Genomic DNA, 88,048 nt, shown 5'->3' on the forward strand with positions numbered 1-88,048 from the left:
CTGTAGCAGTGGCCGCAAGTATTTTTCTAGTTTTATGTTTTGAATTATTCCCCATATTATCTCCCTCATTTTTCCTTATTTCTCTTAAGTTTTTTTGTTTTCTTCTCCATGTTTTTACAATCTAAACTATTCATACTATTTAAGTTGTGTCTATTACTCTATATTTTTTCATAAATATCTCCTTTTCTTTATGTATTATTGTATATAAATGTTATTTGATGACACATTAAATAACAACTTTACGATAAACTCATCGATAACAGCCTATTATGTTTTGATTCTGTATTCTAAACTTCCATCCAATTAGAGAAATATATCCAATTGGAGAAATAAGTAAATAAATTACAACATTTAAAGCTTGTGATCTCACTAAAAATTCATAAAACTTTTTTACTTTAAAGGTTTAAACAATTGTGACCACATTTGTTTGAACCCCCACAATTTTTTTCTAAGCTATTCTCTAAAAATCTTATTTTTCGTTGTAAATAAACCTGATTGGTACTCTTTATGCAAAAGAAAAGATGGGATCTTTAATAATCTGTACCCTTTGTAAAGGACATTTTGAAAAAAGTTAGGCAACATCAAGAAGATGATTTCTGTATCCAACAGGAGTCATCTTTTTTAAATTCCATTGATATCTATAATGATTATAATACGTCATATATTTCTTAATCTTTTGTTTCAATTCATTAAAGGACTCGCAAGGTTTTATATGAGCTTCATCTTTCAGATGACCAAAAAACGATTCTTGTGGGGCGTTATCCCAACAGTTGCCTCTTCTTGACATGGATTGTCCAAGGTTTAGCTTTTGATAGGTAGGGCTTGTGTAGTGGGATCCTTGATCTGAATGAATATAAGCACCTTCAGTCAATCGAATCCGCGGATTCCTTTTTAGTTTATGGAGAGTTGTCGTTACGAACTCTAATGTCATCTGTTCTGTAACATGGTAAGCTAAAATTTCATTAGTTGAGCCTTCTAAAATTATAGATAAATAGGCCCTTTGATTCTTACCGTAAACTAAATAGGTGATATCTGTAAGAAGTGTTTTCCCTGGGGTATTTTGTTTAAATTCCCGATTTAATTGATTCAGTACTATTCGATGTTCTTTTGTAGCTTTAAGCATTCTTTTATAAGGATTCGCTTTGCGAACCGGACAAACAATCTCGTATTTCTTCATAATTCTACGGATACGCTTTAAATTGTAGAACACCTTGAAACTGACCCGCCAATATCATCTTTATCTGACGAGCCCCCTTCTTTCTATTTCTAAATCGAAGTGCTTTTAATATGGTTTCCTTCAAGATTTCATCTCGATCACTCTTTTGTTTCCGTTGTTCTTAAGATGAAACTGAAAAGTAATTATAGTATCCCGAACGGGATACACCAGCTACTTTACACAAATGACTGACCATATTCCTTAAGTTGTATTTCATGATGACAGAACGAATCAAGATGAATTTCTGACTAGGTGGTAGTGTTATTTCCTTCTCATCCTCCCTTCCATAAGTTTGATTTTTTTAGCAATTCGTTTTCCGCCTTTAGTAAGTTTCGTTCGGCTTCTAAACGGGCATACTTTTCTTCTAACGTAAGCTCTCTCCCAAGAGTTCTTCCAGCGTTTTCGATACGTGTACCCCTTAAACCCAATACACCATTTTTTCTATAAGCAGCACGCCATCTACTTCCCGATGACATAACTCGTTTCATTCCAATCATATCTATATCAAAACCACATTCTTCAAAAATATTTCGAGGTAGCTTTCCTTTTTCATTTTCCTCAATAAAAATATGCTTAAATTCCTTTGTATAAGTGATACCTTTCTGACTTACAGATTTTACGTATAGGTTATTTGATAGAATTTGAATTTCTCTTTCTGTAAATAGTTTTTTGTCATTTCCAACATTCTCCAACCCCAATTTTCCTTCTATTATACAAGAAATACCCTATAGAATAGACTTTTTTCAAGTGTCTATTCTATAGGGTACATTTTACTCCGATCTTATCTTTTTTTATTTGTTAATTTGCAATAGGGCTACCGCCATATGCCCATTTTCATGATTAGTTCGTTTTACTTTTAATACTCTCAGTTGCTTTTTTAAATAGTTTCATTGCCTGTTCTGCTTTGTTTTCTGCCTGTTCCAACTTATTATCATTTTGTTCTTCTAATGCCTCTGAGAGTAATTGCAGAGCATTCCAGTAATTATCCATTGCTTGCTTTATCTTTTTTTGTTCAACTTCTAACCCTTTAGGTGCCTCAAGGTATTTGATATCTCTTACGTGTATTTTTGCCATATCCAAACTCAATTGGATTTCACTTTTCTTTGACTCATAATCCTTTATATCTGAATGCCCTATATCTTGTATCAGTCTCATAACTTCATCCATCTTATTTGTATTTTCTACGATGGCTGCTTTGTATTTATCAACTTCTGAACCACTAACTTTGTCGTTTAAATCTTCCTCACGATGACCCTCTTTCGCATGTTTCTGGTTCTCTTCCTTTACCTTTTGCTCTACATCAGGGTATTTCTCGTTTATCCCATTAAATACTGTCTCCCATTTAGAAACACCATCATCTATCCCAAACATACCGTTTTGTATGCTTTCTTTTGCTTTATCCTTATCATATTCACCATCATACTTACGGGCATCATACTGTCTAACTGCATCTTCTACTTTTATTAGGTGCTTTCTAATCTCTTCTACCCCTTCTTGTATTAAAAATTGATAGTCTTCATACTTTTTAGGTGGTTTGATTTTTTCAAAACGGTTTATGTCCAAACTAATGTGACTAATTAAGGAATCTATCTCACCTATGTAGACACCCTCTTCTGTAAATAATTCATCAGTTTTCTTTTCTAATTTTTTTAAATGATACTGGAATTCTAAGTGTAGTTCAGTCAAACGATAAGGGTAATCTTCTTCAGATACCTTTACCTTGTTTTCACCTTCTGTGTCTGATACATTTGATTTACTTTCTTTACTACTTGATTCGTCTTCCTTACTTCCCTTTTCATACTCAATTCTAGACAATGCGTTTCTTAGTTGATTTTCAATCTGTTCATCACTATAGTGCAATTTCTTTAGGTCAGATACCATTTTATCTGCATCATAATACTTATCTACTTTTCTATACTCTGACTGTGTAAGTCCATATGTATTTAATGTACAACCTACTAGCATGAAACTAACACTTAACCCTGCTATTGCGATACCCTTAAATGATTTATTAATATTCATTTTAAACTTATCCCCTTTTTCTTTTAGTAATTCTTTTCTTCAGCAATAGACAGATTTCCCTGAGTTTCTTCATTATTTGCATTGTCTGTTGCTTCAGCTTCGTTTTCCTTACACTTACTTACTGTTTTTGAATTTCTTCTTTATAATTATAAAAAGGACATATCTAAGCATATAACTGCCAATAAGATATATCCTCTTATTATTTTATAATGATGGTAATTAATGAGTCAAAGTGGTTTTGCGAAAATTATATACAAAAGGCATAATTTATTGATTACTTGGCAATTTATGTTGAGTACTACAATGAGATACTAGTGAATATGCAAAATTACATATTCAGATTGCTATCGTTTTTGTTTTTTGCGGTTATTTAGGACTAATGATATAAAAAAAGCAAACCTATTGAATAAATAATACGAATCGATTGTTTAGGTACCTTAGAACTGTTCGTAAAACAAACCGGCTGGTTAAAAAATCTGAATTTTCCATCAGTGTTCTTCAACAGTTTTTTCATACTTTGAAGCACTTTTTGTCTTTATTAAACTCTGTTTTCATCTCAATATTGTATTTTTTCATATATGCGTTGCTGCTCTTTGTAAAATGCTTCCTCCTAATTGTAGTCAGTTAATTCCTTTTCTCCGCCTCTACGTTGTATTTCTTGTTCTTCTCTCTTTTGTGTAGCAGGTGTATTATACGTGCCTTATTATCAATAATTTAATCCTAGTCGTGCAATAGCTCCTTTGTTTTTTTATGTCCATGCCCCCAATAATCATTTGGAATTACATTACTTGATTTCGTAACAGATTCAGGATTAGGGTCTTCTTGTTCTTTATTAGCCTTCTCATCTTTAACCTCAGTATTTTTAACACCATCTTGCTCTTTCTTCGTTACATTTCTATAAAAATCAAACGTTATAATCGTCGAACCCTCTCCACCATGAACTAATATCCTAAAACAGAAAATAGTTTAGTTGTCTCACTGAATCTAGGATTTTCCGCTACCTCTATGACTTTGTCGAAAGAAATTCCGACTTTAATTTGATCATACTGTTAATACATTTTCATTCACATCTTTATAATGCGAATATTTGTCATTAATTTCCTCACCCTTTTTCTTAAATTCCTCCACTCGTTGTACCTTGTTTTCTTCTTAGTTTTTTTGATAGCCTCTTCGTCCTTAGACGGATTCGACTTTTCCTTTTCCTCTCCTTCCTTTGCAACTTCAATAAATTCTTATTTCTTGTATGACTTGTAATCCCTATCTTCCTTCACAGGGTAGGTACTAAAAATTGATATAGACCTTGTACATAATAAGAGTAGTTTCTTAAATAATATCGTATTAGATTTCATAATATAATTCCTCTATTACATTTATTGAATTGAATGTTTATAAATCCTCCTTTGGAAACACTGTCTATTCCCTCCGCACATACATTCTCATATAATTTTTTGTAAGACTCTTCGTTATTCATTACAAATCACTTTGTTTCTGCAGCACTTGTACATTCCATAACGTTTCAATTACATTAGTTTCATCCAAAAGTTAGTACCTTTCTCATTATTCACACTTTATCTCTATCAAATGTCTTGATTGTGTATCTTATTCGACAAAAATAATTGTATATAAAATGTACTTCCTTATTTATCTTACTTGATGAAAAATTCGCTAGGCGTTCAATTAATGGCATGTAAAGCTTTTTCCTCTAATTCATTTTAATTATCTTATATTAAATTATAATTATATAAAATTCCCCTTTCTATAAATATTGTTATTATATTCAGCGTGTATCCTTTGGTATATCGTTTTACTGTAACTCTATTTTCTATACTTTTACCCTCAGCCTTTTAGCAACTGTGTCTACCTCTGTAAGTGGCGGGCTATATAGTTTCTAAACATCAAAATTGGTAAAAAATTTGCAACTATATATTAAAGATTTTGGAACGATGGCTAAATATAAACTTGATTTTTTTGCTCAGCGGTTTTCTAATAATTTTATTTTTCTGACACTAATCCAACTAAATACGTATTATGTATAAAGGCTTAGAAAATAACTCTAATTCCCTCTTTCTAATATTTTGACAATACAAGGTTGCATATTCATGATGAAAAGGTTTTATTAAGTAAGTAAGTTACCCCGCAAGTTTGTACTTTCACATCTCCCGTGAATTCGAACTTGTTTCATCCTATCTACTTTACCTAATTATTTAAATTCCTCCCTAAACGAAAAAGACAGCCATCTTAGGCTGTCTTTTTCGTTTACTAAATAAAATAATAAACATATTGTTGAAATGCTAAACAATCTTATTGAAGCATTGATGCTACAATTCATGTAGTTAAGAATAAAAGGGAAAAATCCTTATTCTAGTAATAATTTAAAACTTAATTTAAGGACAGTATAATATATAATTAAATTTTTCTTACTTTAGAGTATTCTAGCTGGTATAATTTATGAGATATTTTAAATTACGGAGGTACATAAATAATGATAGAAATAATAGCATCATTATTCTTAGTAATTACCTATTTTATTAGTTATCTCTTTTCAAGTGGAGAAAATAAACAAAAAGCAAAAGAAGAACTAAAAGAAATTATTAATGGTAATAATGGAAAAATGTTAGTAGGCTTTTTTGGAGCGGCGTTAATTACAGGGATAGTGATTGTAGTATTTTACTTATAAAATAAATAATTATCTAATAATATATAATCAAGAACACGGTAATTATATCCCTCCTTTTATCTCTGGGGAATGTAAGTATTATGATGGTGTCTGGAAAAATCACAAATTTGTTTTGTTGATGAAAATGATGAACCGTTTAATAAATTAAAAGAGAAGGGAGCACACCATTTTGGTTATGCTCCCTTCTCTTTTTAAAGCACTTCTAATTCTTCATGTCGGTAAGGTAATTCAATCTCACGTAAGATTGGTACCTGATCCCCTGCTGTTTTTAAAAGTGTTTTTACATATACAGTTTGAATTGGTTGGAAAATATCTGTTGAAAAATCAAACTTCTCCGTTAGTCCTTCATCAAAGTACAATTCATGTTTTACAGTGTAATCATTAAATGATGGACATCCAACGGGTACTGTTACCTTTGGAGTGTTTACATTTGTAAAACGACGATCTGTCCCTTCTAAAGAGAACTTTGTTGTGAATTCCGCAGTATCTTGGGAATATTCACGGTATTCAACAACGATATCTTGGAATCCATACATAAAAATTCGTTTGTTATCATGCTTAAACCAGTAAGGTTGTTTTACTTTAATTTGTAATTCTGTTACTTGTCTTCTTGGGAATGAGAATACTAACTTACCAGATTCAACAATCTCTTCTGGAATTTCTGTATTGTTTACCTTTTTAATTGGGTAGGTTTCAATACGCCTCCACTCTCCATTTTGATTCTTATATTGAATATCAAGAATACTCATAGAGTACTCCGGAGATGGATGAATAGTAATTGTGTTTGTATAAATGTTATTAGAAATATTTTGTGGAATTTTCACATGAATTAATCCATACACTTCTGTTACGCATTTGTTTTCGTTTGATTCAGATTGACGAACCCAGAATGAGTTCTTATCTCCATCAAATGCTTTAGTAATACCACTAGAATCTACCGCATAGAACTTGCGTTGTTTTGTTTCTTCATCAATTGGCTCTACATCTGAGGACTCAAATACACTTACTTCTAGGTTGCTAGGCAATATGTATTCTCCTAAGTCATTCTTATAAGCAATCTTATCATGAGATCTAACAACAACTGGGGTAGCAATCCCGTGAAGTGTATCTATATTAATGGGATTATTTGCATTTGAGGAAATAATATTGCTTGCATGATAGAAGGACCGAGTTAGGATACTCTCTCCGTCTTCACTATTATTTTGGTAATCCTTTTCTAGCTCATACACCCGTCCTTCTAACTTCTTTAGACGGTTTTGTAAGAAGTAATTTTCACGTAAAATATGATCCATATTTTCAGAGATTATGCCATCATGACTATTAACAATATCAAACAAATTTGTAATATCAGTTTGGATGTCATTACGTAGTTTATTAAACTCTTCAGAAGAGCTAGGCCCTTTGTTTAGATTTGGATTTCTTAATGTAATCGGGCGCATGTACTCACCTTCCCTATCGTATCGAATTAATTTTTTCTTCTAGTTCATCAACATTTGGTTTAATAACCATGTCGATAGATGAAGCTTGAATTGGTGTTTCATTAAAGTAATATATCTCAAGATCTTTTATTTCAACATTTTCCGCCTTTAACTCTTTCGGTTTTTCATGAACATTTATATTAATTGATACCGATTCAGCATATTGGAAACGTAACACATAATCGATAGTGATAAATTCATTACTTTTCGCTAAAGGAACCTTCCTTGTGTCACCATTCTTATCTGGTCCCATACGCACATTGTTCGAACCAAAGGAAAAGTCTGAAGCACCACCTGTACTTCTTACCTTCATTCGAATATAAAGCTTGTCTCCTGGTTCTACATAAAGAGTACTAAACATTCCTACTGGATCTAGCAATCCATTTGAAGAGAGCTTAATTGCGTCACTCACTGCTGTTTTTGTACAGCCATTTAAAGGGCTCCAACAATCTAATTCAGGAATAGGAACTGTTCGTGAGTAATCAATTTTTTGAAGTGTGGAAGCCGTAAATAAACTCGACTTCCCTACTTCCTGATCACCTGTCATGATAGAAATGAAATTATTGTACATTTCTTTTTTGTGTCCATCTTTATGTATTGCTTCATTTCCTTCTGTAATGTTTCCTAATAATAAAAGGTCATGGGCAGATTCAAGAACAAAATTCGTATATTGGGAAAGCTCAGTAACACCACGGTAACGAGCATTGGCTTTATGGAAAGAAGGTTTATATTTCTTTTCTATTTTCATCTCTTTGCCATCCCTTTCATTTATTTAAGCTTTAGATAGGTATTTTTCTTTAATACAGTTGTGTAAATTACCAACATATACGTTTTGTCATTTCTAATTGGGACAGTACTTACCTATTTTTATTCTGAGACTTGTAACAGTATGTCTTAGCATTTCTTTACCCATTGATAACTCTTCACTAACTAAATTGTAATGTATATCGGCGTAATACAGGTGTTGTATACTGCCCTACTGAGAATTGTTTCATAACGATTTTTAATTGAATATTTCGGTGCTCTACTTCATCCACATAGTCATAGTAAAAATCATATGTTACACCCGGTAGTGAATGATTAACCACAATATAAACCTTTCCATCTTTCTCATAAAGGGCATACTTAGACCAATCGTTGTTCTTTGTGTTATATCGTAAGTCGAATACAGATACCTTTTCCAGGAACTGACTTGAAGAATAACAATGAGTACTTACACGAATCGGATCAAATCCTAAATCAATAGTACAGTCCTTATTCAAATTCTGTACATACACCAACACAGTTAGATCATTCCATCCCTGTTTAAATTTGTAGTTTACATTAGTTTGAGAAGAAGGGATTCCTTCAAATAACTTTTCTCCATTTAAGAAGATGGCAATCGGTTCTGTAGATGATGGGATTGTAGAAAGCACTTGTTCTTTTCCTTCATAGAAAATACCCATTCCATAATACAGTTGCGTATGTTGTGTGAATTGTTCATCTTGTAAAATCAGTCCTCGATTCCCTTCCTGGATTGGTATTACATTTCGAACGATATCATTTGATGGCTTCTTCCAATCATCGAGAGAAGGGATATGGGTTTCACCAAAATTCTCGACTGTCTTCTGAACACTCCAAGCATCCTTACCCATATATAAACGCTCTGTTCGCGGAACGATTTTACGCTTCTCAATAGAACCTAATGAGTAGAATGCGACTCCATTTGCTTGCAGTTCAATAATCTCAGATTCTTGGCCACCGATATTCTTTCGAATGCCCAAGTTTGTTGGACTAGCATGAACAACATATTTAAAATCAATTAGGTTAGGTGCTTGTGCAGTATCCCTGTTAACAGGAGAAATCTGTTTCCAGCTCTCTTCCCTATCATCTACTCGTACAAAGTACTCGATATCCGTACCGTCCGGAATCTCTTCTTCTGTAACCAATGATACTTTCCCAATAGAGAATGTCTCATCTGTTTTTGGCGTAAGAAATTTTGTAACAACCTCTCCTCTTTCTGGATAACTTAATTGGAAAAATTGAATTTTTTTAACTCCAAACAAGTACTGATATGAATAACCTTCAGGATGGACAATTTCTTTATCACTTTCCTGTTTGCGAATCCAAATTCGCATATTCTTCATTTCTGTTGTCGGGAAATAAAAAGATACATTATTCCCCGTCTGCTTACCATCTGGATAATATGGTAAGTGGAAATAATTCAGTTCATCTAGCGTGAATTCAATATACACAGTAGCACTTTTAATTGTATGTAGGCTTAAATCAATTCGATTCAATACCTGTTTATCATTAAATTTGATATATATATATCCATCAGCTGGCCCTTCCATTTTAGACAACCATACTTCTTGGAACGTTTCATTTGTATTTACATTTAATGCTTGTTCAATCTTCCCTGAAATGGGAATCTTCTTAAATGTACTTACAGAACTCTTTGGCATAACGAACTTAATTTCACTAGCTGGATTAATTAAAAATGAGGTATTCTCCTGTTTTTTAAGTGTGATTTGATGATTTTTTATATCGATAGATACATTGTCTTCTGAATCAATTTTAGATAAGTCATCAAATGTATCAAAGATACTAGCTAAGTAACCTGTCTTTCCATATAGCAAAATTTTCTCTTTTAATTCCGATTCTAATCTTCTAGCTTCATACTCTAATCGATTCTTTTCTACTTCAAACCAATGAAACTTTCCCTTTAGCTGGTTATGAACAGCAATTGTATTTTCGTAAAGAATCATCAAATCTTTTTGAATTCTTTCAACAACTTCATTAAAAAAATCAGACTCAGCTAATTCACCATTACGAATACGCTTAAATGTATACTCAGGAGCACCTAATTCTTGATCTCTTAATAGTTTATTTAAACGAGAAGCGAATTCCTTGGATGTAGGAAGATTTCCCTTTCTCAGTTCTTCTTGAAGGATTTGGTTTACCGCTACAGTAAAACGTTTTTGACGAATATTGATAGACATCCCCTACACCCCTTTCTGTTCGGTAAGAATTTTTAAAGCGAAGTCTTCAACGAGTGGTGTTGTATGAAGAAGAGGTATTTCATCTTCTGTTGTTTTCTCCGGTCTCTTCATAATGATTTTTAACCTTACTTGCTTTGGAAGTTCTTTTAATTGAAGGTTTTGTTTGTAAAGAGCAAACGCATTTTCAATATCAGATTCGTTATCATTAACTGAAAGCACCTTTGCAGGGATCTTATCGTTTACTGGTTGCTGATGTTGTGGGGAAATTCTATGCCAGTCTATATCATCGAAAGAAACAAAGTATTGAATCCAATCATTGGATTCACTTACCTTCTCTTTGTATCTAGCAGGAACTTTTTCATTTGCATATAGAAGTACTTTCTTAATACCATCTTCAAGTAGAAATGGTTTGCTAATATATTCACTCGTTTGAGCGAATTCGAAACTCATAATGTCGATGTCTCGAACTCCTATAGCGTAACGCCAACCTTCAACAGCTTCTAATACCTTTTTAATCTCATAGTCGCTATTAATAGTATGGATGCCGTATTTTTCATCAACAATATTACTTGGCACCTCCTGTTTGCGAATACGTGTAAATGAAGTAGAATCTTTTTTTCTTCTATAGAATGCTTCTTGTCCTAATAATTCTTTATAAGAATTTGGTTGTTCTAGTACGAATTCAATATATTTTGCTTCTCTTGATGGGAAGCTCCAAACACCTTGGCCAGAAAATTTTGTTTTAGCAAAGTTTTCACTACCATCAAATAAATCCTCGGCTCGATAGCTTTGAGGTGTTTTATTGATTTCTTGGTTTAATACAAATTGGTCTTTTTCGAAAAGACCTTGGTATTCAATACCGTCATTAGATGTTCGAATAGAATATACATTCACTGTACCTGGGCTACCTGCAGCATGATAAGGATTTAAATTAATCCAGTTGATTGTCTCGTTCTTAGGTAATTGAACAACAATCTTTACACGTAGTAAGTCACCATGTTCCTTTCCCTTTGCCCATTCAACGTCGTAATAGAATGATTGTTTCTTATAACTTTCTGGGATGTTTACCATTTCATATTCAAATACAGTATCCGGGTTTCCGTCGATTAATGCTTTCGAATCATCATTCTTAATTTGAGAAGAAACATACTGGTAATTTTCGAAATCTGAATCTGATTGAACTTTACGAGATAGAAAATAAGTTCCTGCAATTCCATTACCTTGAATAGCTCGAACTGTACTTCCTATGCTTCTATTTAAAGCATTTGTACGACGCAGCGTTAATACGCCTTCTTGTGTATGAATCATGCTTCTGTTCTCTACTGGAGTTAAAGCAGGATCCATATTATCGTAATTCGTAAACGATTCTTTTAAATAAACCGTGTTAGGGGTTGTTTCTTCAGTTAACATTTGAAGGTCTGATACGACCCCATTAATACTGCGCACGATAGATAAGATTCTATCTTTCTCACTCTGAGAATAATTAAAATAATCTACCAGGTATGTAGCAATGGTATTTAGTTCTGAAAATAAAATACCTAAGTCTTTCTCCATTTCCTTGTTGTTATCATAGTAATCCTCAAGAAAAGGTAGTTCTCCATACACAACTTTACGTGCCTGGAATAAAGGCTTACCTATACAAGATTGATACCGGTAAAAGATTTCATCTGCTAATTGAGATACTTCTTCTTTTGTAGCAGAACTATTTAATCGTATTTTCGCTTGCTCCAAAAGATATTCTCTTTGTTTCTCTAATATTTTAGATTCAATAACAGGGGCATTCATTCTTGCACCTCCCTACTTCATGACTTTAAATTTTAATTGGTAACTATCGACCATTGGCGTTACTACTAGTTCATCACCAACGTTTTTACGCAAAATAACTTTTAATCGAAAATTTGTCACTAAGTAATCGTAGTGTACAACCACTGTAGCATTACCATGATTTGTTGCTTCATTATAATAAAGATCCGATCGATTAAAGCTTTCTGTGAAAATGAGTTTATTCTTCTCTTGCTTATACTCAAATGTATTGTAAACAGAATCCGGAACAATGCTATACTTATTTAAAAACACATCTTTGTTAGCTTTATAATCTGTACGGTTTTTTGTTGTAAATTCATTTTTGCTTGAATAAGAGATTGGGAAGAACTCTTTTTGTGTCTTTCCCCCTTCTACTACAATTGAACCATTCGTTAGAAATACATCAATTGGTCTGTAATCACTTGTATTCGGATCATAACTCTCTTCACTGTTCACTTGTTTATAATCAACATATGGATACTTAGACAGCTTAATTGTATTGTTATAATCAGTTCCATTTGGGAAAGACTCCACTTTACGAACCCTTTTAGAAAATCGATCTCCTACCTTAACTGTCCAAGGGTCAAATAAGTTTGCGTTTGGTACATAATCAATAGTGTAAATTGAACTATTATCATGAGGCACAGCCAACTGAATAGCAGCTCCTCTTTCTGTAAAGTACCAGTCACTCCTATTCATTAAAATATTATTGCGGTATACTCTTGTATTATCTTCATCACTAATGTCTGCATGGAATCGAAGTCCCGCACTTGAGCCACGGAAGAATAGCTTTTCACACTTCACATTCATTGTACCTTCAGGAAGGATTGAAACCCAATCATTAAGTGAAGGATTTTCTTCTAATGAGATGTAGTATTCAATAGAAGTGACTCGATTTGTTGCCATCCCATTTAGCTCATTAAACAGCGGATGGTCTTCAAAGGTAGATAATGAAACCTCTACAATATTCCCCTCTACTTCAATTGGTTTTGTAACAAAAATTCCAGCTTGTTCATACAAAGAATGATTTAATTGAAGGTTCTTTATTCCATACTGGTAAACATATTCTGTTGAACTATTTGTACGATTACTTGAACCAATTCCTTCTACGATTGGAGGAAGCGGTCCAGGTGTTGTGCTACTTGTAGTACTTTGACTTTGTAGTAAAGTTGTTTTTGGTTTACTTGCACTTTCAAAACTGTTAACCATCTAAATCCTCCTTTTTATCGTTGTTGGCTATCTAAAGATCTTTTCGCTTGTTCAAAATCACTACGGTATAAATTCATAGGGCCCGATGAAATAGATGAGTGACTTACATTAATGTATTGGTAACTATCTAAGATTTCTTGATGCAGCTGAATACCAGATTTAGAAGAAAATAATTGGCCTACATATTCTCCAACTGCAGACTCATAAATAGATTGGCTTCTTGTTGAAGCTTGATCCCATAACTCTGCTTTCATTACTTCTTCTTCCTTCTTTGATTGGTCTAGTAATGTATAAGACTCTTGTTTAATGATTAAATAGAATGTCTTTGCAAATACAGGAGAGAAATGAAGATAGATCGATCCATTTGTTTGAACTGCTCTTGAAAGAGGAATTTCGTAAGTAGTCGATTCTTCATTTTGGTCAACTTGATACATCAATGAAAGTAACTCGATTGGATACTCTGTAAAGAAATCAATGAACAAATGATTTACGGTTTTAGGCTTGTCTAACGTGATTTTTAGCTTGGCCATAACACCTTTTCCGCTGACTTTTTCTGTTTCATCTACTACATCTGTTTCTAACGCAGAGAAGAAATTATAAAACTCATTTACTTCTTTAAGGGCGATTTCCGTTAAATCAATATAGGTCAAACTAGTACCTGTAAAGTCTGTTTCAAAATCATACCCATATGAAACAATTTTCTTTCCAGCGAAGTCCCAAGAATAAGGATAGTATTCGATTTTATAAAGTAATCGTTTTAATACTTCCGTTAATCTTGGTCCAGCTTCTACAATCGGGCGATCATCAAGCTCAGCATGTTCATAATCACTATTAGGATCAACTAGATAGATACTAAAATGCTCTTGTCGATTGTATGGGTGCATAAATGTCATTTCCCATAGTCCTTCAAATTCAGATACGGATAATGAATAATGTTGTTCAATATAAATGGGAGTAGGCATTCTCTTTCCTCCTTTCTATAGTTTTTTTATTTCCGTATAAGCAGGTGCATTCGTTTTAACTGCTTGCGCCCAATACGTTTCAAGTGAATCATCTATTGCATGTTCCAATGGATGGTTTTTATCTGAAATGCTATTTGGTGCTTGATACATAACTTCAATCTTTGCAGTTGTCGCCCCATTTGAATTTTGCATTGTGTTCTCCACTTCTCTGATAGGTAGTGATAAATAGTGTTGATGAAAACTACGATTCAATGATGCGCTTTGTAAAGATTTACCGTCGCGATCTAAGAATAAATGTGCATATTGATCATGATCTGTTTCCATGTACAAACTCTTTTCTTTTTCTTCAAAACCGTATGTCTTTACGACTAAACCATCTTCTCCTTTTGCTTTGAGGTTTAATTCCTCAACACGAGTAGAAAGTGAGTCCACTTCTCTTTTTACATCATCTAATGTTCCTCGAAGAATTCTGTCGTAATTCGCAATTACTTTCTCAATAATAAGATGTGAGTTATAAAGTCTCTTTAAATCCAGAGCTACATTCGAGTGAATTTGGTTAAAATGTTCGGCATCGACTTTTTCACCCGTTGTCGTAAGAGTCGTAACCTTTTCTTTTCTATTTGCAAGTTGTTGAATAAGTGCTTCGAACTCTTCTTTTGTTATGACTTTTACATCAAACAAATCCATATTTTCTTGTAATAGCTGCTCTACTTCTTTACGATCATAATTAGGTAGAACAGATAAATAATTATTCAAATATTCCATATCTACACCTCCTTATGTTGGATATAAACCCAAGGACCTGCCTGTTCACTATATCGATTTCGTATCCGAATAACAGGACAAGCACTATCGATGGTTGTTTGTTGAATATAAATCCATTCTCCTTTTTCGTTTCTTATTCTCATAGGAGATTTACTTATCTCTAAAGCAGAAGCTAAAATTGATTCAATACTTCCATATTGCATTTCGCTGTAATGAAAATGTCCATATTGATTTGTCTTAGTCGTTCGTTTCATAACAGGTTCCGCTTTCACTTGGAATGCATTTGCTTTTGGAGTTTCCTTTCTGGTCTCTTCTTGAATATAAACCCAGGGGGATTTTTCGTCTGTTGTAATAGAACGAATTCGGATTCGTAGCTGTGTCATTCAGAAACACCTCCAAAATATAATAAGAGGGAGCTAATGCTCCCTCATGAACGTAACCATTCGTATATGACCAGTCAATATATAAGTTATTGTTATGCTACGACTTCAGCTTCTACTATTTCTTTTGTCGGAACCGCAGGTGGCGCAGGGGGGGCTGCATGTCGCATCATTTCTTCCTGAAGCTGCTGTTCTTCGATAGCTTTTTGTTTTAGAAGTGTTTTGTATTTAACATTTTCACTGATTAACGTAGTAATTGTTGATTCATATTCTTTTATTAGTAGATTTACATCTAAATTTGTTGTATTACCTTGTTGATTCATTTTGTCTTTCCTCCTATTGAATATTTGGAACATATTATTTTCTGAACAAATCATAAGGACTACTTATTAAAATATCAAGCTAGTTGTGTTGGTTTTTCGTCCCACTGAATAGCATTTACTTCTTCAATAGTTGTACATGCCTCTATTCGTGGCTGAAGTACATTTCTTAGTTTAGATATTTTCGCATCCTTTTCTTGGTACGCTACAAATGCAACACTCATAAACTGCTCTCTATTTAAAGTAACTCTATGGGGTGTATCACCTTTCCATGCAGTCCACTCAACTTCTGTCATAAGACCTTCATTAAATAATGCTAAGCTACCAATGAAATTAGACTGTGCTTCTGTATCAAAAGAGAATGTATATGTCTCTGAACCAATAGAAGCATTAAAGTAGCCTAAGATATCTTTATTGCATGCATCATTTAGTTGATTGAATTTAACTGCCTTAACATCTTTTAAAACAACTTCCATATCTGCACCCTCAACCCACTCATTTAAAGTTTCATCAAATCGGGGTTTGTAATAACTTTCTTTCCAGCAAAACTTAATAATTCTTCGTCCTTCAGATAAAGCTTTTTCTATTTTGTCCTCTGACATTAAGTAGTGCTCAATCACATAACCTTCCTCATCTACTTCCCAACATGGTAATCCTACATTTATAGGAGTAAACGGAAAATTATTAACAGGTTCTTCTATAATAGGTTCTTTTGTAATTCCTACCTCACCTACGACTTCAATATTTTCTAAACTTTCCATAACAAACCTCCTTTATTGTCTAGCTAGGAACCTAACTCCATTTAAAGAACAGAAATCAGGAGCGCCACCTTGCATCACAACGGTTCCATCTGCATTTATGTCAAGACGAGAACTACCATTAACACCATTAATAGCATTAAAAATAAGTGTTGTGTTTGGTCTAAATCCAGCAGGTAATTGGAATGCAGACCCGCTCGTACCGCTATTACCTCTTAACAATCCTTGCAGTACAACAAATCCTGCTGCATCTTTTGTATAGGCAACTCCTCCGAATCCACCATACTGAGCCCATCCATTTGTGAATGCTGTAACCTGCGTGAATGGTCTACTTATGATTTCTGCATAACCACCTGCACTACCCGTGTTAACCCTGATTACTTGGGTACCATTCACATCTGAAACCCACCAGTTTGCAGTCGATCCATGACTTGCAGGATCCCTAGGTTTTATGTTCCCGTATCCGTCCATTGCCATACCTGAGCTATTCATAAATTGAATCTGCTTACCGTTGTATATTCTTAGGTCTCCATAGTTTGATACGTTACCAGCGCCGTCTACTTTCCATCTAACAACATCACCTGTTCCATGTATTTCAAGCCCATTATCTGCACCAGCACCTGTTCCGCCAGTACGAAGTCTTGCGATATTGTTAAGGAAGTTTAATGAAATTGTTGCTGCAGTATTACCAGGGTTGCTTGTAGCAAAACCACCTACTGATGCAACCTCACCATTGGCTCTTACCGTTGCTCTTCTTGCACCATTTCGCGCGAACTGCAAGTCACCTGTTGAATTTGCAAGGTTGTCTGGAGCAACTACAATCTTCCAGTTGTTTGTAGGATCTTTCCATTCTAATCCTTCTCCACCACCTGGATCAGTGATTGTAATGTGGTTTACGTTTTCGATATTCGTATTACCCATGTCGATTATTCCACCGACAATTAAGTTACCAGTAAGTTTCACATTACCACCAACATAAAGTTTTTCGGTAGTTCCTGCAAAACCATTAATCCCTACTCCTCGTTCGCGAATAGATAATGCAGGTGTAAATGTAGGAATAGTAACTTTTAGGGTAACGTCATTCGAACCACTTAATATATAACCGATTGAATCACGAACTACAACAGAAATTGTCGCAGTATACGAATCCGCAAGAGTCGTACTACTCGTTACTGTATAAGATTCTGTTCCGGAAGCTATAGTTGAAGTTCCTTTTGTATATCCTGATGGCATTGTTGAAGTGTTTGTAGCTCCTGCTAATGAGGTGTTAGGAGTAATACTAACTTTGAAGGTTGCTTTACCGACTATACGAGATAAGTCACTTGAAGTAACACTTGGTTTTTTGTAGTAGTGAAGATCTACTTTTTGGGTTTTTGCAGAAAGTTTCGATGCGTTACCTATTGTTTTAGCTTCTATAAAGAAGGAAACATTTTTCTTACTAGTTAATAAACCGACTTCAGTGTGGTTGAGAGTTGCTGTAGTTGCGGCAGTAACAATACCTGTATTTTTAAGAACCCATAATGCTTCTCCTTCTTCCATTATTATGTCATAGCTACAATTTCGGCCAAGCATGTCCTTAATTGAGCCGGCAATCGAAAGTGAAAGTGGTTTATATTCAGGGAAGATATAGTTTACTGAATTTATTGAGTAGTAAGAAGTGGCTGCTATAGATACACTAGGAGTTCCATTTACAGGAGCGTCTATTCCTAAATCAAGTGGAATAGCTACTGTTTCAGTTCTGGATGAACCTTTACCATTTGTAGCAGTTACCTGTAAATCAATGGTTCCTTTGTAGGGGTTAGTATCTGAATGGGCAGCCCCATTTAGTGCTGCGGCCTTTAGATTGTCTAGCGTCATATAAGTACCGCCCGTACCATTGTTTGCATTGATTGTAATGTTCCCTGGAGAAACACTAGTAGTTCCATTAATAGTTGTGTATTTACTTGATATCCCACTAATGGTGTAACTTATTGAAGAACCCAAATTGTCAGAAGCAGCTCCAAGTGTTACAACAAAGGTTCTTGTATTGTAAGTAACATTAGCACTAGAAGTTAATGACGGTGATTTTAATTCATTTTTATTTACTGTTGGAGAGTAAATAAACCCAGACATCATTTCGTCTGTTCCTACACGGTTCTTTGCCAGCACAGCATATCGAACCGAGTTTGCACCTGCTCCTGGAGCATCATTAATAGACGTACCACTTATGGCACTATTTACGATGGTCCAGTTTTGACCATTAATACTTCTTTTTAGTTCATAAACAAGAGTTCCATTTGCCCCTGATGCGCTTGGCCAGCTAATATTAAAGGAGCCTGTCCCAAGATTTTCTCTATAATAAGAAGAAACCACTGTTGAACCATCCCTAATGGTAACTGAGCCACCTAATGAGGGAGTCGTAGCATAAACGGAAACAGGTACGGTTCCTGATTTACCTCCGACATAACCTGTTGTACTACTTGATGTTCCACCAAGTTGTGACGTTGCTGAGAATGTGTATGACAAGCTAGATGTTGCCGCTGATATTCCAGATACAGTTACGCTGATTGTGCTAAATTTAGCTCCTGCCCCTTTTGGGAATTTACCTAAAGCAGAAAAAGAAGCAGTAGTACCACCTATATTAATCTTAGGATAAACAAGTGCGTTAAAATAATCGTAAGTTTGGTTATCTAACCTAGCCCAACATGTAAAGCTATATGTAACTGAATTTGCAGAACGACTTGTCTGTTCTGCATAAACTGTATAAAGCATGGTCGGGTATGAACCCGACGCCAACGCTGAAAATAACTCCATATGTTTTACTCCTCTCTTAATTTATTTATCTACTAAATGAATACATAGTCTATACCCTTATTGCCGGAATCTGTAGACTTTTTCATACGTAAGACGTTCGTAATCTCAATATCGTCCCTAGCAATAAAACTACCATCTACTCTAACCGATGTATCACCAGTTACGTTTTTAAATATAAAATCATCACCAGATGAACCATCTGATACAAATTCTAAAGCTGTCGTTCCCTTTAATGAGAAGCTTTTCATTCTGATTGTATTGTTTTTGTAATCAATTCCGAAATCGTTCGCTCCGAAATCGAGTTTTTGATTAGTGATATCTATCGTTAAGAAGTTACCGAAAGTCGTTTTTGTATTTAATTCTACTGCTGATTCTCCAAGAACAACTTTCTGAATCTTTGAATCATCAGTAAGGATGATTTTTGCATCACCTTTTATTAAATTACTATCTTGAATTGAGATATTTCCTACCACTACTTCACCAGAGAATGTTCCTGTGAAGTATCCTTTAGTCGCTTCTAAAGTACCATCTGAGAATACTTTGAATGGAGCAGTAGATTTATTGGGGCCTGCCCAGAACCTTAAATCTTTACCAGTTCCGCCAATACTACTTAATAATCCACCAGTAACAATAAAAGAATCTGTTGGTGCATTGTAGTACCCTAATTCAATATCTCCACGGAAAGTAGCAGCATTGAATTCAGCAGAACCATCGGCATCGATCTTCCAACCTTTTTTCTGTCTTTCATATCCAATAGATTGAGAGGTACCAGATGTAGATAGGTTACCATTTGTATCAATATGGAAGGTCTGTTGACCTGAATCATTGTATACTTGGACATCTCTAAAGTTGGCGTATTTTGCTTGAATTGTTCCTGTTTTAATGTAGTTACCGTCAATAACCGTAACTCCATTTGTGTCGTCTTTAGTAAATAGGTTCGACATGAAATTCTTTTCATCTGATAAAGGTCTGTAGTTCCCATCCATATCTAGATAAAGCGGCTTTGCAGGGTCATAACCTGGTTGATCAGAGTTGCTAATCTTATTTCCTTTTGAATCAAGTGCCCATCCAGAAGCAAAATCAGAGAAGGTTACTTTACCTTTTAAGTTGATATTTTTACTTACTACATCAATAGCTCCTGGTGTGACAGACATAGAAGACGCAATATCAAGTGCTTTAATGTCTCCATTTGGAGTTACTACTTTTCCGATTAAGCCCTCAGCATCTTCATTAGCAGGATTCCAAGCTGTTAGCTTTGATCCTTCTTCTAATTTAACACCAGTAAACCAGTAGGTTCCGTTTGTTCCTCCACCACTTCTACCAATGTATACAACTGCATTGTTTGATTTCGCAGTAAATGTAAAGTACATCTTCACCCATTTATTTTTACCTGCATCACCTGCATCCATAGTTGCACCTGGGTAACCTACACCATCATTTACTTGAATAACTCCTTGCCCAGATGAAGATTTTACATAGCAAGAAACGGTATATTTTTTACCATTTTCAACAGAAACCGTTTGGAACAATCCTTGGTTTGCTCCTGTTGTTGTAAATTTAACTGCTTTATCAAAACCAGGCAAGTCTGTAATATCTTCTACCTGTCTTGCAGAAGGAGATCCCCAGTTTGTCCAACTTGTTGCATCTGCAGTAGAGAAGCGAGAGTTTAAAACAACATTGCGTCCCCCTTCTGTTTTTGATGGGTCATAACCATCAGCAAACATTGAGTTACTATTAATAGAAACCTTACCATTAACAGTTACCTCTCCTGCGTCTGTAATTTCTAATGTAACAGTACCACTGTTGTTTGTTACTCTTAAACGTCTTGCATCGACTGATTCAGCTTTTACAGAATTAGTTTTTAGCTTACCACCATCAATAACAGTTACTCCGTTTTCAATAGTAGTGATTTCATAAGCATCTATTTCTTGCTGTGTAGGCTCTCTAAATACAAGTCGGTCAAAGACAATGTTCTTAACTTTGTTTGTTGTAGAACCAGAGTAGTTAGCAAGTAAATAACCGGCCATAGCTGAGTAGCCAGCTAGATTGTCTGTTGGTCTTTTCATAACTGCTCGAACTGTATACCACTTACCTAACGTTGGAGCAGATACTACATCCGATAGGTGAATTGATGCCCTAGAAGGACTCATTCCATTCCAGTCTAGTAAGACACACGCTCCTGTTATTGATCCACTAACCAACATAAAATCTAACTCAAGCGCATAATACTTGTTATTTGGTAGGTTTGGGATAAAGTATCCTGTTGTAATTTGTGCTCCTATTTGTGCAGTATCTGTTGAAACATCAAATCTCATTGCGCTTCCAGTTCTTGTTAGAGTTGTCTCTTTTGAAACGGTTGAACCAGTCCATGAACTAAGTCCAGCAGGGTATGCCTGAGTCCAGTTAGAAAATGTTGAGTTAATAACTACCTGCCCTTGTTTTAATGCATTGTTAGCATTATTTGCTGCGTCTTGAGCTTTCTTATCTGTATCCGCGATAGCCTTATCGATATCTGCTGGAGCTAACTCCCAAGATGTAGCAACGTTACCCTCTTCGATTTTTAATGAGTTAACACGAATCCACGCATAACCATTAGTCCCATCCAATGCACGTTTTGTACCGCCACCAATTAAGATGTACGCATTGTCGTCGTCGCGATCAGCTGTAAACGTTAGTTTAACACTGTAATAGTTCGTTAAACTTCCTTCAGCGATTGGTGCGAATTTTGGAAAGTTGGTTGTTTTAATATCAGCTAAACGACGATTACCACCCGCTACTGTGTACATTAAGTACATGTAATCCAACATGTCACCCAGTTCGCTTGTTGCCACGTTCATAGAAAGTGTGTACTCTCGTCCGCTTTTAACCGAAAAATTTCTTCCGTCACTTGTCATCCCGATTTTAGTATCTAAAGGAACAGGCAACTGAGTACTTCCGTTTCTCGTTTCCATAAATAATGCTTTTCCTGTCGGCAATAGCGGTTGTGCATAATGACCAACAGATCCAATGCTTCCCCAACGACTCCAACCAGAAGCATCTTTGAAGTCTGTTCCAGTCAGCATTTGAGTACCGCCGACTTTCATATCGTCATATCTTTTATTTGCTGCATCGATTAAATCATTAATGTCTTGAGTAGCTAAGCTCCAGTCTGTTACCTTATTTCCTCGTTCTAATTGGAATCCAGTAACGAGTCCTGCAGTTGCTACTGATGATGAATCCGCCCCAGCATAGACGCTTATTGTGCTGTCTTTTGCAACGAATGTATGAACTACACGAACCCACTTACCTACTTCTGGTTGGGATTTTGTATATGTCCATTTTACATTCGAGTTACCCTCTTGCATCTTAATAACACCAGTTTTAGTTAATTTAAACCAAGCTGAAAGTGTGTAGGTTTCTCCTGTAGTTACTTTAACACTGTCTAATGCAAGACCATATTCACCACTTACGACTGATTCGAATTGAAAACCAGTTCCGAACCCTGCTAGGTCAACATCTACACCTGTGGTTTTTGTTCCACCAGCAGTACCGAAGCCTCTCCATTTACCCATTGTTTTGAATAAAGAGTTTGGAATTATATTGTTTCCACCAACTTGTATGTCTGTGATCATATCTGAAACATCAATAGCCGATGGAGACCAGTTAACAATTCTATTAGCCTCAGAAAACATAACATTTTTAACCCAGTACTTGTTAGTAGCTGTTAATTGAGCACCATAGATAAAGGCTCTGAAATAAGCTGCTGAAGTGATAGTAGGCTTTGTCTTGAAGAGCATTGAGATTCTTGTCCAAGTGTTTGCCTTAGCAACTGTCTCGCTAGAAATCAATGCATTTCTTTCTATTGCATTGTTGTTTCCTCCTGTGTCAAAGAACCAAAAGTGCATTGGAGTTGTACTAGCTATTGTTGTATCTTCACTAAACATAATTTCTGTAGTGTATACGTACTCTGTTCCTGCCTTAATTACAGGGACATTTACTGTATTAGTAGAACTAATGGAACCAACTGCTTCTAATACAGAGAAACCATCCTTTTGAACAATGTTTAGAGACGTACCACCATTTAATATCCAACCATTTAGATTTCTAAAGTCTCCAGAGTTTCTAAGTAAATTGTTACCACTGTTTAGCTGCCCAAGAATTGTGTTTTCAATATCTTCCGGAGCGGGAGACCAGTCCATTGGTTTATTTCCTTTGTATAGAGCAACCCAATCTACAGTAGATAGTGTTGTGTTTTGAGGGTAGTTGTATAGACTCAACGTTCTTTCGTGTCCGCTTTTTGGAGCTATTGCTTTGAATGTTAGGTAAGTCACACCATTTACATATGTTGATGAGACATATCCAACAATGTCTGAACCACCATTTTGCCATATGCCAAACTTCTGTCCTGCAGGAACTTTCCCTTTAATAACAAAAGTGTATTCTTGTCCCACGATCCAATCTTCTGACAGCTTATATATCTTAATAAGATAATCTGTTGTTGAGAAGTCCATGTTAGAGTCTAACAATAGGTTCTTACCACCTACAGAAAGCTTATCAAGATTATCCTGTACCTTAGCAATTGAATCATCAATGTCAGCTTGGGATAAAGAGAAATCAGTAGCGACACTACCTAACTCCCCTTTTACGTTTCTAATTTTAAATGTAAGAGGAGCACCAGTGTTATTAATCACTCCAATATTAGATTGGTCGTATAACTCTGTAGTTGAACTGTCTTTGTTTTTATAAGAGAACCAACATTTAGTCCATGTATTCGCTTTTATATTTCTCCCAGAATTCTTTCTTAGAGCTACATCATCGTTATCATTCGTACCAGATGATGTGCCAATCGGGAAGTTGTTTGTATCATTACTCCATGTTACATCCACAGGTGAATACACGTCGAAACTAACTGTGTACCAACTCCCAATAGGGATAACAGAAAACTTATCAGTGATTCGCACACCTGCTCCCCATGACCCACCAGCACCATCATTAATTGTAAGAGTCCATGTATTTGTAGGATCATCAAATGATGAAGATGCTGCATTGATAGGAACTACTTGTTTTTTTCTAACGATGTTCTGTCCACCGACTTTTAAATTGTCGATTTTGTTATTAGCATTGCTTGCTGAGTTATTAATTGCATCGCTAATTGCTTTCTTGATTTTTTCAGATTCACTAAAGTACGAGTTCATTTTCGTTTTGAATAAATCTCTAGCAGCTGCTGAAGCAAATGAATAAGTTGTGCTCATGTTTGCTAAGATTTCAGAAGCGATTTTCGGAGATACGCTATCCAAGTTTGAATAAGCTGTTGTATATGCAGATGTGGAAACACCAGAAGCGGATTGAGCTAAGGCTAACACTTGAGGGTATTCTGCCTTGATAGCTTCCCAATCACGACTTAATTGACTTTTTTCTAGAGGAGTAATCTTCATATCACTTGTCATATCAGCAATAGCACTCTTACTTGCTTCAGCTTTATTGTCAACGTCAGTAATCAACTTATCAATATCTCTTGTACTTGGAGTCCAGTCGGTAACTCTATTTCCATATTCCAACTTCCACTCTCTATAATCAACATATAAATCCGGTTGTGGTGTTGTTGGACTGGAAATAATATATCTAATTCCACCATACTGAGATAAATCACTTGGTAGCGTTACAGTTGAGTAAACTGTTTGCCATTCAGTTGTGATATTATATATTTTCCCATAGTCTGGGAATTTGAAGTCAGGCGTTCCAGTAGTTTTAAAGACTAGTGCCATCAAAGTCATATCGACATTCTTAGATGCCCTTACCTTATGAGATACTGTAATCTCTTTACCTGCAAGGTTTTCTGGAATATCTGTGAATAGAATTGAATTGTATACACTAAACGTGACAGTATCTGTTCCTTTTTTAGAATTTTTTACTCTTAAAAACTTAGTATTTCCTTCTAATGTCTCTGTCACATCTATTGGGTAATTCGTAGCATGGTTTGATTGCATGCCAAAAAGCTGACTGTTGTCTATTAGATTTCTGACGCCGAATGAAATACTGTTAATCATTTTGTCTACAGCTTCTGGAGCCAATCGATAAGCCGTAGCTTTATTTCCTTGTTCGATTTGGATCTCCCTAAAGATAACTCCCTTACTTCTTGTACTCCCTGCCTTACCTGCATACATTAATACACTATTTGTATTTGCAGATTTCTTAGTAAATGTAAAGACAACTTTACCATCAATAATTGGAACGAACGTGTCGCTACCTTCAGGATAAGGGTATATGGAAATATGAGTATCAGTATCCGGTGCTTGAGTAGTAAATTCAACTTTAGCTGATACTGTGTACTCTTTATTTAATTCCATATCAACATAAAATCTTTCGTAGTTGTAGTTGTCGGCTGCATCTCCATTATTTCTTGGAGGCAACGTTCTTATATCACTATTTTCGATAATTAAATTTCGACCACCAATTTGAAGATTAGTAATCTTGCTATTTGCATCGCTTGCTGATTTATTGATTGCGTCATTGATTGCTTTCTTAATCTTTTCAGACTCGGCAAAATAAGAGCTTATCTTTGTTCTAAATGCATCTCTCGCAGATGCGGAAGCGAATGTATAAGTGGTTGTCATAGTAGCTAATACTTCGGCTGCTATTTTCGGAGTAACGCCATCTAGGTTTGTATAAGATGTCGTATAAGTAGAAGTTGTAACACCAAGAGCAGTTGCTTGTGCTAAAACTTGTGCGTATTCTGCATTAATGGCTTCCCATTCTCTACTTAGTGTTGTTTTCTCTGACGGAGTAACCTTTAAGTCATTTGTTAGATCATCAATACCTGCTTTACCAGCTGCAGCATTATCTTTGATTGTGCTTGCATCTGTTCCGGCTATTTTAGAATCAGAACTAATAACTAATCCGTTTGCATAGATTTTACCGTCTAGGTTTGTATAGAACATCTTGTTCCATGTACCTGCATTGTTCTTCTCAATAGAAATACCTTCAGTTGCATTCAAGATTGTTCTAAAAAGACCATCACCTCTTAAAACGACAATACCTTTATCAGTATTGATAGTAACACCGTTGTAGTCTTCTCCTGGTCTAATACTATTTGCTAGATATGTAGATGTTGCAACTGCTAATCTTGAAAGCTTTTCATAATAAGCATCCCATTTAGCTGTCCATGTAACAGAATCAATTGTTGTATCCCCTGTTAACCAAGGTCTCGGAGTTAATGACTCTAAATATGTTTTTAAATCAATGTAGGCTGTTTCAAAAGCTGTATAATCCGCATGAGTTATTGGAATACCTGAAGCTCTAGCTTCTGCTCTTGCTAAATAAACTTGTCCGCCCTTTGCCTTATCAATCGTTTCAAGAGTAGGAAGAGTTTGTCCAGAAAGAACATCACCTGTGATTTCCATTAGAATTAATTTAATATTTGCTTTTTCGCCTGAAGAAATGATACCGTCACTTCCTGCTTTATCAGCAAAATCTTTTAGTTTTTCTACGTCTTGATAAAATGATGGATCTAATGAGGAAATAGATAATGATTGTTCAACCCAATTAGTCCCGTCCCAACTACTTAATGTATTAGGATCTTTAGTTGTGTCAATCCAAAGTGCTCCTAATGAAGGGTCAGCGGGCGGTACATCTGATACGATTGCATCGTTAATATCAACAAGTGATATGTGCCCAGTTGCTAATACTTCCATATTCTTCCCTTCTTTCTGATTTATGTTTTATTTAAAAAAGTAATAGACTACTTTGTTTTACCCAATCAAAGTAATCTATTACATTATGGAATCGCAACACCTAATTATTAATAATCTGACATAGAAATGTTGCTCTTTGTTTTAAATCCTGTCTGGTAATTGGCACTTCTTTTAATCCTGCATGTGCTTGATTCCAAGGAATATCCTCATTACCACCTTTATCTACTCTTCTCCATAGAAACTGATTGTTTTGTAATTGGCTTGTTACGTCAGTAGAACCTTTGTACACCTGAGCCTTTAATGTCGTTGAAACAACACCTTGTTTAAAGAACATTCCATTTGTACTTATTATTTCTACACGATAAGGAGTTCGTTTTTCTATTTCTTGAAGAAGTTCACCAGGACTATAACCTGGTTCAAACTGTGTATCTGGTCCGATCTGAACCCTACCAGCTTTAATCTTTCCAGCTGTTATTTGGTCTGCATGTAATTCTCCTGTATAGAAACCATCTTCGGTCATGAATGAACCGTCACCAGTCCACTCAGTTACGATGTTTCCTTTTTGGAGCATTGGTCTACAGAAATAAGAATCTCCGTTTTTAGGATGATAGATTCGTAAACGAACTCTTGTCGTTTCTGCAGGAGCAATTTCTGTAACACTAATACGTTGCCATATATCATTTCCTGTTAATATAGAAGTGGTTATTTTTGATGTGATACGAGCGGATTCATTGTAGTATTCGATTTCGACTCTAGGATGCCCACCATCATAAGCGGAGAGTTTTTTTGTAAGGACATATACAGAAGCAGAGTAGTTTTCTCCTACACTTGCAGGAACAAACTTAGAATATGCACTTGAATTTTGCAGAGGTTTTCCAGTGGTAAATAAGTGAAGGCTATTTGTGGTATTTAAACGAACAATTTCACTTACTTCCGAAGTACTAAAGTTTGAATCGAGAGACCAATCTATTGTTCCTTTTCTAAATGTTGCATTGGATACTAAGTTTCTACTCGTCATCTGAATAGAACCAGCAGTTACTTTGTTGGCACTTAACGTTTTGATGTGAGCATCTGTGATACTAGCTTGTGCGATTTCAGCTTCACCAATAGCTCCTTTCTCAATAACTCCACTACCTGCAACAATAGAGTTTGCTTGTAAGTGATTAGCATTAACAGATTTCGCTGCTAACTCTCTTGCAGTAATAGATTCCGCTACCAACTTATCAGCGGTTACTGTATTGGCTGCAATATGCTTTTTACCATCAACTGCTCCTTCTTGGATTTTCGGATTCGTAATGGCCCCGTCTGTAATACCTTCTGAGTAAACACCCTTTTCATCGTACAGAACAGTTACTCCATCAGCACCACGAACACGTAACCCATAAAGGGATCCATCAGCATTAACATCACCAATAGATACACGCTCAACAGGTGTTTCTTGATTATCAAAAACTTGTAATCTATTACCTGTAATTCTTAAATGACCATTTGTTCCTTGTAGGGTAACTTGCCCAGTATCAATCGTACCTGCAACAATCTTATTAGCTACTAAGCTAACAATCTTTGCATCTGTGATACTACCGTCAGCAATTTGAGCAGAGTCAACTGTACCTTCACCAATAATCGCTCCATCAATAAAAGCATGTTTGATACTTGCGTTAATTGCTTCAATTACAGAAGCTTGTAATCTATCGAAGTCCGCACTACCTGCTGAGATTTCTAAAGCTTCAATTAATCCGGCTGAAATGTTTTCAGCTTTTAAAGCACCAATTTGTGCAGCATCGATTTTAGCTTGTCCTGCATAAAGGTTAATAGCTTCAACAACCATACCTTTAATATGACTTGCAGTTAACGTACCAATCTTTGCAGAGTCAATTACAGCAGTTTCAATGGACGCGTTAATTGCTTCAATTACAGCTGCCTTAATATGGTCTGCATCAAGTTGTCCGATCTTTGCTGAATCAATTACAGCTTCCCCTGCATACAAGTTAACAGCTTCAATAACTGCCCCCTTGATTTTATCTGCTGATAGTTCACCAATAACTGCATTATTAATTTTTGCTTGTCCAGCAGAAATGTTTGAAGCATAAATATTGATTGCATCAATAACATTGGCTGCGATATGTTCTGCTGATAACTCGCCAATAACAGCTGTATTGATTTTAGCTGTACCAATATAAGCGTTAATTGCTTCAATGATATTGGTCTTGATTGCTTCAATGTTAAGTACCCCTGATTTAATAGCTCCTGCATCAATGTAATCAATAACACCACCGTGTAAGAAGTCGTTTCCTGCTATTGCATCATAACCACCGGGACCATTCTTAAATACAGCAGCAGGTGAGTTATTGATTGCCCTAATAACAGTATCCTTGATTGAATCCGGAGTTGCACCACTTCCAGTTAATCCAGAGATTTTCGAATAATGGATTAGGTGATCATTGTCATTAATTGCATTAACAAGAGTTTCAACACCTTCAGAACCGTAAATGGCACTTGCGAAATCAATTGCGCTACCAGGGACTTGTTTATCTTGCCATGTGTAGATTGAAGGATTTAACCCTACTCCTTTTATGTGGCATTCATTTTTTACTTTATCGAATACAAGACTTCCTTTAGAGAAAGAACGTGATGTTGCAGTTGCTTCTTCTACGTAGACTGGATTCTGTGCTTTCCATTTCCCTAATTCAAATCCATGAAGATATCTTTCCACCTTCTCATTTAAAGCATATCGACTCTGAGGGGCGAGACTGTATCCATCTAAGTTGTACAGCGTAGATAACATTTTTCCGTATAGATAAAGCTTGTTGTTATCGTTACTTGCATCTGCTGTATCTTCAACGAAAATCTGAATTCCTCTTTCTTTCTGAGCTTTGTTTAAATTGAAAACAACGGAAGGAATTACCGTGGAATTATTTTTAGCACCATTTAAAACAAAAACATCCTGTGCCAGATAGATGTCGTCTTTTAATGTTTTAAGGTCTACTTGTTGAAGGTTGTTTTTATGGGGCTTATTAAATAATGTGGTTTCTATTTCACCAGTGATAACTGCTGCCATTCCTCTTTCATGAATATATTGAAGAATTTGGTTTTGTTGCGATCTGTTCCATCCATTTTCAAATCCAAAATTAGATAGTAACACTCCATGAAAACCTTTAGATTCGAACCATGTTATATCAGCCTCAATGTTATTTAAAACAACATTAGGATAGTTGATAATACCATATAGCATCGTTCCACTCTTCTTAATTTCATCTACAAAGAAATTAAAGTTAGTAGATTCTTCTTTATTAATCATGACATGGGGAATGTAACTAAAGGCATTGATTCGTTTTTCGATAGAATCATACGTGTTAATAGATGCACCTCTATAACCAACGAATAACGGGCTACCAAAATCAGATATGGTTGCCTTATCTACTTTTTTATTAAGCTCATTTGAAACTGTGCTTCCTAGTTCCTTAAAGTTAATGACACGTTCTATTCGTTCAATAGATTCCTGAAGTTCATTAACATCTTCAGACATGACGTAATCTCCATTGGGATCCCCGTCATACTGTGCATCCTTCTTACGGACAAACTCAGAAAAAGGCACAGGGAAAATTAATTCCTTTTCCATACATTCACCTACTTTGTCTTTAGTATGTTTCTTTTATAACCATTACAAATTACTTTTGCTATAAAAAACGGGACGGAATTATCCGCCCCATTGATTAATAATTACTTCCTATTTTTGGTTGCTTTTCTATAATTCCATTTCGCCCATCACACTTCACCCATTTACGTAAGTTTTGATCATAGATTTCAACTTCGAAATGGGTAAGATTTGGATCATCGACATAACTCCACTGTAAGTGGGTTGTATTAGTATCCTTTTCATAATACTGGAATACTCCTAATGGATAATTCAAACCAATCACTCCCATTCAATAATGCAGTGCGTTCCATAAGCAACATACTTATTAATAACTTCTTTTGCATATTCTTCCGATAAGTTACCACCGTATTCGGTTAAAATGGATTTAGGAAGTGTGACAATTAGGACACCATTTCGGTAGAATGCTTTTCCATCCCAATTACCAATGTCCCAATAACGCTGTCTTCCCTGCACTCTCTCATCAATTGTCTTAGTTGATAGCGATTCAGAAATACCACCACCACGAGTACGTGCATCCATAACAACTACATCTTTAACACTCGTATGCTCTCTTACTTGGACTTTAGCAAGTAGAAGATACATAGGGTTTGACTGCTGAATGCTTCTCCACTCTTCTCTACTGAAACAGTGACGGATTGAGTTTCCGTTTTCAGAATTAGGAACAATGTAAATATGGATAAGCTTATTGAGAAGCTTTGAAGATGGAACTTTCTTGTACTCTACCTTTTGAACACCATTCACATAAGTTGTCATCGGAAGAGTTGAGTAATGTCCTACTGATGGGTTGAGGTCTAAATGAAGGAATGTTCGAAGTGTTTCACTATAGAAGCCCTTGTATTCGTAGAAGTTATCAAAATAAGAATACTTAGCAAATAAATCATCTTTAAACGAAATGTTTTCTCTTAAGAAGAAGATTCCGTTTTGGATATCATAATCATTTGCTGCTAGCTCTTTGTTTTCGAAATAACCATAGTCTGCATATACAGGCCCAACCGGTTCAAATTTAAAGACTACTTTTCCTTTTTCATAATCGATTCGATAATTTGTAGCAGGAATTGTATTAGCGGATGTTGCCTTACCTTTAGTTGTTTTTAGAACTGGCACCGGTTGGATTAACCAATTTTCTTTTGAACCATACATAATTACTTCTTTCGTAACCGGATCGATACGCTTATTTTCCAATAAGTCGTTAGACATTTTTGTATTTTTATAGATTCGCTTATACAGGCGGAAGTTACGATGTTCATAAGTAGCATACACTTTACCAGTAATATTTCTACCTGGGAAGAAAACAGTGCCCTCGTCATGATTAATCTCGAATGGATACTCTTCGAAAATCTCCACGATGTTGCCATTGTTTGCAGCATCTATAAAGATGTGAACCCTATCGTTACGAATCCAGTCTTTTTGTTTAGCTCGGAACAATGTTCCTGCAGAATTCGCTAAGCCCTCAACTAAAAGCTGTTCTTTTTCTACAGAGCCTTGGCTTACATACAGATTATTGTGAGGTACTTTTACTGTAGAAGGAGTAATGTATTCCATCTCGTTCTCTACTGTCATAATTCCGATAGAAGGATTAAAAATTTGAGAAGCGTATTCGTTGACTTGATACTTCTCTTTTTTCATAACTCGTTCTTTGTATTGATTCATTACAGCAAGATTATTACTAGCATGCATCTCTGACCACTCTTTATATCCAAGGTCATCCTTAATGAATTGTCCGTTATGAATTCTTAAATACCAGTTCTCTTTAGCATCCTTTGTTTGAGGAAGTTCACTATAGATACGACGGTCATCAATTAACTTCAATCCAAAGTTTCGCTTAGAAGCTCTTATTGTTTCAAATCCAGTTTCAGCATGAAGAACAAAACTTGGTTTGTCTGTTGCCCAAAAAATGTCTTTATGGCCAATAACAAGATCTCCACTGTAGAACCATTCCATGCCTGTTTTACGGTCAAACAGTTTTAGGTTAACTAAATTGTTTTCCTCTAAGTTTTCTGAACCAAGTGAAATCTTGTAGAAAATTTTGTTCTTGTCATACCACTCTTTCCCACTTGGTACTGGAGGAAGCAGCGTATGTAAGTAGCCTAGATTCTTTAATCCTTCTGTTTTACGAATTGATTTAGAATAAGCAACTGGTGGTCCATACATTCGCTCATAACGACCAAACTCTAGTCCTGTTCCTGGGTCTACTCCGAAGGAAATCCACTGATGAATAAATGGCATAATCGTATATGTGAATGGAATTTCCGGTGTAGCTCTAGTGATGTCTGCATTTTCAAAGCCTTCTGCTTCAATATCAATCGTTGTAGCATTCGGTTTAATACTGAATACATAGAGCGTTTTCTCTCCTTCATTCTGTGCAACACCTCTAACTGCTCCGATTGTATCTAATGTAACATCATCAAAGCTTGCTTTACCGAAACCATTTCCATCCACAAAACCTAAACGAATCTTAATTTTTTGGGGTTTATCGATGTGGAAATTCGTTACTAACTTAACCCAATCTTTTTTCCCTGTAATAGAAATAGAAGAAGAAATTTTTTCACCCTGTAAGTTATAAATACCGATTTTAACACCATCTGTTGTAATCCCTCGTACTTGATCAATTGTTGCCCATGCAGTCACCTTGTAATCATCAATAGATAAATAGATATCTTCACTTTCCCAAAAGGCATGAGCTCCTGTTGTTCCGTTTGATGAGTCTAAGGATACCTGACGAACACCGAATAAACTTTTTGTGGAATCATGTGTGAATGTAACTGTTTGACCAGCTAACTTCTTTGTATTCCATGAAGGGATTGCATTTACTGTATCAGTTGTCCAAGAAGTAATAGGCTGTCCACCTGAATCTACTTGACCACTTTCAAATCCACTGTTGTTAATTGGAATTGATTTATCACCATCTACAGCATGTTCATACACTCCTGTAGCATTATAGAACCAAGGTTTGCAGTAGATTTTCACGTATTCTTTACAGTTCTTATATAGGATTTTTTTTGCGACAATTTGATTTGCATTGTAATCACTTCTGTCATTAATATAAACATCCGTATTGTTCACTTTGTATTCCTGAGCAAATAAATTATCTCGGTGATATACGAAGTCATTTCTCCAAGGAGTAAACACCCATTGTTCTTCTGAATGATAAAGGATTGAGTTTAAAACAAGGTTTACACTTTCTTTTTGGTTGTGGTAAAATGCTCTGAATATTCCACAGTTAGAAACAAGAACAGTACCTTTATCAAACATTGTTTTCTTAATAATTGAAGGGCCACCATTTAAGTGTTTTACAATTGTATCCCACTGGGTACTTTCCTCATCTTGTCCAAATAGGATAGCCGGAGAAATGTCCGCATAGCCTAAAGCTCCAACGTTTTGAATTGGTAGCAAGCGACTAATGTATGGAGAGTCTTTTTTAATTTCCTTAACTCCAAATTCATTGCTACTTGACGAAAACCCGATATCAGAAATAAATGTATTCCCTTTGCTCGTTTTGAAATCAAGAATATTAATCCCACTACCAGCATTATCTATCCAAATCGTACCGCCATTTTTTAAGTAATGCTCAAACTTGTCTTTAAACATAGATAAGTCGGCTTTACCGTAACCAGTTATAACGAGTAAATCATAATCCTCATAATGGTGATCTGGCATATCAAGGTTAACTGCCCAATATCGAACATCTTTTTTCAAGAGATCTACTTCTGTTGGATGCGGATTTTGTAATTCTATATATTTTGGAAGCGACAGGTGCTCATTGATTGTTTTACCAATAGAAGATAAATTTTCAACATTAATTACCGATTGAACAAAACTAAATCCAATGTTCATCTTACCTGGGTTTGTTTCACTTAATTTGGTTTTCAATTTTGCTTCGACGCGATGTTTAAATAGTTGAGGTGTTCGTGTTTGATAGTTTGCAATCATAACATCAGATGTTGCATAGAAAGAAAAATCATTCCCCTTCTCCTCAATTGCATAGACTTTCAAATGTTTGTATTTATCCGGATTTGATTCCATTTCAGAGACAGTATCTTTAAATTTGTCCATTGTTACTTGTTCGAAGAATGGATATGCGTTTAGGACTTCTTCCTTTAATTCGCTCTCTTTACTGTCATTTTTGTAATTAGGATAGACTACTTTGTATGTAACATCTTTGTTGTTACGGAAATTTGTAAATACAACAATACGGTATACAAAGTTGTCTTCACGAATTAATTGAACCTTAAACACTTCACTGTCCTGTAACGGTCCACTGTTTGCTTCTATGCGTATACTATTACCTACATAAATTAAGTCATTTCTTTTGTCTATCACAACTTCTTCTAAGGGTATAGCCTCTTGTTCAGTCTCAGAAGAGAAGCCGCCTAGATAAGGAATAACTTGAGCAGTTCTTGCATCGAAACGCCCTTTCAACTCCATTTGATAGAATACCGGTTTTGGAGTATCTTGACGATTTTTACGAATAGTAAATTCATCCGTTACATAGACTGCATCAGTAGGAAAAATAGCTTGTCCGGATTCAGTTTCTAATAAGAAATTATGATTTGGATAAACCATATAATCTCTTTCTATGAAATTAGATAATCCGTTTTCTTGAATTTGAGAAGAAACATCCTCTAATAAGATGTTCTCCTCGGGTGATACAGATTTTGATTGTACATATGCAAGGTTTGCACTATTCTTAGGAACCTTATTACCAATACGAATAGCGTATCCTCGGTTTCTATGACCGCTGCGAACAAGATCTTTATGAGGTTGCATCTGCATGTTTTGTATCCTCCCATTCTTTTAACTTGTTTAAGATAACAATCAATTCATTATCTTTCTGATTCGTTTCTAGGACTAAAATCTCGTCCATTGTAACGCGACCGTCTTGGTTAAAATCTAAAATAGTGAAAAGCTCCTCATCTTCATATCTCTCTACTCCCTCATACATAAGGAGGTAGTTAATGATTTTTGTTTTTGTAGTTAATAAATTCTTTTCATCTTGAGTTAATTGAACTTTATCTGGCTTTGAAACAGGACTCAACAGCATCTTATAGCAAACACCAATATTGTTATCTTTGTCTGTAATCCAAATATAATCCTCTATAATCTCATCTGTACGCTTCGCTTGGATATATGGAGCATGGTATTGATATAGATACTGTCCCGAACGTTTTTGTGCCTCAACTGCATCCCTTGAGATATGTCTAGAAATGAATCCTTTAGAAGCAATAATTTCTAGATTAGAGTGAGATAAAAAGTTTCCTTCATAATCAAGCGGTTCAATAATAAGTGTTGAGAAACTTGCTCCATCTGCATGTAATCGATCTGGTGTAGCTGTGATTCTAAAGCTATCTGTCTTATTTATTGTATTCGTAATATATAAGAACCCTTCATGATTTTGATTTTGAATTGGATTCATATCAATCATTGTTGCTAGTTTCCTCGGTTCACCATAACGGTTTCCTTCTTGATACACAATTCTTTTCCCACCATCGTGTTTAGCGAAATCAATTCGATAACCATCAACAGCTTTGATATTGTAATCAACTGTGTAGGTATCGTTTACTTGATACATTGCATAGAGGGTTTTGTTTTTTAATACTGCCTTTCTATTTGTGTGGAAGGAGAAATAAAACCTCTTACCATCTATTCTGTAAGGCTCACCTATTTTTTCTCCATCCTCTGTACGGATAGCAATATCTCTAAATTTCTCATCAAGGTTATTATACGCAACCTCAACGTAATCACTTTTGCCGTCATACTTGAATGGTTCTTGATTCCACGTTTGATATGCTCCTGTTTCATGATTAAAGAATGAAACTTTTTGCAACGTGTCTCCATTTTCTTTTTGAACCAGGATCGGTGAATGATCAATTGGCGCTACAGGGATTTCAGACCAAGTAACATTCTGGCCACTAATTCCTCCATCAAATAAAGATTGCATAACTGCAAAAGGTAGCTGCGTTTTAATATTAGAAGCATTTGGTAATTTGTTATTGAACAGTGCCCACTCTTCTAAGATAACTTCTTCCTGAATAGGTGTTTCTTCATTTGCAAAAATCAATTCTTGAGGAGTTGTAAGTAGAAGCCCTGTATTTAAAGCTTTCGCATTTTCACCATTAATAGTTAACTCAATACCTTCATCATTCCAACTACAAAGGAATTCATATGACGTACTTCTTTCGAGTGTTTTAGGGATAGTAATTGAACTTGCACCAACAGTATAGGATAAATTAGTTCCACGTACTGCAAGAGATAGTTCATTTGTATCTGAGCGGAAAAGAGTTTGGTCTTTATCGATACGGTTTTTTGTAGTTAATTTTAAATAGATACTCCCTGCTTTTTTATCAAACAAGCTCTTTACTGGAAACTTTAATGATGACCCCTTGCGAACTACTGAATCATTAATACTAGAATTCGGTATATACGGTGTAGAATCAACTCGGTCTTCTAATTGATGTTTTCCTACAATAAGAATTTCATCTGTTTGGAATACTAGGGTAATTGTTTGCGGGGTTAATAAATTAAAAGATTGCGAGATATAAGACAAATCTCCTTGTGAGATGTCAATCTGTTTTAAAATTGTCTCCCCGGATTTAATTAAGCACTCACCATTTCCTTGAGCATTGAATGAAAGTGTATGGTCTTTTGCAAGTAAAGAAATAGATTGAGAGAACGTTGCTTTCTTAGTAGTAGAGCCTAAGAGCTTTATGTACTCGTGATCTCCTATTTTAATCGTTTTAACCTCTACTCCCCCACTGTCTGCATTACTTTTCCATGCAGTAGATTGTGGTTCTTGTATTTCACAAGAATAAAAGATTTCTCCTACTTCACCACATACACGAACTTGGCCATTTACAAATAAAGCAGATTCAAATTTAAATACCGTTTTATTGTTTAGTTCAACTGTAAAATGAGATCCATTAGAAGAGATTGTTAAAATGTTAGAATTCAAAATATTATCCTTTACATCTACGACTCCATAAATCTTCTCAGAATCTTTTACAATTCCGCCTATATGTAACTTGTTTTCTTTATCTAAAGAAGTAAATAAATAGTTTCCATCACTTAAATATTTAGGAATTAATGCTACCTTTTCCATTGGCTTGGAAAACGACAATATTACTTTACTATCTTCATAGAGTTCATTTGAAATAGAAACATACCCTGCACTTTGGAACGTAATCGCGTTTGGAATTGTAGCGTGTTTAATAATTGTTCCCGGATTAGTGAACATTTCTGCACCACCTTTTTATTGATTTCTTTTGACAATCTAACCTTTACTTCTTATTAATGTCCATAAGAAAAGGAGAGGAATCTCTCCTCTCCCTAACTCATTTAGAATGATGTGGCATTAAAGACTTTAGCCCTTTGCCAATCATCGTTCTCAAATACAGAATCTCTAACTATGTTGCTACTAGCAGGTAATAACATTGCCCCCATTCCAGTTGGCCCCTTAACATAATCGATACCATCAGCTGTCGGCAATTCTTTTTCAGCTAATACTGTTTTTAATGGCTCAGAATATAGATAATGCTCTTGTTCTTTTAGATAGTAGTAACCTTTCTGAATTTCAGGATGCCAATTCTTGCTTGGATCTTTTCCATTCAAGGTACCTACCAAGAACTTCTTACCGTCAATATCTTGGACACTTGTTTCTACCCACAAGTCATTATCCTCTATAATGTAACTAATATTCTTATAAATCCCATCATATCCTTCAAAAGTTTGAGGTGTAGGAAGCTCTAGCTTAAAGTCTTCTGTTGGTGTACAGACCCCATCAAATACTTTCACTTCAGGTGAACGCCATACAATGTCTGTCCCCACCTTTTCAAAATAAGTTGTATCTAGATGAACTTTCACACTATCTACTTCACGACGTTTATAAACAACAACGTACTCTTCCCCTAGTGCAGGCTCTAATACTCCTGCCTGAGATGGAGACCAATCAATATAATTACTCTTTAATTTGAAGTCACCTGTTTTTAAAGTGTCGTTCCAAATGTGATATGTTACACTTCCGTTTTTTTTCTTACAAGAGACAATCTCGATAACATCACTTAAAGGCAGTGGATCCATTCCATTAGCATCTGAACCTCTTACCATTTCAGCTGTAAGAAGTTCAGATGTTCTGTATGTAACTTCAAGAGGAAGATGTTTTCCATTCCAATCGATAGGAACAAAGGATTCATCAATTCTAACTCCATCCTTCTTATGAACAGAATCTTCAATAATAGAAATCTTATAAGGCATCGCATCTTCAAATTCTGCTTCAGGAGCTAATGCTGGCAGAATAATATTTGGAGGTATAATAATTGTATTACCTACTTTTAATTCCTCAATTGAATTATTAGCTGCCCTCAAATCGTGTACGTATATATCATATTTAGAAGCAATACTTTCCCATGTGTCACCATTTGCTACTACATATTCACGATCAAAATCTGAAAGAGTTGAAAGATTAAATTGTGTACGAACAAACTCCCCGCGGATATCATTCGCATTAATTACACCTGTATAAATCTTTTCTTCTGATGCCCAATCTACATACCCTTTTGGAGGAGTATTCGGAACCTTGATACTTATTGGTTCACTTGAAAAGTCTGTAACGTTTAAGCCATGATCTTTATCATAAACTGAGTTATGACTAGATTTCTGTGTATAAACTGTACCGTTCTTAAATAATAGAGAAACATCGTCGTTCTTGGATGTGTTCGGAATTGTGATAAGCTGATCCTTCACCAAGGTTGTATCTTCATTCAGCAGAATGTCCTTATTGCTTCCTTTAATTGCATTTACCGTCGTGTTATACATTTCAGCTACATCATTTAATGTTTGTCCATTAACGACTTTGTGTACTTCGTTTGGCCATCCATTTTTAATGTAATAACGGTACTTGAGATTCGGCAATAAAAATGGTGTAAATGTAGAATCTAACTCTCTTTCGTAAGGTCTTAGATATTGAACCTTCCCTGCACCATATTGATAATGCATAAGGACTCCTGTTTTATCTCCAAATTCCAATTTCCTTTGTATAGCTTTTGCAATTACTTCATCAGATGCAGATGTAGATTTACCAGTTCTAGACCCTTTATTCTCCTCTGATTTAAGGTACAGCATAACATCCGAAGGTCTTCTTGTTTGGTCTGTAAGCTCATATTTTTGCTGAGCAGCAGTAATTTGTTGCTGATTAAATGGAATTTGATTTGAGATACTAGGATATTTGAATGGATAGTCACTAATTTTCTGAAGTGATTTTCTACCTGTACTTAAACCATCTACAGCAGATACATCTTTATTAATTATATTGACTACCTCTTTGTATAAAATATTTTGGTAAACATCTATAAGATCAACTACAGGTGTTCCTCTTGCGGAAGAACGTGTCATTTCTACAGTTAAGAAATATGGCTGAGGAGAGAATTTAATCGCTCGATCTTTTACATTCATTGGATTGTCAATTACTTGAAGAAGATTTCGAGGATCCTTCTGATTTGTTCTTGTTTTAGAGAAAATATAAGTTATCTTGGTATTACTTGCATCCTTTGGGGAGAATGCTTGTGTATCCCAACTTAATAGCGCAGTTGTCTTACTAAAGTCGAACTTACTTCCTTCATTAATTGGGCCTAACGTTACACTATGGTTTGTGGCCCCACGTTTTAACCGAAGACGCTTTGTGTTTTGACGATAAGGTGCTGTTATTGGACCCCAGAATATGTTGTCTCGACTAGAAGAAGAACGAATATTCATTTCAGTACCAGCTGGTTGCTTCTGAATAAAACGTATCTTATCTACATGCTTGAATGACTTTCCAACACTAGTTGCCACCTGTGTCATATCAATTTTAACGGTGTAATCACCATTTTGGTCATATAATCCACTATCTTCCGAACGTAACTCAACCCTATCAATAATAGGGGAAGTTGCATTATCTGAAGATAATAAAATTATTTTTCCTTGAACGTAACGAACGTTTTTGTAAAGCATTACGCTCTGTCCTGTAGATAAATAATTCTGCCCTTGAATAAGTTTTTTGTTTAAAGTAATTGGCTCCCATTTCGACCATGTAGTTTTATTGGCAGAGGTACGAATCTCAATATTAAAATCACTTGTTCTTAATTTACCTCCCACAATGATTGCATCTGCTGTCGTATCAAGTGCTTTAATAATTACTTTGTAATCACCAAAACCGTAAGAGTCAAAAGTAATTTTATCTACCTTATTAGGGTTTGTTAGAGATAATGTATTGATTGACTTTGTTTGCTTCTCTACCCATTGGTATGCTTCTGCTACCAATTCTTCTTTATATAGCTTTGCTTCGACGTTCTGAGTACCCACATTTTGAAGGCGCACATGCACTTCTAAATTATCACCTGTAGCTACAAATTCTACAGGTGTATTAGCATTTCTTGTTTTAATATCTTTTCCTGATACCGTCCATTTCGTTGAATCAATCCGTGTAAATTCCCTGCTGGTTGCTGAGTAAAACGTAGAAGGTAATTGTGCTTGGATTTTTGCATCAATATGATAGCTAAAAGGTTCTTGAGCATCAAATTCTTCTGTTAGATAATCTCCATAAAATGCTTTTAGTCGTCCATACAATGAACTAGAATAAAAGTTTCTCTGGTACTGTGCCAATCTGTGTCACCACCTTAAAAAAATAAGGGGGAGATTTCTCTCTCCCTATCGATATTTTACGTAAAATTGGAATGTGTAAGCGTCAAAACGCATGTAAGAATATGGCCCATACTCTGCTTCAGGATGATAGAATGCAATTCCTTTTATCCACCCATCACGTAAGCCTTCGCCAAATGACTTATTAAGAGAGATCCAATGAGACTCTCCTCGATTAAAGTCTATTCTTTCTATCTTTTGATGATTAAATAAATTTGGTCCATTTTTTGCTGAAGGGAGATCCCATTTACCTGCATAGTTGTGAGCCCACACATGAAGAAAACGACCATCCTGCGGATATCCATGTTGTGTATTTCTTCTACGTATATAAAACTGAACATCTAAGATTTCTTTTCCCTGTAATTTTTGTCTCCAATCATTATGATCAAGGAAGAACAAACATTTATTATTACCCCACCTTGTTCCTTTTTTAACATAAAGACCGTCCTGTTTTTTATTTTCAAGCTCTATCCATTCCCCATGAAACACTTCTCTATCATCGTATTCGTTACGCCATTCAGACGGATTTCTTACAACTCTACCGCTCTGCATTAAAATGACATAATTTGTACGCCATGTTCTGCTTCCTACATCTTTTTGAACCTTCTCTAGAATTGGTCTTGGTTGTGTTTTACCACTAACAGTAGCCCATGATGATGCGCCCGCTCGGTTTACAGCTCTTACTTTTTCAACATATGTTGTATCTGGATTTAACCATTCGTGAGGTGAGTCTAAGTTATTCGTTCTTTGTATAGATGGGTTTGTCCACCACGTAGGTAAATATTCATAATACTCAGCGGTAGGCACAGCATCCCAAACGAAATTTAGTTCGTGTTGTCCAGACCACGCCATACGAGGTTTTGGAGCTGCGGGAGGTTTTAACGGATCAATTTTTATATAATCTAAGATCCAAAACCAATCACTTACATGTCCATTTTTATCAAATACACGAACAGCATAATGGTAAACACCATCTACATTGCCCGTTACATTATGAACATAAGCTGTATTTGGACCGTTGTAAATGTCGTAGTAAGACTGTGTAATCCACTGATTTGATAAATCGTATTGTTGAACACGTAGGTTATAACTTGCTACACCAAGGGGGACGTTATCCACTTTGTAGGGTCTGTAGTAAGACACTGACTTCTCTTTTCTTTTATCCACTGCAGAAACTCGTAAAACATAACGTGTTTCTTTTGAGGAAGAAAGATGTACAAAATTGATGTGATCCATTGGGATATTAATTTTTCTTCCTAATGATTCTACATCTTCTACTCGATAAAATAATGTATAAGTACAAGCCTTATCAGTGAAACCAACCTCTAACTCAACCTTATAATACGAAACATCTTCTGAAAGTTCATTTAAAAAGTTAATCGTACATGTACCTGGTTTAAGATCTGAGGGTTGCCAGCTAACATCAACAGATAAATCCTCTTTACCATTATTATATGCACGTCCACTTTTTACATAAAGCGGTTCAAAACCTCCAAATGTTAAGTACACATTACTTGGTTCTCTTGGTGGAATTCTAATAAGACGGTCAAAGATTGTATATATCTTATGAATGTCTTGAGCCCCTAGACCATCTTCAATAAGTCTTTGAATTTCATCTCGATATGTATCTTCTTTTTTTGCAATTAACCATAGAATACTTTCGAGGTTTTCAAAATCGGTACGACTAGGAACAGTTTCACGAGTAAATAAAGCCAACGCTTTTTCTAAGGCATCGTTTTCTTCTATAGAATCTACCACGTAATCCTCTAATACTGAGGCAGCATTTTCTCTAATCTCCTCAAAGTATTGACGAGTCCCGATGTATTCATATGCGTCTGGTCCATCTCGCCATACAAGTCCATCCTGTAAAAATACAGGTCCAAATTTAAATCTTTTTCTTCCACTAAAAGCAGTGGAGTCGTTAGCAGCTGTTACTTTTACTTCCCATTCATAAGTCTGCTCTAGGTCAAGAACACCCTGATGAGATGTTATGTCTGCTTGTTGATCTGTTCCTGTAGAGAAGGTAATAAGGGCTGTATTAGAGCCCGTTTTATATACCTTTACTTCTGCATTTTTCTGATAATCACCAGAGTTTTCTTTAATGAATGTCCATGAAAAAATCAATGAGGAAGGAACGTCTGGAGAAACGATGGAGTTAAAATTAGGAGATAATCCTTCTGGTCGTTTTGCCATTTACATAACATCCTTTCTTAGCGATCAAATACCGCTGGGTGAACTGGTTCAACAATCGCATAATCAAAACGAACTTTTACAGAAGATGTTGTAGCTAGTTTTCTAACACGTAGTTTTGTAGAACCGTCATGATTGAAGATCAAGTAGAATGTTTTATACTGTCCACTTGTATCAAAGTCTGTTCCGTTTAAAGTAGCTTTGTTAATAACTTGGTTTGTCTTTGAGTTAACTGCAGAAATCTCAACAACCGCATTAGAAGGAAGACTACTTGTTGATAATCTTACAATCGCAACATAACGACCATACTGCATTCCATCTAATGGAGCATTTAACAGGTCTGAAGCAGCAGTAGCACCACTTTCAATTGCTTTGTTTAATAATGTTTTTGAGTCAGCAACTGCAGTGTTACCAGTTGAAGATGCATCATTTGAATCAAACTCTCTTGTCCATCGAGTGTTTGTCTTCCCTAATACTTTCAACTCTGCATTTTGTGCAATTGTCCCACCTGTTGTTTCAGAAATCTTGTCGTTAATCGCATCAGCTACTTTCGTATTTGAAGTTGATTCTACGTAGATGTCAGAACCGGTGATTCCCGTAGCAGTCTTTGTTAAATCAACGTTTGCCTTCGGAAGTTTACCCTGTACTTCTTGTGTAAGCATAATCTTCTCTGGCATACCAGGGATTCCTGAAGTGCTACCTAAGTGACGGTGTTGCTGAATTGTAGGATTTGTAGGCTTGTCCTTATCAAACTTCCATACTGGTCCACCATATCGTTTATCGAACTCAGCATACCAGTCATGAGTTTCAAGTGCATCTATACGAGACTTTACGGTAGAAGTTCGTTTAAGGTTTAGTAGCACGTTTGGGTCTGTAATAGGTTTTCCGTTTACATCCTTTGGTGCAGCTGGCATTTGAGCTAATTCTCCTAGCATACGCTGTACTGCCATTACAGCATCTTGTAGAGAGTTTACATGCTCAGCCATATTATAATCTTTAAGGTTTGTCCATCGTTGCAGGTTGGGGTTCGATTTAGAACCACTTCGCTCGTCGAATAATTCTGGGAAACGAGTAAGAACTAAATCTGGGTAAACATTATTCCCAACTGCGTTTTGTACTGAGCCAGTTTCAGCCATATTTTATCCACTCCTTGTTAATTTGGTAGATTAAGAGATAAAGAACCTTCTCGGTTAACTCTTACTGATATACCTTGTGATCCTCTTGAGAATGATCCCTCTGTATCTATAACGGCAGAGAATGAACCTTTACCAAGAGTTACAGAACCGCTGCCTACTTCTACATCAGCTAACGTCGTTTGGGTCATTGTATTATTTAGAGTAAAGTCTTCATCTGTTGTTAATTTGTAAGACTGAGGCGTATCATTCTGATCGGTCCAATCCACTATAAGCTCTTCTAAAACAGGTGTCACTGTTCTATCAGCAGTTTTCATATCTACATGAATTTTAATTTGTGGCTCCTCATTATTATGAAGAGCATCTTCCCCGGTAACGATTTCCATACCAGAGGACGTATTGTCGCTAAATGTATAACCATAACGATTGTCCCAAGTGATATGAGTTTGATATAGAAATTCACGTAAAGCTACCAATACGTAATGAAGCGGAATAATTTCAGAAGCCATTACTGTATATTTATAATTCTCTAAATCATACTCATCATTTGGTATTTTTCCTTTAGCAACTATCTTGTATTTGAATTGGATTTCTGGGTGATTCTCTTCAATTTGTTCCTCTGTTCCATGTAGTCCAACATAAGCTTTGAATTCTCGAACAGAAGACTCTTCTTTTGGAGCAGTTATTAATAAATCGTCACCGCTACCAATACCTGATTGTACTTCGTTATCTTTCCATGAAGCAGAGAAACCATCCCAGATATGAGGTAGATAATGAAACCCCATATTGTTTTCTTCAATACTACGCCAATAAGCTTCTCCCCAGTTCATATGATCCCAAGAGAAACCTAGATTGCTATTAATCTGATTTACGTATTGGATATATGTTTGAGAAGGTGTCCCATCTGTATTCATAAGTTTTGTTTGAACATACTTATCATCAGATAGCGAGCCTAATTCAACTTGAGATTTATTAATGCCAAGTTCTCTACTAATACCATTAATAAGCCCTTTCTTTGTTGCTCCACCAGGATTCTTAAAGACATCTAAGATACGATTCTTAAAGTCTTCGTTTCTTTCACCTGGTAATCTAGAAATACCTAACAACATACCAAACTCGTCAAATACGTTCCAGATATGATGAAGCATATATTCATAATGAAGGGTATCCCCTACTTCAATTGCATCGAATGGTTTAAAGATATTATCTTTCATGTAATAATCCATTACTTTGATATACACATAACCTTCGATAGTATCAATCATATAGGAGTTGTCGTCACTTTCAAAAAATATTCGCAAAGTATCAACTGGCATACAATCTCTTCTTACACCGTCAATAACTAAACGAACGTGAAGATCTGGCGTTTCAACATCCACAACGTCACGAGTAGCAAGTGGAATCTTATAACAGTAATCGGCTGTTTGTAAGTTTGCTGTACCGATGTACATGTTGTTCCAAGCTTGCTCTATGTAACGTTCAATCTCTGATAATTCAACACCAAATGCATCTAAAAATAAGGCCCCTATCGATTTCGGATCTTTGGCCATCTTCATCCATTGGGGAAGCATGGACATCATACTCGTTGTATGTTTGTTTAACAATGTGCCACCTACTTTCTATGCTACGTTAATTTTTCTTAAGAAGTATCGTTCTTCTAATGAAGGTTCTACATTCTTAATGAAGTACTCTTTTTCACCGACAACAAGTTTTTTAAATTCCATATCAAGAATTTGTTCGCTTGTTTCCATTACACGTTGAATAATTTCATTGATAATAATTGGAGAACCCATGTTTAATTGTTTCATGTACGCTCCAACATTTTGAACAACTTTATTGCGGATGTGTTGTCTTTCAAGAGAAGTTGTTTTGGAGTGGAAAATTAAGTTGAGAGTAATGTCCACGGGGTTGTATTCACTTGTTTTTACTTCTACATTCATGCCATAAGCAGCTACTTCAGATATAACGCTTTCTACACGAGTTAATAGATCGTTTTCAATCGGATAAACTTGAGGAGTAACATAACACGTAAACGAGCCTGTTCCTCTTGTAAACCTTTTAAACTGAGCATCAGCAACACCATCAATTCGTAGTGTTTTTAATCGTATGGCAGTTAAATTTGCACTCTGTTCAACAGATACTTGATTAGAGATTCTTGCACGATAGTTATCGTCTGATTCATCTCCATCACGAGTACAGTTTAACAGTTCACCAATAAGGTCCAGATATCCGCCTGTTGATGTTGAAATAAAACCCATCTTAGTAATTAAATCTAATTCATCGTAGAATGGACTAAATTCTTCTATCATTACTTCTGCAAACATTCGAGCAATCGATCCTGGACTTGTTTCAGTAATTCCACCTTCAGTTCGAAGTCGAGTCAAAACCGCTTCGAGCATTTCATCCTTTGATTTTCTCATTAACTGTTCACCTCATATTCTGATAATAAACCATGTTCTAAATTAAATAGAACTGGTATAACTAAATCTGCTATTTTTCTTCTAACAGTAATATAGAAGAGTATTTCGCTCGAATTAACAGGGACGGGTCTAACATTTAGATCACCAGGAAGTAGAAACTTGTCACCAGTTAAACTTTTTTCAATTAGGGACTTTCCTAAGTCTCCTGTTTCTCTTGTGTTAGGAAGACCAATTAATTCCGATAAATCAGCCCCTATCTCCCGATGTATAAACCAGTCCGGATTGTCTGTTCTTAATCTATTGAGTATTACTTGCTTCTCGCTTAAGTAAGATACTTGTAATGGAATATCCCTTATTAATAATCCTTCTGAGCTATCTGTTGAGATATTTCCTACTGAATCGATATAGAGTAATTCATCAAAGTCATTGTAACTAGGAGAACCAAGCTCTAAATCCCCTTCAGGTGAAAAACGAAAATCCACTTTCATTTGTTATCCTCCTCTCTTTATTCTTGAAGTTTCTATTCCTAGATCTTCAATCATAGATGTAACTTTCGCATCGTAATAATGTTTTCTCTTTTGCTCTTGGAACAAAGGAACATTGATGTCGGATTGTCCATCTTCTAGTGTAGAAATCATTGAAGCTTTTGGAATATTTCTCTTCTCTCCTACCTTATCACCATAATATAAATAAGGATTTAGGTTATGATTATTCCAAATGAATCCATATGGTTTTGTATGCATTCTCATTTCCTTTGTAGCAAAATGAATACTGTCACCATAAAAGATGATTGTGTTATCTTTCGCATCCAATCGAATGCCAGTATCCTCATTAACAAACATTTCAATTGAGCCGTCATCACAGAGCTTAAAGGTTGAACCTGTCACTGGGTGTTTTAATGCAATTTCATCTTCGCTAATAAATTGCCAGTTCTCTAATTCCTTTTCTAAACTCTTGGCCTTAAAGTTAACAAGTTCATTTTGTAATACTTGGCGCCAATAAGGATAATGAATATCTTTATCTCCATCTCCATATGTTTTATTTATATATGCTTCATTCATTGGAATCCTCCTTTCTAAAAAACACGGGATTGTCTAATTGTTCTTCCACCATATGGACTAAGATAATTTTCTTCGCTGTGATTTGATTTATATACTGTAGAAATATAAGGTGATTCCTTAGATTTATTTTTAAAGGAAATTGAAACTCTATCACCGTTTTTAACAGCTTGTGTAAATACACCGTCTCCATCTTTAGGTAAAGATACTTCTTTCATTGTTCGTAAAGCATGACTGTTTTCATCTGAGTAGACTACTTCACAGGTTAGTTTTGTGTAATCTACTTGAATTACATAGCCTTCAATCGTTCCTTGTAGTCTATTTAAAGACGGTACAACTACTTTACTATAAATAGACTGGTGGATTTGACTATTAAAGTTCATTGAATCACCTTCTCTTTAATACTTTCTTGAGTTATGAAATCATCTTTCATAGGTTTATAGATTGATTTGTGCATATTCTTATAGGCTACATAGAATTAATACGGATTTTTTATTTTCCCTTCTTCATTATGATAGATAAATAATTTGTCATAATTCTCACTAATAGCAATGAATGGATTTCCATAGTCAATCATGTTTAGCCATTATGCTGTTCAATTTCCTCTTAATTTTCATGCTGTCACCCATTTTCCTGGTCCCCCATAAATAGGAACTCCATTGTACATAATGTCTTTTCCTTTTGGCGCAATGTCTATATGAATAAAACCCTTTTTGTTTTTGAAATCTCCACCAATCGCAAGCGACCTCAAACCCAATTGCCATGCACAGTCTGCAATTTCCCTTACCTCTTCAATACTTCTAACAAGAATGTCAACTGCACAACCTGCTTCATGGGGGGAAAGTTGACCAGGGTTACTAAAGCGAAAACCACTAATAACTTCAAAATAAGGCTTTTGGGTTTTCAAAAGCAAGCTTTCAAACAACCTTTTTGCATCTGGTGAATAAAGATTTCCTTCATGACCATCGTATTTGTCACTATGAATAAACCTTTCCTTATTTAAGGAAACCATCTTTTCATACTTGGTAGTTCGAGCCCAACCAATACGATTAAGAAGAAAGTACTCTCTTGTGATGTCACTTTTCTTAAGAGAATCCCCTATGAATTGAACTGGTAGGTACGGGAAAGAACTTCTGTACGTCTGATCAATTAGTTTTTCTTCTTCTGATAATTCTGCTCCATCATTTTCATAAAGAGCATGCATTGGTTTTTCATTGCCTTCTTCTTTCTCATCTGCTTTTGCTGAGAAGCTAGCCTTAGGCGCAATAGAATTTACTTGAATAGCTGAAGCGCTGCCTCGAATATCAACGTAGTCTTCAGGGTTCTTTGTAGTTCCTCTCCTGTTATTAACAAAGTCTGTACAAACTTCAAAGTGTAAATGGACACCTGTTGACTCTCCTTGCATACCCATATTTGCAATATGCTGTCCTCTTTTTACTGTATCTCCGTATTTTACTTTTAATGTATTAGGGGGCATATGACCATAAATCGTATATAAATCATCCTTATGCTTAATAACTATCCAAGTACCAAATCCACCTACCCCACTTCTAGCTTGAAGAACAACTCCATCACCTGCAGAAAGTATCTTACAGTTGGTATCGCCAGGTGTGTTTGGAGCTAAGTCCACTCCATTATGGTTTGTTCCCCAACGGGCTCCCATAACGGAAGTGAATCTATATGATTTTGGTTCTGCCGGAACGCCTAGTTCACCCGAACCTGTGAAGTTTCCAACTCCTCCCTCAGGTTCTTTTACGGCGTTACCTTGGTCTTCCGACTTTTTACTATCATCGGAAGCTTCTTCTACTTCTTCCTCTTCATCATCAGTTTTAGGAAGTTCAAATTTAGCAAGGTACTCTTTTCTTTTTTTATACTCTTCCTTACCTGCTTTAATTTTCTTCTTATATGATTCAAGATTATAGGTTTCTTTGTTTATAGCCATAACTAAACTCACCTGCCCTTAATGTACCTGGTCCTCTATAAAGTGGTAGATTGTCATAGCCCCAAGCTGATTCGGGACCAATATCAACATGAACAAAATTAGGACCAACTGCAATAGCACGGAATCCTGTTAACCATGCAGTATCAGCTATATAAATTGCTTCTTCCGTTGAATCAGCATATATATCCATGGAAATACCAATAGAATGAGAAGACTCTCCATCAGAAGGATCAAACCCTCTAGCTATTCTTAAGGTTCTGTATCCGAGTCGATTTTTAAGAAGACGGAAAGCTTGTCTTGCTTCACTTGTGTAGAAATTCTCTTGAGGTCCATTTAAATGAATAAACTCGTTTGGAGGTAATGGGGAATAGTTTTTCTTCATGTCATAACTGGATGACAGTTTAAAGTCCTCCACATAGTTTGACCTTAGGTAGTCTGGGGCAATAATTCTACTCTCTTTTAGTTTTGCAGTAGGGATACTTATCTTAGCTGCAAATTTACTAGCATATGCTAATTCCTCTTCTGTTGTTGGTTGCCTAAATGGTTTATCCACGACATCTTCTCTTATCGGATCTTGAGAAAGGTCACATCCAGCTGCATAATTCTCTTCGATATCTTTATCCGATAAAGGTGCTGATTGGGCAGAAAATGCACTTACTTTTGCCTTACCGGTAACTAGATTCATAAACCAGTCTTTATTAATTCCACTACCAGGACAACTTTTCGGTTCTTTGCCATTAATTAATCCTTCACGGTGAAATTGTACACCCTTCGCTTTAAGAGCAAAGTATTTAGCGATAGCAACAGCAGATTCTAACTGTTTACCTTCCAACTTGTCTTTACCTATATCAAAGTTACCTATCATTTCATACATGGCGGGATGACTAGAAGTTGTACCGTTATATCCTGTTGCACTACATGGAACAGATGCAATATCACGTCCAAGAATTACTTGTCCATCCACACCAATAGTGAAGTGTTGCGCGATATTATCCCAGCCTTGGTATACTGTGTGGAACTTTTTCATATCATCGTTTAATTTTGTTAGTGTCTGACCTTTAGCCTTTGTATGGTCTGGATCATAGGTGTGGTGAACAAAAACCCCATCGATCATACTCGTATCTACAGTGTTTAAGAATTTAACTACTTCATCACCACTTGCAAATATTTTGTTGTACTCCCACTTTCCACCTGTTCCTTTACCACCAGCAGAAGATGAATTTCCACCACCGCCGCCACCAGATAAAACGTCCAGAGTTAAAATTGTATCTGTATACCCGTCTCTTCCAAAACCTTTGTACATCGCAACTACCTGGTTCGCATAAACATATCCACCAGTATAAACCTTATCGCTCGTAGGAGTAGGTACAGTAAAACCGTTATACAACCAGGAAACCCCATGCACGTTTTGTTTTAGCTCAAATCCTTGTTTTTTAAAATCTGAATACGGGATCTTACCCCTAGAGATAACACCTCCAGCATAATCATGTTTATATTTAAGAATCATACAACCCACATAAATGTTGTAGACCGGGTCATTACATGCTTTCGCAAAATCTAAACCTAACTTAGTAGTTATACCTCCTTCGGTTTGCATTAATCCAACACAGTTAGAAGAGTTTGGTGTTTTAACGTGGTCTCCACCAGATTCCGTTGCCATAATTACCTTAATCATGAGAGGGTTTACACCAGCTTTTGCTGATTGTTCTTTAATGTGTTGATTCCATTGATCAGTACCAGCTATCTTAGCTTTAAGCCCTTTTTGGTAAGTAGTTTTAATACGATCATCATAGTAATCATCTGGTCCAGTATACTGAGCAACCGTAGGTAATTCTCCATTGAAGTTTACTGTACCGCCACCACCTGATGCTGCGACTTCTCCGCCACCTTCTTTTGGCTTCTCTTTTTTCTTTTTAAGTGAGAAACCCTCTAGAAACTTCTTACGTTCCGCATATACTTCTTTTGCTGCTTTTATTTTCTTTATATACATTTCCGTGTTATAGGTTTGTTTGTCTTTTTGTGCCATAGGGTTATTCCTCCTTATTGTGATAAGCTAACCATTTATTTTGATTTTCGCTATAGTTAACACAGAAAAAGAAGAGGCTATGCCTCTTCTTTCGTTATATTATTGCTGTTTCTTAGCTAACTCATTAAGTTGATGAGCTTTCTCAGTTTTTGCATATACACCTTCTTCTCCCCCCGAACCGGTAAAGAAGTTAGCTATTTCTATAAATGCGTTACCGAAGAACTCTGCATCCCCATCATCATGGAATAATGTTGCATTGAACATTTCGTCGTATCGACCTGGTGCATCACCATAAATCATACCTGCATGGTTGTTAATACCTGCTGTTAATTCTTTCCCTCTATAAGTTAATGGCATTGCCACAACACATTGAAGGTTTTCCTTAAAACGGCGATAGTGTTCAAACAGCATTTCTGTACCAATCCATATGCCTGCATTAACAATGAATCCGACTGGCGTGAAGGAAGCTGCTCCCCGAATCATACCTAATGCTCCTTTACCAATCTTGACTATATCATCAGAGCTTGATAAAACTTTTGCAAAAGCATTTCCTGATTGCAATATAGCTTTTTTACTTGTGTTTTTAAGAAACCCTACTTTACTTGAATTTTCGCCTGAAGTTTTTTGCAGTTTTTGGGCTACCTCTTCAAAGTCTTGCACTAGTTGCTTATGCAGTTTTGAAACATCTCCATCCCCTTGTGCGATAATGCTATCCATGGTTTTTAGGATTTTATCCATATCCCCACCAGTATTCGCCATGCTCACTGTATGTCTTAGCCCCTTTGTAGATACCCATTTTCCTACATCCGCAGGGATTCCTTTAGATTTAGTAATCCATTTAGCCAAGTTTCTTCCAGCTTTATTAGTAGCTGCACGTATTGCAGCTGTAGCAGCTAATGACTGAGCAAAACTCGTGTACCACTTACTCATTTCAAGCATTACTTGATCATCGTTTACAACCAATAGGTCTGGTTCTATGGAAGTAACGAATCCTGTTTCCATACTAAAGTGATGTGTTACTGATTTGATTAACGCATTTCCTTGCAGGTCGTTAATCTCATCATTGATGTGCATCATATCATGAGGTTTAGCGGTAGGATCTCCCAATACTAGTAGATTTCCTTTATACATATCTTTCATACTATCTCTAAGAGTAGAATGTCCGAAGTATGTAGCCATTACTTCTGAAGTATAGAAGTCTGCAAACTTTGCTACAATGTCTGCTTCTACTACTCTTGTTTTCTGCTTGTCAAAACGAATATCAGCATCTGCATACAACACCGGTGTTTGTTTTCCATCATAGTTTACGATAACATTCGTGAAAATATTATCCTCACTAGCTTTAATATTATTTTCTATAATATCATAAGCCGACATGTAGAACTTGTTTTGCATGTATGGGCGTCTTGGTTGCCCTGTAAGATATCTTGACCATGTTTTCTGTATAGGGTCAAACTCATATCGAGAATCGTACTCGAATGCACAACGCCAGTACGGTTTACCGAAGAATAATGTCGATCGTAATTCAAACGGATGAACAGCTGCTATATAGTCCGGAGTTGAATAGGTAATCGTTTGTATAATATCCCAAACTGTGTTGTTGTAGAATTTAACAACTACATTGTCTGCATCTCCTGGGTTAAAGATTTTAAACTTATTTTCCCATAGGCGTTTCCAGCTAAAATCTTCGAAAATATTATTTCGTTCTCCGTTAGGGTGCAACCATTCCGAAAATGTAGGAGTCCCATTTGAAGAGTAGATATTTTGAGCAACTTCTCCATATTCATCATTAAACCAAATTAGATTACCCATGGGTTTTGAATCCTTTGAACTGTTAACGTCAAATGGTTGGCCAAAATGCATAATCCCTAGAGGGTTATCTTTGAATAACCGCTCATCTACTACACCGTTCATGAAGTCTTTAAACCAACTTCCTTTTGAACTCATAAGACTACAAATCAGGTCTCGTGGTTCAGTTACACTGAAGATTCCATCGTTGTCATCATCAGGGTCACCAGATACTACGTTTCCTAATTCAACTCCGTCACCTTGAGCAATGATTTCAATTACATCACCAATCTCAAGTTCTGAAATCGTACCATTAAACACAATTGGTAATGCACTAGCTGTTGCACCATACCCCATTCTCAAATGGATACGCGCTCCTGTTTCTAGGAAAAGATTCTTATGAATTTCGTTTTCCTTTTTCTCAATTAAATCTTGAGGAATATCATTCCAGATATAGTTGTCCCACCATTTTAGCTGACGGTCTACATAGTCAACATCAGTACGACGAGTTGTTAAGTTCGAATAAACATTAGTCATAGAAATTACTGCTGTATCTGCAGCTACCTTACGAGAACGATGAACGTCTATACTTCGAATAGCGTTGAATCCGTACATATTATCCCAGAATTTGTACTTACCAAAGTAATCACCTTCATGGATGATAAACATCTGGAATCCTGGAAATGCACGAAGCATTCTTCCACGTTGATCATGATATCTTAAATCATAGAACATTTCTTCATACAGCACGCGTGGATCAACATCATTATACAAGCGCAGGTCTGTAGACTCTGTTGAGGCTTTAGCCGTCTCATCAACTTGATGAATTATTTCATAAAGCTTTGCACCTTTTTCAAAGATTTTTTGTGAATACTCGTATCCATTCTTATCTTTTTTACTCCCAGCGATTTTGTCTGTAACTTTATCGACGAACTTTCCAACAGCGCCCCTTGTAGCAAGGTTAGCTAGATTATACTTCCCAACAAAGTCTGCAGCTTTTTCAATCCAGCCATCTGTTTTACTTAATTCATACAACATTTTTAAATGCTTCTCATAAATCGAGTATAGTGAATTTTTATCCATTGTTTCTAGATGCTTTTTCATGAACTTCTTGATATTTTTCTTATCAGAATCAACTTTTAAGTTGTTTGCTTTTAATACCTCTAAATCATAGTATTCAAGCTCTAAGAGTTGATCCATATAGTCATCTTTATTCCCGTCACCCATCGTAACGCCCTCATCTAGAGTTAATCCGGCATATCCCTTATAGACATCCTTATTGTAACCACTAAATGTATTAAATGGCTTAGTCGCATAATGGTTGAACCGGTTCATAACACCACTTGCAAAACTATTGTCTTCGATATCCTTAGAAAATTTAATTTTAGCATCAGGCTTTTCATACAAAGCAAACATTCCATCCCAAGGACGACAATAAGCTTCATAGTTCTCACGATCCTTATCTAACTTATCTAGCTTCTCGTAGTGTTCCGCAAGTTGCTTAACTGCTGTCTGTAAATTGTATCTCCAGTTGTACATTAAGCGTTTTACTTCATCAACCTTTATATCAGCTGAAGAAACGTCTACTTGCGCTAACCCTACACGTCCAGCCTTACTTACAGTAGGTTTTTTTCCTTTGAAATGCTTCCACTGACTTGTTTTATCAAGGAATGCTTTCATAAGTGTCATGAATCGTTCTTTTGTGATTTTTGATTCTGTTTTAGCGAAGTCCATATAATCCATATCATTCGTTTTTTTAGGCTCTTTAATGACTTCTTTCTTAATTAGATCACTAATCGCAGTAGTATCTGGACCTCTTAACTTACTTCTTCTTACTTTAAAACTTGCATAATAAATATCTTCCGCAGGTTGATAAGAGACTATCTTTTTAGTTTTGTCCGCCTCTTTTAAATCCCCTCGACACTCTTCAATGAATGTAGGGGCTGAATAATATTTCTTAAAGTACTTATCAACTAGACTGTTCAGTTCTTGGTAGATAAGTGCTTCATCACCACTAGGTTTTTGAGATATCGTGCCATAGTCATTTCCTCCGTCAGGGAACAGTGTTTTCCATTCTTCCATAGTTGGGAAAGTTTCATAAGCAAATTTATCATCTTTTTTCTCTGTTAGAAATTTTTGAACATCTTCATTCTTTACAGATACAGTACCTCCTTGATCAGCCATGACAGGGCCTGCCGATGTATTTGGAGCGTCAGATTTCTTAGCATCTTCCTTTTTACCCCAATCAAACTTCCAGCCAAGGGGTCCTACACCTTCAGTTTTTTCTAATTCCTTAAGCTTTGCCCAGTCTGCTTCAGTTGTATCAAATAGCTTGTCTGATTTATTACTTGTGAAAGCAGCTACACCTGTAGCATCAAACATGTTTAACTGATGATTTCCCATGTATGACTCTTCGATTACCTGTCTTAATGTGCTACCTGTAGAGAAATAGAAGTCAGGATCAAGATATGTCCCAGACGTTATGTTGGGATACTCTGTTACTCCTGCATCCATCTTTGGTAATACGGCATTAAGTTGGGCATAAGTCGGAAGTTCCATATCAGGATATACTTCCAGCTTGTGAAGTCTAGCTTCAATCATACGGTCATTCATAAATGCTATCTTGTTAACCTTCAATTTCTCAAGATCCATTTGCTTACTGTTACCAGGTAATGCAGTTAATTCTTCATGTTGACGTTGTGTTTTATCAAACCCAATACCTTGTAGCATGATTTGGTATCTTCCCGGGAAGTTAGGAATTGTGTTTATAGAAATACTTTCGAACATTACAAATCGAATACCAAATAATTGAGAAAGATCATTTTCAATACCAATAAATCCATTTGTAATACCTTGATTATATGTCTTAGCGTAGTAATCGGAAGTCGCAATAAGATTGTTAAAATCTCTTGCACCATCTTCATCTACTTCTAAAAGCAAATCAATGTAGGGATCTCCACCGCCCATATATTGAAGAGTTGCAGCTTCACTAGATTGAATATGAGAAACGCTAAACTCATTTGAGAAACGAGCATTGATAGAGATTGGGATAACCTTCCCAGATATAGGGTACTCTTTCATTGGAATCATGCGCTCACTAGCTTCAATGACTTTCATATATTCATCAAATTCGCCTTTATATTTAGCTACTTCTTCTTCCATTTTCTTAGCGCCTTCTGCAATTTTTTTAAGTGCGTCGATTGCAGTATCGTTAACCGGAATACAGAATGTTTCTTTCTCATAAAACTCCTTGAATTTATTTTCAAGTATTTTTTGGCTACCTGCATCTTTTAATTTCTTTAAAATAATAAGACCATCTTTTTCTTTTCCCCGATATTGATTTTTATCATAATCCACAGGAGGGTCTTCATCATAACGATTATTAAATGACTCTAAAAAATTCCAATCAAACCGGATTTTGTAGAATAAACGAGACTCATAAGGGAGAAAAATTTCCTTATGCATTAAGATAGTGTTTACATCCTTATATTTATTATCATATATATTAGAAAATAGTTCACCTGCCTCCACAATAGCATTTTCTGCTTCCTCTTTTTTAATTTTGTACTGGTCCCTAATTAACCCTTGAATACTTGTAGATGCTTTATCTAGTCCTGGCTTACTAAAGTAGTCAATGATTGTGTGTTTTTCGATTTTAGAATCTTTATAACGAGAATACTGATCCAAGATTTCTTTAACAACAGATGCATCTTCTTTTCTATTTTTGTAATCCCTATCCTTTGTCTCTAATTCGACTTTTCTTTGTTCTGGAGAATCTGCATTCTTCATGTAATCAATAGCGTGCTTTCGTGTAGCCAGGAACGTTTCGTCAGCAAGAGTGAATTTGATGTCACTTTTAATTGGGCCTTCTAATCCTTTAAAGAAACGATATTTATCCCCACGATCCGCTAAAGATTGATTGTAGTACCATCTTAGCATTGGGTAATTTATTGAGTCGTTTAACGTACTATGATTCATTAAGTATGCCTCTGAATTAAATTCAACAAGCGTTAACTTGGCAGTTAAAGACTCTGGGAAATTAGGAACTGTAGTTACTTCGATATTCATTAAAGCTACGTCACAAATACCTAGCACGTTATTAATGTAATAGTTATCAACTGGAAGAAACGGTGCTTTAGCGAATTGTGCCAGTAATGGTCTAAGTCCATCCACATAAAAATGTTGAGCTTTTTCCCCTTTTCCGTATTCTTTCTTCCAAGGATATTTCTTACCATTAACTGATTCAAGGTCGTGGAAATAAAGATCCATACTTAACGTGGTAAGCGATTGGCCGCTGTTAACTATTACAGAGGATTTTGTACGAAGTGTTTTTATTTTGGAGATATTCGAAGTTTTGTTTACCTCAATAGAAGTAGGTGGGATTGTAAGTATTACATCACCAATCCTAACTTTGGAATGTCTTTTTAAATCTTCGATTGAATTTATGCCCTCTGTAAAGACCGTCAATCTATCGTCATAAGGACTGAAAAAATCTAAAGCGTTGTATGCAGGGCCTGTTGTTCCTTTTATATTTGTCGTTTCAGGATTGATATCTTCATTATAGGGTTCACCAATATCAGGAGTACTCTCTTCATCACTTGAGCCTGCTGACGGAGCACCAATACCTGTATCAAATGCTTTTAATTTTAATTCAGTAATCCAGTTTAAGGGATTAAGAACTGTTAAGGTATTTGCAAACTCAAATGGGAAAATACCAAGAGGAACATGAGTGAACTGATTAGAGTATTTTACTAAAAGAGACTTGTTTACATGTACAAATGGCTTTCCATTTTCAACATTGTCAAATACGATATCTGCACTTCTTTCATTTGTTGCATATACATCCGCAATGTAGCGATTAGATTTCCCGTCCTTTTTAGGTGCCTCTCCTCTTTTTTGACGATCAAAGTGAACAACAACAAGTGGCTTTTGAATTGCGTTCCACCCTAAGATTTGCTCGTTGTATTCATGGGCCTCTTTTCCGATTGCATACATATCCTGCATGGTAATACCGTATGTTTTTCCTAACTTAGTATTTTTAGAGTCTTTGCTGGATTCCACCTCCGACTGTAATGTTTCTGGTGTTTCTACACCATTATATCGAACTGTGACTATTTGTTCTGTTTTTAAGTGATTAGATAAAAAATTAGACACCTTCAGTAGTTTCACATCAATCGTATCACCGTCTGTAACTTTCTCTACTCTACCAACCGCGATGTAATCTGAAGAAGTAATTGTTTCATTGTGTTCTTCCATTGCATTAAAGATTGTATTGTTTTTTTCTGTCTTTTGCTGCGCTAATTCTAAGGGATTAGAAAGCACTTCTTTTTCGTAGTAGAAACGAGCACTTGATAATAGTCTATGAGAATTGTAACCACAATCCAGATAAACAATTTGGTCACGCATCTTTGTGACTTCCATCTCCCTATTATTCTCGATTGAATAGAAACTAATATCTACAGGATAACGAGATACTTTCTTTTCCACCTCTCCAAGTAACATATTAAACCTTGGACTAGTTGCCACATTCCCTTTATCACCTACATGAATAAATGTGTAGTTTTCATTTATGTATATACCAACACGCCAAGGCGCATTTTTTCTAACTCTTGTTAGAGAGGTAATTAATATTTTTTCTTTCAATCTGGTCACCTCTTTTTCTGTATTAAAACAAATGAGAGCTAACAAAATGTTAACTCTCATTTGTCTATTAATATGCATAACCCTTATTCATCGCATTTGCAATAGCGCTCTCTAACCACTTGCTGTCAATTTTTTTCGAATTATCATTTACGTTAATACTCGTGTTCATTTTGACATTCGACATTGCCATGATTTCATTGTTTATCATCGCTGCTAGATTATTATGATTCATTCTCTTACTAGCTGATGCCTTTACAGAGATGTTAATGTACTCACCATTTTGATTAGGTGTTATACGGGCCGTAGGAGACCCTAAAGTTTCAGGTGCTACTGGTGCCATCTCTTGCAGGCCTTCTGGTGTTGGTGTACCTTTCATTAGTGCGCTTGTCGCCCATAATTCATCAAATCCTATAGACCCCCTCCCAGCTAAACTTGTAGCACTTCCACTGAATACTTTCTTACCAACAGTCGCAATATCTGATAGTGATTCATTCATCCCATTATGCAATGTATGATGAAGTGGCTTTGCTTCATTCAAGAAAAATTCTGGCTCAACTGCTCTTCTTTTATCCATTACTTCTTCTACGTTTTGACCTGAACCTTCTGCCTCATCGAATGGTTCTTTTTTTGATTCTTTCATCTTCATAAACTCTGCAGATATTCTCATACTTGTATTATCTATACTGCCAATTGTAGAAGAAATAGCACGAGCTAGAATTGATTTTTCTTGTTCGGCTTTACCAACCCCGGGTTCATCATCCTTAGCTGTTCTCCAGTCATTATATACAATGGTACCTTTAAGTGATTTACGATTTTTTTCGTATGCTCCAGCACCATATAGATTTCCAAGAGTGAGGTTCTCAGCGCTATTTTCTGAGAAGAATGCTTCAGAAGCATTGATTACATCAACTGCTAATTTGTTATTTTCCATATCAGAATCACGCAATCTTATGATATCATTCACCACAGTATTTCTTTGTTTCTCATCATTCATTCCGGAAGGAGTTAAAAACACCGCTAAGTTATCTCCACTAAAATTCCCAGAAATACGCTGAACCATACTCGTTTTTGAAGTTGAATCACTAAAATTTGCAATAAGCTGAGAAATTTCTCTATTAATTTCCGTTTCTAGAACTCCACGTCGCGTCACTGTATCGCTTGCGGAAAACTTATCTGTTGTAAACAAGTCATTGTACTCTTCTGTTTTTCTAACAATAGAAGTATAGTAGCCTTTTAATGTATCAAGGAATTCTGTTTTCTCAACAAAATTAACATTACCAGGTAGTTTTATTGAGTTGATATCCAAAAGAGGAATGTATTGATTTGCTGCAAATTCTGGAAGCTTCAAGTATGCCGTTCCTTTTGTTCTAAGTAAGTGTTCTTGAATTTTCTTACCTTTAACACCAGGATCTAAATTAAATTCCATCAATCCAGCGTTAATAACAGTTTTTCTGTAATCCTCAACATTGAAAGGTTGGGCATAATAAAACTTTTGTGGAATTGCTTCAAATGAATCCTTACTTACATGAAGTACACCATCTTTCATCTTTGCATTTACATCAGTCATTAGCCTCGTACTATTAGGAGTGTAATCAATAACTACATCTCCTGTTTTAGGTTCCCAATTATTTTCATAGTTACCAACAAACTTAACCATTTCATTAAATACTTTTTGTTGGGCTTTAATTTCTGGCTTTACTTTAGAACTATAAACCATATCATGCATAAAGTTAGAATATATAGAGGATTCTCCCGGAACATATAACCCTGTTCGAAAATCAGAATCATCTAATATCCCAGGATCTTTAACCGTGTTCTTACTATGATTAATTCCACCCTGACGATCCCAAGCCTTATAGGCCATTGTGATGTCAGCAAATACTTCACGTTTAAGACCTAACTTCCTCATCCACTTAGCTGAAAGCTTCTCGCGTCCTTTATAGTCTAGCTGTTTTCCATTTAAACCAAAATTAGAATCCACTACATACTGGCCATCTTTATTAGTTGTTTTAATACCAAGCATTTGTTCAACATCCTTATAGAATGAAGATAACGCTCCTTCTTCAGTAGCATAGTCAGTAATGATTTTCTTATTCGTTACAGAACCACTGAATTGTTGACGAATTTGAGTATCGTAACCACGAATTAAGGCCGGTAAATCAGTAGAACCGTCCTTTTCCACTTGATGAGAAATCACCTGTTCTACCCCTTCTACGCCGTATAAATCACCCATAATATCACCAAGCATAGGGGTCATAGTAGCACGGAAACCACCCTCAGTTACTACTTTAAATCCGTGTCCTGTTTCACGTTGTCTACCTAATACAAGCGATTTTTTATTGATGTCATCTAAGTTGAAGCCAAGGATAGATACTGTATCACCTTTCTTAAAACGTTTTTTATCAATAATTTTATTTTTGATATTGTTAAGTTCATATTTTCCAAGAGCAAGATGATTTCTCTCATTGAACATAGAATTGATATCAACCTCTAATGGTTTATTAAAAGTGATTCCTTTTTCTTTCCATAAACCATTACCAAGACCTTGTTTTTCAGCTTCTTTTTCAATAGCTACCTCAATATAGTTGTTGAATATTACTTTTTCGGCGTTCATATTGATACGAACCTCATCCATTCCATCAAAAGCCTTCATTAACTTGTAATCCATAAATGCGTAACCTTCACTATTAGAAAGCATCCTTATGTCTAAAGACTCCTTCATTTGTCTTGCTTCTACAGGAGAGATTTGTTTTTTTAATTGAGCTGTGTCAATCATACTCTTATATTTCATAATAGTGTTAGCGTCTTCCAGCTTTAATGCAATTTCTTCACTCGTCATATAACCAGTTTGCATTGTAATACCACGAACCTCATTTGCATCATCAAGAGCTTTGAATAAAGCCGATGAAATAAAACTATTTTTCGTACGGAACGATTGATCTTTACCCAAGTTACGTAACACTTTTGATGCAACTTCGTGGTCTACCTTTCGGTAATTAATTGGCTTATGTGGACTCTCTATTGTTTTAGCATAGTAGTTACCTAATGCCATGTAAGTACGAGCGTTTATATTTTCAGTCCCAACAAGCTCTTTTGAAGCTGACCGGTCATTAATCCCAACCACACTTCCTTTTAATCCAGAAGCACCTTTTGCAAAATCAAGAAGTTCTCCGGCAATAGCATAATCTTTTGCCTTCTGTCCCATCGCTTCAAAGAATGTAATTCCTTTTTCAATTGCATTTTGAGCAATAATGTCGGCAGAAGCACTAATTCCTAATCGTTTAGAATTTGCACGATACCATGACTCTGCATATCCTGTGATATCCCATTTGCTTGAACGGAATTCGTCACTCATAACTGATTTGCTATCAAACATTTCCCTATCATCGAAGTGTAATTTACGACTTGCATCAGTAGGCACTGAATTTATTTGTCTTCCAATACGGTGACGTAGCCCTTGTCTTATTTGAACAAATGCATTCTTGCCACCTATACTTTCAGCTCTCTCAGACAGCTCTTTAGCTTTCTTAGAATAATCAAGAATCATATTAAGAGCATCTGTTACGGATGTACTATGATAAGCACCTTTTACACCAATACCAGAACGAATAACAGAGGCTTTTTGGTTTCCACCGTATTTTACCTTTATGTTCTTATCAAAGGATGGAAGCTCAATAGTTGCTAATCTAGGGTTTCGAATTAATTCTTCATATGTCTTTACTTTGCTTAAATCCATAACACTCTTCTTACTAGCTAAGATAAGTATAGGATTACCACCGTCCATAAATCGAATTTGAGTGTTGAAGTATTCGCTGTAAGCTGACATGATTTTCTCAACAAGTTCTTCGTACTTAGCAGCCATACCACTTGTCCTACTAATTACGTTTAGATCATTTATTCCATGTGTACCAAATTTTTTCTCAAATAATCTCTTAATACGGTTATCTTGCTCTTTTAAAAATTTCTTTAATGAACTATTACCGTTTAATAATTCGTTAGCATTTTTGTATGAACGAGCATTTTCAATACTTTCACGCATAACATTTGGTAGATTCTTCATCAAACCTTTAATTGCAGTTACACGGCTATCTGTCATCTGATTGGTTACTTCACGAACAAAATTGTCTGTACCCATGTTTTCTATCTTTTCACGAACGAGGTTTGACATCTCAATCAGAGCTATTTCAGTTTTATTTCCCGACATAACTTCCTTCTTCATCTGATTCACAAGATATTTCACATCATTAGAGGCGTTTCTATCTTGTGAAAGTTTGAAATTTTTAATGATTATTTTTTGCAATTCATCAATACGAGCCAACTTATATGACCTTTCCAAATTCCCAATACGATTCCCTCTTCTGTCATTAATAAAAGAACTAAAAGAAGCTTTAATTGAATTCGTGTCTTTTGCATTAAATATTGTATTGTCTTCTTTATCAAAATTAAAATTTAAAAATTTATTTCCTTTAGCAGTTACTTGAGCTTTATTATCTCCTTTCTCATCTAACTTGCTTTTAATGTGGCGCAATGCAATTAACTTCTGTTCGTCATTTAATCCTGAATCTTTGAGAGTACTAATAGCTGTTCTCCAGACATCTCTTTCTCCCTCTAATCGCGCGACCATATAAGGGAATTTCATAGCTAATTCTTCTGTCCCACCATTTTTGATAATGTGTAATCTCCAGTCAAAATCTTCTTCAACACTACCTGCTTTATCTAGATAGTTATAGTACTCCTTCATTTTTTTCCATCCATTAGTATCGAACATTTGTTCATATTCACGAAAAGAAGCGTCATATTTTATCTTTAAGTCACGCAAATTTCTAGAAATTGCATCATCCATTGGCATGAAAGAACTATGAATTTGCTGTGCTAATCCCTCCTGCGTTTCGGACATTAATAAAAGGACTTTCCCCTTTATATCTTTAGAATCAAGCCTTACGCCAAAACCTTTTTTATCTGCACCTGTTAACGCTACATCTTTAAGGAATTCTTGAATTACGAAGGTTTCATTTGAAGGGAGTAATGTCTTTAAATTTTCAAACCGAGGTACTATGTTCCCCTTATTTTTACCAATTTCACCCACAAGATTGTATTTGTGTTTATCTTTGTCAAAGTAACCTCTTTGATAAGAAAATAATTCCTTACCTATTTCTAGAGTATTTTTCTTTATTGCTGATGAAGAAAAATCATAAGTAGCAGACTTTTCTGCTCCCTCAATAAATGATTTGATTTTTTTGTGAGTAAACCCAGCAATATCAATATTTGCTTGAATATCATTTTTTGCTAGATGATATAGATATGAAGGGCTTTTCCCGTCAATTACTACTTTACCCGCTTTAATTTTCCTTTTCGCTAAAATAGCTTGGTAAATATGTTCTTGACGTAAACTAGCACCAGTTAATGAATATGGATTTTCAACTGTTGCAGAGTATCCATGAAAAAAGTCTAGTGAACTTTTCGCTGCATCTGCAAAGAATTTTTTTGTACTTGTGTCCTTTATTATTCCAAGAATGGCTGGTAAATCGTAGTGATGGATATTATATCCTCCTAATTTTGCATTACTAGACATAATATAGCCTTGAAAAATAGATAAGGCATCTTCAAGTTTTGTCCCTTTATGAAACAGGTTATTAAGACCACGTTCAATTACTTCTATTGTATTTCTTGTAAAAGCCGTGTCTGTAGGAAGAACACGTGAATGCCCTAATAGAGACATATAGGATTTCCCCTTACTTGTTGCACTCTTAAATTTACTTGCATCAGAATACCTAGTCAGATCCAGTAATATACGATGTATATCTTGTGAAACTGACATCATCGGATTCTGCTTTAATTTATTAATTTGCTGTTTTAATTGGGTATACGCATCCTTTTCAGGAGCGACTGCCATTGAAACAATAGCCCCGTTCTTTTTAACAAAGTCTTTTCCATTAAACTTAGTTCTACCAAAAGATAACCCAGTCATAGCAAATAGGTCTAATCCTTTACTACTTTTCATGTGTTCAGGCGTTCCAATTGCTTCTATATCAAAGAATAATACATTGTCTTCATTTTTTAATTTTATAAAAGGGTCTAATGCTTGTTGAGCATTTACATTAAAACTATTTGGAGTACGAGCCAACTCCCAAATACCTAACGAACTTATACGATTATCTTTCGTTAATTCGTTATATGTTTGAGCTATTGCACTTTGTCTGTATTCAAACGCTGCACGTTCAGTCTGATTTTCTATTCTAATTTCACCAAAATCTTCTGCTGATTCATAATCGGGTATTAACACCCTGTTTTTAATAGGCACTCTTTTAATATCTTCCATAATACCCTCCTAATAAATAACGGCGCTCGTCTAAAAAGACTGAACGCCGCTTAATGTATTCTTCTAGAATAATGAGGAATGTACTCCTGCATTAAGACCATCTAAAAGTTCATTTTTCACATCTTTCATGATGTCGATGGAAGTATTGATTCCACCTGGTCCTTCACCATAAGAAGTAGTTAATTGAACATCTACATCTGATAGTCCCATTCCTAATAACACATCACGCAAGCGACCGATATTAATCAAACTACTTAAAGAGTGTATTGGAATTACTTTTTCTCCTGTTTTTTCCGCTCTAGTTTGATCCTTACTCCAATCACCAGAAGTAGTTGGATTTCCCCCCTTCTTCTGCATAACCTTGATTTTTATACCATCAAGATTTGTGCTTGCGTTCCATCCAGTCCAATTTTCAGTTGGTAGATAATGAGTATTAAAATAATCTTCAATACCTTCTTGTTTATCTACTCTAAGCCCCCAACTGTCCTGTAAAATTCCTTTTGTGTCTTCAGGAACATATCGTAGAATCTCTTGACCTTCTTTACTGCTATTCGTCTCAAAGAATCGAGGAATATATTTTTGCCCTTTTGGTGTTAAGGCTCCCATTAACGATGTGCTATCAGGGTCTTCAGTCTCACCCATGCTATAAAAAATACCTTTATATTCTTGTCGAGACTTTATAGCCAAGGGTAGGTACTTACCTGCTTGATTAGTTTCTTTTGTAGACGAAATATCTTCTAGTCCATCGAAAAGTTCATTAATTTGTGATTTAACGGCTTCGGTGTCACCATAACCCATTTTTTTAGCCCAGGACAATGTTTTCTTCTTATCTGTTGAGTAACCTTTTAATCCTTTGTTTTTTCGTTCTTTTCCATCTGTATCATCAAAGAACGCTTCTAAACTTGCACTTTCTTTACTTTGAACAGATTCACTAGATTTCTCCAAAATATCAAAATACTGATTAATTTCTCGTTCGCCTTCACGCACTTGAGGAACAAAAACATTATTTAGTCGAGAAATAATTCTTCGTGCACCCATATTTGTGATTTCCTCGCCAGTAATAACTTGATTTTGAGAAACAACCGTATTACCTTCGTATAGCTGGGGCCAAAGTCTCCAATCTGAATCGTATACTTGGTTTCTCTTATAACTTTCAATCGATGTACGTTTCTGTAAGAACATATCGGCTATTTTTCCAACGAAAGATATTTTAGGAAGAATATCATGCGTTACCATTTCAATATATTTCCCATCAGCTACCGAGTCGTTTAAACTAAAAGTCTTTGGAGAAGTTGAACTACCGTCATCGTTAATCTGAAGTCGTTTCTTCCAAATGCGCTTACCAATAGGAGCATTAAAAGATTGATCTTTATTAGTCTCAAAACTGAAGCGTCCATCTTCCTTTCTATTCGTATATACAACAGCATCTATTGAGGCGTATATATTATTCATTCGAGCAACAAAATCTCTAGTAAAACCAATTTTATCTTTCTCACCGAATATAAAATACTGCGCCATCCAATCAATAACACCTTGGTTATCTTCCTGAGTTAATTTAACTGAAGTGTCAAACTCTTGAACCATAAACGTATGTGTATCGATACTTTTAGGAACTGTTCCATTTTTTTCTCGAATTTCAACATTTGAGAACTTCTTATTGTTCCAATGATATGTACCTTGATTATCGTAAATCAGCCTTGTAATCTCATCAGAACCTGTTCCATCCAAATGATACTTATCAGGTGTTTCATGTGCTTTACCAAAAAGTTTTACTTCATCCTTCTGTATTTGATCATTAAGCGATGAGTCTGGTGATTCACCTATACTAGGCAAATCATCAAACATCTTATTTAGGATTCGCGAAGAATAAACTTTGTTAGGACCACGAGAAACATAACGTCGACCAATACCTGATAAGGTACTACCATGATTCCCAACTAAAAAATCTTGATGTGGCGAAGTCCTTAATATTGATGATACAAGTGTTTCCCCACGTCCGGAATCTTCGCATTCAACTCCTGTTTTCGTTAAGAGACCAAAGATATCATCTAACTTTGAAGCACTATAAAATTTCTCTTTAAAAAAATCTGATAACCCATCAATTCGACTAATATCGTCAATAACTTGAGTTGATTTTTTTCCGTTTGCTAAAGTATCTCCATTAATATGACTTCCCGCTAACCTTTCTTTCGAAACAGCTAGCCCTTGCCCAACTAAGGGTGATACCGCGTCGATAGTATTTATTTTTGTATTAAATGTTAGATCACATTCATCATCAATGGCTCCAGAACTCTTTAAGTCGTTAATATTAATCTCTGATGCAATTGCTTTTCCAACTTTACTTATGCTACTATCTGAAACTAATTTAGTACTAATAAAACTAACTTTATCTTTATCATTATTTATAACATCTTCAAGGAATACCCTTGCTTCACGAGGCCTTGCATCAATAGTATGAATATTGTCACAACCCAGAAACTCGTTTAATGTTGCTAACCCCTTTATATTCTTTATATCTAATTCAGATAAAATCCCCTTATTTTTTGCAAACTTCTTCACGACATCCGGTGTAAAAACTCCAATTTCATTATCTAATGCTCTTAAATCGAATTGATGGAATGAACGTCTAAGTTTTTCAATTGCAGAGATACGTACTACGTCGTCATCAAATGTCGGAATCATGAATTCCATTAAGGTTGATAAACTTTTATCCACTGCTGGTTCATTTAAAGATATAAATCCCTTAGAGGGATTTATATACTTCCATGTCCCTCTTACTAATTTTCCAACAGAATTATCCTCGTAAAGTTGCGAGGCATCTCTATCTGTTACCTCTTCTTTATACTCAAAACGAGCATAAGACTTATCCATACGCGAGAACGCACCGAATTGTAATGGTGTTTCAATTAAATCTCCTACGCCAGATTCTATATAACGAAAAACATTTCCACTAGTACAAAAATGGCCATTATTATTTAATGGATTACGAATATCCTCTTCTTGATTCGTTTTAGTTACACTATCAAATCCTTTATCGCCTAAGTTGCTTGCGAATTTATGAACTTGTCCTGAATCTAATACCTGTAATTCTTCTTTAGATAGACTAGAGTAAAAAGCTTGCCAAGATGTTAGATCCGTCGAATTAGTAATAAATAATGGAGCTTCAACACGTTCCTGGAAAGAATCTATTGCACTAATAGCACCAGCTTTTAAATACCTGTTTTCAATCATTTCACCTGTTTTAGCATGCGTGTATAAATTACTATCAAGAATTATATTTTCAAAGTCGAAAGATATTCCCTTTTTATCTAACAATATATTTAAATCGTTATTGTATTTATTGTTATTTAAGAAATTTCGTAACTTTGCAGTAACATCAATAGATTTTTCATTTCCTTTTTCATCAATGTCATTAATGATTAACCCATACATACGCTTAGTAGCTATATCAAATTTTTCAGCATCTTTTAATGTAGTGTAATTAAAGCCTGTTCTCTTTAAATAAGTCATTAATGTGTTGGTCTGATTAATTGCATCTTTGATAAATTCGTAAGCATACGCGGTTTCAATTGCCTTAGCTTGGGGTAGTATTGTACCTTTATTTTCTTCAAATATTTTTTTAATATCCTTGTACCACCCAAGAGTTTGAAGCATTTGCTTCTGAAATACATTTCGTTGCGTATCACCTAGGAATTTAACTTTATGAGCATATTTTCCATTTTCCAGTTGCTTTATAAAATCATTAATGTAATCGCCAGGACTATTGAAAATATCTTTATTCTGATTGTAGTATTGGATAAGGGCTTTGAGGATCTTGTCCCCACCATTGTTTTTAATAGAAGATAGTTTTTGAAATTTTTCAAGAATTTTATTTTGACGGAATAATTGAGTAGCTTCGTATTCAAATTTGTTAAAACCCCACATATTTCTTTTGTGGAATTCGTTATAATAACGGGTAGTGAATTCCATATCCTTTTGACTTAGACGCTTATTAAGTATCTGCTTCTTTTTAATATTTCTACGGATATAATTTTCTAATTTTTTATACATCTTCTCCTGTATATAACCATCAAAACCACCGCGTAACTTTCTACTAACATAAGCAGTTTTACCAAGACCATTAGATTTCCTCTGCATAAATGCTCCTGCATCGGATACAGTACTGTGTTTATAATTATCTTTACTTAACGCAACACTACCTGTAACTGCAATGTTACTAAATAACTGAGATACGGACTTACCTATCATTGAAAAATCGCGATATTCCATTACCCCTTCTCCTATAAGAGAACCTGTTTTGGCTATATTTCTAAGCACATGATTTTTCTCTTTCTCTTCACCCATATAACGTTTATCGACCATACGTCTTCACCACCTTACGGCTACTGTTGTTGAATTTCTTCTTCACCCAATAATTTTAATCCTCGTATATTTTCTAATAACCATTTAGCTTTTACATAATACTCTGCTGTTTTAGCCATTGTCCATGATTCAATTTCGCTTAATGGGATATCTTGGAATGCTTCTTTTATTACTAATGGAAGTTGATTTTCTACTTCTTCCATATGTTTTTCCCATCTAGCTATCATAATTTTAACTTTTTGAGCTTTTGTGTAACCTGACTCCTCTAAGATAGAAAGACAAAGAATTTCTGGAACACCTGCAAAAATATCTAACGAGTAGTCTTCAATAATTGGCTCTATAACGCAAGTTTTACATATATACTCAGTTCTTTCAAAGTCATCATTGTATACTTCCTGTGCAATTTTCAATTCTTCTTTGCTTAATGCACGAAAGAAAAATATGACATCGTTTATTTCTTGCATAAAGATATGCCCATATTTCTCATGCCAAATACGCAATTGCTCCTTGAAATCTACCTCTTCTTCATATGTTTCAAATTCAATAGGTAATTCTTTTACCTTGTCATCTAATAAACTAGGATCGATTAGCATGTTTTTTCCTCCCTACAATAAAAATAGGAGGCGATTATACGCCTCCTCCGCTCTTAGCTTAAGCGCATTGCGCCTGTTTTCGCTGCGAACCCTGACTTCTCTAGTACCAATTCGTGTAATAGTGTCGGGATACCAGCTTTACCATTTGTCATTTGCATGAAACCATAGTTAGCAGGGAAAAGAACTGCTTTTTCGCAGATACGCTCTTCTTTATAGAAATTATCTGCATTTGGAATTTTAGCAATATCTTTGTATTCTTTACGCTTAATTGGTCGCCACACAAAAATGTTTTCCTCATCAAACTCAGTTAAGTATACTTCTCCTGCATACATAGACTTCCATTTTTCAAGTTCGTTATAAGTCGGACCACCTGGGAAAATTTCTTGTTCTGCTTTTGAAACGTCATCTTCATCGAATTTGTCTCCTACTTTAACAACCGAAGTTTCTTCTTGAGTACCCTCCATTAAAGCTTCTTCTTTTTCAATATGTTTTGTCATTATACTTCCTCCTCTTTCTCTCGTTAATATAAAAATTTAAAAGTTACAATCATTTAGTCATATAAATCCCATAATTAAAATTAGTACGCTTTTTGTACATTCCCCGAGATATCTTTTGCTATAAAAGTATATACTTCAGAAATAGGGTTCCCAGACGGATCTACTCTTTGAGAAACACCTGTTAATTGCACTCCAACTATTGTTTGAACGGTCTTGTAGCTTCCAGTCCCTCTAACAGCACAAGGATTATTTCCATAAGTTAGTAAGATATTAAAACCATGTTCTTTCAAATTCCTATTTTTTTCATTTTCATTTGTGCTATAAAAGAATGTATCAGTTCTACGGCTATCTATTAACTTTGAAGAGTTAGAGTTTGTTCCCCATAGTGCATTTTCATAATCATCTGCTAATGCTTGAAAATTACCTATAAGGTCTTCAACCTTTGTATTTTTATGGGCACTTTGACCATTTTCAGCATTAAATTCTGCTAGGCTAAACCACTCATTTTCCTCTGTCATTTCAGAACTTAAACTATTAAGTACCGTTTGTAAATAACCAGCTTCTTTGAAGTTAATAGAAAAAGAACCTTGAACCAACCTGTTCCCTCTAGCTACCTTATCCCAGGTATAAGAAGCATATCCGAAGATTGGTGCTAATTGTTCCTGCATTGTCCATTCTATTTCTACAATTTCATCTATCCAGTTATCTCCAAAGTAAATTCGGATATCTGTTCCTGAGTAATAATTTGCATAACCTCTTTTAGATTTACCTGCCGGTGTATAAGCCCCATTACTCATATCTCTTACCACCCTTCATCAAAAACATCTGGTTTCATTGTTTCGATATCTAGAGCAATGAATTCCATTGTATTTTCTGTAATCATGTCTTCAACTGACATTGTTTGACCTTCTGAAATAAGGTTAACTCCATATATTACCAATTTAGAAGATTGCCCATATTCATTCATAAAGTTAATTGTTATATCAAATGGTGGTAGCTCGTCACTTTTATTGATAGGACAACTGTTCCCATTCACATTATGATCTTTCATAATTTCGTATAATACATGGCGGTCAAACACCGTAAAGATTAAGCTTCCTGCTACTGTTCTTGCACCACGGACAACACCTTTAGCTGCAATTTGTCCTAAAGCAAATACTGGAGCTGTCGGTCTATAAACAGAATAAGAGATCGTTTGCAATTGACCTAGCACTACAGATTTACCACCTTCAGGGGTTACGACAGCAACAATATCTGTACCAGCAAAACTCGTATAAGTCTTCTGATATCTACTACTCATGAATACACCTGCCTTTCTATTTTTCTATAAATAGAACATAACCACTCGATAATATTTTTGCTACCAAATACAAAAAGAGATGCCGAAGCACCTCTTTAAGTTTTATTATTCTACTTCCCAATCATCTTGTGGACGCATCTCAACAATATTACGAGCAATGAAAGTACAAGCTTTTTCTGTAGTGTTGTCATCTACACTTAAGCCCATTCCTTCGTTAAGAATCTCTACACCGTAGATTTCCATTTTACTAGCTTGTCCATATTCGTTAAGGAAGTTGATTGTGATATCAAATGGAGGGATTTCGTCGATGAAGTTGGCTTTACGTTTTGTCTGCCATCCCTGAACTAAGTCATTACGCTGAGTTAAAGCTGCAGCATTTGCATCAGCATCTAATACCTGAGTAGAGCTACTAGCAAGTGCATCCGTTTGATTTAAGCCATGACGGTGAACAGTAGCTTGTTGCTTAAGATTAAATAGTGCATCACGGTCGAAGATAGTAAATACTAAACTTCCTGCAATACCACGTTTCGTTTACACCGTCTCTTTCGAGATATTTTAACTCTGTTTTACAGACGGACTAGACTATATCTTCAAGTTGATAACACACCTCTAAATACTTTTCTTTTTTCCTTTTTAAAAACATTTTTTAAAACACTAAGCCATCATGGTGTTGTAAAAATTTTAATTTTTTGCTTGGGAGTTCTGTTTCAATCGGTTATCCGGACAAAGGATGTTTCTTACATCTGAGGCTTGCATTTCTGCAATATACCAGTATTCTGGTGAATTGATGTTTTTAATAAGGTTATTTTTGTAATTATATTTTGGTGTGAATTCACCCATTAAAGCATTGTCATCTTACATGGACGTTCAACTTGCTCCGCACTAATAAGTCTCATTACCATTTCAGGTAGTACACTCTAGTCGTTGAACCTTCTCCATCCTTTCGGAACAGGAGCTTGGCTGCTGATTGCCCATTATGTTCTACGCCATAAATTTTTCAATTCATAACATGAATATAATTATCTTTTGTTTTTTTTACATTCACGCTTACCATTTCTAGTTACGTTGTAGTAACAAAAGCTTTAGGGGTTTCCAGCAGTTCACGGAGTTTGTCATTCTATGTCACCATAGAAAGGTGGCTACATCTCAACCACGAGAGAAAGATTTTGGGTTTGGATCACCCATTACATACACAGGTCCTTTTTCACGAGTAACTGAGTAAGTAATAGCTTGTAATTGGCCAACTACCTGTCCATTAAATGTACATACGATGTCAGAGCCACCGTAAGTAGTGAAAGTTTTACTATAGCGAGAAGCTGTTGTACTCATAGGTTAATAACCTCCTGTTATTCTTTTATATAAGAGAGGGGCCTTTGATCCCCTCTTCTCATTAATAGTTCTTACTGGCTAAGTCCTTGTAGCATATACTCAGGAGGAGTTAAGTTAACTTGAACTTGTACACGACGTAATTCAAATGCCGGGATAATTTCTAAAGTTACAGTTACCTCATCTAAGTATACTCCAAGATTTTCAATTGAGAATTTGTATCCTTGAATAGCGCCTGCTTCGCGTATTTTCTCTAATGCAGACTTGATAGCAGTGTTCATTGCGTTGTATTGTGGCATTTCGTTTGCTTCACCAATAAATGGTTCTACTGCTTCACGAACAACTTGGATAGCAAGCTGTGTAATACGAAGAGTAGATAAACGAGCAAAGTCACTTTCACGTACTTTTCCAGCCATTACAATAGATGGCGCAGTTGTGATTCCATCAGTAACAACTAATTGATTTGAATCTTTTAAACGGAATGTGACGATTTTCTTACTAGTTAGTTTAGAAAGTTGGCGAAGAGAGTAATCAAAACGGATAGCTTTAACACCTTTGATTGGTTTATTTGTAGGTGCACTTTCTTTTCGAAGAGTTGAAAGTAGTGCAGCGTAGTGAGTCGCACCATTTACATAGTGGATTGAGTTTGTTGTTGGCATGATTACTCCCACTTCAGATCCCACCACTTGAAGATAAGGAGAGATTTCTGTATCAATCTTAGATAGTTCTTCCACATATTTTCGGATTGTAGAAACCTTTGTATCTACTGGAGATTTAACTCCAATGTATCCAATCGCAGCTGATTTCATTAAAGTTTTCATTGAACAATAATCAGCAACTGTTTGAGCGAATGAACCACGGTGAATTACACCAAAACTTGTTTTCTTCCATGTCGCTACTTGCTTATCTAATTGAAGACCAGCCGCTGTTGTACCAGCTTGGATAGAAGCAGGAGCATCGAAATAAAGGACAATTTTACCACTGTCTTCTCTCACATTAACTTTAATACCAGTTGCATCTGCATCGATAACAGCCTTCAAGTCTTTTACTAAGTCAGCTATTGTTAATGAACTACCATTGTAAGTTTTAGCAGGAAGCGTAAACGTTACATCTTTGCCATCAACCTTTACTACTAGCGTATCGCTTGTACCAGTTTTGATTTCTACTGGGTAATTAATAGCGTGAGACTCCATTACATAAGAAGAAGTAACCATTCCACTAATATAAGGGAAATCTTCAGAGTTTGGAACTTCAGGGAAAAACTCACCAACTAAGTTAGTAGCTTCGTCCTCAAGTGTAACCCCTTTAAGAACTACGTGATCCACAGTGAAATCAAGTAGGTCACTCATTAGCATGTCGTAGAAATAGATGAATTTTCGGCGCATACGGACAGCTTCTGTAGAGCCAACTAAAACGTCTTTGAATTTAGCTTGTGCTTCTACTAGTTGGTTTCCTGCAGCCACATAGGCATCAATTGCATATTTTTCAAGTTCAGCAGCACGCTCTAAGCTGATTTCTTTAAGGGCTACTAAGTAAACCATTCTAGCTCCTGCATCAGTAGCAGCTTTCCATTCTGCAGCAATTGGGTTAACTTCTCCTGCAACATAAAAGTCACCGAATCCAGCTTGTACAAGTTCAGTTGAACTACGAATTAATACTGGTTCTTCAGGAGCATCTTTCGCAAGAGATGGAGCAATGATTAGGATCGATTCTGATCCGCCTCGTTCTGGGACAATTAAGCCACCATCTTTTAGTGTGACATTAATGCCAGGAAGATTTTCATAAAGCATAGGTTTGCCTCCTCTTTATTTTGTTATATTTGAAAAGCGACAAGCGCTATTCATCCAGTTGGATTTTTTTGTTTCTTAACGTTTTTGTGGTTTCCTGAAGTTTCTGTTCTACGACATCTATCACACGAAGGATATCTACAGGAACTTCTGTTAATTCTTCAAATTTAGCAAAATAAACAAGTCTACGAACCTTACTAGCATTACTTATATTTGCTTTTGATAAGTCTGTTTCCATCTTTACGAATTGAAGTTCTTTAAGCCCCTTCTCTTTAAGGAATCCCGTGAATGTTGCAAGCGTTTGACGAAACTCCTTTGTGAGCTTGTCTACTCGCGCATTGGTTTCTTCCCAAATCTCAAAAACAACTTCTGCATCAAATACCTGACCATAAACCTTAGTTGCAGGTGGTAGAGTTCCTTTAGGGTCTTCATTAAAAGCAAGGTAACGTTGACGAGGTTTAATTTCTCTGATGCTTTTACCAATTAGTCCTGGTTGCATTAACTTAAGGTAATGAATGATAACTGGATATGCTACAGGCTTGTCAACTGTCACAGTTGGTTCTTCCGGGGTAAAGCTTCCCCACTGAGTTCCCCAAGCAGCATCTAGTAAATGCTTTATTGTCTTTGTCATGTCTTCATAGTCCATAGAACCATTTGCTTGGGTTGGCTTATTGATTTCTACTGCCATGAAACACTCACCTCACTTGACGAAATATAAGTAAAGGAAGTTCTAACCGTTTCAATCTCACCATATAACTCAAATGAAATAGATAGAGTAAGATTTTCTTGATCATAATGTAAGACTTCCATTTTTATATCTCTGTAGATTGGATGATCTTCTGCAAGACTATCAATGAAGGCATCAACTTGCGTAATGATAGATTGAAGTAATACGAAGCTTAATGGTTCCCCAATGTATTGATTAAAGAATCCAGCAATTCGATTAACATCGTAACCTATACTCCGGAGATAATGAGGTTTTGAATAAAATTTGTTTTGAGGGTAAAGATTTCTTGAGGAATAAGGAACAAATCCTTTTTTAATTGATGGTACTATACATATATAACCACTACTTGTTAATTTAGCAACTTCTACCTTTTTGAGTTCTCTATTTTGTAATGTATTTATATTTAATAGTTGTTTATTTGTAGCTGAATTATGGAAATTTGGCAGTTTATATCGCATACAAGCATAATTTGCTGCAACTGGCATAGAGGAATATTTAGGGTTTTCAGAGTTTTGTATACCAACTACAACTTCTATGTGCTCTAAATGACGATGTTCTTCTGTATTAATAGAGGCTTTTTCTACAAGTGATTGCACTTGAATCTCGTATGTATCTTCTCCTGTTACCGTAAAACGACTTTTAGAGAATAGATCAGAGCATAAAACAACTGAGCAGAAAATAGATTGTTCATTTGTCTTAGTCTTGGCAAATTCCCCGAATATAGTGGATAGCTGCCCAGGTGCTTTCTCGTAAGGTATATCTGTAAATAGGAGTGTATCTACTTGAAAACTACTTAATTCTCCTGTAAAGAAAACCTCACTTCCATCTTCAGCAATAAAACTATCTCTTAATAGCTGTAATTGCATTTGAATCTTATCTTCTGAGTCTGGATTGCTATGATTACTTACATAATGGAAGCCATCATCCGCTCCAGTAAATCGAACGTATTTCTCAGAAGTACATAATCCTTTTATTGGAATTTGATTAATAACTTCTACATCAACTTCTCCCGACCCAAAATAAAGATCTTGTTTGATAGCAAAAGCTAAGTCATCTACTCCTTTATAATCAGCAAACAGGTATGAATAACTAGTGTTTATGCCTTTAATAATCATATACGTTGGAAATAGGTGAATAGCTATGTTATTTGACTCATCTGTTGCTTCTAATGTTTTAAATCGAAAAACTGGAGTATTAAGTTCATCATGATTAACAACGCATTCTCCATGAGACCCATTTAACCGAAGGATTAGTGGGGTGATTCCGTATTTTTTTGCCATTCTTACGTTCTCCGTCAGGCGACAATCACCAAGAATATAAGATGGCTCTATGTTATCTCGAATAATAAAAGGTGTCCCTACTGGCCCATTTAAAGAAAAGCCCGCTAATACTAGAAAACGAGTATTCTTTTCCATATGAGAAGGGAAAATAAGTTGATTGTACGTATACATTCTTACCCCTCCATTAAAATATTGTATTGTTTAAAATCTTGTATTTCTGAAATGCAGATAGCACGCATCTTACTTCTTACAGATTCTACCTTAGTATAGTAGATTTTGTAGATAGTTTATTACTTTCCTAGATCTTAAGTATGACCCACATTTGTTATTTCCATATACCTTCATTTTCATAAGAAGGTTGTCCGCATTTATCCCAATCTGCTTCTACATTTAATTGTTTTACTAATTATTAAGTTTTGTTGCAAAAACACCTTCTACCTACTTTTAGTACATCCCAATGGTATGTTTTTCAACGATGAAAAAATAATTCATCTCGAGATAAACTGAACAATCTGGATTCACCTCTTAGGTCACTTTATTTTCTTTGTCTAATGTCACCATATTCAAAAGGAATAGAGCCTCCTATAAGTTGGCCAGCGTTTTCTCATCTACCCTTATATGGATTAGGATGAAGTAAACCTCTTTTATAGGTACTCTGATATCAAAGAATAACCTGCTCTTGCATTTTCCTTGTTTAAGGTTTTATCGATTTTTTCTTTTCTTACTTCGTATTCAGACATATACATTGCATATACATCTTGCAGAAATGAGTCATACTGTTCTTGTACAAGACTTAATCCCCCGGCCATTTGATTTAGGAATGATTCCACACCAGGTGCCTTGCTTGGAGATTCCAAATGTTGCAATGCATCGTACATGTTTAGGTACATCGTATTTCGAAGTTCCAATGCCATTAATAATTCATCATGCGCACGCTTTTTACGAGAAAGATTGTTAATGTTTTTTAACACGTCTCGATATTGTTTCTTATCTTCAATTTGTTGATTAAGTTGTAACTTCAATGATAGCTGAGTTAATTTGAGCAAACCGGTAAGTTGTTCTTTTGTAGAAGCCTGATTTTCTAATAAATTCATAACCCCTTCACCATCAATCTCGCTACCTATAGCTAATCCAAATTTAATAGATTCAGAACAATCTTGTGAACCTATAAGAAGACCATCTATAAGAGAACTCACCTCATTAAGTGTCTTTTCTTTACGAACCACAACGTCATAAGGGCGCTTTACTTTTGTATATTCCTCACTTATCTTGAAGAATTCAGGTGAACCGTACTGTGTTTTTAGGGCATCATAATATTTACGCTCGTTGTTCCTATAGAGGTTTGTAACTTGATCAAACCATTGTGTTTGCTTCTTAACTGCTTTTTCAATTTGCTCAGTAAAACCGTTATTCTTTTCTGGTGTCTTAGGAATATTTCCATCAAGATAATTCTTTAAAACAGTTTCTTTAAATAGGAAATATCCTTCCTCTACTATCGAATGCAACTCTTTTAGATCTTCATAAAATTCTAACTCTAAGCTACCCTCCACATCTTCTGCGTACGAATGAACAATATCTTGAATAAGTGAATTTGCAGGTGCTTCTGGATTTTCAAATGTTTTCTGATATGTTTCAAAGTCAATGAAACCTTCGTCCCCTATATCTTGTTCAAAAAATGGTTGTGACTCATATACCTTCTCAAGTTCTTCTATAGAAATTGGAACTTGTAAGCCTTTCATTTTTTTCTCAATATATTCAATAAGTTCATTAATAAGCTCTAGTGTACCTACAAATTTATCATATTGTTTAGCTGGCTTTTCTTCCGGAATAAACGAACCATCTTCATCAAATTCCTTTTGATCTTCCTCTATGATTTCTTCTGTTGGTAAATTAACAGTAAAAGGTTTATTTGGTTCATACTTTACGCGTGGTCTGTATTCAATAATGGAACGCTCTAATTCGGTATCCAGTTCAACTTTTTTTCCTAATACTTCATCCATATTGTTGTCCTCCTTCGTATAAAAAAAGCAACAGGCCCACTGCGGATACCTATCGCCTTTATTACCATACTCCGCGGGAAGGCATATTCATATCGGAACCATGAATACCTCAATCCCAAACTTTGCAAGCTCTTTTTTAAATTAGGTGGGTTTGCTTTCTCTATTTGTTCTAAATCAATAGAACTAACTGAACGTTCCTGCTGTTTACACGAGTTGATAGATATCTTCTTTACCTTCGTTATTTTCATAGTGTTTGATATATTAATAAAAATTATAAATTTAGGGTATTTATTAACGAACACTAATCCATTTAAAACATGTTCGTCTAAGTAAATGCGGACTTACCTGCTTTATAATCTCCTTAGCTGAATTACCTGATGTAAACTTCGCTTTAGAAATTTTAACACGGCTAATAAATTGAAATTTCCCAAATAATATATCTGTTTTCCAAAACTCTAGTCTTGTATGACGAAAATCGTAAAGATAGTATTGAGTAACAAAGACTTATGTAACTGCTCAATTTTTATCCATTCAATATCTATAGCAACTGGACTATTATGAGTTAGTAATGTAGTGTAGTTGTAACCAATGCTTGCTGCTCCGTCAATATATTTTTATTAAACACTTAAAATTCAGCAAGTACCTCATGTTCATAAGCAACCCTAGTAAGGTAGTATGTCCTCAGATTCTAAACGTTTTTTATTCCTTTTTACGTCTTTATGCATTTTCATTTAAGTCTATGTTTTGAGGAATGTCCCCCTTCGGCATATTGGAGTAAATAAGATGATAGATGCTTCTTTGATAATGATGAATATAGATTCAAAATTTTTATCACTCATGTAAGCTACTTCTGCTATTTTCTTAAAAAACGCTACTATTTTATTATTTCCTCATGAACTGTTCATACTCTTACATGATGCGTGACTCTATCATCTCCCCTAGATATAGAAGAAGATCGTAATGCTCTGAATCAAGATACTTCAATCACCCGTAAGGACTCAATTCTTGTTGACGCATTTCACATCCAATGGAATAGTCGTTGCACCTTGTTATTGATATTAGGAACGCATTCTATATAGCCTCAGATCAGGGGGTTATTTCCATTTAAAAAATTAGAGTTTCCCTACGTTCACCACGTTACCAGCAGGAATGATTACCTGAAGGGGCGTTACAAAGTTGTTATATATCGTAAAGATGTTAGAAATCATAGTAACAACACTTACTCTTTTTTTCATTTGTGTATTCAATTTCTATCTATGCTAAACATTTGTACATGGACTAAATACAAGAATATCTTCAACTACTAAGTTATGAGTCTCTGGAACAAAGACATCATAAGTCTGTCTCTTACCATAAGGAATGATTTCTACTACTTCTTCCCATAATACATGAGAATCAATTAAGTAATGTAACATTGCAAATTGTAAATTCTCTGCATATTCACGAGCATTACTTAAAGAGATACCTTTTTCTGTACGATAGCGACGATTACCCTTTCCTACCACTTCAGCTTTCGTCATTCCTTTAACAATTCGTTCCTTTTCAATGTATTTCCATACTTCTTTAGGGAGTGTTGGTTCAGAAGGTTTCATTTTCAGTGCCCTTTGTTGGACTGCTTCATAATTACGCTCTGGTGTAGCTAAATGTTCGAGGAATAATAAAATAGAGGAACAGTGATAAACCATAAGATGGTAATAAACAGAACCGTTCATTTCTTTTTGAAGTAAATTCGTTTGGATACCAAAACGTAATAGTAAGTGTTTTAGGTCTAATACAAATTTTCGACACTTAGTAGCATACCCAATTTCACTAATACGTCCGGCGCAAAACCAGCCACCTGCCGAATACAGACTTCCTAAGAAGAACGCTAAGTGATCCCTATCCAACTCGTAAATAAATGAAGGGATTTTTTTTTCTTCTATCTCCCTATAAAACTCAAAACTTCTAAAGTCCATTAGATAGACTGTCGCCTTCTTATGATGTTCATGATACGTTGTAATACCAATTGCCTCACAAGATTTTTGCAACGACTCACCAACACCTTCATAACGTATTTGGAAGCTAATGCTATTCTTATTTAAACGCCCCGCGGCGAGCATATATGCAAGAATTCGAAGTTTATTCTTTTCTACTTGTTTTGTGCCATACACAGTTAAGAACTTAGGTGTAGCAATTCTTTCTCCGATACAGAGTGCATCTACTTCTTTCCATCCATCGACTGTTAGTATTGGATGATTTCTTGTAAGGGTAACTCGTGCTCCATGTTTTGTTACAACAGCAAACGTATCTTGAACACCGTTATCTTCAATGAAAAAAGCTTTACTATTCTTTAATTGGTAGAACTCATTCAATGTTAATAATGGTGTAGCGATACCATCTAGTTGGGACTGATAAAGCTCTCCTATCGATTTATATTCTCCCGTGTTAGGATTTATAATTCGTTGGTTTTCTTCTATACATTTGCCGACACGCTCACCATAACGTAAACCTTCGCGATGATGTGACTGTCGAATAATTTGCTCTTGATACCAACTTGGGCTTCCCCCTAGGTGATGTTCTCCCCTTTGAACAGGATCGTGAATAATTTGGAGCATTTCACGTTCAAGATTAATAATTTCACTCATATTTCCAATCCTCTTCTCTAATACCTTCTAGATGTGTAGCAACTTAGTAAGGGCTTAATATTTTAGCTTCTCCACCAAGTGCACTTCTTGCATTCATCTTACTTCCCTGGATAGCCTGTACAGCTGCTTGTCTCATTGTTTGAGCCCCTCGCGTATCTAAAAAGTTACCCCCAACTACGTTACTTGTTGCATACTGCGCTTTCCACCATTGCTCCCTTTGGTGATTGAATTCTAATAAACCCCAGTAACCTTTTTGCGCTAAGCTTCCCCAGGTTACCACCCCAAACAAAACAGGGTTAGAAGCACTTAAAACTCCTTTAATAGATGCTTTAGCCACCGATGTGCCTAAGCTGTCACCCCCATGTAAGCCTCTTGCAACATTATATCCAAATATAGCTTGAGGTGAGGTTAATGTCTTAATCATTGACTTTACTTTCATCTAGGTTACCCCCTTCTATTATTGTGAAGATCAAATACAATACTTCCATCAACATTTAAATTTTTAGAAACTCTTTCTTGCCCTACACCGTCGTACATCATAATTTCTGGCGATCCAATATACTTATAGTCATTCATGGTCGCTCGTTTAAGAGGTTCCATTTGATATTCAAAACTCATCTTAGCTTGATTAAAAGCCAGATATCCCCCTCCAACAACAGCAAAATGTTTGGGATTTATTCTTTTACCAGTGTAGAGGTTACCCAATGTCTTTTTCTTATCTTTTGTATCAATAAAAGCACTCTTAATAATATTATTTGGAGCATTTTTAACACCATTTACGGCCTTTTTTGTATTTAGAACACCTATTTTAGCAAAATTTTTAATTGAATTTAAAATAGCCATTTTTTATCCTCCTATTTATTAGATTATAAAATCCCTTTTATTACTTGAAACACTTGTTTTTGATGTAATGCTCATTTTTATTGGGTAGACACGTCACCTTATAGCGGTGTTTCTTGCTTTTGTATAAATTCTACATAATTTCTTAGTAGTAGGATCCATGTCTTTCGAATCCACCATTTGCGTATGTACACGCATTTAATCATTAATTTCAAGCAACCACTAAAGAACTACGTATAGCACCCGTTTGTACTAATCCCTACTTGTCATCACTTTACCTACTGCTTAAAGAGTATCTATATCAGCCCGTTTTATAGCCTCTACCGAAGAAGTGTTTTCTGATTTTTCTTCTCTAAAAATTTTCAACTAGTGGGTTTGTTGGATTATCTGCTCTTGCTTCTAGATAAGTAAATTTTAGGTTTTTTATACCTACTTTTAACTTCTGAGTCACCATTATATTTGATGCTCAATTATTGGAATCTGCATATCCAATAGTAAACATACTTGAACAATTTGTTTTAGAACGAATAAACTTCACTACATCAAATTACTTTTTTAAGGGGTTTATTAGTATTTTTCAGGATTCTTAACAAGTTATCTGCAATTGAAACCATACACTGCTCCACCCTAATTAAATTTAGCATTCCCCATCTTATGATGACCTGTTCTGGATTCGAAAAGATTAAATACGACTTCTCCTTGATTTATGTTGCCATATAAATTTCTATTCTTCTCTCTTTGCTTCTTCATTTTTTTCCTAAGTTGAAATTCTTGTTCTCCTTTAATCTCTTCTGTATCATGATATCCTCCAATTCGGCGTCCTACATCTAAAACAGTAGCAGCAGTAACAGCATAATGTCCCTTACCCATAGCAGTTTCAAGATTCTTTCCAGAAAATCGCATTCTACTTCCCTTATTAGCTTTCTTGGAAATTCCTTTTTCTTCATCAAAAATTCCACTTTTTAGTAAACCTTGCACAGGTTGAGTTTGTATTAAGTGTTTCGCTCCATAGGCAAAACCACCAACTGCACCCATTGTAACCTTTAACCTGTTCTTTTGTAGAAAACTAGATGTATCGTAAGTTTCAATTTCACGCTCTTTAGTAGCCATAGTTAGTACCTACTTTCTGTGTATGATAAAAATGATTTGACTAAGCATTACTAACCAGCAAATAATCTAACGTCTGCTGTAATGGATTCTCCTCATCAAGGAAATTTGCCTACGACACAATTAACACTATTCTTAAAGTTTTTTGCCAAAGCTAAAATTAATACTTTCCGAAATTCATTTTGATTCCTCATGTAGGTGAGTTACTTAAATAAATGTTATTTCAAGGTTTTTAAGTATGGTTCATTTTGAAAAGGTTAAAACACTTCAGAACATAGATTATCCATCAAGCGCTTCTCGTTTGACTTAACACCTAAAAGGTACCTTCATGTTCAATGTAAGCTACAATATCAGCGATTCTTTTAAGCGCGTCTTTTGTAGCGTAATAGACACCTAGTTCATAGTCGTACTCATCTGGATTCATACAAGCTGATTGTCCAACTACTTCAAATCCATTGTTCATTTGAAGACAAACAACAGTAGTCTTTAGTCCCACCTTTGCTGACTCCTTACGTTTCACCCAATGATCAAGTAAGTTTTGTTCAAATCGTTCATACCTAAGCCCTTCCATGTCCTCGCCCTCCTTTCATGACTTCAGGCATAACCTAACCAATTTGTCATATTTTCTCAATCAAATACTGTTAGATTCATCACAGAATCCCCTATACCTAACTTGGTACACAGGCGAATCTTTTGTACTTTTTGAATTACAAAATGGTATACGGAATTTGCAATGAACAAGTTCACGACTATGAATCCACAACAAAGAATGCATCCTCAACAGATTGCGTTCTTTTTATTTTCAGCTTAATTATATAAACCTGAAATCCCGCTAGAGGATAACTCTCGGGTAGAACTTTTAAGGAAGATATTGAAACAATTAAACACATGTTGACTAAGCTAACGTCTGGTGTGAAACAAAATTAAGATTTAAAGAATAACCACTCTCTTTTTTTAATATATAACTACCAATTTCTATTTCAATATCACATTCTCAACCATATTACAAGTCTATAAATTTTCCAGTCAGAGGGTTAGGTTAAGTCGTCTATTAAATAGAAGGAGATTATCATGAACGAATTCATTACTGTCACTATGAAAAATAACAAATTGTCATACAAACACATAGAAAGATGATTACATGAAAAACTATCCAACGAGAGTATCCGTTATCAAAGTGAATGATAGTTCCTATTATATAGGACTGCAATTCTATCACTCTGATACATGGATGACATTAAAATATATATCTCATCGCTACTCCTCCTATGAAAAGGCTGTAGCATCTTATAGAAAACTTGAACGACTTGGTTACATGGATCCGGTCCTATATAAAAATGAATTATATAGGTAACATTAGGATTGCCAGCATGAACCTGAATTGGATAAACGTATCCGTCGTCACTTCAAGCAAATGACTCTTGGAGAATGAAAGAAACATATGTCAAAGTGAAAGTTTAATAGATATATTTGTTTGATATTCTTAATTTGAAAGGAAATACAATTAATTTTTTCCTAAACAACACAACGAATTAAAAGGCTGCAAAGCGCTTTTTCAGGAAAGCTTTGCAGCCTTTTAATATTTCAAATCCATAACACATCGTAGAACACGATATTTCCTTTATAAAGAAGTAATTCCTTTTATGTTAGGATTCAAATATTTTTACACAGCTGTATCCATTCTTTCTAGAGTAGAAACTGTACATATGATAAAAAAAGAACAGCTTAATTTACGAGATCAGCCTATCAAAAACGACCAATAATGCATCAATCAATTATTTAGACTTCTACCATAAAGTGAGATTCCATTAGGAATATATACAATTTATTCTCTTTTATTTTTACACTAGGATTATATCCCTTAAGATATATAGTAATTTTAAGATAATATAAAACGGTTCATAAAAAATCTAGAAATAAATTTTAAAAATAAAAAAAGGGAGCAGGAGCCCCCTCTTTTCAACTAATTTTCATTAGTTCACAAACATTTACTAGTCCATTACCAAACATATCATCGACACCTTTTTCTCCAAGGTCAACCGAATGCTCACGAATTAGTTGCATGATTTGATCAGGAGTTAACTTTTTGCCAATATCACGATAGTAAGCTAGAATAAGGGCGATTACCCCCGCTACCATTGGTGTAGCCATAGACGTACCAGATAGTTTTGCATAGCGATTGACAGGATATGTACTATAAATATCTACACCTGGAGCAGCTACATCTGTTTCACTGCCGAAGTTAGAGAAGGTGGCTCTATCAAGATTTCTATTAATCGCTCCCACTGCAATTACCTCATCATATGATGCTGGCCACCCAACATGAGTATTTTCATTACCAGTAGCAGCAACAATAATAATACCTGCCTCATGGGCACGTTTAATTGCATCATGTAGGACAGGACCAGGATCATTCGAAGAACCTAGACTCATAGAAATGATATCTACTTGTTCAGAAATAGCCCAATCAATTCCCTTTACAATTGCCTCAACTAAACCAGAACCATCGTCTGCTAATACCTTAGCAATGTAAAGCTCAGCTTTAGGAGCAACCCCAACGATACCAATTGAGTTGTCACACCCAGCAATTATACCTGCACAGTGCGTACCGTGCCCCTTCCTATCCATTATGTCAGTAAAATTATTTGTAGTAAAATTCATTCCTTTTTTGTAATTGGCAGCAAGATCCGGATGGGTAGCATCAATACCGGTATCTAATATAGCAACCCTAATCCCCTCTCCTTTTGTAATTGACCACATTTGAGGAGCTTGAATCAAATTAACACCCCAATCAATTACTTGTATAGGTGCCACTGATTGAATATCAATTACATCTGATTGGATTTTAAACTTCATTGAAATCCCCCTATAATTATAATAGTTACTAAAGATAACCATTTTTTTTAGAAGGTTCAATAGGAAAGTATTTTATCTCCTAACTACTTCATTACAAGATAAAAGTATAAATAGGAGCACCTTGAAATTGATGTTCTTCTTGTCATTAACATTAAGAAAGTAACACCAAAAGTAAGAATAAAACATAAATAGTTAACAACTTACAGGGTCAACTACTTGGGTAAAAAGATTCAATTAGCCTTTTTATAACTCGACCATTTAACTTTATTCAACGCTATTAATTGTTCACAAGTGAGGTAGTCATGAGGGAAAATATCCCCGCCTTGGTTTGGAAAAAGATCAATACCTGCTTCTTTTAAAATCTCATCCACCAGTTCTGTACAAATAAATTTATTCCTTCTATCTAGTTTATCTATTAGTTTGCTATTTGGAAATTTCGACTTTAAATATAGAGAAATTAATCGGAGCCAATCATATCGAAAACCCTTTCTCTGATATGAAACCGCTGTAGAGATAATAATATCTTGTTGTTCTTTCGTTAACGCATTCTTATTCCTTAACACCATACATTCTAAATTACTAATAGAATATGTCTCCCTTACTATAGAGGATTTAGTATTCCAATCTATCTCTATGATATATCCTCCACCAATATACAAAGCTACATGTGTCCACTTAGAACCTGCCACCTTTTGAATTATCTTTGAGATAAGAGACTTTCCACTTACGACAATAATATCGCCTACTATCATATTGCCAACCACCTCGTATATTATGTTTAATTACTTTTTGTCGGACATATTTAATCTATATTTTCTTGGACGTCCGAGGATATTCCTAGATAATGAAAGTAAGGATCATTTGGGACAA

At 35.4% G+C, this 88,048-nt stretch carries 49 protein-coding genes and 2 pseudogenes (1 of these 51 only partly in view); 2 read left to right on the plus strand and 49 right to left on the minus strand.

What is annotated here, in order from left to right; genetic code table 11:
- The 3 genes and pseudogenes from ACS2MN_RS25325 to ACS2MN_RS25335 all read right to left on the minus strand — a co-directional run.
- On the minus strand, positions 1 to 55 hold the start of the coding sequence (locus ACS2MN_RS25325) for a M60 family metallopeptidase (protein WP_198130838.1). The gene continues 2,186 nt to the left of window position 1, outside the view; the window shows 55 of its 2,241 coding nt (coding positions 1–55); its start codon is at positions 53 to 55; the stop codon falls past the left edge of the window.
- A gap of 516 nt (positions 56 to 571) precedes the next feature.
- Positions 572 to 1,933 (minus strand): annotated as a pseudogene (locus ACS2MN_RS25330) (IS3 family transposase).
- 123 nt (positions 1,934 to 2,056) lie between these two features.
- Positions 2,057 to 3,238, minus strand: coding sequence for a DUF7018 domain-containing (lipo)protein (locus ACS2MN_RS25335; protein ID WP_098126687.1), 1,182 nt, complete (start codon positions 3,236 to 3,238; stop codon positions 2,057 to 2,059).
- 2,482 nt (positions 3,239 to 5,720) lie between these two features.
- Here ACS2MN_RS25335 and ACS2MN_RS25340 point away from each other — a divergent pair.
- Entirely contained in the window at positions 5,721 to 5,915 is a 195-nt protein-coding gene (locus ACS2MN_RS25340; protein ID WP_198130837.1) for a hypothetical protein, read from the plus strand.
- Between the two features lie 191 nt (positions 5,916 to 6,106).
- On the opposite strand, the gene ACS2MN_RS25345 is transcribed toward ACS2MN_RS25340, so the two are convergent.
- From ACS2MN_RS25345 to ACS2MN_RS25560, 44 genes are all read right to left on the minus strand, one after another.
- Positions 6,107 to 7,354 carry a hypothetical protein gene (locus ACS2MN_RS25345; RefSeq protein WP_198130836.1) on the minus strand — a complete coding sequence of 416 codons (1,248 nt, stop codon included), beginning with the start codon at positions 7,352 to 7,354 and terminating at the stop codon, positions 6,107 to 6,109.
- A gap of 13 nt (positions 7,355 to 7,367) precedes the next feature.
- A complete protein-coding gene (locus ACS2MN_RS25350) occupies positions 7,368 to 8,141 on the minus strand; it encodes a hypothetical protein (RefSeq protein WP_346994576.1) in 774 nt (257 codons plus the stop codon).
- A gap of 178 nt (positions 8,142 to 8,319) precedes the next feature.
- Complete coding sequence (locus ACS2MN_RS25355) at positions 8,320 to 10,374, minus strand: hypothetical protein (RefSeq protein ID WP_346994577.1); 2,055 nt, start codon at positions 10,372 to 10,374, stop codon at positions 8,320 to 8,322.
- Positions 10,375 to 10,377: 3 nt separating this feature from the next.
- The gene (locus ACS2MN_RS25360; RefSeq protein ID WP_346994578.1) at positions 10,378 to 12,159 is read right to left on the minus strand and encodes a hypothetical protein; all 1,782 of its coding nucleotides are present in this window, start codon (positions 12,157 to 12,159) and stop codon (positions 10,378 to 10,380) included.
- A 12-nt stretch (positions 12,160 to 12,171) separates the two neighbouring features.
- Entirely contained in the window at positions 12,172 to 13,386 is a 1,215-nt protein-coding gene (locus ACS2MN_RS25365) for a hypothetical protein (protein ID WP_346994579.1), read from the minus strand.
- A gap of 14 nt (positions 13,387 to 13,400) precedes the next feature.
- Positions 13,401 to 14,348: a hypothetical protein gene (locus ACS2MN_RS25370; RefSeq protein ID WP_346994580.1), complete on the minus strand. Its 948-nt coding sequence runs from the start codon at positions 14,346 to 14,348 to the stop codon at positions 13,401 to 13,403.
- 15 nt (positions 14,349 to 14,363) lie between these two features.
- Positions 14,364 to 15,113: a hypothetical protein gene (locus tag ACS2MN_RS25375; RefSeq protein ID WP_000456148.1), complete on the minus strand. Its 750-nt coding sequence runs from the start codon at positions 15,111 to 15,113 to the stop codon at positions 14,364 to 14,366.
- A 2-nt stretch (positions 15,114 to 15,115) separates the two neighbouring features.
- Positions 15,116 to 15,496: a hypothetical protein gene (locus ACS2MN_RS25380; RefSeq protein WP_346994581.1), complete on the minus strand. Its 381-nt coding sequence runs from the start codon at positions 15,494 to 15,496 to the stop codon at positions 15,116 to 15,118.
- Positions 15,497 to 15,588: 92 nt separating this feature from the next.
- Positions 15,589 to 15,816: a hypothetical protein gene (locus ACS2MN_RS25385; protein ID WP_098000122.1), complete on the minus strand. Its 228-nt coding sequence runs from the start codon at positions 15,814 to 15,816 to the stop codon at positions 15,589 to 15,591.
- Between the two features lie 74 nt (positions 15,817 to 15,890).
- Entirely contained in the window at positions 15,891 to 16,574 is a 684-nt protein-coding gene (locus tag ACS2MN_RS25390; RefSeq protein ID WP_346994582.1) for a DUF4376 domain-containing protein, read from the minus strand.
- 12 nt (positions 16,575 to 16,586) lie between these two features.
- Positions 16,587 to 19,364, minus strand: coding sequence for a hypothetical protein (locus ACS2MN_RS25395; protein ID WP_346994583.1), 2,778 nt, complete (start codon positions 19,362 to 19,364; stop codon positions 16,587 to 16,589).
- A 32-nt stretch (positions 19,365 to 19,396) separates the two neighbouring features.
- A complete protein-coding gene (locus ACS2MN_RS25400) occupies positions 19,397 to 27,034 on the minus strand; it encodes a phage head spike fiber domain-containing protein (RefSeq protein WP_346994584.1) in 7,638 nt (2,545 codons plus the stop codon).
- A gap of 100 nt (positions 27,035 to 27,134) precedes the next feature.
- Complete coding sequence (locus tag ACS2MN_RS25405; RefSeq protein ID WP_346994585.1) at positions 27,135 to 30,653, minus strand: hypothetical protein; 3,519 nt, start codon at positions 30,651 to 30,653, stop codon at positions 27,135 to 27,137.
- A 94-nt stretch (positions 30,654 to 30,747) separates the two neighbouring features.
- Entirely contained in the window at positions 30,748 to 30,945 is a 198-nt protein-coding gene (locus ACS2MN_RS25410; protein WP_097881321.1) for a hypothetical protein, read from the minus strand.
- Positions 30,946 to 30,950: 5 nt separating this feature from the next.
- Entirely contained in the window at positions 30,951 to 35,465 is a 4,515-nt protein-coding gene (locus ACS2MN_RS25415) for a hypothetical protein (protein ID WP_346994586.1), read from the minus strand.
- A complete protein-coding gene (locus tag ACS2MN_RS25420; RefSeq protein ID WP_098806112.1) occupies positions 35,446 to 37,923 on the minus strand; it encodes a hypothetical protein in 2,478 nt (825 codons plus the stop codon). Before ACS2MN_RS25420 ends, ACS2MN_RS25415 begins: the two co-directional genes overlap by 20 nt.
- A 101-nt stretch (positions 37,924 to 38,024) precedes the next feature.
- Positions 38,025 to 41,324 (minus strand): LysM peptidoglycan-binding domain-containing protein, encoded by a 3,300-nt coding sequence (locus ACS2MN_RS25425; protein ID WP_346994587.1) that lies wholly within the window; start codon positions 41,322 to 41,324, stop codon positions 38,025 to 38,027.
- A 45-nt stretch (positions 41,325 to 41,369) separates the two neighbouring features.
- A complete protein-coding gene (locus ACS2MN_RS25430; RefSeq protein WP_098806114.1) occupies positions 41,370 to 43,553 on the minus strand; it encodes a hypothetical protein in 2,184 nt (727 codons plus the stop codon).
- Between the two features lie 17 nt (positions 43,554 to 43,570).
- Positions 43,571 to 44,686: a hypothetical protein gene (locus ACS2MN_RS25435; RefSeq protein ID WP_065845291.1), complete on the minus strand. Its 1,116-nt coding sequence runs from the start codon at positions 44,684 to 44,686 to the stop codon at positions 43,571 to 43,573.
- 17 nt (positions 44,687 to 44,703) lie between these two features.
- Positions 44,704 to 46,287 (minus strand): hypothetical protein, encoded by a 1,584-nt coding sequence (locus ACS2MN_RS25440; protein ID WP_346994588.1) that lies wholly within the window; start codon positions 46,285 to 46,287, stop codon positions 44,704 to 44,706.
- 15 nt (positions 46,288 to 46,302) lie between these two features.
- Positions 46,303 to 47,103: a baseplate J/gp47 family protein gene (locus tag ACS2MN_RS25445; protein ID WP_098656993.1), complete on the minus strand. Its 801-nt coding sequence runs from the start codon at positions 47,101 to 47,103 to the stop codon at positions 46,303 to 46,305.
- Positions 47,103 to 47,591, minus strand: coding sequence for a hypothetical protein (locus ACS2MN_RS25450; RefSeq protein ID WP_000861689.1), 489 nt, complete (start codon positions 47,589 to 47,591; stop codon positions 47,103 to 47,105). Before ACS2MN_RS25450 ends, ACS2MN_RS25445 begins: the two co-directional genes overlap by 1 nt.
- Positions 47,592 to 47,594: 3 nt before the next feature.
- Positions 47,595 to 48,164: a hypothetical protein gene (locus ACS2MN_RS25455; protein ID WP_001001211.1), complete on the minus strand. Its 570-nt coding sequence runs from the start codon at positions 48,162 to 48,164 to the stop codon at positions 47,595 to 47,597.
- 14 nt (positions 48,165 to 48,178) lie between these two features.
- Positions 48,179 to 48,544 carry a hypothetical protein gene (locus tag ACS2MN_RS25460; protein ID WP_001010565.1) on the minus strand — a complete coding sequence of 122 codons (366 nt, stop codon included), beginning with the start codon at positions 48,542 to 48,544 and terminating at the stop codon, positions 48,179 to 48,181.
- 230 nt (positions 48,545 to 48,774) lie between these two features.
- Positions 48,775 to 50,103 (minus strand): M23 family metallopeptidase, encoded by a 1,329-nt coding sequence (locus ACS2MN_RS25465; RefSeq protein ID WP_198130820.1) that lies wholly within the window; start codon positions 50,101 to 50,103, stop codon positions 48,775 to 48,777.
- Complete coding sequence (locus tag ACS2MN_RS25470; RefSeq protein WP_198130819.1) at positions 50,078 to 52,129, minus strand: N-acetylmuramoyl-L-alanine amidase; 2,052 nt, start codon at positions 52,127 to 52,129, stop codon at positions 50,078 to 50,080. Before ACS2MN_RS25470 ends, ACS2MN_RS25465 begins: the two co-directional genes overlap by 26 nt.
- 99 nt (positions 52,130 to 52,228) lie before the next feature.
- Complete coding sequence (locus tag ACS2MN_RS25475; protein ID WP_346994589.1) at positions 52,229 to 59,560, minus strand: nuclease; 7,332 nt, start codon at positions 59,558 to 59,560, stop codon at positions 52,229 to 52,231.
- A 67-nt stretch (positions 59,561 to 59,627) separates the two neighbouring features.
- Positions 59,628 to 65,879, minus strand: a complete 6,252-nt coding sequence (locus ACS2MN_RS25480) for a hypothetical protein (RefSeq protein ID WP_346994590.1) — start codon at positions 65,877 to 65,879, stop codon at positions 59,628 to 59,630.
- A 63-nt stretch (positions 65,880 to 65,942) separates the two neighbouring features.
- Entirely contained in the window at positions 65,943 to 70,241 is a 4,299-nt protein-coding gene (locus ACS2MN_RS25485; protein ID WP_346994591.1) for a hypothetical protein, read from the minus strand.
- A gap of 20 nt (positions 70,242 to 70,261) precedes the next feature.
- The gene (locus tag ACS2MN_RS25490) at positions 70,262 to 70,834 is read right to left on the minus strand and encodes a tail chaperonin (protein WP_198130815.1); all 573 of its coding nucleotides are present in this window, start codon (positions 70,832 to 70,834) and stop codon (positions 70,262 to 70,264) included.
- A gap of 53 nt (positions 70,835 to 70,887) precedes the next feature.
- Positions 70,888 to 71,331 (minus strand): tail chaperonin, encoded by a 444-nt coding sequence (locus tag ACS2MN_RS25495; protein WP_098656985.1) that lies wholly within the window; start codon positions 71,329 to 71,331, stop codon positions 70,888 to 70,890.
- A gap of 80 nt (positions 71,332 to 71,411) precedes the next feature.
- Positions 71,412 to 72,128: a hypothetical protein gene (locus ACS2MN_RS25500; RefSeq protein ID WP_198130814.1), complete on the minus strand. Its 717-nt coding sequence runs from the start codon at positions 72,126 to 72,128 to the stop codon at positions 71,412 to 71,414.
- Between the two features lie 5 nt (positions 72,129 to 72,133).
- On the minus strand, positions 72,134 to 72,631 hold the full coding sequence (locus ACS2MN_RS25505; RefSeq protein ID WP_000098836.1) for a hypothetical protein: 498 nt from the start codon (positions 72,629 to 72,631) through the stop codon (positions 72,134 to 72,136).
- A gap of 105 nt (positions 72,632 to 72,736) precedes the next feature.
- Positions 72,737 to 72,874, minus strand: coding sequence for a hypothetical protein (locus ACS2MN_RS25510; RefSeq protein WP_000409223.1), 138 nt, complete (start codon positions 72,872 to 72,874; stop codon positions 72,737 to 72,739).
- Between the two features lie 903 nt (positions 72,875 to 73,777).
- Positions 73,778 to 73,960: a hypothetical protein gene (locus tag ACS2MN_RS25515; RefSeq protein ID WP_000108095.1), complete on the minus strand. Its 183-nt coding sequence runs from the start codon at positions 73,958 to 73,960 to the stop codon at positions 73,778 to 73,780.
- A 71-nt stretch (positions 73,961 to 74,031) separates the two neighbouring features.
- Complete coding sequence (locus ACS2MN_RS25520) at positions 74,032 to 75,747, minus strand: phage tail sheath protein (RefSeq protein ID WP_198130813.1); 1,716 nt, start codon at positions 75,745 to 75,747, stop codon at positions 74,032 to 74,034.
- A 46-nt stretch (positions 75,748 to 75,793) separates the two neighbouring features.
- Positions 75,794 to 76,432, minus strand: coding sequence for a hypothetical protein (locus tag ACS2MN_RS25525; protein WP_086692481.1), 639 nt, complete (start codon positions 76,430 to 76,432; stop codon positions 75,794 to 75,796).
- Positions 76,423 to 77,922, minus strand: a complete 1,500-nt coding sequence (locus tag ACS2MN_RS25530; protein ID WP_198130812.1) for a hypothetical protein — start codon at positions 77,920 to 77,922, stop codon at positions 76,423 to 76,425. The genes ACS2MN_RS25525 and ACS2MN_RS25530 overlap by 10 nt, the downstream gene beginning before the upstream one ends.
- A 473-nt stretch (positions 77,923 to 78,395) precedes the next feature.
- Positions 78,396 to 79,751, minus strand: coding sequence for a hypothetical protein (locus ACS2MN_RS25535; protein WP_198130811.1), 1,356 nt, complete (start codon positions 79,749 to 79,751; stop codon positions 78,396 to 78,398).
- Positions 79,752 to 81,010: 1,259 nt separating this feature from the next.
- Complete coding sequence (locus ACS2MN_RS25540; protein ID WP_346994592.1) at positions 81,011 to 82,375, minus strand: LAGLIDADG family homing endonuclease; 1,365 nt, start codon at positions 82,373 to 82,375, stop codon at positions 81,011 to 81,013.
- Positions 82,376 to 82,418: 43 nt separating this feature from the next.
- Positions 82,419 to 82,814 (minus strand): hypothetical protein, encoded by a 396-nt coding sequence (locus ACS2MN_RS25545; protein WP_012259960.1) that lies wholly within the window; start codon positions 82,812 to 82,814, stop codon positions 82,419 to 82,421.
- A gap of 5 nt (positions 82,815 to 82,819) precedes the next feature.
- A complete protein-coding gene (locus ACS2MN_RS25550; protein WP_098000099.1) occupies positions 82,820 to 83,218 on the minus strand; it encodes a hypothetical protein in 399 nt (132 codons plus the stop codon).
- A gap of 624 nt (positions 83,219 to 83,842) precedes the next feature.
- Positions 83,843 to 84,325 carry a hypothetical protein gene (locus ACS2MN_RS25555; RefSeq protein ID WP_098806128.1) on the minus strand — a complete coding sequence of 161 codons (483 nt, stop codon included), beginning with the start codon at positions 84,323 to 84,325 and terminating at the stop codon, positions 83,843 to 83,845.
- A gap of 310 nt (positions 84,326 to 84,635) precedes the next feature.
- A complete protein-coding gene (locus tag ACS2MN_RS25560) occupies positions 84,636 to 84,893 on the minus strand; it encodes a Gp49 family protein (RefSeq protein ID WP_000398755.1) in 258 nt (85 codons plus the stop codon).
- 795 nt (positions 84,894 to 85,688) lie between these two features.
- On the opposite strand from ACS2MN_RS25560, the pseudogene ACS2MN_RS25565 reads away from it, so the two are divergent.
- Positions 85,689 to 86,118: pseudogene (locus ACS2MN_RS25565) on the plus strand (DDE-type integrase/transposase/recombinase); the annotation flags it as partial.
- A gap of 163 nt (positions 86,119 to 86,281) precedes the next feature.
- Here ACS2MN_RS25565 and ACS2MN_RS25570 read toward each other — a convergent pair.
- Together ACS2MN_RS25570 and ACS2MN_RS25575 are read right to left on the minus strand one after the other, a co-directional pair.
- On the minus strand, positions 86,282 to 87,178 hold the full coding sequence (locus tag ACS2MN_RS25570; RefSeq protein WP_000669390.1) for a S8 family peptidase: 897 nt from the start codon (positions 87,176 to 87,178) through the stop codon (positions 86,282 to 86,284).
- Between the two features lie 230 nt (positions 87,179 to 87,408).
- Positions 87,409 to 87,930: a hypothetical protein gene (locus ACS2MN_RS25575; protein ID WP_098806129.1), complete on the minus strand. Its 522-nt coding sequence runs from the start codon at positions 87,928 to 87,930 to the stop codon at positions 87,409 to 87,411.
- Positions 87,931 to 88,048: the final 118 nt, after the last annotated feature.

This window comes from Bacillus cereus group sp. BceL062 (assembly GCF_051780025.1).
Taxonomy (GTDB): Bacteria; Bacillota; Bacilli; order Bacillales; family Bacillaceae_G; genus Bacillus_A; species Bacillus_A toyonensis.

Bases quoted from the DNA above. Each gene is read 5' to 3' on its own strand.
- ACS2MN_RS25335 (WP_098126687.1), bottom strand. From the start codon at position 3,238: ATGAATATTAATAAATCATTTAAGGGTATCGCAATAGCAGGGTTAAGT.
- ACS2MN_RS25340 (WP_198130837.1), top strand. From the start codon at position 5,721: ATGATAGAAATAATAGCATCATTATTCTTAGTAATTACCTATTTTATT.
- ACS2MN_RS25345 (WP_198130836.1), bottom strand. From the start codon at position 7,354: ATGCGCCCGATTACATTAAGAAATCCAAATCTAAACAAAGGGCCTAGC.
- ACS2MN_RS25350 (WP_346994576.1), bottom strand. From the start codon at position 8,141: ATGAAAATAGAAAAGAAATATAAACCTTCTTTCCATAAAGCCAATGCT.
- ACS2MN_RS25355 (WP_346994577.1), bottom strand. From the start codon at position 10,374: ATGTCTATCAATATTCGTCAAAAACGTTTTACTGTAGCGGTAAACCAA.
- ACS2MN_RS25360 (WP_346994578.1), bottom strand. From the start codon at position 12,159: ATGAATGCCCCTGTTATTGAATCTAAAATATTAGAGAAACAAAGAGAA.
- ACS2MN_RS25365 (WP_346994579.1), bottom strand. From the start codon at position 13,386: ATGGTTAACAGTTTTGAAAGTGCAAGTAAACCAAAAACAACTTTACTA.
- ACS2MN_RS25370 (WP_346994580.1), bottom strand. From the start codon at position 14,348: ATGCCTACTCCCATTTATATTGAACAACATTATTCATTATCCGTATCT.
- ACS2MN_RS25375 (WP_000456148.1), bottom strand. From the start codon at position 15,113: ATGGAATATTTGAATAATTATTTATCTGTTCTACCTAATTATGATCGT.
- ACS2MN_RS25380 (WP_346994581.1), bottom strand. From the start codon at position 15,496: ATGACACAGCTACGAATCCGAATTCGTTCTATTACAACAGACGAAAAA.
- ACS2MN_RS25385 (WP_098000122.1), bottom strand. From the start codon at position 15,816: ATGAATCAACAAGGTAATACAACAAATTTAGATGTAAATCTACTAATA.
- ACS2MN_RS25390 (WP_346994582.1), bottom strand. From the start codon at position 16,574: ATGGAAAGTTTAGAAAATATTGAAGTCGTAGGTGAGGTAGGAATTACA.
- ACS2MN_RS25395 (WP_346994583.1), bottom strand. From the start codon at position 19,364: ATGGAGTTATTTTCAGCGTTGGCGTCGGGTTCATACCCGACCATGCTT.
- ACS2MN_RS25400 (WP_346994584.1), bottom strand. From the start codon at position 27,034: ATGGAAGTATTAGCAACTGGGCACATATCACTTGTTGATATTAACGAT.
- ACS2MN_RS25405 (WP_346994585.1), bottom strand. From the start codon at position 30,653: ATGGAAAAGGAATTAATTTTCCCTGTGCCTTTTTCTGAGTTTGTCCGT.
- ACS2MN_RS25415 (WP_346994586.1), bottom strand. From the start codon at position 35,465: ATGCAGATGCAACCTCATAAAGATCTTGTTCGCAGCGGTCATAGAAAC.
- ACS2MN_RS25420 (WP_098806112.1), bottom strand. From the start codon at position 37,923: ATGTTCACTAATCCGGGAACAATTATTAAACACGCTACAATTCCAAAC.
- ACS2MN_RS25430 (WP_098806114.1), bottom strand. From the start codon at position 43,553: ATGGCAAAACGACCAGAAGGATTATCTCCTAATTTTAACTCCATCGTT.
- ACS2MN_RS25435 (WP_065845291.1), bottom strand. From the start codon at position 44,686: ATGGCTGAAACTGGCTCAGTACAAAACGCAGTTGGGAATAATGTTTAC.
- ACS2MN_RS25445 (WP_098656993.1), bottom strand. From the start codon at position 47,103: ATGAGAAAATCAAAGGATGAAATGCTCGAAGCGGTTTTGACTCGACTT.
- ACS2MN_RS25450 (WP_000861689.1), bottom strand. From the start codon at position 47,591: ATGAAAGTGGATTTTCGTTTTTCACCTGAAGGGGATTTAGAGCTTGGT.
- ACS2MN_RS25455 (WP_001001211.1), bottom strand. From the start codon at position 48,164: ATGAATGAAGCATATATAAATAAAACATATGGAGATGGAGATAAAGAT.
- ACS2MN_RS25460 (WP_001010565.1), bottom strand. From the start codon at position 48,544: ATGAACTTTAATAGTCAAATCCACCAGTCTATTTATAGTAAAGTAGTT.
- ACS2MN_RS25465 (WP_198130820.1), bottom strand. From the start codon at position 50,103: ATGGCTATAAACAAAGAAACCTATAATCTTGAATCATATAAGAAGAAA.
- ACS2MN_RS25470 (WP_198130819.1), bottom strand. From the start codon at position 52,129: ATGGCACAAAAAGACAAACAAACCTATAACACGGAAATGTATATAAAG.
- ACS2MN_RS25480 (WP_346994590.1), bottom strand. From the start codon at position 65,879: ATGGAAGATATTAAAAGAGTGCCTATTAAAAACAGGGTGTTAATACCC.
- ACS2MN_RS25485 (WP_346994591.1), bottom strand. From the start codon at position 70,241: ATGGTCGATAAACGTTATATGGGTGAAGAGAAAGAGAAAAATCATGTG.
- ACS2MN_RS25490 (WP_198130815.1), bottom strand. From the start codon at position 70,834: ATGCTAATCGATCCTAGTTTATTAGATGACAAGGTAAAAGAATTACCT.
- ACS2MN_RS25495 (WP_098656985.1), bottom strand. From the start codon at position 71,331: ATGACAAAACATATTGAAAAAGAAGAAGCTTTAATGGAGGGTACTCAA.
- ACS2MN_RS25500 (WP_198130814.1), bottom strand. From the start codon at position 72,128: ATGAGTAATGGGGCTTATACACCGGCAGGTAAATCTAAAAGAGGTTAT.
- ACS2MN_RS25505 (WP_000098836.1), bottom strand. From the start codon at position 72,631: ATGAGTAGTAGATATCAGAAGACTTATACGAGTTTTGCTGGTACAGAT.
- ACS2MN_RS25510 (WP_000409223.1), bottom strand. From the start codon at position 72,874: ATGGAAATCTACGGTGTAGAGATTCTTAACGAAGGAATGGGCTTAAGT.
- ACS2MN_RS25515 (WP_000108095.1), bottom strand. From the start codon at position 73,960: ATGAGTACAACAGCTTCTCGCTATAGTAAAACTTTCACTACTTACGGT.
- ACS2MN_RS25520 (WP_198130813.1), bottom strand. From the start codon at position 75,747: ATGCTTTATGAAAATCTTCCTGGCATTAATGTCACACTAAAAGATGGT.
- ACS2MN_RS25525 (WP_086692481.1), bottom strand. From the start codon at position 76,432: ATGGCAGTAGAAATCAATAAGCCAACCCAAGCAAATGGTTCTATGGAC.
- ACS2MN_RS25530 (WP_198130812.1), bottom strand. From the start codon at position 77,922: ATGTATACGTACAATCAACTTATTTTCCCTTCTCATATGGAAAAGAAT.
- ACS2MN_RS25535 (WP_198130811.1), bottom strand. From the start codon at position 79,751: ATGGATGAAGTATTAGGAAAAAAAGTTGAACTGGATACCGAATTAGAG.
- ACS2MN_RS25540 (WP_346994592.1), bottom strand. From the start codon at position 82,375: ATGAGTGAAATTATTAATCTTGAACGTGAAATGCTCCAAATTATTCAC.
- ACS2MN_RS25545 (WP_012259960.1), bottom strand. From the start codon at position 82,814: ATGAAAGTAAAGTCAATGATTAAGACATTAACCTCACCTCAAGCTATA.
- ACS2MN_RS25550 (WP_098000099.1), bottom strand. From the start codon at position 83,218: ATGGCTATTTTAAATTCAATTAAAAATTTTGCTAAAATAGGTGTTCTA.
- ACS2MN_RS25555 (WP_098806128.1), bottom strand. From the start codon at position 84,325: ATGGCTACTAAAGAGCGTGAAATTGAAACTTACGATACATCTAGTTTT.
- ACS2MN_RS25560 (WP_000398755.1), bottom strand. From the start codon at position 84,893: ATGGAAGGGCTTAGGTATGAACGATTTGAACAAAACTTACTTGATCAT.
- ACS2MN_RS25570 (WP_000669390.1), bottom strand. From the start codon at position 87,178: ATGAAGTTTAAAATCCAATCAGATGTAATTGATATTCAATCAGTGGCA.
- ACS2MN_RS25575 (WP_098806129.1), bottom strand. From the start codon at position 87,930: ATGATAGTAGGCGATATTATTGTCGTAAGTGGAAAGTCTCTTATCTCA.